This is a genomic window from Nonomuraea montanisoli (assembly GCF_013363975.1).
GTDB classification, from domain to species: Bacteria; Actinomycetota; Actinomycetes; order Streptosporangiales; family Streptosporangiaceae; genus Nonomuraea; species Nonomuraea montanisoli.
The window spans coordinates 51,636-166,978 of the sequence record NZ_JABWGN010000013.1 but is presented as its reverse complement, the minus strand read 5'-3'; the positions used below and the strand labels follow the sequence as shown (position 1 = coordinate 166,978).

The 115,343-nt window shown below is 73.3% G+C and carries 92 protein-coding genes (1 of these 92 only partly in view); 58 read left to right on the top strand and 34 right to left on the bottom strand.

What is annotated here, in order from left to right:
- The 4 genes from HTZ77_RS31875 to HTZ77_RS31860 all read left to right on the top strand — a co-directional run.
- Positions 1 to 1,173: the 3' portion of a hypothetical protein gene (locus tag HTZ77_RS31875; RefSeq protein WP_175593432.1), read on the top strand. The gene continues 129 nt to the left of window position 1, outside the view; only the last 1,173 of its 1,302 coding nucleotides appear in the window; its start codon lies beyond the left edge, outside the window; its stop codon occupies positions 1,171 to 1,173.
- Between the two features lie 175 nt (positions 1,174 to 1,348).
- Entirely contained in the window at positions 1,349 to 1,894 is a 546-nt protein-coding gene (locus HTZ77_RS31870; RefSeq protein ID WP_175593431.1) for an RNA polymerase sigma factor, read from the top strand.
- Positions 1,891 to 2,799: a hypothetical protein gene (locus HTZ77_RS31865; protein WP_175593430.1), complete on the top strand. Its 909-nt coding sequence runs from the start codon at positions 1,891 to 1,893 to the stop codon at positions 2,797 to 2,799. Before HTZ77_RS31870 ends, HTZ77_RS31865 begins: the two co-directional genes overlap by 4 nt.
- Positions 2,800 to 2,915: 116 nt before the next feature.
- Complete coding sequence (locus HTZ77_RS31860) at positions 2,916 to 3,950, top strand: hypothetical protein (protein WP_175593429.1); 1,035 nt, start codon at positions 2,916 to 2,918, stop codon at positions 3,948 to 3,950.
- Positions 3,951 to 4,148: 198 nt separating this feature from the next.
- Here HTZ77_RS31860 and HTZ77_RS31855 read toward each other — a convergent pair whose 3' ends face one another.
- From HTZ77_RS31855 to HTZ77_RS31845, 3 genes are all read right to left on the bottom strand, one after another.
- Positions 4,149 to 13,766: a non-ribosomal peptide synthetase/type I polyketide synthase gene (locus HTZ77_RS31855; RefSeq protein WP_175593428.1), complete on the bottom strand. Its 9,618-nt coding sequence runs from the start codon at positions 13,764 to 13,766 to the stop codon at positions 4,149 to 4,151.
- Complete coding sequence (locus HTZ77_RS31850; RefSeq protein WP_235995506.1) at positions 13,763 to 18,484, bottom strand: non-ribosomal peptide synthetase; 4,722 nt, start codon at positions 18,482 to 18,484, stop codon at positions 13,763 to 13,765. The genes HTZ77_RS31855 and HTZ77_RS31850 overlap by 4 nt, the downstream gene beginning before the upstream one ends.
- 532 nt (positions 18,485 to 19,016) lie before the next feature.
- Positions 19,017 to 19,739: a GntR family transcriptional regulator gene (locus tag HTZ77_RS31845; protein ID WP_175593426.1), complete on the bottom strand. Its 723-nt coding sequence runs from the start codon at positions 19,737 to 19,739 to the stop codon at positions 19,017 to 19,019.
- Between the two features lie 107 nt (positions 19,740 to 19,846).
- Between HTZ77_RS31845 and HTZ77_RS46775 the strand changes: the two genes are divergently transcribed.
- The 3 genes from HTZ77_RS46775 to HTZ77_RS31835 are packed head-to-tail and all read left to right on the top strand — an operon-like array spanning position 19,847 to position 21,629.
- The gene (locus tag HTZ77_RS46775) at positions 19,847 to 20,029 is read left to right on the top strand and encodes a hypothetical protein (RefSeq protein ID WP_235995504.1); all 183 of its coding nucleotides are present in this window, start codon (positions 19,847 to 19,849) and stop codon (positions 20,027 to 20,029) included.
- Positions 20,026 to 20,679 (top strand): N-acetylmannosamine-6-phosphate 2-epimerase, encoded by a 654-nt coding sequence (locus HTZ77_RS31840; RefSeq protein WP_328808889.1) that lies wholly within the window; start codon positions 20,026 to 20,028, stop codon positions 20,677 to 20,679. Before HTZ77_RS46775 ends, HTZ77_RS31840 begins: the two co-directional genes overlap by 4 nt.
- A 29-nt stretch (positions 20,680 to 20,708) precedes the next feature.
- A complete protein-coding gene (locus HTZ77_RS31835; RefSeq protein ID WP_175593424.1) occupies positions 20,709 to 21,629 on the top strand; it encodes an ROK family protein in 921 nt (306 codons plus the stop codon).
- Between the two features lie 125 nt (positions 21,630 to 21,754).
- Here the strand turns inward: HTZ77_RS31835 and HTZ77_RS31830 are convergent, their stop codons facing one another.
- The gene (locus HTZ77_RS31830) at positions 21,755 to 22,624 is read right to left on the bottom strand and encodes a polysaccharide deacetylase family protein (RefSeq protein WP_175593423.1); all 870 of its coding nucleotides are present in this window, start codon (positions 22,622 to 22,624) and stop codon (positions 21,755 to 21,757) included.
- Between the two features lie 181 nt (positions 22,625 to 22,805).
- On the opposite strand from HTZ77_RS31830, the gene HTZ77_RS31825 reads away from it, so the two are divergent.
- The gene (locus HTZ77_RS31825; protein WP_175593422.1) at positions 22,806 to 23,822 is read left to right on the top strand and encodes a helix-turn-helix transcriptional regulator; all 1,017 of its coding nucleotides are present in this window, start codon (positions 22,806 to 22,808) and stop codon (positions 23,820 to 23,822) included.
- A 7-nt stretch (positions 23,823 to 23,829) separates the two neighbouring features.
- Here HTZ77_RS31825 and HTZ77_RS31820 read toward each other — a convergent pair whose 3' ends face one another.
- The 3 genes from HTZ77_RS31820 to HTZ77_RS31810 all read right to left on the bottom strand — a co-directional run bounded on the left by HTZ77_RS31820 (position 23,830) and on the right by HTZ77_RS31810 (position 26,994).
- Positions 23,830 to 24,375: a hypothetical protein gene (locus HTZ77_RS31820; protein ID WP_175593421.1), complete on the bottom strand. Its 546-nt coding sequence runs from the start codon at positions 24,373 to 24,375 to the stop codon at positions 23,830 to 23,832.
- A 67-nt stretch (positions 24,376 to 24,442) separates the two neighbouring features.
- Positions 24,443 to 26,242 carry a PQQ-binding-like beta-propeller repeat protein gene (locus tag HTZ77_RS31815; RefSeq protein WP_175593420.1) on the bottom strand — a complete coding sequence of 600 codons (1,800 nt, stop codon included), beginning with the start codon at positions 26,240 to 26,242 and terminating at the stop codon, positions 24,443 to 24,445.
- Positions 26,236 to 26,994, bottom strand: a complete 759-nt coding sequence (locus tag HTZ77_RS31810; protein ID WP_175593419.1) for a hypothetical protein — start codon at positions 26,992 to 26,994, stop codon at positions 26,236 to 26,238. Before HTZ77_RS31810 ends, HTZ77_RS31815 begins: the two co-directional genes overlap by 7 nt.
- 354 nt (positions 26,995 to 27,348) lie before the next feature.
- Between HTZ77_RS31810 and HTZ77_RS31805 the strand changes: the two genes are divergently transcribed.
- Positions 27,349 to 27,519, top strand: coding sequence for a hypothetical protein (locus HTZ77_RS31805; protein WP_175593418.1), 171 nt, complete (start codon positions 27,349 to 27,351; stop codon positions 27,517 to 27,519).
- On the opposite strand, the gene HTZ77_RS31800 is transcribed toward HTZ77_RS31805, so the two are convergent.
- Complete coding sequence (locus HTZ77_RS31800; protein WP_175593417.1) at positions 27,516 to 28,427, bottom strand: diacylglycerol/lipid kinase family protein; 912 nt, start codon at positions 28,425 to 28,427, stop codon at positions 27,516 to 27,518. The two genes, HTZ77_RS31805 and HTZ77_RS31800, sit on opposite strands and share 4 nt — an antisense overlap.
- A gap of 98 nt (positions 28,428 to 28,525) precedes the next feature.
- Here HTZ77_RS31800 and HTZ77_RS31795 point away from each other — a divergent pair, with 98 nt between their 5' ends.
- Together HTZ77_RS31795 and HTZ77_RS31790 are read left to right on the top strand one after the other, a co-directional pair.
- The gene (locus tag HTZ77_RS31795; protein ID WP_175593416.1) at positions 28,526 to 29,275 is read left to right on the top strand and encodes a phosphatase PAP2 family protein; all 750 of its coding nucleotides are present in this window, start codon (positions 28,526 to 28,528) and stop codon (positions 29,273 to 29,275) included.
- Positions 29,259 to 29,966, top strand: a complete 708-nt coding sequence (locus HTZ77_RS31790; RefSeq protein ID WP_175593415.1) for a phosphatase PAP2 family protein — start codon at positions 29,259 to 29,261, stop codon at positions 29,964 to 29,966. Before HTZ77_RS31795 ends, HTZ77_RS31790 begins: the two co-directional genes overlap by 17 nt.
- Here the strand turns inward: HTZ77_RS31790 and HTZ77_RS31785 are convergent.
- The 3 genes from HTZ77_RS31785 to HTZ77_RS31775 form a co-directional block, all read right to left on the bottom strand.
- A complete protein-coding gene (locus HTZ77_RS31785) occupies positions 29,945 to 30,826 on the bottom strand; it encodes a DNA-3-methyladenine glycosylase family protein (RefSeq protein ID WP_175593414.1) in 882 nt (293 codons plus the stop codon). The two genes, HTZ77_RS31790 and HTZ77_RS31785, sit on opposite strands and share 22 nt — an antisense overlap.
- 76 nt (positions 30,827 to 30,902) lie before the next feature.
- The gene (locus HTZ77_RS31780) at positions 30,903 to 31,796 is read right to left on the bottom strand and encodes a diacylglycerol/lipid kinase family protein (RefSeq protein WP_175593413.1); all 894 of its coding nucleotides are present in this window, start codon (positions 31,794 to 31,796) and stop codon (positions 30,903 to 30,905) included.
- 120 nt (positions 31,797 to 31,916) lie between these two features.
- A complete protein-coding gene (locus HTZ77_RS31775; RefSeq protein ID WP_175593412.1) occupies positions 31,917 to 33,962 on the bottom strand; it encodes a serine/threonine-protein kinase in 2,046 nt (681 codons plus the stop codon).
- Positions 33,963 to 34,167: 205 nt separating this feature from the next.
- Here HTZ77_RS31775 and HTZ77_RS31770 point away from each other — a divergent pair, with 205 nt between their 5' ends.
- From HTZ77_RS31770 to HTZ77_RS31750, 5 genes are all read left to right on the top strand, one after another.
- Positions 34,168 to 35,022: a hypothetical protein gene (locus HTZ77_RS31770; protein WP_175593411.1), complete on the top strand. Its 855-nt coding sequence runs from the start codon at positions 34,168 to 34,170 to the stop codon at positions 35,020 to 35,022.
- Between the two features lie 76 nt (positions 35,023 to 35,098).
- Positions 35,099 to 36,607: a cobyric acid synthase gene (locus tag HTZ77_RS31765; protein ID WP_328808888.1), complete on the top strand. Its 1,509-nt coding sequence runs from the start codon at positions 35,099 to 35,101 to the stop codon at positions 36,605 to 36,607.
- A 97-nt stretch (positions 36,608 to 36,704) separates the two neighbouring features.
- The gene (locus HTZ77_RS31760) at positions 36,705 to 37,616 is read left to right on the top strand and encodes an ABC transporter ATP-binding protein (protein ID WP_175593409.1); all 912 of its coding nucleotides are present in this window, start codon (positions 36,705 to 36,707) and stop codon (positions 37,614 to 37,616) included.
- Complete coding sequence (locus HTZ77_RS31755) at positions 37,594 to 38,385, top strand: ABC transporter permease subunit (RefSeq protein ID WP_175593408.1); 792 nt, start codon at positions 37,594 to 37,596, stop codon at positions 38,383 to 38,385. The genes HTZ77_RS31760 and HTZ77_RS31755 overlap by 23 nt, the downstream gene beginning before the upstream one ends.
- Complete coding sequence (locus HTZ77_RS31750) at positions 38,385 to 39,464, top strand: PucR family transcriptional regulator (protein WP_175593407.1); 1,080 nt, start codon at positions 38,385 to 38,387, stop codon at positions 39,462 to 39,464. The genes HTZ77_RS31755 and HTZ77_RS31750 overlap by 1 nt, the downstream gene beginning before the upstream one ends.
- A gap of 21 nt (positions 39,465 to 39,485) precedes the next feature.
- Here the strand turns inward: HTZ77_RS31750 and HTZ77_RS31745 are convergent, their stop codons facing one another.
- A complete protein-coding gene (locus HTZ77_RS31745) occupies positions 39,486 to 40,112 on the bottom strand; it encodes a LysE family translocator (protein ID WP_175593406.1) in 627 nt (208 codons plus the stop codon).
- A gap of 90 nt (positions 40,113 to 40,202) precedes the next feature.
- Here HTZ77_RS31745 and HTZ77_RS31740 point away from each other — a divergent pair, with 90 nt between their 5' ends.
- Complete coding sequence (locus HTZ77_RS31740) at positions 40,203 to 41,414, top strand: low temperature requirement protein A (RefSeq protein WP_175593405.1); 1,212 nt, start codon at positions 40,203 to 40,205, stop codon at positions 41,412 to 41,414.
- 4 nt (positions 41,415 to 41,418) lie between these two features.
- Here HTZ77_RS31740 and HTZ77_RS31735 read toward each other — a convergent pair whose 3' ends face one another.
- Complete coding sequence (locus tag HTZ77_RS31735; RefSeq protein ID WP_175593404.1) at positions 41,419 to 42,366, bottom strand: quinone oxidoreductase family protein; 948 nt, start codon at positions 42,364 to 42,366, stop codon at positions 41,419 to 41,421.
- A 222-nt stretch (positions 42,367 to 42,588) separates the two neighbouring features.
- Between HTZ77_RS31735 and HTZ77_RS31730 the strand changes: the two genes are divergently transcribed.
- The 6 genes from HTZ77_RS31730 to HTZ77_RS31705 are packed head-to-tail and all read left to right on the top strand — an operon-like array spanning position 42,589 to position 48,080.
- A complete protein-coding gene (locus HTZ77_RS31730) occupies positions 42,589 to 44,256 on the top strand; it encodes an ATP-binding protein (RefSeq protein WP_175593403.1) in 1,668 nt (555 codons plus the stop codon).
- 7 nt (positions 44,257 to 44,263) lie between these two features.
- The gene (locus HTZ77_RS31725; protein ID WP_175593402.1) at positions 44,264 to 44,719 is read left to right on the top strand and encodes a roadblock/LC7 domain-containing protein; all 456 of its coding nucleotides are present in this window, start codon (positions 44,264 to 44,266) and stop codon (positions 44,717 to 44,719) included.
- Entirely contained in the window at positions 44,716 to 45,066 is a 351-nt protein-coding gene (locus HTZ77_RS31720; RefSeq protein ID WP_175593401.1) for a DUF742 domain-containing protein, read from the top strand. Before HTZ77_RS31725 ends, HTZ77_RS31720 begins: the two co-directional genes overlap by 4 nt.
- Positions 45,047 to 45,625 (top strand): GTP-binding protein, encoded by a 579-nt coding sequence (locus tag HTZ77_RS31715; protein WP_328808886.1) that lies wholly within the window; start codon positions 45,047 to 45,049, stop codon positions 45,623 to 45,625. The genes HTZ77_RS31720 and HTZ77_RS31715 overlap by 20 nt, the downstream gene beginning before the upstream one ends.
- The gene (locus HTZ77_RS31710; RefSeq protein WP_205304023.1) at positions 45,622 to 46,947 is read left to right on the top strand and encodes a cytochrome P450 family protein; all 1,326 of its coding nucleotides are present in this window, start codon (positions 45,622 to 45,624) and stop codon (positions 46,945 to 46,947) included. The genes HTZ77_RS31715 and HTZ77_RS31710 overlap by 4 nt, the downstream gene beginning before the upstream one ends.
- On the top strand, positions 46,851 to 48,080 hold the full coding sequence (locus HTZ77_RS31705) for a cytochrome P450 family protein (protein WP_175593400.1): 1,230 nt from the start codon (positions 46,851 to 46,853) through the stop codon (positions 48,078 to 48,080). Before HTZ77_RS31710 ends, HTZ77_RS31705 begins: the two co-directional genes overlap by 97 nt.
- Positions 48,081 to 48,584: 504 nt before the next feature.
- On the opposite strand, the gene HTZ77_RS31700 is transcribed toward HTZ77_RS31705, so the two are convergent.
- The 3 genes from HTZ77_RS31700 to HTZ77_RS31690 all read right to left on the bottom strand — a co-directional run bounded on the left by HTZ77_RS31700 (position 48,585) and on the right by HTZ77_RS31690 (position 52,841).
- Positions 48,585 to 49,826 carry an IS256 family transposase gene (locus HTZ77_RS31700; protein ID WP_175593399.1) on the bottom strand — a complete coding sequence of 414 codons (1,242 nt, stop codon included), beginning with the start codon at positions 49,824 to 49,826 and terminating at the stop codon, positions 48,585 to 48,587.
- Between the two features lie 259 nt (positions 49,827 to 50,085).
- On the bottom strand, positions 50,086 to 51,147 hold the full coding sequence (locus HTZ77_RS31695; RefSeq protein WP_235995498.1) for a Vgb family protein: 1,062 nt from the start codon (positions 51,145 to 51,147) through the stop codon (positions 50,086 to 50,088).
- Complete coding sequence (locus HTZ77_RS31690; RefSeq protein WP_328808885.1) at positions 51,138 to 52,841, bottom strand: ABC-F family ATP-binding cassette domain-containing protein; 1,704 nt, start codon at positions 52,839 to 52,841, stop codon at positions 51,138 to 51,140. The genes HTZ77_RS31695 and HTZ77_RS31690 overlap by 10 nt, the downstream gene beginning before the upstream one ends.
- A gap of 139 nt (positions 52,842 to 52,980) precedes the next feature.
- Between HTZ77_RS31690 and HTZ77_RS31685 the strand changes: the two genes are divergently transcribed.
- Positions 52,981 to 53,562: a TetR/AcrR family transcriptional regulator gene (locus tag HTZ77_RS31685; RefSeq protein WP_312888283.1), complete on the top strand. Its 582-nt coding sequence runs from the start codon at positions 52,981 to 52,983 to the stop codon at positions 53,560 to 53,562.
- Positions 53,563 to 53,580: 18 nt separating this feature from the next.
- Here HTZ77_RS31685 and HTZ77_RS31680 read toward each other — a convergent pair whose 3' ends face one another.
- Positions 53,581 to 55,305 (bottom strand): serine/threonine-protein kinase, encoded by a 1,725-nt coding sequence (locus HTZ77_RS31680; protein WP_328808884.1) that lies wholly within the window; start codon positions 55,303 to 55,305, stop codon positions 53,581 to 53,583.
- Positions 55,306 to 55,517: 212 nt separating this feature from the next.
- Between HTZ77_RS31680 and HTZ77_RS31675 the strand changes: the two genes are divergently transcribed.
- Entirely contained in the window at positions 55,518 to 55,784 is a 267-nt protein-coding gene (locus HTZ77_RS31675; RefSeq protein WP_175593398.1) for a DUF6504 family protein, read from the top strand.
- A complete protein-coding gene (locus tag HTZ77_RS31670) occupies positions 55,784 to 59,575 on the top strand; it encodes a DNA polymerase III subunit alpha (protein WP_175593533.1) in 3,792 nt (1,263 codons plus the stop codon). The genes HTZ77_RS31675 and HTZ77_RS31670 overlap by 1 nt, the downstream gene beginning before the upstream one ends.
- Before the next feature lie 80 nt (positions 59,576 to 59,655).
- Here the strand turns inward: HTZ77_RS31670 and HTZ77_RS31665 are convergent, their stop codons facing one another.
- Both HTZ77_RS31665 and HTZ77_RS31660 read right to left on the bottom strand, forming a co-directional pair.
- Positions 59,656 to 60,363, bottom strand: a complete 708-nt coding sequence (locus tag HTZ77_RS31665) for a DUF4328 domain-containing protein (RefSeq protein WP_175593397.1) — start codon at positions 60,361 to 60,363, stop codon at positions 59,656 to 59,658.
- A gap of 46 nt (positions 60,364 to 60,409) precedes the next feature.
- Complete coding sequence (locus tag HTZ77_RS31660; protein WP_175593396.1) at positions 60,410 to 61,057, bottom strand: response regulator; 648 nt, start codon at positions 61,055 to 61,057, stop codon at positions 60,410 to 60,412.
- Between the two features lie 91 nt (positions 61,058 to 61,148).
- Here HTZ77_RS31660 and HTZ77_RS31655 point away from each other — a divergent pair, with 91 nt between their 5' ends.
- On the top strand, positions 61,149 to 61,826 hold the full coding sequence (locus tag HTZ77_RS31655) for an ABC transporter ATP-binding protein (RefSeq protein ID WP_175593395.1): 678 nt from the start codon (positions 61,149 to 61,151) through the stop codon (positions 61,824 to 61,826).
- Entirely contained in the window at positions 61,823 to 63,820 is a 1,998-nt protein-coding gene (locus tag HTZ77_RS31650) for an FtsX-like permease family protein (protein WP_175593394.1), read from the top strand. The genes HTZ77_RS31655 and HTZ77_RS31650 overlap by 4 nt, the downstream gene beginning before the upstream one ends.
- Before the next feature lie 49 nt (positions 63,821 to 63,869).
- On the opposite strand, the gene HTZ77_RS31645 is transcribed toward HTZ77_RS31650, so the two are convergent.
- Positions 63,870 to 64,871, bottom strand: coding sequence for an LLM class F420-dependent oxidoreductase (locus tag HTZ77_RS31645; protein WP_175593393.1), 1,002 nt, complete (start codon positions 64,869 to 64,871; stop codon positions 63,870 to 63,872).
- A 79-nt stretch (positions 64,872 to 64,950) separates the two neighbouring features.
- Here HTZ77_RS31645 and HTZ77_RS31640 point away from each other — a divergent pair, with 79 nt between their 5' ends.
- The gene (locus tag HTZ77_RS31640) at positions 64,951 to 66,402 is read left to right on the top strand and encodes a sulfatase family protein (RefSeq protein ID WP_175593392.1); all 1,452 of its coding nucleotides are present in this window, start codon (positions 64,951 to 64,953) and stop codon (positions 66,400 to 66,402) included.
- 19 nt (positions 66,403 to 66,421) lie between these two features.
- Here HTZ77_RS31640 and HTZ77_RS31635 read toward each other — a convergent pair whose 3' ends face one another.
- Positions 66,422 to 67,123 carry a FadR/GntR family transcriptional regulator gene (locus HTZ77_RS31635; RefSeq protein WP_175593391.1) on the bottom strand — a complete coding sequence of 234 codons (702 nt, stop codon included), beginning with the start codon at positions 67,121 to 67,123 and terminating at the stop codon, positions 66,422 to 66,424.
- Positions 67,124 to 67,186: 63 nt separating this feature from the next.
- Between HTZ77_RS31635 and HTZ77_RS31630 the strand changes: the two genes are divergently transcribed.
- The 3 genes from HTZ77_RS31630 to HTZ77_RS31620 are packed head-to-tail and all read left to right on the top strand — an operon-like array spanning position 67,187 to position 69,893.
- On the top strand, positions 67,187 to 67,924 hold the full coding sequence (locus HTZ77_RS31630) for a (Fe-S)-binding protein (protein WP_175593390.1): 738 nt from the start codon (positions 67,187 to 67,189) through the stop codon (positions 67,922 to 67,924).
- On the top strand, positions 67,921 to 69,306 hold the full coding sequence (locus tag HTZ77_RS31625) for a lactate utilization protein B (protein WP_175593389.1): 1,386 nt from the start codon (positions 67,921 to 67,923) through the stop codon (positions 69,304 to 69,306). The genes HTZ77_RS31630 and HTZ77_RS31625 overlap by 4 nt, the downstream gene beginning before the upstream one ends.
- Positions 69,303 to 69,893 carry a LutC/YkgG family protein gene (locus HTZ77_RS31620; RefSeq protein ID WP_175593388.1) on the top strand — a complete coding sequence of 197 codons (591 nt, stop codon included), beginning with the start codon at positions 69,303 to 69,305 and terminating at the stop codon, positions 69,891 to 69,893. The genes HTZ77_RS31625 and HTZ77_RS31620 overlap by 4 nt, the downstream gene beginning before the upstream one ends.
- A gap of 18 nt (positions 69,894 to 69,911) precedes the next feature.
- Here HTZ77_RS31620 and HTZ77_RS31615 read toward each other — a convergent pair whose 3' ends face one another.
- Together HTZ77_RS31615 and HTZ77_RS31610 are read right to left on the bottom strand one after the other, a co-directional pair.
- The gene (locus HTZ77_RS31615) at positions 69,912 to 70,928 is read right to left on the bottom strand and encodes a baeRF2 domain-containing protein (protein ID WP_175593387.1); all 1,017 of its coding nucleotides are present in this window, start codon (positions 70,926 to 70,928) and stop codon (positions 69,912 to 69,914) included.
- A gap of 3 nt (positions 70,929 to 70,931) precedes the next feature.
- A complete protein-coding gene (locus HTZ77_RS31610) occupies positions 70,932 to 71,339 on the bottom strand; it encodes a DUF2795 domain-containing protein (RefSeq protein ID WP_175593386.1) in 408 nt (135 codons plus the stop codon).
- An 87-nt stretch (positions 71,340 to 71,426) separates the two neighbouring features.
- Between HTZ77_RS31610 and HTZ77_RS31605 the strand changes: the two genes are divergently transcribed.
- From HTZ77_RS31605 to HTZ77_RS46770, 9 genes are all read left to right on the top strand, one after another.
- Positions 71,427 to 72,506 (top strand): GNAT family N-acetyltransferase, encoded by a 1,080-nt coding sequence (locus HTZ77_RS31605; RefSeq protein WP_175593385.1) that lies wholly within the window; start codon positions 71,427 to 71,429, stop codon positions 72,504 to 72,506.
- Positions 72,507 to 72,581: 75 nt separating this feature from the next.
- Positions 72,582 to 73,757 (top strand): bifunctional cobalt-precorrin-7 (C(5))-methyltransferase/cobalt-precorrin-6B (C(15))-methyltransferase, encoded by a 1,176-nt coding sequence (locus HTZ77_RS31600; RefSeq protein ID WP_175593384.1) that lies wholly within the window; start codon positions 72,582 to 72,584, stop codon positions 73,755 to 73,757.
- Between the two features lie 66 nt (positions 73,758 to 73,823).
- Positions 73,824 to 74,666 (top strand): sirohydrochlorin chelatase, encoded by an 843-nt coding sequence (locus tag HTZ77_RS31595; RefSeq protein ID WP_175593383.1) that lies wholly within the window; start codon positions 73,824 to 73,826, stop codon positions 74,664 to 74,666.
- A 19-nt stretch (positions 74,667 to 74,685) separates the two neighbouring features.
- Positions 74,686 to 75,756: a nicotinate-nucleotide--dimethylbenzimidazole phosphoribosyltransferase gene (gene cobT / locus HTZ77_RS31590; RefSeq protein WP_328808881.1), complete on the top strand. Its 1,071-nt coding sequence runs from the start codon at positions 74,686 to 74,688 to the stop codon at positions 75,754 to 75,756.
- 134 nt (positions 75,757 to 75,890) lie between these two features.
- The gene (gene cobA / locus HTZ77_RS31585; protein ID WP_175593381.1) at positions 75,891 to 77,123 is read left to right on the top strand and encodes a uroporphyrinogen-III C-methyltransferase; all 1,233 of its coding nucleotides are present in this window, start codon (positions 75,891 to 75,893) and stop codon (positions 77,121 to 77,123) included.
- Positions 77,120 to 79,357, top strand: coding sequence for a GTPase (locus HTZ77_RS31580; protein ID WP_328808880.1), 2,238 nt, complete (start codon positions 77,120 to 77,122; stop codon positions 79,355 to 79,357). Before cobA ends, HTZ77_RS31580 begins: the two co-directional genes overlap by 4 nt.
- 198 nt (positions 79,358 to 79,555) lie before the next feature.
- Positions 79,556 to 81,169 carry a GTP-binding protein gene (locus HTZ77_RS31575; RefSeq protein ID WP_235995494.1) on the top strand — a complete coding sequence of 538 codons (1,614 nt, stop codon included), beginning with the start codon at positions 79,556 to 79,558 and terminating at the stop codon, positions 81,167 to 81,169.
- A gap of 183 nt (positions 81,170 to 81,352) precedes the next feature.
- On the top strand, positions 81,353 to 82,252 hold the full coding sequence (locus HTZ77_RS31570; protein ID WP_175593379.1) for a single-stranded DNA-binding protein: 900 nt from the start codon (positions 81,353 to 81,355) through the stop codon (positions 82,250 to 82,252).
- A 692-nt stretch (positions 82,253 to 82,944) separates the two neighbouring features.
- Complete coding sequence (locus HTZ77_RS46770; RefSeq protein WP_328808879.1) at positions 82,945 to 85,092, top strand: sensor domain-containing diguanylate cyclase; 2,148 nt, start codon at positions 82,945 to 82,947, stop codon at positions 85,090 to 85,092.
- A gap of 423 nt (positions 85,093 to 85,515) precedes the next feature.
- On the opposite strand, the gene HTZ77_RS31560 is transcribed toward HTZ77_RS46770, so the two are convergent.
- Positions 85,516 to 86,214: an ABC transporter ATP-binding protein gene (locus HTZ77_RS31560; protein ID WP_175593378.1), complete on the bottom strand. Its 699-nt coding sequence runs from the start codon at positions 86,212 to 86,214 to the stop codon at positions 85,516 to 85,518.
- Positions 86,211 to 87,272: an FtsX-like permease family protein gene (locus HTZ77_RS31555; RefSeq protein WP_175593531.1), complete on the bottom strand. Its 1,062-nt coding sequence runs from the start codon at positions 87,270 to 87,272 to the stop codon at positions 86,211 to 86,213. The genes HTZ77_RS31560 and HTZ77_RS31555 overlap by 4 nt, the downstream gene beginning before the upstream one ends.
- Positions 87,273 to 87,438: 166 nt before the next feature.
- Between HTZ77_RS31555 and HTZ77_RS31550 the strand changes: the two genes are divergently transcribed.
- Positions 87,439 to 88,956 carry a sensor histidine kinase gene (locus HTZ77_RS31550; RefSeq protein ID WP_205304020.1) on the top strand — a complete coding sequence of 506 codons (1,518 nt, stop codon included), beginning with the start codon at positions 87,439 to 87,441 and terminating at the stop codon, positions 88,954 to 88,956.
- Positions 88,953 to 89,576 (top strand): response regulator, encoded by a 624-nt coding sequence (locus tag HTZ77_RS31545; protein WP_175593376.1) that lies wholly within the window; start codon positions 88,953 to 88,955, stop codon positions 89,574 to 89,576. Before HTZ77_RS31550 ends, HTZ77_RS31545 begins: the two co-directional genes overlap by 4 nt.
- Positions 89,577 to 89,925: 349 nt before the next feature.
- On the opposite strand, the gene HTZ77_RS31540 is transcribed toward HTZ77_RS31545, so the two are convergent.
- Positions 89,926 to 90,825 carry an NAD(P)H-binding protein gene (locus HTZ77_RS31540; RefSeq protein WP_175593375.1) on the bottom strand — a complete coding sequence of 300 codons (900 nt, stop codon included), beginning with the start codon at positions 90,823 to 90,825 and terminating at the stop codon, positions 89,926 to 89,928.
- Between the two features lie 82 nt (positions 90,826 to 90,907).
- Here HTZ77_RS31540 and HTZ77_RS31535 point away from each other — a divergent pair, with 82 nt between their 5' ends.
- The 4 genes from HTZ77_RS31535 to HTZ77_RS31520 all read left to right on the top strand — a co-directional run bounded on the left by HTZ77_RS31535 (position 90,908) and on the right by HTZ77_RS31520 (position 94,980).
- The gene (locus tag HTZ77_RS31535; protein WP_175593374.1) at positions 90,908 to 91,315 is read left to right on the top strand and encodes a winged helix-turn-helix transcriptional regulator; all 408 of its coding nucleotides are present in this window, start codon (positions 90,908 to 90,910) and stop codon (positions 91,313 to 91,315) included.
- Positions 91,316 to 91,426: 111 nt separating this feature from the next.
- The gene (gene ettA, locus HTZ77_RS31530) at positions 91,427 to 93,091 is read left to right on the top strand and encodes an energy-dependent translational throttle protein EttA (RefSeq protein WP_175593373.1); all 1,665 of its coding nucleotides are present in this window, start codon (positions 91,427 to 91,429) and stop codon (positions 93,089 to 93,091) included.
- Between the two features lie 286 nt (positions 93,092 to 93,377).
- Entirely contained in the window at positions 93,378 to 93,761 is a 384-nt protein-coding gene (locus tag HTZ77_RS31525; RefSeq protein WP_175593530.1) for an acyl-CoA thioesterase, read from the top strand.
- Between the two features lie 52 nt (positions 93,762 to 93,813).
- Positions 93,814 to 94,980, top strand: a complete 1,167-nt coding sequence (locus tag HTZ77_RS31520; RefSeq protein ID WP_175593372.1) for an MFS transporter — start codon at positions 93,814 to 93,816, stop codon at positions 94,978 to 94,980.
- Here HTZ77_RS31520 and HTZ77_RS31515 read toward each other — a convergent pair.
- The 4 genes from HTZ77_RS31515 to HTZ77_RS31500 form a co-directional block, all read right to left on the bottom strand.
- Positions 94,973 to 96,667, bottom strand: a complete 1,695-nt coding sequence (locus HTZ77_RS31515; protein WP_175593371.1) for a glycoside hydrolase family 13 protein — start codon at positions 96,665 to 96,667, stop codon at positions 94,973 to 94,975. The genes HTZ77_RS31520 and HTZ77_RS31515 overlap by 8 nt on opposite strands.
- A 16-nt stretch (positions 96,668 to 96,683) precedes the next feature.
- A complete protein-coding gene (locus HTZ77_RS31510) occupies positions 96,684 to 97,064 on the bottom strand; it encodes a globin (RefSeq protein WP_175593370.1) in 381 nt (126 codons plus the stop codon).
- Between the two features lie 9 nt (positions 97,065 to 97,073).
- Positions 97,074 to 98,024 (bottom strand): mechanosensitive ion channel family protein, encoded by a 951-nt coding sequence (locus HTZ77_RS31505; RefSeq protein ID WP_328808877.1) that lies wholly within the window; start codon positions 98,022 to 98,024, stop codon positions 97,074 to 97,076.
- 443 nt (positions 98,025 to 98,467) lie between these two features.
- Positions 98,468 to 98,752 (bottom strand): hypothetical protein, encoded by a 285-nt coding sequence (locus tag HTZ77_RS31500; protein ID WP_175593369.1) that lies wholly within the window; start codon positions 98,750 to 98,752, stop codon positions 98,468 to 98,470.
- A gap of 302 nt (positions 98,753 to 99,054) precedes the next feature.
- On the opposite strand from HTZ77_RS31500, the gene HTZ77_RS31495 reads away from it, so the two are divergent.
- The 7 genes from HTZ77_RS31495 (at position 99,055) to HTZ77_RS31465 (ending at position 107,104) form a co-directional block, all read left to right on the top strand.
- Complete coding sequence (locus tag HTZ77_RS31495; protein WP_235995493.1) at positions 99,055 to 100,587, top strand: XRE family transcriptional regulator; 1,533 nt, start codon at positions 99,055 to 99,057, stop codon at positions 100,585 to 100,587.
- Positions 100,584 to 101,072, top strand: coding sequence for a GNAT family N-acetyltransferase (locus tag HTZ77_RS31490; RefSeq protein ID WP_175593367.1), 489 nt, complete (start codon positions 100,584 to 100,586; stop codon positions 101,070 to 101,072). Before HTZ77_RS31495 ends, HTZ77_RS31490 begins: the two co-directional genes overlap by 4 nt.
- 321 nt (positions 101,073 to 101,393) lie before the next feature.
- On the top strand, positions 101,394 to 102,698 hold the full coding sequence (locus HTZ77_RS31485; RefSeq protein ID WP_175593366.1) for a DMT family transporter: 1,305 nt from the start codon (positions 101,394 to 101,396) through the stop codon (positions 102,696 to 102,698).
- Positions 102,699 to 102,955: 257 nt separating this feature from the next.
- Positions 102,956 to 104,602 (top strand): tetratricopeptide repeat protein, encoded by a 1,647-nt coding sequence (locus HTZ77_RS31480; RefSeq protein WP_328808876.1) that lies wholly within the window; start codon positions 102,956 to 102,958, stop codon positions 104,600 to 104,602.
- A 106-nt stretch (positions 104,603 to 104,708) separates the two neighbouring features.
- Positions 104,709 to 105,206 (top strand): hypothetical protein, encoded by a 498-nt coding sequence (locus HTZ77_RS31475; RefSeq protein WP_175593365.1) that lies wholly within the window; start codon positions 104,709 to 104,711, stop codon positions 105,204 to 105,206.
- Between the two features lie 198 nt (positions 105,207 to 105,404).
- A complete protein-coding gene (locus tag HTZ77_RS31470; RefSeq protein WP_175593364.1) occupies positions 105,405 to 106,187 on the top strand; it encodes a hypothetical protein in 783 nt (260 codons plus the stop codon).
- 176 nt (positions 106,188 to 106,363) lie between these two features.
- Positions 106,364 to 107,104, top strand: coding sequence for an MBL fold metallo-hydrolase (locus HTZ77_RS31465; RefSeq protein ID WP_175593363.1), 741 nt, complete (start codon positions 106,364 to 106,366; stop codon positions 107,102 to 107,104).
- Between the two features lie 315 nt (positions 107,105 to 107,419).
- Here the strand turns inward: HTZ77_RS31465 and HTZ77_RS31460 are convergent, their stop codons facing one another.
- Positions 107,420 to 107,815: an ArsR/SmtB family transcription factor gene (locus HTZ77_RS31460; RefSeq protein WP_175593362.1), complete on the bottom strand. Its 396-nt coding sequence runs from the start codon at positions 107,813 to 107,815 to the stop codon at positions 107,420 to 107,422.
- A gap of 33 nt (positions 107,816 to 107,848) precedes the next feature.
- On the opposite strand from HTZ77_RS31460, the gene HTZ77_RS31455 reads away from it, so the two are divergent.
- Positions 107,849 to 108,802: a TIGR03620 family F420-dependent LLM class oxidoreductase gene (locus tag HTZ77_RS31455; protein WP_175593361.1), complete on the top strand. Its 954-nt coding sequence runs from the start codon at positions 107,849 to 107,851 to the stop codon at positions 108,800 to 108,802.
- 135 nt (positions 108,803 to 108,937) lie between these two features.
- On the opposite strand, the gene HTZ77_RS31450 is transcribed toward HTZ77_RS31455, so the two are convergent.
- Positions 108,938 to 109,570, bottom strand: a complete 633-nt coding sequence (locus HTZ77_RS31450) for a DUF47 domain-containing protein (protein ID WP_175593360.1) — start codon at positions 109,568 to 109,570, stop codon at positions 108,938 to 108,940.
- A 149-nt stretch (positions 109,571 to 109,719) separates the two neighbouring features.
- Positions 109,720 to 110,652, bottom strand: coding sequence for an inorganic phosphate transporter (locus tag HTZ77_RS31445; protein ID WP_175593359.1), 933 nt, complete (start codon positions 110,650 to 110,652; stop codon positions 109,720 to 109,722).
- Between the two features lie 337 nt (positions 110,653 to 110,989).
- Between HTZ77_RS31445 and purU the strand changes: the two genes are divergently transcribed.
- On the top strand, positions 110,990 to 111,841 hold the full coding sequence (purU, locus tag HTZ77_RS31440) for a formyltetrahydrofolate deformylase (RefSeq protein WP_175593358.1): 852 nt from the start codon (positions 110,990 to 110,992) through the stop codon (positions 111,839 to 111,841).
- 94 nt (positions 111,842 to 111,935) lie between these two features.
- Positions 111,936 to 112,355: a YciI family protein gene (locus HTZ77_RS31435; protein WP_205304091.1), complete on the top strand. Its 420-nt coding sequence runs from the start codon at positions 111,936 to 111,938 to the stop codon at positions 112,353 to 112,355.
- A 78-nt stretch (positions 112,356 to 112,433) separates the two neighbouring features.
- Here the strand turns inward: HTZ77_RS31435 and HTZ77_RS31430 are convergent, their stop codons facing one another.
- The gene (locus tag HTZ77_RS31430) at positions 112,434 to 114,488 is read right to left on the bottom strand and encodes a prolyl oligopeptidase family serine peptidase (RefSeq protein WP_175593356.1); all 2,055 of its coding nucleotides are present in this window, start codon (positions 114,486 to 114,488) and stop codon (positions 112,434 to 112,436) included.
- A gap of 283 nt (positions 114,489 to 114,771) precedes the next feature.
- On the opposite strand from HTZ77_RS31430, the gene HTZ77_RS31425 reads away from it, so the two are divergent.
- Positions 114,772 to 115,278: an HNH endonuclease gene (locus tag HTZ77_RS31425; protein WP_175593527.1), complete on the top strand. Its 507-nt coding sequence runs from the start codon at positions 114,772 to 114,774 to the stop codon at positions 115,276 to 115,278.
- The last annotated feature ends 65 nt before the right edge of the window (positions 115,279 to 115,343 follow it).

The window sequence follows — 115,343 nt, the reverse complement described above, 5'->3', positions numbered from 1 at the left end:
ACATCACCCCCGCAAGGCGTCGAAAGCCGCCGGCGCGTTCCGCTCGGCCGCGCGCTGGTCCGGAGCTGTTTCTCCGCCGCCGTCGCCCTCGCGTGCCTCGCCGCCGCCTCGTCCACGAACGTCGTCTCCGGCGACGAGTTACGGACGAGCGGTTCGGAGGAGGTCGTCAGTGCCGTCGACGCCCGGCCCAACGACGGCTCCGGCTACTGGCCGGACTTCTCGAACACCGGCTACGCCAACACCCCGGCCAACGCCGGAGGGCTCGGCCTGGGCGCGTATCCGGGCAAGCTCACCGACTACACCTCGGGCATGAGCGCGGACAAGCCGCTGCGGCTCGAGTTCCCGGACAACAGCGTCATCTCCTACAAGCGCTTCCTCGCCCAGAAGGTGATGATCTACGGCGACAACCTCACGTTCGTCGGCTGCCTGTTCGAGGGCACCGACCCCAACGACAACCTCGTCCAGATCTACTCGGACAACAACATCACGTTCCGCTACTCGACGTTCAAGCCGAGCTCCTACACGATGCCGCCCGGCAACGACGGCACCGTCTCGTCGTCCCGCACCAAGCCCGGCACGCCCTTCGAGAAGTCCTGGCAGCTCGCCACGACGATGAAGGAAGCCGTGGCCGTCATGGACCACAACGACATCTGGGGCAACGCGGGCCTGGAGATGGTGACCGGATTCCCGGGACGCCCGTCCACCTGGACGAACAACTACATCCACGACATGGCGGACACGTCGCACGATGAATACCATCACGACGGCATCGGCCCGCAGAGCGAGGGCAACGGCGGCCCCATGATCGTCCGCCACAACACCCTGGCCTCCCTGGGCAACACCAACGCCCTGGCCCTGCAGGGCCAGGGCGTGTACGACCACATCTCGGTCACGGACAACTACGTCTCGGGCTGGGGTTACGCCCTGCACATCGGCGACATCGACAACGCCACCAACATCACCGTCACCGACAACGTCTTCTCCGCCGAGCTCGAACAGCTCTACGGCTTCCTGTACGGCGGCATCTGGGGCGGGACGGCGCGCGGCTCCACCTGGCGCCGCAACCTCATCCAGGCCCGCACGGGTGACGACAACAAGGGCTACACGACAGCCGACCACGGGAAGTACCTGTGGCCGGAGGGCGACACCCACACCACCGACTACACGGGCTGAGCCCCTTCCCCACTGAGGATCGTCTCGCCGCTCTTCGTGAGCCACTCCGGGCCGAAGAGCGGCGAGGCCGTCCGAGATTCTCCGCTTCCGGGCGAAATGATGGGGCCGCCTCCATCCATGAACAGGGCGTTCGCATCCATCCCGGAAGTGGAGGACGTCCTGATGGGAACCGCCTGTGTCAGATGACATCCACAGGTTCGAAGCGGTCTACACAGCGACCTACGACCGGATCACCGCCTATGCCGCCCGCCGCTGCGACTCGCCGCAGGACGCGGCCGACGTGGTCGCCGAGACCTTCGTCATCGTCTGGCGCAAGATCGACGAACTGCCCCCGGGCGCGGAGGCGAGGCTCTGGGTGTACGGAGTGGCCCGCAACGTGCTGGCCGACCACCGCCGCGGCGCGCTCCGCCGCCAGGCGCGGCATCGGGACCTCGACGCGGAGATGGCCGACCTCCACGGCGATCCCGCCGACCACAGCGTCGAGAGGTCCGCGATCGCGCAGGCGTTCAGGACGCTTCCCGACGACGACCGCGAGCTGCTCGCGCTGGTCGCCTGGGAGGGCCTGGACCGCGAGGAGATCGCCACGATGCTGGGCCTCTCCCGCAACGCCGTCCGGATCCGGCTGCACCGCGCGCGCAGACGCTTCTCCCGGGCGCTCGACGAAGCCGAGGTCCGGCGCGCGCTGACCGACACCGTCGTACCCGTGGGGAGATCGCTGTGAGGGACATCGACGAGATCGACGAGCTGCTGAGGCCGCTGGCCCGGATCGCGCCGGACGAACCGGGCGGACGCGCCGGCGGGGCCCGCGCGCGGGCGCTGTTCGCCGACATCATCGCCCAGGAGCGGGACGCGGCGACGACGGTGGCGCTCCCGCGACGCCCGCACGAGGGGCGCCGCGGTCGCCGCGCGCTGCTCGGGCTCGCCGCCTCCGCCGTCCTCGCCCTCGGCGTCGTGTTCGGACCGGGCCTGGCCGGCGGCGCCGCGACCTCCTACGCCAACGCGGCGGTGGAGATCCGCGAGGAGGGCGAGACGTACGTCGCGCGGATCAAGGACCCCTACGCCGACCAGCGCGAGTTCTCCGAGGCGTTCCGTGCCCTCGGCCTCAACGTCGAGCTCCGGGTGATCCCGGTCTCGCCCTCCGCGGTCGGCGAGATCGTGAGCCTGGGCGGCGGCCTCGCCGGGACGCCGCTGAACGTGCCCTTCGGGGCCCGCAAGGAGCCTGCGGACTGCGACCTGGCCGACAGCGGGTGCTTCATGGTGGTGACCGTCCCGGCGGGGATCAAGGGCAAGCCCGGCGTCATGCACTTCGAGCTGGGCCGGCAGGCCAAGCCCGGCGAGTCCTACGAGAACGACTGGCAGTCGGTCACCCGCCCCGGAGAGCCGCTGGCCGGCGTCAAGGTGAGCGGCCGGACCGTCGAGGACGTGCTGGCTGAGGTGACGAAGCGCGGCCTGGCCGCGGAGTTCCGCCGCGTCGTGGTCCATGAGGGCGGGTACGAGGTCAAGCCGCTGGCCGCGGATGAGGTGGGCGGTGACTGGATCGTCTTCAAGGTCACGCCGGCGCGTGCGGGCGTGGTCACCCTGGAGGTCACCGCCGAGCGTCAGACCGGCCTCGCATACGTGGACTGACGCCCGCGGATCCGCCGGGCGCGCGACTATGCTGCGGGGGCCGCCCCTGATCTTGAGGGGCGGCTGGTGGACCTCAAGGACATGCGCCTGGTGCGCGGCACGAGAGGAACCGGCACATGACCGCAGAGCGACGCCGGATCCGCGGGGTGTTGACGGCGCTCGTGGCCGTCGCTCTCCTCGCCGGCTGCTCCACGACCGCCGAACCCCCGCGGATCCCCCGTACGCAGCCGTCGTGGCATGCCCCGGTCGACGATCCGGATGCCGTGGTCGCCGGGCTGTGCCCGAAGGGCGGCGGCTCCGCGGGACCCGACTGCCGGTCGAAGGTGCCGGGATACGACGCCTGCGTGCGGACCCACCACGGGAGGAACGCGTCCGCGTTGTGCGGGCGGGCGATGGTCGTGCGGGCCGGCTGCGTGTTCGGGGACATGGGGCGCTTCCACGACGAGCAGGACTGCGCCGCGTCGTCCGAGGCGTACGTGTCGTGCCGGACGGGCACCCCGCGGCGTTCCGACGAGGTGTGCGCCCTGGGCGAGACGGAGTTCTGGCGCTGCCCGGACGCCTTCGACCCGGCGAGCGGCTTCGACTGCGCGCAGGCGCGCGCCGCCTACTACGAGTGCCGTGACGACAGCCGGAGCGACCACCAGTACTGCTCGGCCTACGTCGAGGTTCTCGGGTTGTGCCGGACGCTGAGGGTCGGCTGCTCCGACCTCCTCGGCGAGTACCTGGTCTGCGCCGAGAAGGGGAACTCCGCCAACGGGTGCGCGTTCGGCCAGAGAGTGAGGGTCACGTGCCTGCGTGACCTCGCCGACGGCCTCTTCCGGCAGGCGTCGACCTGCGACTCCGTCTGGCGGCGCGCCCTCACGGACTGCCTGGGGATGAAGGGGTATCACATGGACGGCTCCACGCCTTGTGTGGGCGGCGGCGACTGGCGGGACGCGAGCTACTCGATCTGTGAGAAGCGGGGCGAGTCCCACGAGACCGTCGGTGTGGCCTACGTCGATCCACAGGACCGGGGGATCTACGTGAAGCCCCTCTGCTGGGCGACTCAGGACGGGCAGCGCACCCTCGCGGATCTGGTCGAGGACCACTTCAGCGAACGGGGCGTCCGTGTCGTGTTCCTCGACGGGGAGACCCGTCACGGGCCCATGTGATCACCCGGGGAGCCCGCGGCCCAGTCCGGGAGCGGTTCATTGGCCGGGACGAAGAACTGGGAACCGAAGGCGTCGCCGAGGGCCAGACCCAGGAGGGAGGCCGTGGCTCGCGCGGGAGGATGAGCGGACATCTCCCGGCATCCAACCGCATCTCCCGGTACGGCACCAGCCGTACCGGGAGAACGGGAGGACGCGTGGTCAGGCGACGAGCTGCTTGTCGGCCTGCTGCTGGATCTCGTCCTTGTCGGTGATGATCACCGCGTCCGGGATCGCGTCGGGCAGGTCGTCCTCCAGGTGGCGGACCGGCCGGTAGCGGAAGGCCGCCAGGCCGATCAGCACCGTCACCGCGCCCGCCACGATGGTCAGCAGGCCGATGCCCCGCCCCTGAGCGGCGCCCGCGATGGGGTCGAAGACGTGCTCGACCAGCGGCCCGGCCAGCAGGAAGCCGACCGGGACCATGGCCCAGCTGAGCATCAGGTTGGTGGCGATGACCCGGCCCTGCAGGTCGAGGCCGACCTTCTGCTGCACGATGGAGAACCAGTGCGCGTTCAGCAGCGCGGTGAGCAGCCCCACCAGGAACAGCCCGATCGCGGGGAACACCGGATGGGGCGCGATCCCGATGATCGCGAAGGCGACGCCCAGGGCCATGAAGCAGCCGAGGATGCCGTGCGTGCGGCGCGCCAGGCCGCCCGTCAGCGTCATGATGAGGCTGCCCACCACGAGCCCGACGCCGCTCATCGAGAGCGCCAGCCCCAGGCCGCGGGCGTCGGTGAGGCTGAGCAGCAGCGGCGTGGACAGGACCTCGACCATGGCGAACGGGAAGTTCAGGAACGAGGTGAACAGGATGATCGCCAGCAGGCCGTGCCGGCGGGAGATGTAGCGCCAGCCGCCCGTCACCTCATGCCAGAACGGCTCCTCCCGCTTCTTGAACAGCGTGTCCGGGAAGCGGACCGCCAGGGTCACGGTCACCGCGAAGACGAACGTGGACAGGTCGATCACGACGATGCCGCGCAGCCCGATCATGGCCATGAGGGCCCCGCCCAGCAGCGGCGCCAGGACGGTTCCCGCCGCCTGCCCGAGCTGCGCCAGGCCGTTGGCTCTGCCGTAATAGCGTTTGGGCACGAGCTGGGCCACGGCCGCCATGTACGCGGGCTGGTGGAAGGCCGTCGAGACGGCGCCGACGGCGACGATGGCGTAGACGTGCCAGAGCTGGAGCCCGCCCGTCCAGAGCAGGGCGGCCAGCGCGATGGAGGCGCACCCCGCCGCGGAGTCGGCGGTGATCATGACGAGCCTGCGGTCCAGCCGGTCGGCCACCGCTCCGGCGATGGGCGCCAGCACGACGGCGGGCAGCAGCGCCATGACCGACACGATGGAGAACATCATGATCGACTGCGTCTGCTGGTAGACCCACAGGCCCAGGCCGAACGTGGTCAGTCCCGTGCCCATCAGCGACACGAGCTGGCCGAGGGCCACCAGGAAGAACGTCTTCAGGCTGGGCTCCCGGCGACCGGCCGGCGGCGCGGCCGCCACGGGGGCGGGCGCGGGGACATCGGCGTCGGCGTCGGCGCCGGTGAGGATCTCGGCCAGTTCGGGCGCCTGGTGCTTCTGGAAGTAGTGGCCCGCCTTGGGGATCACCTCCAGTGACACCGAGTCGGAGAAGGCCTCCCACTCGCGGTAGCGCTCCTCGTACAGCTCGGTCGCGCGGTCGTTCTCGCCGACCACGCACACGAGCGGCGCCGACAGCTTCTCGATGGGGTTGTTGTAGAGCTCGGTGTAGTAGTCCTCGCCCTCCTGGGTGTCGTGGAGGAAGACGCCCATGATGAAGTCGCGCTCGGCGGGGTCCAGCGCCTCGGTGAAGAAGCCCATGGCCCGCAGGAACTCCAGCGCCTGCCGCTTGGAGGTCCACCGCTCCATCGGGAAGACCTTGCGCATCCAGGCGAACGCCTTGCCGGGCAGGCGGGGGGCGGGGAAGTGCCCGCCGATGACGACCTTGACCAGGTCGACGCCCTCCTCCTCCAGCCGGCGCGCCAGCAGGGTGGTGAGCGCGCCGCCCATGCAGTGGCCGTACAGCGCGACGGGCCCCTCGACCTGGTCCTTGATCTCCTTGACGCAGCCCTCGACGAGCTCGTGGAAGGGCACGACGGGCTCGCCGGGGTTGCCGGTGTCGTGGCCCGGCGGCTCCAGCGCGAGCATGGCGACGTGCTCGGGCATGGCCGCGGCCAGCGGCTGGTACGTGATCGCCCCGCCGCCCGCGAACGGCACGCAGACCAGGGTCAGCGAGGCCGCGGAACGCGGAGGCGTCAGCTCGTGCAGGAGCCCGCCGCCCCGCGACGACGACCCGTCGAGCGTCGCGAACGCCCGGATCGTGGGGTGCTTGAACAGGTCCAGCACGGTCGCCTGGATCCCCGAGTCCCGCACGGCCCGCACGGCCTTGAACGAGTCGCCGCCCATCGCGAAGAAGTCGTCGTCGATCCCGATGCCGGGCACGCCCAGGATCGCCGACCAGAGCTCGACCAGCCTGACCTCGGCCGGCGTCCGCGGCGCCGCGCCCTCGGCGCGCGCCTGGCCCACCGGCTCGGGCAGCGCCTTGCGGTCCACCTTGCCGTTCGGGGTGAGCGGCAGGGTGTCCAGCGGCACGAACGCCGACGGGATCATGTAGTCGGGCAGCTTGCGCCGCAGGTGGTCCCGCCAGTCGTGCTCGGCGCCAGGGTCGGTGACCAGGTAGGCGGCGATGCTCTTGTCCTCGTCCGAGCCGCGCACCACCACGGCCGCCTCGCGGACCGCGGGATGCGCCAGCAGGAGCGACTCGATCTCGCCCAGTTCGATGCGGTAGCCGCGGACCTTCACCTGCCCGTCGGCCCGGCCGAGGAACTCGATCGAGCCGTCGGCCCGGCGGCGGGCCAGGTCACCGGTGCGGTACAGCCTGGCGCCGTCCCGCCAGGTGACGAAGCGCTCCGCGGTCAGCTCGGGCTGGCCGAGGTAGTCGCGGGCCAGGCCGTCGCCGCCGATGTACAGCTCGCCGACCACGCCGGTGGGGACCAGGTTCATCGCGGTGTCGAGCAGGTGGATCCGGGTGTTGGCGATCGGGTGGCCGATCGTGATGGGCCCGTCGGTCACCCGGGTGAGCGTGGACCAGATCGTGGTCTCGGTCGGCCCGTACATGTTCCACAGCTCGGCCACCCGTCCGCGCAGGTCGGCGGCCAGGTCGGCGGGCAGCGCCTCGCCGCCGCACAGTGCCTTCAGGGTCGGCTTGCCCGACCAGCCCGCCGACAGCAGCAGCCGCCACGTCGCCGGGGTGGCCTGCATGACCGTCGCGCCGTCCAGCAGGGCGGCCAGCCGCACCGGGTCGTAGGCCGCCTCGCGGCCGGCGATCACCACGTGGCCGCCGACCGTGAGCGGCAGGAACAGCTCCAGCACCGAGATGTCGAAGGCGAACGTGGTGACGGCCAGGAGCGTGTCCTCGCCGGTCAGGCCGGGCTCGCGGCTCATCGAGGTGAGGAAGTTGACCACCGAGGAGTGCTGGACGCGCACGCCCTTGGGCCGTCCGGTGGAGCCGGAGGTGTACAGGACGTAGCAGAGGTTGTCCCGCGTGGCCGACGCGGGCAGCCGTCCGGCCTCCGCCGCGGGGAAGCCGTCGTCCGTGAGGATCAGCTCGCCCTGGAAGCCGGTGTAACGGTCGGCCAGTTCACGCTCGGTGACCAGGACGCCGATGCCGGAGTGGCCGATGATGTAGTCCTGACGATCCTGCGGGTACATCGGGTCGAGCGGCACGTACGCGCCGCCCGCCTTCAGCACGCCGAGCAGGACGACCAGCATCGTGGCCGACCGCTCCAGCGCGACGCCCACCAGCGTCTCGGGGCCCACCCCGGCCGCCCGCAGGCGCCGCGCGACCCGGTCGGCCCGCTCGTCCAGCTCCCGGTACGTCATCGAGACGCCCTCGAAGGTGACGGCCACGGCCTCCGGCGTACGGTCGGCCTGGGCCTCCACCAGCTCGTGGATGCACCGGTCGGGCACCTCGACGTCCTGGCTGTCGAGCTGCTCGGCCAGTTCCTCGCCGGTGAGCAGGGCCAGGTCGGACAGCGGGGCCATGGGGGTCGCGACGATCCCGGAGAGCAGGGTCTCGTAGTGCCGCAGCAGCCGCTCCGCGGTGCCGGCGTCGTAGAGCGCGGTGTTGTACTCCAGGCGGCACAGCAGCTCGTCGCCCTGCTCGTAGACGTAGAGCACCAGGTCCACCTGGGCGGTGCCGGTCTCCACGGCCCGCTCCGCGACGGCCAGCCCGGCCATGTCGAGGTCGCTCTTGGGCAGGTTGAGCAGGTTGAACAGCACCTGGAAGAGCGGGTTGCGCGACAGGTCCCTCGGCGGGTTGAGCTCCTCCACCAGCCGTTCGAACGTCACGTCCTGGTGGGCGTACGCGCCGAGCGCGTACGCGCGCACCTGCGCCAGGAGCTCCGTGTACGGCAGGTCGCCGTCCATGGTGGCCCGCATGACCAGGGTGTTGATGAAGCAGCCCGCGATGTCCTCGACCTCGGGGCGGGTGCGGCCGGCCACCGGGGAGCCGACGCAGATGTCCTCCTGGCCGCTGTAGCGGTACAGCAACGCGTGGAGCGCGGCCAGCAGGGTCATGTAGAGCGTGGCGCCGCGCTCCTGGCTCAGCCGCCGCAGCCCCCCGGCCAGATCGGCGGGGAGCGCGTGGACGGCGACGGCGCCCTCGAAGGTCTGCATCGGCGGGCGCGGCCGGTCCGTGGGCAGGTCCAGGCTGTGCGGGACACCGCGCAGCCGCTCCGTCCAGAAGCCGAGGTCGACGGCCTGCTCCCGCTGCCAGCGCGCGTAGTCGCGGTACCTGACGGCCGGTTCGGGCAGCGTCCGGCCGTTGTACAGCGCCGCCAGCTCGGTGCGCAGCAGGGTGATCGTCCAGCCGTCCACGACGATGTGGTGGAAGGCGAGCGACAGCACGTGGTGGTCCGGGGCGAGCCGCAGCAGCCGGGCCCGGAACAGCGGGCCGTGCGCCAGGTCGAACGGCCGGGCCGCCTCCTCGCTCAGCGCCCGCTCGGCGTCGTCGCAGTCGTCGACCGGCAGCGGCACCTCGCCCGCGGGCAGCACCACCTGCTCCGGCTCGCCGTCCGGGGCGCGGAAGACGGTCCGCAGCGACTCGTGCCGGCGCACCAGCTCGCGCAGGGCGTCGTGCAGCCGCTCCGCGTCCAGCTCGCCCCGCAGGTCCAGCGCCGTGGCCACGGCGTAGGCGGCCGATCCGTGGACCTGGTCGATGAACCACATGCGCCGCTGGACGAACGAGACGGGCGCGGGACCGGGGTCCTCGACCACCGGGATCAGCTCGCGGGCCGGCGCGGAGGCGGCGGCCGGGACGATCTCGGCGGCGGGCGCGGGGACGACGGCGGGGACGGTCTCGCGGGCGGGCGCCGCCGCGGCGACGAGCGCCCGCTGGCCGCCCAGCGTCGGATTGTCGAAGATCGCCTCGATGGGCAGGCCGAGACGGGAGGCGAGCTGGGTGGCCACGAGGGAGTCGCCGCCCAGGTCGAAGAAGTCGTCCTGGGGGCTCGCCGGCGCGATGCCGAGCACGTCGTGCCAGGCGATGGCGACCGCGTCGGCCTCCTGGGACGCCGCCTCACCGAGCGGCGTCGCCGCGGGAAGAGGCGCCGGGGTCGCCGCCGTGACCTCGAAGCGCCGGGTGCGCGGCTCCACCCAGTAGCGGCGCCGGTCGAACGGGTACGTCGGCAGCGGCACCCGCCTGCCCGGCGGGGCGAACGCCGCCCAGTCGATGTCGGCGCCGTTCACCCACAGCCGCCCGACGCCCTCCAGCAGGGCGGCCGGCCCGCCGTCCGGCTCGGTGAACGGGGCGATCGCGGCCTGGCCGCCCTGGCGGCGGACCAGGGTGGCCAGCGTGCGGCCCGGCCCGACCTCGACCATCGCGGCGTCGGCCTCCACCAGCACGCGGGCGCAGTCGGCGAAGCGCACGGTCTCCCGCAGGTGGCGCACCCAGTACGCGGGGTCCTTGGTCTCGGCGCCGGACACCCAGTCGCCCGTGACGTTGGACAGGTACGGCAGGTCGGGAGTGCCGAGCCGTACCGCGGCGACCTCGGCGGCGAAGGCGTCGAGCACCGGGTCGAGCATGGCGGAGTGGAAGGCATGGGAGGTCCGCAGCGCCCGGCAGGCGACGCCCCGCCCGGTCAGCCGCTGCTCCAGCTCGGCGACGGCCCGCTCCGGTCCGGCCACGACGCACGTCTCGGGGGTGTTGACGGCCGCCAGCGAGAGGTCCTCGCCGAGCAGCCCGGCCACCTCGGCCTCGGGCAGCGGCACGGCCAGCATCGACCCGGGCGGCAGGCCCTGCACCAGACGGCCGCGCGCCGCGACCAGGCGCAGGGCGTCCTCCAGGGTGAAGACCCCGGCCAGGCACGCGGCGACGTACTCGCCGATGCTGTGACCGGCCATCATCGCCGGGCGGACCCCGCGCTCCATGAGCGTGCGGGCCAGCGCGTACTCCGTGACGAACAGCGCGGGCTGGGTGAGCCGGGTCTGGTCGAGGTCGCCGGCCTCGCCGTACAGGGCCTGGCGCAGGTCGAGGCCGAGGTACGGCTCCAGGACGGCGGAGCAGGCGTCGACCGTGGCGCGGAAGACCTCCTCCGACCGGTACAGGCCCGCGCCCATGCCCCGCCGCTGCGCCCCCTGGCCGGGGAAGAGGAAGGCCACCTCGCGCCGGTGCGACACGCCCGTGACGAGCTCGGCCTCCAGGGCCGAGCGGTGGTCCTCGGCGACCAGGACGCCGCGGTGGCGGAGCTGGCGGCGGCCGTGCCGCAGGGTGGCGGCGACGTCGCCCAGGTCGGTGTCCGGGTGCGCGCGCAGGTGGGCGCGCAGCCGGGTGGCCGACTCGGTGAGCGCCGCCTCGCCGGCGGCCGACAGGACGAGCAGGTGGGGGCCCGCCGCCGGTGCAGCGGGTGCCGGGGCCGGCGCCTCGGGCGCCTCCTCCAGCACGACGTGGGCGTTGGTGCCGCCCATGCCGAAGGCGCTGACGCCCGCCCTGCGCGGCCCCTCGCCCCGCGGCCATGCGGCGCGGGTGGTGGGCACGTGGAACGGGCTGAAGTCGATGCGCGGGTTGGGCGTGGCGAAGTTGACCGTGGGCGGCAGCGTGCGGTGCTTGAGCGCCATCACGGTCTTGATCAGCCCGGCCATCCCGGCGGCGGCGTCGGCGTGGCCGATGTTGGACTTGACCGAGCCGAGCGCGATCGGCCGGTCCCCGGTGAAGACCTGGGAGAGCGCCGCGACCTCGATGGGGTCGCCGAGTGCGGTGCCCGTGCCGTGCGCCTCGATGTAGCCGATCGAGCCGGGCTCGACGCCGGCCGAGGCCAGCGCCGCGGTGATGACCTCGGCCTGGCCGTCCACGGCCGGCGCGGTGTAGCCGACCTTCCGGGTGCCGTCGTTGTTGACGGCGGAGCCGCGTACGACGGCGTGGATGGTGTCGCCGGCGGCGAGCGCGTCCTCCAGCCGCTTCAGCACGACGACGCCGACGCCGCCGGCGCCGATCGTGCCCTGCGCCTCGGCGTCGAAGGGCCGGCAGTGGCCGTCCGGGGAGCCGATGCCGCCGCTCTGGTAGAGGTAGCCGCGGCGGGTCCAGGCGTTGACCCGGACCGCCCCGGCCAGGGCGACGTCGCAGTCGCCCGCGATCAGGCTCTGCCTGGCCAGGTGGAGGGCGACCAGCGAGGTCGAGCAGGCGGTGTTGACGCTGATGCTCGGCCCGCGCAGGTCGAGCTTGTAGGAGGTCCGGGTGGGCAGCGAGTCCTTGTCGTTGCCGAGCATGACCTGGTACGCGCCCACCGCCCTGAGGACGTCGGGCGCGGCCAGCAGGTTCTCGATGTAGTAGGTGCTCATCGCCGAGCCGGCGAAGACGCCGATCCGTCCCGTGACGCGGTCGGGGTCGCAGGCCGCGTCCTCCAGCGCCTCCCAGGCGGTCTCCAGGAACAGGCGCTGCTGCGGGTCGAGGATCTCGGCCTCGCGCGGGGTGAACGCGAACAGCTCGGCGTCGAACAGGTCGATGCCGTCGAGCACGGTGCCCGACCGGACGTAGGCGGGGTCGGCCAGCAGGGCGGGGTCCTCGCCGTCGGCGAGCAGCTCCTCGTCGGTGAAGTCCTGGACGGCCTCGACGCCGTCGCGGATCGCCGCCCAGAACTCCTCGGGCCCCGTGGCGCCGGGGAAGCGGCAGGCCATGCCGACGATGGCGAGCGCGCCGGAGGCGGGCGCGCCGGTCGTCGTGGCCGCCTCCCGCGCCGGGCCGTCGGGGCTGAGGAACGCGGTGAGCGAGGCGACCGTCGGGTACCTGAACAGGTCGGTGACCGTGAGGCTGAACCGCTTGCGCAGCCGCTCGTGCACCTGCAGCACGAGCAGCGAGTGGCCGCCCACCTCGAAGAAGTTGTCCTCGGGGCCGAAGGAGGAGGTGCCGAGCGCCTCGCGCCACGCGCGCGTGACGAGCCGGGCGACCTCGTGGCGCGGCGTGTCCGCGGCCGTCTCCCCGCCCGTCCCGGCGGGGGACTCGTCGCCCTCCATGGCGCCGGCCAGCACCTGCCGGAGGTCGGCCACCAGGCTGCTGATCGTGCCCGGGTGGAACAGGTCCGTGTTGTACTCCACGAGCCCGTCCAGGGTCTCGCGGACGCCCACGGTGAGGTCGAACTTGGCCGTGCGCTCGGGGATCTCCACGGGGGTGACCGTCAGGCCGGTCAGCTCCAGCTCCGCCGTGGCCTCGGGCAGCATGTTGAACATCGTCTGGAACACCGGGCTGCGGTCCAGGCGGCGCTCGGGGTTGAGCTCCTCCACCAGCCGCTCGAAGGGCATGCCCTGGTGGTCGTGGGCGTCGAGCACCGCGTCCCTGACCCGCTCGACCACCTCGGCGAACGACGGCTCGCCCGACAGGTCGGCCCGGATGGCCAGGGTGTTGGTGAAGAACCCGATCAGGCCCTCGAACTCGACCTCGCCGCGGTTGGCGATGGGCGTGCCCACCACCAGGTCGCGCTGCCCGGAGCGCCGGGAGAGCACCACGAGGTAGGCGGCGAGGAGCACCATGTACGGGGTCGCGCCCAGGCTCCGGCAGTACGCCCTGAACTCCTCGCGCGGGAGGTCGAGGGAGAAGGGCAGCTCGGCGCCCGCGTACGTCTGGACCGGCGGCCGGGGCAGGTCCGCCGGCAGCTCGGTGATCGGCGGCGCGCCCGCCAGCGCCTCGCGCCAGTAGGCGAGGTCCTCGCTGTGGTCCTCGCCCCGCTGCCGGATCGCGTAGTCGGGGTACTGCCGGGTCAGCGGCGCCAGCTCGCGGCCGTCGTAGAGCGCGCTCAGCTCGCGGCGCAGCACGTCGAGCGACCAGGCGTCGGCGATGATGTGGTGCAGCGTGAGGTGCAGGACGTGCCGCTCGGGCCCCTCGCGCAGCAGGTGCGCGCGGATGAGCGGGCCGGTGGTCAGATCCATCGGCGTGCCGTCCACGGCGTCCGCCGCGTCCGCCAGCGCGACGGTGAGCGAGTCGGCCACGATCTGGTACGGGCCGTTTTCGTCCATGGCGAACGTGGTGCGCAGGCTCTCGTGCCGGGCCACCAGGGCGTTCAGCGCGCGGTGCAGCGCCTCGCGGTCGAGGGGCCCCTCGATGCGGAAGGCGAGCGGGATCAGGTAGTGCGCGGCGCCCGGCGCCATCCTGTCGAGGTACCAGGCGCGGAGCTGGGTGAACGACATCGGCAGCCGGTCGGGCCTGGACCGTGCGGTCGCGGCCTGCTGCTTCTTCTTCCGTAACGCTTCCAGGAGCTGGCGCTGCTGGTCTGACAGACTCATTGGGGACCTTCCATCGACCGCAGCAGGGCTTCGGCCTCGTCGTCCGAATACGCCACGACCATGAGATAGAGCTCCGCGGCAGCGTCCACGTCGGGCGACGTGAGCTGCGCGGCGAGCTCGGCCACGGTCGGGTGGGAGAACAGGGTGCGCAGCGGGACCCGCACCTCAAGCGCGTCGCGCAACCGGGTGGCGATCTGGGTGGCGTTGAGCGAGTGGCCGCCCAGCTCGAAGAAGTCGTCGTGCCGGCCGATCCGCCCGCCCAGCACCTCCTGCCAGACGGCCGCGACGACCTGCTCCAGCGGGGTGGCGGGGGCGGCGAAGGCGCGCGCCCCCTGGCCGGGGTCCGGCAGGGCGTGCCGGTCCACCTTCCCGGAGGGGTTGACCGGCAGGGCGTCCAGCGGGACGAACGTGCTCGGCACCATGTACTCCGGCAGCCGCCCGGACAGGTAGGGCCGCAGCTCGGGGGCCCCATCGGCGGACGCGCCGGCGGACGCGTCGGCGACCACGTACGCGACCAGCCGATCCTCGCGCGCCATGACGAACGCCTCGCGCACGGCCGGGTGCCCGGCCAGCACCGCGGCGATCTCGCCGGGCTCGACCCGGTAACCGCGGATCTTGACCTGGTCGTCCGCGCGGCCCAGGAACTGGATGTCCCCGGCCTCGTCGAGGCGGGCCAGGTCGCCGGTCCGGTAGAGCCGGCGACCGTCCCGCCAGGTGATGAACCGCTCCGCGGTCAGCTCGGGCTGGCCGTGGTAGCCCCGGGCCAGGCAGGCGCCGCCGAGATGCAGCTCGCCGGGGACGCCGTCGGGCGTCTCGTGGCCCAGGCGGTCGAGGATCAGCGCCTGGACGCCCGTGACCGGCCTGCCGATGGGCGGCAGGCGCGGCCAGTCCTCGGGCGGGCCGGTCAGCGTGTGGGCGATGTCGATGATCGCGCCCTCGGTCGGCCCGTACTGGTTGTGCAGCGTCATCCACGGCCTGATGAACCGTTCGAGCTGCGGGGTCACCTGGAGCTGCTCGCCCGCGGTGATCACCTCGCGCAGCGTGGCGGGCGGCTCGACCCCGGCTCCGGCCAGCGACTGCAGGGCCACGAACGGCAGGAAGATGCGCTCCACCCGGTTGCGGGCGATGTGGTCGAGCAGCGCGGCCGGGTCGCGCCGCACCTCGTCGCTGACCATGACGAGCGTCCCGCCGTACGCCCAGGTGCTGAAGATCTCCTGCACCGAGACGTCGAAGCCGAGCGCGGTGAACTGCAGGCTCCGGTAGGCCCCGCTGTGCCAGGCCATGAGGTTGGCGACCGGGCGGTGCGGCATCGCCACGCCCTTGGGCTGTCCGGTCGAGCCGGAGGTGAACAGGATGTAGGCCAGGTCGTCGGGGCCGGCGCCGCCGTCCGGCCGGTGGTCGGGCCGGCCGTCGAGGTCGGTGTCGACGTGGACGGGCCGCTCGTGCGGCAGGCCGCCGGCCAGCGCCCGGTGCGTCACCAGGACCGGAGTGTCGACCCGGCCGAGCACCTGGGTGAGGCGTCCCTCGGGGTAGGAGGGGTCGAGCGGCACGTACGCGCCGCCTGACTTGAGGATCCCCAGGATGGCCACGGGCAGGTCGAGCGAGCGGCGCACGTGCAGGGCGACCGGCACCTCCGGGCCCACGCCCAGCTCGCGCAGCAGGTGGGCGAGCTGGTTGGCGCGCCGGTCGAGCTCGGCGTAGGTGAGGACGGCGCCCTCGAACTCGACGGCGACCGCGTCGGGCGTCCGGTCGGCCTGCCGCTCGAAGAGCCCGTGCAGGGTCTGGTCGGGACCGCGGCCGGCGGGGCCGTGGTCCCGGGTGAGCAGCGCGGAGACCGGCGCGGCCGGGTCGGCCGCCACCTGCTCCAGCACGCGCACGTAGTGGCCCAGCAGGCGCTCGGCCGTGGCGCGCTCGAACAGGTCGGTGGCGAACTCCAGGCTCATCTCGCGCCCCTCGGCGTACAGCACCAGGTCGGCCTTGGCGCCGCCGTTCTCCACCTCCTCCAGCATCCGGAAGGTCACCCCGCCGGCCCGTCGCGCGGCCGGGGGCTCCTGCATCGCGAACATCACGTCGAAGGGCGGCCGGCCGTCCGGGCAGAGCTCCCGCACGATCTCCTCGAGCGGGACGTCCGTGGGCGTGGCGAGGACGCCGGCGCGCACGCGTGCCAGCAGGCGCTCGAAGGACGGGTCGCCCTCCAGGCCGGTCCTGATCGGCAGCGTCTCCACGAAGAACCCGATCGCGGCGTCCGCGCCCGGCGCCTCCCGGCCGGAGAACGGCACGCCCGTCACGATGTCGTCCCGGCCGCTGTAGCGGTGCAGCAGGGCCTGGAACGCCGCGAACAGCACCATGAACGGGCTGGCCTGGGCGCGCCTGCCCAGCGACTCGAGCTCGGTGAGCAGCCCGTCGGGCAGCGTGGCCCGCACCCGGCCGCCGCGCCGCGACGGGCCGGACGGTCCCGGGCCGTCGGCGGGCAGCCCCAGCCGCTCGGGCGGCGACTCCAGGGCCCTGCTCCAGTACGACAGGCCGTCCGCGCCCCGGGCCCGCCGGTGCGCGCCGGTCGGCGCGGGCAGGCTCTCGCCCGCGTAGAGCCGCGCCAGCTCGTCCAGGAAGACCCCGGCGGACCAGCCGTCGAAGGCGATGTGGTGGACGTTCACCAGCAGCCGGTGGCTGTCGTCGGCGAGCCGGAGCAGCAGCGCGCGCAGCACGGGGCCGGTGCGCAGGTCGAAGGGGTCGCGGGCGGCGTGCTGGGCGAGCGCGGTCGCGCCGCGCGGGGTGGCGTCCATGACCTTCAGCGGCACGGTCACCGCCGGCTCCACCACGGGCACCGGCTCGCCGTCGCGCTCCTCGTAGCGGGTGCGCAGGGGCGCGTGCCGGCGGACGATCTCGTTGATCGCCTCCTCCAGGCGCCCGGTGTCGAGGGGGCCGTCCAGGGCGTACAGGATGGGCACGTTGTACTGCGCGCCGGGCGCCACCTGGTCGATGAACCAGAGCCGGCGCTGCGCGGGCGTCAGCCCGCCCTCGTCCGGGGCCGCCGCGGCCGTCGGCGGCAGGCCGTCGACCGCGCGGGCCAGCTCGGCGACCGTGGGGTGCTCGAAGAGCATCCGGGGCTCGACCGGCCTGCCCAGCCGCTCGCAGGCGCGGGCGGCGATGCGCATCGCCAGCAGCGACTGGCCGCCCAGGGCCAGGAAGTCGTCGTCCGCGCCGACCGTCCCGGCGTCGAGGACGTCCTGCCAGATCTCGGCGAGCGCCACCTCGGTCGGGGTGCGGGGCGGGGTGGTGGAGCGGGACTCGCGGACCGGGTCGGGCAGCGCGGCGCGGTCCACCTTGCCGTTGCCGGTCAGCGGGAGCGCGTCCAGGAACACCCACGCGGTGGGGATCATGTAGTCGGGCAGGAGCCGGCGCAGGTGGACGCGCATCTCCTGCTCGGTCGCCGTGCCCACGACGTAGGCGACCAGGTCGCGGCCGCGGACGGCGGTGGTGACGGCCCGCACCCCCGGGTGGCGGCCGAGCACGGTCTCGATCTCGCCGAGCTCCACCCGGTTGCCGCGGATCTTGACCTGGTCGTCGAGCCGTCCCAGGAACTCGAACTCGCCCGCCTGGTTGCGGCGGGCCAGGTCGCCGGTGCGGTAGAGGAGCCGGCCGTCCTGGTCGCGGACGAAGCGCTCGGCCGTGAGGTCCGGCAGGCCGAGGTAGCCGAGGCCGACGCACACGCCGCCGAGATGGATCTCGCCCTCCTCGGCGGGCCGCATCTCCTCGTCCAGGAGGTGGACGGTGACGCCGGGCAGGGGCGTGCCCAGCGCGGGCGGGCGGCTCCGGTCGTCGCGGGGCGCGACCTCGCCGGCGATCGCGTTGACCGCGCACTCGGCCGGGCCGTACAGGTTGACCAGCTTGAAGGGCAGCCCGGGGCGCGGGTAGGTGGTGAGCCGGTCGCCGCCGGTGCTCAGCGTCGCCAGCCGGGTCCGCGCGGGCCAGGACAGGCCGAGCAGGCCCTCGGCGATGGGGGTGGGCGCGTAGCAGGTGGTCAGCTCCTGCTCGACGATCCAGTCGCGCAACGCGGGCAGGGAGAGCCTGATGCGCTCGTCCGGGATGACCATCGTGGTGCCCGCGGTCAGGTACATCCAGATCTCCCAGACCGACGGGTCGAAGTTGGGGCTGGTGAGCAGCGGGGCACGGCCGCCCAGCCCGAAGGTCTCGTGCGACCACCCGATGAGGTTGGCCAGCGCGCGGTGGGGGACGAGCACGCCCTTGGGGGTCCCGGTCGAGCCGGAGGTGTGGACGACGTAGGCGAGGTCGTCGGGCCCCGTGTCGGGAAGGGGCGACGCGTCCGCCTCGGTGAGGGCGTCGATCACGGGGACGCCGTCGGGCACCAGGGATCGCCACTCCGGCGCGGTGACCACGGCCGCGGCTCCCGCCAGCATGGCGCGGATCCGCTCCGCCGGGGTGGCCGGGTCGATCGGCGCGAAGGCGAGGCCCGCCTTCATCGCGCCGAGCTGGCCCGCGACCAGCCGGATGGAACGCTCCGAGAGCACGGCCACCCAGGGCTGCCCGCTCGTCGTGAGAGAACGCAGCTGCACGGCGATGCCGTTCGCGAGGCGGTCCAGGTCACTGTAAGTGAAGTGATCTTGACCGGCCGAAATGGCGATCCTTTCTGGGATCTCGCTCAGCCGGTCCTGGTAAAGCCGCAGAACAGATGCGAAAGGTGATGCATCTGACGTCATTGTCGCGCCTGCCGATTGTTGAGTTGTTTGCGCCGTTTTCGGCACGCCGCGGATCAGGATGATTGATCACCACACCGGTGTCAACCCTCCCGCGATCACTCCGCGGGCTCCTCCAAGCGGCCCGCAAGACAGGCGCCATCGGGCTCCAAGAGCGGCGCCTCAGGAGTGCGCTGGACCCGGTCGATGCTCACGCAGCGTGAAGTCGATCTCGAAGGAGCGGTTCCAGGGGGACGCCACGTCCTCGCTCGTCCAGCCCGGGCCGAAGCCGCGCGGCCCTCCTCGGCCACCCGGGCCCCGGCGGCGAGGATCTGCCGGCGGGCGCCCGCCCCGGCGGGCAGGTTCTCGCAGGCGGCGACGACGTCCAGCCCGGCCGGGCCGCCAGGACCGCCCCGACCTCGTCGGCCCCGGGTACATCGGCAGCGCGCCCGCCGGATCGAGCGCCCGCGCCCAGCGCCGCAGCCACCCCTGCTGGACCGAGCCCGCCGAGTGGACGGCAACACCCGCCTGCCCGCGCTGCTCGCGGTGGCACTTCCTACTGGGGGTCGCGGTAGATGGTGAGCTGGTAGGAGTAGCGATCGCCCCGGTAGAGCGAGTCGGCGCGCTCGACGGCCCGGCCGCGGGCGTCGAAGCCGATGCGCTGCACGAGGAAGGCCGGCGAGAACGGCGGCGCGTGGAGCGCCCGGGCCTCGTCCGGGTCGAGCACGGTCGCCTTGATCGTCTGCTCCGCCCGGTGCAGGGTCAGCCCGTAGCGGGCCGACAGCGCCTCGTACAGCGAGCCGTTCAGCTCCGGCTCCAGGTCGCCGGGCACGAGCTCGGCGGGCAGGTAGCTGTGCTCCAGGCACATCGGCTCGTCGTCGGCGGTGCGGACCCGGCGGATGTGCAGGACCTCCGACGACGGGCTGACCTGAAGGGCGTAGCCGATGTCGGCGCCCGCCGGGATCCGCTCGCAGCTCACCTCCAGCGACCCCGGGCGCAGGCCGCGTGAGCGCATGTCCTCGCTGAAGGAGGTCAGCTCGACGGACTTGTGGATGCGCGGCTCGCTGACGAACGTGCCCGAGCCCTGCACCCGGTAGACCCGTCCCTCCCGTTCGAGCTGGTCCAGGACGCGCCGCACGGTGAGCCTGCTGACGGAGAACTCCTCGGCCAGGCTGCGCTCGGTGGGCAGCCGCGCGTGCGGGGCCAGCTCGCCGACCAGCAGGTCGACCAGGTGCCGGCGCAGTTGATCGGACTTGGCCGGGGGGCGTTCCGTCGTCATGGCCCAGGAGTCTAACCAAAAATTGGTGTACTCCAATATCTTGACCTTGCTAGGAGGTCCGGTCTATACCCATCACAGCAGTCCCGGCATTTTCCAAGGAGCGAGCCATGAAGATCGTCAAATTGGGCATGCCCGCAGCGATCGGTCCGCACGCCTTCTTCGCCGAGCACGACGTCGCCTGGGGGCCGCTGACGGCGGCCTGCGTCATGTTCACGCTGCCCGCCCTGCTGATCTCCATCCTGGCGCGGCGCCACTTGGTCGGCGGCATCTCCACGGGGGCGCTCAAGTGAACCGGCTGCGCGGCGGCCTGATCGTCTCCTGTCAGGCCCCGGAAGGGCACCCGCTTCGCGACCCGGAGGTGATCGCCCGCCTGGCCGAGTGCGCCGCGCTGGGCGGGGCCGCAGGGCTGCGGATCAACTCGGCCGAGGACGTGGCCGCGGTGCGCGGGCGTACGGACCTGCCGGTGATCGGACTGCACAAGATCAGGCACGGCCACCGGGACGTGATCACGCCGACGCTGGAGCACGCGGCCGGGCTCGCCGAGGCCGGCGCCGACATGATCGCCGTGGACCTCACACCCGAGACCCCCGGACCGGGGCTGAAGCTGATCGAGCGGATCCACGCCCTGGGAGTGACCGTCATGGGGGACGTCTCGACCCTCGGCGAGGGCCTGGACGCCTGGGAGGCCGGCGTGGACATGGTCGGCACCACGCTGTCCGGCTACACCGCGCGCCAGCTCCCCACGCCGCACGACCCCGACCTCCACCTCGTCGGCGCGCTCGCCGCGCGCGGCGTGCGGGTGATCGCCGAGGGCCGCTACCGCACCGAGCAGCAGGTACGGCAGGCGTTCGCGGCGGGCGCGTGGGCCGTGGTGGTCGGCGGCGCGATCACCGACCCGATGTCCATCACCCGGCGGCTGGCCGCCGCCGCGCCGCGATGACCCGGCCCGCGCCGGCCACCGGGGCCGCCGTGACGACCCCGCTCGCGCCGGCCGTCGGGGGCGCCGCGAGGACCCCGCTCGCGCTGGCCGTCGACATCGGCGGTACGAAGATCGCGGCCGGTCTCGTGGCCCCGGACGGCACCCTCCTCGAACGGCGCAGGACCGCGACCCCCGCCAGGGGGCCGGAGATCCTGCGGGCCGTCGCCGAGCTCGCCCGGCCGCTGGCGGAGCGGGCCGCCGTCTGCGGCGTCGGCACCGCCGGGAACGTCGACCCGCTGGGACGCATCGCCTCGGCCACCGGCCTGCTCACCGCCTGGGCGGGCACCGACGTCAAGGCGGCGGCGGAGCGCGCGTTCGGGCTCCCGGCGCTCGTGCTCAACGACTGCCACGCCGCCGGGGCCGCAGAGGCGCGCGCCGGAGCGGCCCGCGGCGCGCGCACGGCGCTGGTCGTCGCCGTCGGGACGGGCATCGGCGGGGCGGTCTGCGTCGAGGGCCGGGTGCTGACCGGCGGCTCCGGCACCGCGGGGAGCATCGGCCACCTGCCCGCCCCGGCCGAGGCCGGCGTCCGCTGCTCGTGCGGGGCGCTCGACCACGTCGAGGCGTACGCGTCCGGCCCGGCCATCGAGCGCGCTCACCGGGAGCGGACCGGGCAGGCGCTGCCCCTGACCGAGATCGGCCGGATCGGCTCTCCGGTCATCGGCGACGCGGCGAGGCTCCTGGGCCGCGTGCTCGCCGGCGCCGCCAACCTGATCGACCCCGACGTGATCGTCATCGCGGGCGGGGTCTCGATGCTCGGCCCGGCGCTGCTCGGCCCCATGGAGGCCGCCTACCGTGCCGAGGCGCTGCCGGGCCCGTCCGCCGTCCCCCTCCTCCCGGCCCGTCTCGGCGAGGACGCGGGACTGGTGGGCGCGGGCCTGGAAGCGCTGTCCCACCTGGAGAAGGGCCCGTAGCGGGCCTGGCGAGGGGCCCGTCACCGGGCCCGGAGAAGGGATCGTCATGCGCCGTGTCCTGGCGCTGTCATCTGCCGGCCGACCAGGGCGTGGTCGAGGACATGCGGGCCGTCCCGCCGGTGCCGTCAGGAGGGGTGCCGGCGGGGCGCCGTACGGGTGTAGTGCTCGGCGATCTCGTCGCTCGTCGTCAGCCACACGCCGGGGTGGCCGGCGACGTACTCCAGCGCCTCGCCCAGATACCGCGCGCGGAACGCCTGGCCGATCACGAACGGGTGCAGCGCCAGCGCCATGACCCGCCCGCTCTCGGCCGACTCGGCGTACAGGCGGTCGACCTGGTCCTTGACCATCTGCACGAACGCCTCGCCGGTCATGCCGTGCATCGTGAAGATGCCCAGGTCGTTGAGTTCGAGCGAGTACGGCACGCTCAGCATCCCGGGCACGTTCAGCCGGTACGGCTGGTCGTCGTTCGTCCAGTCCAGCACGTAGCCGAGGCCGAGCTCGGCGAGCAGCGACGGCGTCTGGAACGTCTCGGTGAGGGCGGGCCCGAGCCAGCCGCGCGGCCGTTGCCCGGTGGCCTTCTCGATGGTCTCGACCACCTCGGTCAGGTAGGCGCGCTCGTCGGCGACGTCGGCCTGGAGCGTCGAGTTGTTCTTGCCGTGGGCCAGCCACGCCCAGCCGCGGGCGTTGCCGGCCTCGATGATCTGCGGGTACCGCTCGCACACGTCGGCGTTGAGCAGCACGCTCGCCCGGATGCCGTGGCGGTCGAGCTCCTCCATGACCCGCCAGATCGCCACCCGCGGCCCGTAGTCGCGCCAGCCGTAGTTCAGCGGGTCGGGCACGAGGGCGGCCGTGGCCTCGTTGAGGCTGGTGGACGGGCGGTCGATCGTGAAGTGCTCGACGTTCAGGCCGACGTAGAAGGCGACGCGGGCGCCGCCGGGCCACCGGATCGGCTCGCGGTCGATGATCGGGCGGTAGTCGTACAGCTTGTTCTCCATCGGGTTCCTCTCCGAGGTCGCGGGCCCGCGGATCGCGGGCTGTCGCCACGGTAGGGATCCGCGCCCCCGTGGGAGGAGGGCCGAAGACGTCACCGGGGGGGCCCAACGCGCCACGACATTGCGACATATCGGGCTTTTCCGGTAGTCATCTCAAGAGCCACATCTTGAGAGCAGGCCGTCCATGGTTCACGACAGCACCGTTTCGCCCCACCTGACCCGCCTGCTGGTCCGCGTGGGGCTCGCGACCGGCCTGGACCCGGCGCGCCTGGCGGGCGTCCCCGGGCTCGCCGTCCTGGACGACGACGGGATCCGCATCCCCACCGCCACCATCCTGCGGATCTGGGAACTGGTCTCCGGTCCTGAGTGGGAGGCGGCCTCCGGCACCAGCCGGGTCATGGAGCTGTGGCGGCCGGGCGGGCTGGGGGCGTGGGACTACCTGTTCGCGGTCTCCGGCACCCTGGAGGACGCGTTCCGCGTGGCCGGCGGCCTCTTCGCGGCCATCGCCGACCCGGCCGACCGGCTCGTCGTCACGCGCGACGACGACGGCGGGCTGACGGTCCGCTGGCAGGACCCCTACACCGACCACCCGGCGTACCCGATGATCGCGGCGTTCACGCCGTACATGCTGCTCACGCTGGCGAGCTCGGGCGCCGGGCGGCGGCTCACCCCGGTGCGGGTGCGGCTGCCGCACCGGACGCCCGCCGCCGGGAGGCCGGGCGAGCTGTACAACACCGGGCGCGTCGAGTTCGAGGCCGGCCCTCCGTCGATCACGTTCGCCGAGGAGGACGCGGAGGCCCTCCTCCCGCGCGCCGACCCCGCGCTCGCCGCGATCCTGGCCGACCACGCGCGGCTGTCCACCGCGGCGGCCCGGCCGGTGCTGGGCTGGCTCGACCGCTTCCACGCCGCCCTGGAGGCGGCGGTCGCCGACGGGCCGCCCGGCCTCGACCAGGTGGCCCGCCGGCTGGCCATGAGCCCGCGCACGCTCCAGCGCCGCCTGCGCGAGGAGGGCACCGGCTGGAGGGAGGAGCTGGAGAGGCTGCGGCAGCGGCGGGTGGACCGCCTGCTGCGGGAGACCTCGCTCAGCGTGGACTCCATCGCCGCGCGAGTCGGCTTCACCGACCCCCGCGCGCTGCGGCGGGCCATCCGCCGCTGGTACGGCCACGGGCCGGCCGCCATCCGGTCGAGCGGCCCGTCCTAGCGCGTGGTCAGTTGACGCAGTCCTGCGTGTGGAGGGCCAGCGCCATCTCGTAGACCTTGCCCTTGTGCAGCAGGAACGAGTAGTAGGCCCCCGGGTTGCCGGCCACGTCGACGTACGGGTAGCCGCTCGCGGCCGTCTTCAGCCGGGGATAGAGCTTCTTGATCTGCGTGTACGTGGAGCCGATGCCGATGCCCTCGGGCGTCCTGGCCCCCTGGGGAGCGAAGATCAACGCCACGCCGCGCTTCTTCGAGATGTAGAGCCCCACGGCGTCGTGGCCGACGGGGTGGGCCTTGAGCTGCCAGCTCGTGCAGCTCGGGGAGTCCTGCCCGCGCAGGCGCGAGATCTTGCCCGTGGCCGCGGCGGCCTTGGCGCTCATCCGCAGCTTGACACCCCCGTAGCCGGAGGGACCGAACGTCTCGCGGGCGGCGGTGTGCGCGGCCGGGGTGCCGGTGGCCTCGGTGGCGGCGTGCGCGGCGGCGGCGGGGCCGACCAGGGCCAGGCCGGCGGCCAGGAACGTTCCCAGCGCGACGCGAGCCGTCGTGTGTTGGATCATGCCTGGTAAGACGACCGGACCCGCGCACCGGTTCACGCGCCGGGCGAGGATCTTTCCGGCGCGCGGGTCACGGCGGGCCTGCGGAGGTCGCGGCGCGCAGGTTGTCGCGCAGCCGGGGGCCGAGCAGCCGCACGGCCGCCTCGGAGCGGGTCATCAGCCGTGCGACGACCGGGCCGGCGACGACCAGGGCGTGGAACTGCGTGCCCGCAGGTGTGCCGAGCCCGTGGAAGTGGACGTCGGGCTCGCCGCCCGGGAGTGCCCTGACGCCGGCGTCGGCCTTCAGCCGGGCGGTCTCGGCGGCGAACAGCTCCCGCGCCTCGCGGGCCGAGGGCGCGACCCACTCGACGGAGACGAAGACGACGGTCCCGTCGTCCGCGGACGGGATCCAGTCGCAGGCCACCTGACCGGGCGCCGCCGTGCCCGCCGTGCCCGTCGTCCCCGCCGTGCCCGCCGTGCCCGTCGTCCCCGCCGTGTCCGCCGCTCCCGGCGGCCGCGGGAGGCGCGGTCCGGGCGTCCGGGGGAAGGCGCGATGGCCGCCGCCGAGAGGGGCCAGGTCCGCGGCGGTGAGGAGGCGGCAGGCGTCCGGCCAGCGCGACGCCGCGACCGCCCCCAGGGGCGCGGCCCGGGGCCGTTCCTCCCGCACCAGCCGGTACGCGGTGACCCGGGCGGCGGGACCGTCACCGCCGAGGGTCTCGGGAACGGGGCCGAGCACGAACGCCAGACCGCCGGCCACCCCCACGAGTTCGGCCATCGCGTGCGGGACCGGCAGCGGGAGGTCGGCGGTCTCGCCGGTCACGGCGTCGACGGACGTCAGGTGCGCCGGGAGCGGCCAGGTGAGCCCCAGCGTCCGCCCCATGACGTCCATGGCGACGAACGTCCTGCCGTCAGCGAAGAGGGGCCCCGCCGCGCCCGTCCGGCGGGTCCGGAGCAGCCGCCGGCCGCCCGGGTCGAACTCCTGCGTGACCACGGACTCCGGCCGCCCGTCGGGCGCCGCGGGGGCGAAGGAGTGGGCCAGCACGCCCCCCGTGGTCACGACGCGAGCCTCCGGGGCGGGGGAGAGGACGCCCGGCAGCGGCCGGCCGTCCGGCGCGTACAGCAGCGAGGTCTGGTTGATCCGGACCAGGACGGAGCCGTCGGCGGCCCCCTGCACCTCCGTCGCCATGCCCTTCTCGGCGCGGTCGCCGGGCGGCGTCGTGTACGGGAGCGCGCGTTCCCAGCGCGGCCGGCCGGTGGCCGGGTCGATCGCCGACAGCCGCAGTGCCTCTCCCGGGCAGCCGCTGAGCAGCGCCACCGCCGCGCCCGCCGCCGCGATGCTCGTCGCGCAGCCCGGCCGGACCGGCACGCCGCCCGCGCTCGTCCCGCGCCGCAGGTCGTACAGGTCCAGGCGGGAGGGGCGCGCGATCGCGACACCGCGCGGCGTGACCTCGGCGTGCTCCTCGTCGCCCGCGACGTACGTCACCCACAGCGGGGCGGCCGTCGGCAGGTCGTACGCGGCCAGGTAGCTCTCCGCTCCGTAGTCCGACGTGGCGCCGCGCTGGACGACGAGCGTGTCGCCGGCGACCCAGATCCGGCGCGCGTTCCCGGAGCCCTTCGGCCGGATCCGGGACCGGATCAGGCCGGTCCCCGCGTCCATGACCACGACCGGACCCCGTCCCAGCCCCAGAGCCACGACGCCCTCGGACGCCCCGGCCACGTACTCCGCGACGGGGTCCCGCCAGAGGCCGCCCGGGCCCTGCGTGAGGGTCGTGGACCAGACCGCCCGCCACCCCACGGCCCGCCGCGTGCCGTCCGCCGAGTCGGAGGCCGGCGCCAGGCACACCGCCAGGGCCGCGGCGAGCGACGCCGCCACGGCCCGGGCGCTCAGCACGCGTTCCCTTCCGCGCGCCGGCAGACCGCGGGAGGCTCCCAGCCGTCGGCGGGTGAGGTGCGGTAGACGGCGCGGTACGCGCGGGACCGGGCGGTCAGGCGGAACGGCCGGCCGCCCGGCGCGGTGATCCGCAGTTCCTCGGCGTGACCGTCGCTGACGACCGTGGCCACGAACTCGAACTCGTAGAACCCCTTCGTGGTGGCGGCCGTGATGCTCAGCGTCGCCCGCTCGCCCCTGACCAGGTCGATCTGCCGGGTGGAGAAGTACGGGACGCGGGGGTCCTTCTTCGTGGTCAGGCGCGGTACGGGCCGGTCGAGGTCCGCGACCACCTCGATGGCGGGCGCCTCACCCGCGCTCGACGGCGTCAGCAGGGCGGCGTCGGACGGCGGGGCGCTGCTGAGGACGCGCGGCCGCACGTCGGCGATGCGCAGCCCCGCCCGGTTGCCCTCCAGGACGACCGTGATCTGCATCCGTCCGATCCCGGCCGCCCGGTAGCGCTCCAGGAACGCCGCGCGCTGGGCGGCGTCGGGCCGTCCCAGCAGGATCGCCCGGTCCTGGAAGGCCGTCACGGGCTCGCGCAGGGCGAGGTCCAGCCCGTCGTTCTGCAGCATGACGTACGCGACGGTGACGGGAGGGGATCCGCCGAGCCCGTCGAAGGCCGCGGGGCCGAGGGAGTTGAACCAGCCGGTGAACACGACACCCGACGCGGTGCCGATGACGGCGGCGGCGATCCCGGCCACCCAGGCGATCACCGGCCGGCTCCTGCCGGCCGCGGCGGGCTCGGCCGGCTCCTGCTGCGGCTCCTGCTCCGGCTCCTTCGATGGCGTCGGCTTCGGTGAACCCGGCCTCGGTGGAACCGCCTGCGGTGGCGCCGGCTTCGCCGACGCCGGGGGCGGGTTGACCGCGTTGCCCCGTTTCCTGCCGCGCGTTCGTGCCACGAGCGACCCTCCAGCCCAGGGACATGGCGGCGCGACCGGACCACCGGGGGAGGCGGAAGGGCTCGCCGCGTGGCTTGAGGCGAACGTACCTCGCGGACGCGGCCTCCGGACCCGCAAAAGGCGATCTGCACGAGGAACGCCGGCGGGATCACCACCAGCGCGGCGAAGGTGGCGGCGAGCACGACACCGGCCGAGGTGATCACCCCGCCGGTGGTGACCAGGAGCACCGGCGTCGTCAGCGAGCGCAGCAGGCGGTTCAGCCCGGAGGAGCTGCGCACGGCGCCCGCCTTCCTCGACGCCATGAACGACGAGCTGATCGCGCTGCGCGACACCCCCTAGGACGTACGGGCGTCCTCGGGCGTGCGGGCGTCCTCGGGCAGGCAGAGGGTGAGGGCTCCCGGCACGGCCTTGGCCTTGAGGCGGGTGGTGGGCTCGCGTTCGCCGCCGTCCAGCTCGTACGTCAGGGGCGCCCCGAACCGGGCCGACACCTTCCTGGCCCGGGTGATCCGGACGAACGGCGACTCCTCGGAACGGCCCGCGGCCATCTTGCCGAGCACCCGGGCCCACTGGATCGGCCCCTTGGCCGTGGAGACGCCCACCTCCAGCCAGCCGTCGTCGGGCCGGGCGTCGTCGAAGGCGTCGACGCCGCCGGCGATCGTGCTCACGTTGCCCAGCAGCAGGCAGCTCGCCTTGCCCTCGAACCAGGTCGTGCCGTCCACCTTGATCTTCATCGGCACCAGCGGCCCGCCGACGTGCCGGACCGCCGCCTTGACGTAGCTCAGCTTGCCGAGCCGCCTCTTGGCCTGCCCGTCGGCGTCGGCGATCATCTCGGCCTCGAACCCGGCGCCCGCCATCACCGCGAAGTGCTCGCCGTTGAGCAGGCCCAGGTCCAGCTTCTCGCGGCGGCCGTGGAAGCCGATCCGCACCGACTCCTCCAGGTCGATGGGGATGCCGAGGTTGTTCGCGAACAGGTTCGCGGTGCCGGCCGGCAGGATGGCCATCGGCACGCCGGAGCCGGCCATCGCGTCGGCGCAGCGCTGCACCATGCCGTCTCCACCCCAGACGAACACCAGCTCGGCGCCCTGCTTGAGCGCCTTGCGGACCTTCTTCGGCGCCTTCCTGCTCTTGGGCACCTCGTACCAGAGCAGGTCGCCGACGTTCTGTTCGGTGATGAGCACGCGGAGCCGGTCCAGGCCCGCGCCCAGGATCTTCTTGCGGTGCGCCACGACCGCCACGGTGGGGGACATGCCACCGGCACTACCCGCGCCGCGCCCCTTCAGGCAGGAATCATCGGCCGCCGACGGGGTAGCCGTCGGCCCACGCGCATCGGAGGAGGGCCGCGACCATGGGACGTCGACAGCGGAGGGCTCGCGTCGAGGGTGACCGTCGTCTGGGGCTGCGCCTGACGGTGGCCAGCCTCGCGGTGGCGCTCATCATGATCCCGTTCAGCCTGCTGCTCGTCGTGGCCAAGATGCCGATCAACGGGCTGGACGCGGGGGTCGCCGAGCGGCTGCACGCGTACGCGCTCGCCCATCCCGGCGTGACCCGGGTGCTCATCGTGTGGACGGACCTGTTCGGGCCGTGGCCGTGGCGGATCGCGGTGATCGCGTACGCCGCCTGGCTGCTGTACAAGGGAGCGCCGCGGCTGGCCGTCTGGGCGGTCACCACCGTGACCGTGGGCGGGCTGCTCGGCCTCGCGCTGAAGATCGTCGTCGCGCGGGCCCGGCCGCACCTGCCCGACCCCGTCGCGCTGGCGCCGGGCGACTCCTTCCCGTCGGGCCACGCGGTCAACGTGACGCTCGGCGCGGGGGTGGTCGTCCTGCTGCTCCTGCCCCACCTGCCCCGCTGGGGGAAGGCGGTGGCCTGGGCGGTCGCCTGGTTCCTCGTGCTGTCGGTCGGCTACACCAGGATCGCGCTCGGCGTGCACTGGGTGAGCGACGTGGTCGCCGGGATCGTGCTGGGCGCCGCGGTGGTCGCCGCCACCGCCGCGGGATTCGAGACGTGGCGGCGTGAGCAGGGCCGCAGACCCGCCTCGCCGCTGACCGAAGGAGTGGACCCCGAACCGGTGAAGGTGAGCCATGTCCAGAAGCACTGAGCACGTGAAGTACTACGCCCTGACGATCTTACTGCCGCTGGTCCTCATGGCCGGCGTGACGTACGGCGTGGGCGAGTTGATCCTCGCCTGGCCCACCGGCGAGGCCGGGGTCAGCCGGGCGCTGGCCGCCGACCGCACCTCGCTGTGGAACACGCTCACCGACTTCGGCAGCAGCCTGTCGGACACGCCGTACATCGTGGCGCTCACCGCGATCGCCGCGATCGCCTTCCGGCTGGCGTACGGGCGCTGGCGCGAGTCGGTCTTCCTGATCGTGGCCGTCTGGAGCCAGTCGCTGGTCTTCCTGGCCGTCACCGAGGTGGTCGGGCGGCACCGGCCGCCGGTGGAGCACCTCGACCCGGCCCCGCCGACCTCCAGTTTCCCCTCCGGGCACGTCAGCGCGGCCGTCGCGTTCTACTGCGGGTTCGCGCTCGTTCTGACCACGCACCTCCGCAACCGGGCGCTCCAGGTGGTGGTCTGGACGCTGGGGATCGCCGCCCCGCTCGCCGTCGCCTTCTCCCGGCTGTACCGCGGCATGCACTTCCTCACCGACATCACCTGGGGGCTGCTGCTCGGCGTCGTCTGCGTCGTGGTGGCCGCCCGCGCGATCCTCCGCCGGCGCGAGGGGCGGGCCGTGGCGCGCGACTCCCGGCCGAGGGTCCGGCCAGGAGCTCAGTCGTCCATGACGCCGTAGGTGGAGGCCCGGAACGCGAAGGAGGCCCAGGAACGGTAGGGCCGCCACGCCTCGGCCAGCCTCCGGTACGCGGACGGGGGCGCGTTCTCCGGCAGGCCGTACGCCTCGCGCAGGATCGCGAACAGGCGCGGCTCGTCGCCCGGGAACGCGTCGGGCGCGCCCGCCCCGCGGATCAGGATCAGGCCGGCCGAGAACGGCCCCACGCCGGGCAGGGCGCGCAACTCGGCCAGGGCCTCCTCCGGGGCGAGCGAGCGCAGGTGCTCGGTGGTCAGGACGCCGTCGAGCGCCGCCCGGGCCAGCCCGCGCACCCACTCCTCCTTCTGTGCGGGCAGGCCGAGGCCGTCGGCGTCCACCAGCGACAGGGGCGGCGGGAACGCCGTGTACGCCCGGCCGTCCACGGTGACCGCTGCGCCGTACCGCTCGGCGACGCGCTGCTTGATCCGGGACGCGATCAGCATGGACGAGCGCTGCACGATCACCGCCCAGCACGCCGCCTCCCACGGGCTCCAGAAGCAGACCGGCCGCAGGCCGGGGCGGCGGCGCTGGAGGTCGCCGAGCACCGGGTCGGCCTCGCCGACCTCGGCGAACCCGGCGCCGTCCACGTCGAGCGACAGGATGCGCGCCACCTCACGCCGGATGGCCGGGCCCGCGGCCCGCGTCGTGGTGACGGCGACCCCGCCCGGCGCGCCCGTCACGCTCACGCCGATCGGCAGCCAGTCGGCCTCCGCGCAGTAGGCGAAGCGCAGCGTCCGCCCGTCGGAGGGCAGCGCGCTGGTGGCCGGCCAGTCCTCGACGAAACGCAGCGAGGCGGCGAAGTCGAACGGGCCCTCGGCGGTGAGCCCGAAACCGTGCGTGGTCATGCGCGCATGCTACGAGGCCCGGCGGACCTCTCCGGACCGCACGGTTTCAGGCGGTACGACTTCAGGTGGTGCGGTTTCAGGTGGTGCGGCGGGGCAGGGTCAGGCGCCAGGCGTGGGGGAGGACGGTCCAGGTGCGGGCGGGGTACGGGCCGGTCAGCTCGCCGTCGGCGTTGACGTGCACCGCGGGCCCGGACAGGCGCACGCCGCGGCCCCGGACCGTCACCACGTCCGTCCGCCGGGTGTGCCGGCCGAGCTTCAGCAGCAGGCCGTAGCACAGGCGGCGCAGCGGGCCGGTGGCGAAGGACACCATCACGTCGGCGAGCCGGTCGTCGGGCCTGGCGCCGGGTGTGACGGGGGTGCCGCCGCCGATGGTGCGGCCGTTGCCGATGCCGACCATGAGCACGCGGCGGCGCCCGTCCGCGACGACCTGGCCGTCCACCTCCACCCGCAGCGGCGCGCCGCGCGTGCGCACGCCGGCGATCACGCTGCCGGCGGCGTAGGCGAAGCGGCGCAGGAACGGCTTGAGTGGCCGGGCCGTCCGGGCCGCCTCGACCCCGACCCCGGCGTGCACGGCGTTGACCACGATGCCGCCGTCGTCGTCGCGCAGCAGGTCCAGCGGGTGCGGCTCCCCGGTGGCCGCCACCCGGGCCGCCTCCACGGGATCGAGCGGCAGCCCGACTCCCCGGGCCAGGTCGTTGCCGGTCCCCAGCGGGACCAGCCCGACCGTGCGGGACCCCAGCTCGCCGCGCTCGGCCAGCGCCGCCACCAGGCAGTGCAGGGACCCGTCGCCGCCGAGCACCACCGGGTCGCGTCCCGGATGCTCACCCAGAAGGGCGGCCAGCTCGGACGGGTCCTTGATCCGGGCCTCCACGGTGTCGGCGTGCCCGGCCAGCTCGGACAGGACCCGCGACAGCACGTCGTCGTCCGTGCCCCCGGCGGAGGAGTTGACGATGGCCACCAGTCGGCGCACGAGTGCTCCTTTCGTCACCCGCGCCCGTCTACCCCGATCCGGCCGTGTGAGTCGGGGTCTCGTCCGCCGCGTCTCGGCCGGCCTCGGAGACGCGCTTCCCGCCGGCGGCCCTGACGCCGGTCAGGCGGGGCCGATGTTCCAGGTGCGGAGCGTGCGGTCCTCGGTGACGCCCGCCACGACCGGCAGGCCCGCGGTCTCCGACAGGGTGGCGGTGCGGATCGCGCCGCCGGGCCCCGGCCCGAGGGTGCCGACGACGTCGCCGTCGTCCAGGTTCCAGACCCGTACGAGGACGTTCTCGCCCGCCGCGTGGTGCACGGCGACCGCGATGGGCGCCTCGCCGGTGCGGCCCGTGGCGAGCGCGGTCACGCCCCGGTCGTCCGGGCTGCTCGCGCTGAACTTCCACTTCTCGCGGCGCTTGCCGGTCGCCAGGTCGTACACGCGCAGGGTGGCGTCCAGGTGCGTGGAGACCAGGACGGCCCTGCCGCCGATCTCGGCGCAGGCCAGCCGCTCGACGCCGCCGATGTCCCCGGTGCCGAACGTGCGCGTCACCTTGCCGTCCGGCAGCCGCCGCACCTGGATCCGGTTGTGACCGTCGCCCGTGACCAGCACGTCCTTCCCGTCGAGCGTGCCGAAGGCCAGCCCGCTGACGCCCTGGAAGTGGTCGGTGACCGCGGGGCCGATCTGCTTGCCGGTGGCGACGTCCCACAGCCGTACGACGCTGTGGAGGTCGCGGAGGCTGTCGTACTTCTGCGACACCGCGATCACCCGGCCGCCGGTGACCGCGACGCCGATGATCGGGTCGGGGGCGCGGTGCGTGGCCAGGCTCTCGCCCGTCGTGCTCCACAACCGCATCCGGCCGTCGCCGTGGCCGGAGGCCACCACGGGCGCGCCGTCGCGCTCGCCGCACGCCACGGCGGTCACCGAGGCGCCGCCGTCGCCGAGGCGGGTGGCGGCGGGCTGCCCGGTGGTCCGGGCGAGCACGGTCCCGTTGTCGGTGCCGCAGGCGACGAGCGGGCCGGAGGCGGCGAGCACGGTGGCGGCGCCCCAGTCGCGGGTGAGCGGGACCGGCTCGGTCAGCGGCGTGCCGAACGGCTGCTTCGTGGGCGTCGCGGACGGGCCGGCCGTCCCGGTGGGGGCGGGGGAGCGGTCGTCACTCACCGGGCGGACGGGCTCGTCGCGGCCGCCGAGGAGGGCGAACGCGGAGACCGCCGCGGCGGCCGTGACCGCGGCGCCGCCGATCAGGGCCCGCCGGCTGAACGTCCTGGGCCGGCTCGGCGAGGTCGGCGCCTCCCGGATGTCCGCAGGCGGGGGAACGGGGTTGCCCGCGGGAGAGGATGCGGCGGCGTGCGGCGCCGCCGGCCCCGTACGGCCGATCAGCCGTTGCAGCAGGGCGGCGGGCGTGGGCCGGGCGGCGGGGTCCTTGGCCAGGCACTCCTGGATCGGTCCCACCAGGTGCGGCGGCACGCCGGTCAGGTCGGGCGTCCCGCTCAGGACCTGGTTGAGGATGGCCGGCACCGTCTCCCCGCGGAACGGCGCACGCCCGGTGGCGGCGAACACCATCGTGCCCGCCCACGCGAAGACGTCCGACGCCGGCCCGACCCGCTCGCCCCTGAACTGCTCGGGCGACATGTACGCCGGGGTGCCGACGGGCCCGGAGGCCATGGTGGTCGCGTCGAGGGCCTTGGCGATGCCGAAGTCGATGACGATCGGGCCCTCGGGACCCATGAGCACGTTGCCCGGCTTGAAGTCGCGGTGCACGATGCCGGCCTCGTGGATGGCGGCCAGCGCGGTCAGCGTCGAGATGGCGAGCCGGTCGAGCACGCCCGCGGTCCGCGGTCCCCGCTCGCGGACGACCGCGTGCAGGGTGTCGCCGGCGACGTACTCGCTCACGATGTACGGCCGGCCGTCCACCGTCCCGACGTCGAGCACGGCCGCCGTGCAGAAGGCCGCCACCCGGCGCGCCGCCTCCACCTCGTGCAGGAATCCCTTCGTGACGTCGGCGTCCTGGCTGAGGTGGCTGTGGACGACCTTGACCGCGACGTCGCCGCCGCCGTCGCGCACGCCCTTGTAGACGATGCCCTGGCCGCCCGAGCCGAGCACGCCGACGATGCGGTACGGGCCGATCCACTCGGGATCGCCCGGCCGGAGCGGGCGTGAAGCCGGCATCCCGCTCCCTTCCCGTCCCCGGATGTGCGCGGCCCTGTGCGGGCGATCCACACCCTAGGGCCGCGCGCCCTTCCCCCGGAAGCCGGGGCCGCCGGGCCGATCACCACCCCCAGGTGGGCGCCACGTTCCCGCATGAGGCAATATGGGGAGAACGTGACCGGACGGCGCCCCTCCCCGCGCCCACCTCGACCCCGGCTCCCACCCCATGCCTCACGACTTCACGCATCACCGTCCCGCGTCGCCGGCTCTCGCCCGCGACGACCTCGCGCACCGCCATCCCGCGTCGCCGGCACTGACCCGCGACGACCCCATGGCCCTGCCCCTCACCTATCCCGGCCTGCTCCCGCAGGGGCCGGGCGTGCTGGCCGGACACCGCTTCCTGCCGCTGGCCGGACACGACGGCGACTGGCACGTGGAGGGCTCGCCCATCGACACGTGGCTGACCGCCCGCGGGGCCGCGCCGATGCGGGCCCGGCACGCCGTGGTCGCCGTGGGGTCCAACGCCGCTCCGGCCCAGCTCCACCGCAAGTTCACGCGCCACCGGGTGCCCACGGTGGCGCCGCTCACCCGGGTGAGGGTACGCGGCCTCGCTCCGGGCGTATCCGCGCACATCAGCAGGTACGGGTACATCCCAGCCGCCCCGGTGGCCGCGCCCGGCGTGTCCGAGCTGTTCGTGTCCTGGGTGGACGACAGGCAGCTCGCCGCGCTCGACCGGACCGAGCCCAACTACCGGCGGCGCGTGCTCGATCCCGGCGCTCACCCCGTGTCCTTCGACGGGCCGGCCGCCCGCCTGGAGGGGGCCGGGGCGGTCGCCTGTCACGTGTACGAGGGCCTGCACGGCTGTCTCGCGGACGAGGCGGGGCGGCCCATGCGCCTGGCGCCGCAGCGGCGGCTGATCGGCGCGCTGCTCGACGCGTCGGCCGAGCTGGCGCGGGTGTGCGGCGGCACGCCGGAGGAGTTCGTGGCCCGGGTGCGCGACCCCCGGGTCCGCGACACCGCGCAGAGGCTGCTGCGCGGTGGACGGTGCGTCACGGGCCCGGCGGCCCGCGCCGCCGCCTGACACCGCTGGGCGCGTTCTCGCGAGCCGGGCCCCCTCCCTCCTCCTGGTGAATGGGAAGATGTGGGAGGATCCGGGCGTGCGAAGCGTGCGGGCGGTCAGGGGTGCGCTGCTCGTGGCGGGGACCACCTCCGACGCGGGCAAGAGTGTGGTCACCGCCGGAATCTGCAGGTGGCTGGCCCGTCAGGGGGTCCGCGTGGCGCCGTTCAAGGCGCAGAACATGTCCCTCAACTCGTACGTCACGACCGACGGCGCCGAGATCGGGCGGGCCCAGGCGATGCAGGCGCAGGCGGCCGGCATCGAGCCTGACGCGGACATGAACCCCGTCCTGCTCAAGCCGGGCAGCGACCGGCGCAGCCAGGTCGTGCTGCTCGGCCGGCCCGTCGCCGACGTGGACGCGATGGAGTACGGACGGGTGCGCGACATGCTGCGCGCCACCGCGCTGCGCTCGCTCGACCGGCTGAGGAGCCGGTACGACGTGGTGATCTGCGAGGGCGCCGGCAGCCCGGCCGAGATCAACCTGCGCCGCGGCGACCTGGCGAACATGGGTCTCGCCCGGGCCGCCGGCCTGCCCGTGGTCGTGGTGGGCGACATCGACCGGGGCGGGGTGTTCGCCGCGTTCTACGGCACGGTCGGGCTGCTGGAAGCGGCCGACCAGGCGCTGGTGGCCGGGTTCGTGGTCAACAAGTTCCGCGGCGCGCCCGAGCTGCTGCGGCCCGGGCTCGACCAGCTCCGCGGGCTGACCGGCCGCGAGGTGTACGGGGTGCTGCCGTGGGCGGACGGCCTGTGGCTGGACGTCGAGGACTCCCTGGCCCTGGACGCGCGCCCGGCCGCGACCCGCGAGCCGTACGGGCGGCAGACGTTGCGCGTGGCCGTGGTCCGCCTGCCCCGGATGTCGAACTTCACCGACGTCGACGCGCTGGCGGCCGAGCCGGGCGTGGTGGTGCGGTTCGTCACGGCCGCGGCCGACCTCGACGACGCCGACCTGGTGGTGCTGCCCGGCTCGCGGGCCACCGTGGACGACCTCGCCTGGCTGCGCCGCACCGGCCTGGCCGCGGCGCTGCCGGCGCGCAAGGGGCCGATCCTCGGCGTCTGCGGCGGCTTCCAGATGCTCGGCCGGGAGATCGTGGACGAGGTCGAGTCGGGCGCCGGGCGGGTGGACGGGCTCGGGCTGCTGCCCGCGCGGTTCGCGTTCGCCGCGGACAAGGTGCTCGGCCGGCCCTCCGGCCACGCCTACGGCGAGTCCGTCTCCGCGTACGAGATCCATCACGGGGTGGCGACGGTGGACGGCGGCGAGCCGTTCCTGGACGGCTGCCGCGTCGCGAACGTCTGGGGCACCACCTGGCACGGCGCGCTGGAGAACGACGGCTTCCGCCGCGCCTTCCTCGCGGACGTGGCCCGCGAGGCGGGCCGCGACTTCACACCCGCCCCCGGCACGGACTTCGCCCGGCTGCGCGAGGAGCGCCTCGACGCGCTGGGCGACCTCGTCGAGCGGCATCTCGACACGGACGCGCTGCTGCGCCTCATCGAGCACGGCCCGCCCGAGCTGCCCTTCCTCCCGCCGGGCGCGCCCGACCCCGTGCCGTAACCCCTCCGGTGGTTGCCGGGGGCCGGAAAGGAGCCGCGCGGCCGCTTGCCGGGTTCGCGCCCTGACGCCGCCCCGCCCCCGCCGTCACCATGGCGGCATGACGGCAGTGGTGCGGGCCGAAGGGCTCAGCAAGTACTACGGCAGGCGCCGTGGCCTGGAGGATCTCACGCTGGACATCCAGCCGGGAGAGGTCTTCGGGTACCTCGGGCCGAACGGCGCGGGAAAGACGACCACGATCAGGCTCCTCATGGACCTGATCCGGCCCACCGGCGGCCGGGTGCGCGTGCTCGGCGCGCCTCCCGGCGAGGCCGCGATCCGGGCGCGGATCGGCTACCTGCCCGGGGACCTGGTGCTGGAGGGCCGCGAACGGGCCCGCGACTACCTGGCGTTCCTGGGCAGGATGCGGGGCGGCGTGCCGCCGGGCCGGGTCGCCGAGCTGGCCGAGCGGCTCGACGCGGACCTGTCGGTGCCGATGCGCAAGCTCTCCAAGGGCAACCGGCAGAAGATCGGGCTGATCCAGGCGTTCATGCACGAGCCGGAGTTCCTGATCCTGGACGAGCCGACGTCGGGGCTCGACCCGCTGGTGCAGCAGGAGTTCCTGGCCATGGTGCGCGAGGTGCGCGCCTCCGGCCGCACGGTGCTCATGTCCTCGCACGTTCTGGCCGAGGTGGAGCACGTCTCCGACCGGGTCGGCATCGTGCGCTCCGGGCGCCTGGTCGCCGTGGAGAACGTGGCCGCGCTGCGGGAGAAGGCCGTGCGCCGGGTGGAGCTGCACTTCGACGGGCCCGTGCCGCGCGAGGCGTTCGAGGGGCTGCCGGGCGTGCGCGACCTGCGCGTGGAGGGGGCCGGCGTGCGCTGCACGATCGACGGCCGCCCGGACGCGCTCATCAAGGCAGCCGCCCGCTTCACCGTCGTCCACCTCGTCAGCGCCGAGCCGGACCTGGAGGAGATCTTCCTCACCTACTACAGCGAGGAGGGCGCACACCATGATCACCAAGTACCTGCGTGACAATCTGCGGGCCCTGGCGGGCTGGACGATCGGCCTCGGCGCGTTCCTGACGATGTACCTCGGCATCTACGCGAGCATCAAGGACGACCCGGCGACCTACAGCGCCCAGGCCATGGCCAAGTACCCCGGCGCGCTGAAGGACCTCATGGGCGGCCTGCAGGACATCGGCACCGGCACCGGCTACCTCCAGACGGTCGTCTACCAGCTCATCGTCCCGATGCTGTTCGTCGTCTGCGCGATGATCCTGGCCAACCGGGCGATCGCCGGGCCCGAGGAGGCCGGCACGCTGGAGCTCGTCGTCACCCTGCCGGTGGAGCGCGGGCGGGTGGTGCTGGCGCGGTTCGCGGGGCTGGCGCTCGGCCTGCTCGCCGTGGCCGCCGTCACCTTCGTGATCGTGTGGACGATGACCCGGCAGGTCGGCATCGACACCCCCTTCGGCCGGCTCCTGGCCGCACACATCGGCCTCTACCTGCTCGCCCTGTTCTTCGGCACGCTGACGCTCGCGGTGGGCGCCGCCACCGGGCGCAAGGCCGCCGCCTCGGCCGTGCTCGGCGTGTGGGCCGCGCTCGGCTACATGGTCGTCACCGTCGGCCGCGGCGTGGACGCCGTCTCCTGGCTGCGGTGGGTCTCGCCGTTCCACTACTACGCCGACGGCAGGCCCCTCTACGAGGGGCTGCCGGCCGGGGACTACCTTGTGCTGGCGGGGGCGACGGCCGTGCTCGCCCTCACCGCGGTCCTCACCTTCGACAGGCGCGACGTAGGAGTGTGATGGCAGTCTCCCGGGTGCCCGCCGACCTGCTCGGCGGGCACTTACAGGTGCTCGCCCGGGCTGCGGAGACCGGGCGCCTGCCGGAGCGGGCCGACCTGGACGCCTACCACGAGGCCGGGTCCCGCGCCGCGCGGCTGGGCGTCCCGCTCCGCGACCTGGTGGACGCGGCCCTCGCGGCGGCCGAGCGCCGGCCCGCCGGGAACGCCGCGAACGCCGGGAACAGCGGGAAGGCGGTAGGCGCCGCGAACGCCGCGCGCGGCCCCGCCGTCCTCGCCGCGCTGCGCCGGGCCGTGTCGGCCCTCATGGAGGGGTACGAGCAGGCCCAGCACGCCGCGATCCGCGAGGAGGAGGCGGCGCGCCGCGCGTTCGTGGACGACCTGCTCCTCGGCAGGGCCGAGCGCCTGGCCGAGCGCGCCGAGCACTTCGGGCTGCGGCTGGCCGAGTCGTACGTCGTGGCCGTGGCCCGCGGGCTGGAGGACGGCGGGCAGGACCGCATCGAGCGTGACCTCGTCGCCCGTTTCGGCTCGCACAACGTGCTGGTGGCCGTGCGCGACGGGCTGCTCGTCTGCGTCGCCCCCGCCACGCTGACGGCGGCGGTGGGGGAGTTCGCCCACCACGTGCGCAGCCGCTTCGCCCCGGGCTGGCGGGTCGGGGTCGGCCGCCCGCAGCGCGGCCCGGGCGGCGTGGTCACCTCGTACCGCGAGGCCGCCTCCGCCCTCGACCTCGCCGACCGGCTCGGGCTCACGATCGACGTGGTCAGGGCCGCCGACCTGCTCGTCTTCCCCGTCCTGCTGCGCGACCGGGCGGCGATGGAGGACCTCGTGACGAGCGTGCTGAGCCCCCTGCTGACCGCCCGCGGCGGCCACGGGCCCCTGCTGGAGACGCTGGAGGCGGTCTTCGCCGCGCAGGGCAACCAGACGGCCGCCGCGCGCCGGCTGGGCGTCAGCACCCGTGCCGTCACCTACCGCCTCGAACGGGTGCGCCGCCTGACCGGTTTCTCCCCGGACGACCCCACCCAGCGCTTCACGCTGGAGACGGCCGTCCTGGGCGCCCGCCTGCTGGAGTGGCCATGGGACTGAACAGACTGAACAGGCTGTCCGTCATCTCTCGACGGCCAGGCGCAGGCCGAAGCCCACGATGACCACGCCCGTGACCCGGTCGAGCACCCGCCTGACCCGCTCGGTGCGCAGCACCCCGCTCATCAGCGTCGCGAACCCGATGAGCACGGTGCTCCACACCAGGCCCTCGGCCGCGTGCACGCCGGCCAGCAGCAGGCCCATGACGGCGTGCGGGGCGTCGTCGGGGATGAACTGCGGCAGCATCGCCACGTAGAAGGCGCCCACCTTGGGGTTGAGCAGGTTCGTGACCAGCCCGCGCCGGAACCCGATGCGGAAGCGCGTCTCCCGCCGTTCCTCCGCCTCGGGCGCCGCTCCCGCCGCCCCCTTCGTGAGCAGCATGCGCGCCCCCATCCACAGCAGGTACGCGGCCCCGGCCCAGCGCAGCACGTCGTACGCGAGCTGGGAGGCCGCGAGCAGCGCGGACAGCCCGGCCGCGGTGAGCAGGCCCCAGAGCAGCGTGCCGAGCTGGATGCCCAGCACGACGCCCCAGGCCGGGCGGCGTCCGGCCATGACGGAGGTACGCAGGATGAGCGCCGTGTCGAGGCCCGGCGTCACCGTGAGCAGGGCGACGACCAAGGCGAACGAGACGACGGAGGCACCGATCTCCATGGTGCCGAACCCTACCGAAACCCTCCCGAATGGAGCGGATCACCCTCCCTCTGCCGCATGTGGGGCGAAGGCGATCTATTCTCATGTGCCGTGAGTGAAGCGGGAGAGCGCCACGCGAGCTGGCTTGAACTGTTCTTCGACCTGGTCGTGGTGGTGGCGGTGGCCCAGCTCGCGCACCGGCTCCAGCACCCGACCTGGGAGAACGTCGCCCTGTTCGCGGTGCTCTATTACGCGGTGTGGAGCATCTGGACGTCGCTGACCCTGTACGCCAACGTCCGGGCGGAGCAGACGCACACACGCAGCATGCTCATCGGCATGTTCGGCATCGCCGTCATGGCGGCCGCCGCGCCCGACGTCGCGCACGAGATCACCGGGGTCGGCACCCACGACGGCTGGTTCATCGCCGCCTACATCACCTGCCGCATCAGCGCCTCCCAGTCGCTGCAGGCCGCCGGCACGGTCATGACGGCCTGGCCGGCGGCCCAGCTCGGCGCCGGGCTGGCGCCGTGGTTCGCCTCCATCTGGATGGAGCCGCCGGGCCGCTACGTCATGTGGGGGCTCGGCGTCGTGCTGGACGTGGGCTTCTCGGTGCTGCAGAGCCGCAGGCCGGAGAAGTTCATCGACGAGATGCGGCGGCAGGCCGAGCGCCTGGAACAGCGGGAGCGGCGCAGGCTGCTCAACGGCCGCTCCGCGCACGTGGTCAGGACCGCCGTCCCGGCCGTCCTCGACCCCGCCCACCTGGGCGAGCGGCTCGGCCTCTTCGTGATCATCGTGCTGGGCGAGGCGGTCATGCAGGTCGTCGTGGCCGCCTCCGGTCACGACTGGGGGCTGCCGCTCGGGCTCGCGGCCGTGGCCGGGTTCGGGCTGATCGTCTCCCTGTGGTGGCTCACGCTCCACTACGGCCTGAGCGCCGTCCCCGGGGCCAGCGAAGGCGGGCTCAAGTCGTACATCGCGCTGCCCGCGCACTTCGCCATGACGGCGGGCATCACCGCGACCGCCGCCGGCATGGGCGTGGTGGCCGCCGCGCCCGAGGAGCACCTGCACGGCGGCACCGGCTGGGTCATGGGCGGCGGGCTGGCCGTCTACTTCGCGGCCTCCGCCGTGCTCGGCGTGGCGGCGCGGGCCGGGCGCGTGTGGATCTGGGTCTGGGCGCTGCCCTCCGTCGTGCTGCCGCTGGCCGTGGCGGTGGTCTCGGGACTCCTGCCGGGGTGGGGCGTGGTGGCGCTGCTGCTCCTCGTCGCCCTGTGGCGCGTGACCTACCGCCCCCGCGGCGGCGCCGTGGAGGCGGCCTCGCCGGCCTGACCCGCTACGGGATCAGCAGCAGCTTGCCCGTGGTGCGGCGGGCCGTCAGGTCCTCGTGGGCCCGGCCCGCCTCCGCCAGCGGGTAGCGCGCGGAGACGTTGACGCGCAGCCGTCCCGTGCGGATCCACTCGAACAGGTCGGAGGCGCGCTGGAGCAGCTCCTCCCGCTCGGCGATGTAGTGGACCAGGGTCGGGCGGGTCAGGAAGAGGGAGCCGTTCCTCGACAGGACCTGCGGGTCCAGGGGCGGGACCGGGCCGCTGGCCGCGCCGTACAGGGCCATGAGGCCGCGCGGGCGCAGCGCCTTCAGCCCGCCCTCGAACGTCGTGGCGCCCACGCCGTCGTAGACCACGTGCATCCGGCCGCTCAGCGCCTCGGCGAAGTCGTCGTAGCGCAGCACCTCGTCGGCCCCCGCCTCGCGGGCCAGCTTCTCCTTCTCCGGCGTGGACACGGTGCCGTACACCTTGGCGCCCCTCAGCTTGGCGAGCTGCGTGAGGAGCTGCCCCATGCCGCCGGCCGCGGCGTGGACGAGCACCTCGTCGCCCTCGCGCACCGCGTACGTCGAGTGGGTGAGGTAGTGGGCCGTCATGCCCTGGAGCATCGCGGCGGCGGCCAGCTCGGCGCTCACGCCCTCGGGCACCGGCACCACCCGGCCGGCCGGCACCACGGCCTTCTCGGCGTAGCTGCCGAGCACGCTCGCCCACGCCACCGTGTCGCCCACGGCGACGTCGCGCACGCCCTGGCCGACGGCGGACACGACGCCCGCGCCCTCGGAGCCGATCGTCGTGGGCAGCTCCAGCGGGTACGCCCCGGAGCGGTGGTAGACGTCGATGTAGTTGACCCCGCTCGCCGCGACGTCGACCACCACCTCGCCCTCGCCCGGCTCGGGGTCGGGGCGTTCGACGTATTCGAGAACCTCTGGCCCGCCGTTGGCGGAGATGACTATGGCTCGCATGCTCCTAGTCAACCTCGGAGTCCGGCGCCCGATTCCACCGGGCGGCACCAGCGGCTCCGACCTGGTGATCTTCCTCGGGCCCTTACAGACAGTTGACTAATGTGACTAAAACGGAATACTGGGACACCTGATGCGACCGCTGCTGACGGGCGCAGCGACGGCTTCCTCCGTGCTGCCCGCCGTCCCGCAGGGTGTTCCCCTCCCCCCGACCCCAGGATTCTCATGCCGCAAGCCTCCCTCGTCCTCGCGACGGTGATCGGCGTCGCCGTGCTCGCCGTCGCGGGCATCCTCTTCGTCCATCTCCGCGTACGGCGTGACCTCGCCCAGGCCCGCGCGCAGCTCGCCCAGGCGCGGCAGGCCCAGGAGCACCTGTCCCGCGAGACCAACGCGAGGGACCAGCGGCTGAGGGAGGCCGAGCGGCAGATCCACGAGGCGGCGGAGCGGCAGGTGCTGGAGGCGGCCGAGACCGTCCGCGAGGCCCGCGGCCACTACGAGCAGATGTGCGCCGAGACCGCGTACCTGCTCGACAAGCGGATCCCCGCGCTGACGTCGCACCTGCGCTCCCCGCACGTCGTCGTGCCCGGCCTGCGCGACGCGACGCTGGCGGGCACCGACGTGGACCGGCTCCACCGCGGCATCCTCGACGCGCTCGCCCGCGCCATCCGCGAGGAGGGGGAGCGCGTCGACGAGGCGGCCCAGGCGGTCGTGCGGGGCGCGATGTCCCGCGTGCAGACCCAGGCGCTGCGCGCCCAGGACCTGCTCGCCGACGTGCAGCGCCGCTACAGCGGCGACGAGCACACCGCGCTGCTGCGCGAGGTGCTGGGCCTCGACATGTTCAACGAACTGGTCATCCGGCGCGTCCAGGCGACCGGCATCGCCTGCGGCGCCACACCCGGCCTGTCGCGCGACGACACCTACCTCGTGGACCTGGTGGTGGGCGCCATCTCGCGCGTGGAGAACTTCGAGCAGCGCGTCGAGGGCCCGGCCAACCACCTGCGCCGCCGGATCGGCGTGGCCGCCCGCGCCGCCGAGCCGATCCTGTTCGTCACCTCCGAGCTGCTGGCCAACGCGGTCCACCACTCGCACGGCACGCTCAAGGTGTCCATCGCCGTGCACGAGACCAACACCGGCGCGGCCATCGTCATCGACGACGCCGGGGTCGGGCTGAACGAGGAGCAGTTCGCCCGCGCCACCCGCCTGCTGAGCGGCACCCAGCCCGTGCGGCTGGTGGACCTGGGCAACCCGCCGCACACCGGCTGGGCCGCGATCGGCCGGCAGGTCGCGCACTACGGCATGCAGGTCACGGTCAAGAAGAGCGCGTTCGGCGGGGTCCAGGCGGTGGTGGGCATCCCCAACGGGCTGCTGGTGGAGATGCCCGAGCACAGCCGGCCCTCGGTGCTGGCGCCCGAGCCGGTCAGGGCCGTCGCCGCCACCTCGCTCCGCCGGGAGCCCGCCACGTCGCTGCGCCAGGAGCCCGCCGCGGCGCCGTCCCGGGCCGCCGCTCCGGACACCCAGCCGGTGTCCGCCCAGCTCGCGGGCGCCGCACCGGCCACGGGCGCCGGTTCGGTGGGAGGCGCCGGTTCGGTGGGAGGCGCCGGTTCGGTGGGAGGCGCCGGTTCGGTCGCGGGCTCCGATGAGCAGGCTCGGCCGGAGAGCGCGGAACCGCTCCCCGGGCTGCCTCAGCGCCGCCGTCAGGCGCCCCGCGACACCCCCGCCCGCGCCGGCCGCCCGGCCGCCGGACACCCCGGCACCGCGGACCGTGCCGCCGGACACGCGCTCACCACCCCCGAGGAGGCGCAGAGGCGGTGGGGAGACTTCCAGACCGGCGCCGAAGCGGGCCGCCGCGAGGCGATCCCGTCCCAGCCGCACGACATCACCGAAGGGAACTGACCACCCCATGGACGCCCACTCCGCAGCCACCACCGCGCAGACCAGGGGCCGCCCGCTCTCGCTCGACGTGTCCTGGGTGCTGGCGCCGCTGCTGGCGCTGCCCGGCGTCGCGAGCGGCGTGGTGCTGAGCCGTGACGGGCTCATCCTCGGCGGTTCCGCCGGCCTGTCCGTCGAGGCGGGGGAGCGCTCCGCCGCGATGACCAGCTCCGTGCTGGGAGCCGCGCGCGCCCTGTGCGCCGGCCTCGGCGGCGCCGCCGACGGCGAGGTGGTCGACATCGTCATCTCCACGGGCGCCGGCTACACCTACATCGCCCCGGCCGGCGAGCGGGCCGCCATCGTCGTGTCCGCCTCCGGAGCGGTGAACATCGGCTCCCTGGCGTACGAGGTGCAGCTCCAGGTGCAGAAACTGATCAAGGCCCTCGACGAGGCCAGCGCGGCCAGGACGCCGGGCGTCCGCGCATGAGCTCCGGACGGCAACGGCGGCGTGTCGTCCCGGACTACATGGCCGCCGCCAGGGTGAGCGTCCCCGAGCACATCAGCGTCGAGCGGACCACTCTCGTCTACGTCGCCCCGGACGTGGTCGCCGACGGGCTCGACCCGCCGGCCTCCCACCTGCTGACCCTGCTGGAAGAGGGGCCGCTGTCGGTGTACGAGTGCGCGGCGCACCTCGGCCTGCCGTACTGCGTGGTGCGGCTGCTGGTCGCCGGGCTGGCGGCCGGCGGAACCCTGCTGACCCGCGACCCGCCTCCCGCGGACCTGCCCGACCTGGAGATCTTGGAGTTGGTGATCAGTGGCCTCCGCGCGCTCTGACGGCCGCATCAGCGCCGACCACGTACCGGTCAAGCTGGTCATCGCCGGCCCGTTCGGAGTGGGCAAGACGACCATCGTCAACGCCCTGTCGGAGATCGAGCCGCTCAACACCGAGGAAGTGCTGACGCAGGCCGGCACGCTGGTCGACGACCTCACCGGCGTGAACGAGAAGACCACCACCACGACCGCGATCGACTTCGGCCGCCTCACGCTGCCCGGCGTGGTGCTCTACCTGTTCGGGGCGCCCGGCCAGACCCGGTTCCAGGTGCTGTGGGACGAGCTGGTCCGCGGCGCCCTCGGGGTGCTGGTGCTGGCCGACACGCGCCGCATCGACGACAGCTTCGCCGTCCTGGACCTCGTGGAGAACGCCGGGATCCGCTACGCCGTGGCCGTCAACCACTTCCCCGACTCGCCCCAGTACCCGCCCGACGCCCTGCGCCAGGCGCTGGACCTCGACCCGCGCACGCCGTTGCTGGTGTGCGACGCACGCGACCCCGTGTCCGCCCGCGCGTCCCTGATCGCGCTGGTGGAGCACATCAGAGAACTGGTTCTGTCATGACGACGCGCTACATCCCCGACGCCGGCCGCCTGTACGGGCCGGAGTTCGCCCGTGACCCGCAGGCGGTCTACGCGGAGCTGCGCCGGCGCTACGGCCCGGTCGCCCCCGTCGAGATCGCGCCCGGCATCGCGGCGCACCTCGTGCTCGGCTACCAGGCCGCCGTGGACGTGCTCACCGACGCGGGCGGGGCGTGGAGCAAGGACTCCCGCGACTGGATGGCCACCCTGCCCGAGACCCCCGAGGCGGCCGGCGCGGTCGGCATGCTCGGCTACCGGTCCAACGCGCTGTTCGCCGACGGGGCCGAGCACGCCCGCTACCGCAAGGCGATCATCGACTGCTTCGGCATGGTCCAGCCGCACAAGCTGCGCCAGCTCGTGATCGAGGTGTCCGACTCGCTCATCGCCCGCTTCGCCGCGAACGGCGAGGCCGACCTGGCCGGCGACTTCGCCCGGCCCATCCCGCTGAAGATCTTCAACCGGCTCTTCGGCCGTCCCGACTCCGACAGCGACGCCCTGATCAGCGCCCTGTCGGACCTGATGGAGGCCGACGGCGAGGCCGGCGCGCGCGGGCTGGACGCCTTCAGCCGCTACCTCGGCGAGCTGGTCGCGGCCAAGTACGCCGAGCGGGGCGACGACCTCACCTCCTGGCTGATCGACCACCCCGCCGGGCTGAGCCAGGAGGAGCTCATCTGGCAGCTCGTCCTGGTGGTGGCCGCCAGCTACGAGCCCACGGCCAGCCTCATCTCCAACGCCGTCTCCCGGATGGTCAGCGACGACCGCTACTACTCCTCGCTCACCAACGGGGCCCTCAGCACGTACGACGCCCTCCTGGAGGCGCTGCGCGCCGAGCCGGCCATGGCCAACTACGGCCCCTACTTCGTGCGGCAGCCCCTGCACTTCCACGGCACCTGGATCCGCCCGGCCGAGCTGGTCCTCGTCTCCTACGCCGGGGCCAACACCGAGCCGACGAACCTGCCCGACGAGCTGCGCTCCGACGGCGGCGCCTACCTCGGGTTCGGGGCGGGCCCGCACCGCTGTCCCGTGAGCGACCCGGCCATGCTCATCGCGATGACCGCGATCGAACGCCTGACCTCTCACCTGTGCGACCTGGAGCTGACCGTGCCCCGCGAGGAGCTGTCCTGGCGGCCCGGCCCGTTCCACCGGTCGCTGGCGCACCTTCCGGTGCGCTTCACCCCCATCCGTCCTGACCAGCCTGGAGAATCCCCTTGGGCAGCGCAGCCCCCGTCGTCCTCGATCCCTTCGGCCGAGACCTTCCCGGCGAGGTCCGCAGGTTACGTGACCTCGGCCCCCTGGTCCTCGTAGAGCTTCCCGGAGGGATCCCCGCCTGGGCCGTCACCCGCCACGACCTGCTCAAGGACCTGATCCTCAACCCCCTGGTCAGCAAGGACAAGCGGCACTGGCGGCTGCTGCCCCAGGCCGCCGCCGAGCCCGCCTGGACCTGGGTCATGACCTGGATCGGCGTGTCCAACATGCTGAGCGCCTACGGCGAGGAGCACCGGCGGCTGCGCAAGCTCATCGCCCCCAGCTTCACCGCGCGCCGCACCAAGGCGATGCAGCCGATCGTCGAGGAGATCGTCGCCGAGCTGCTGGACGCCATGGCCGCCCTGCCGCCGGGCCAGGCCGTGGACCTGCGCACCGCCTACGCCCACCCGCTGCCGATGCGGGTGATCTGCGAGCTGTTCGGCGTCCCCGCGCACATGCGGGAGGAGATGGCCCGCATGATGGAGGCCATCATGGACACCACCGCCACCCCGGAGCAGGCGGCGGCCACGGCGGCCCAGATCGGCACGGTCCTGCCCGCCCTGGTGGCCTACAAGCGCGAGCACCCCGGTGACGACCTCACCACGGAGCTGATCAACGTCCGTGACGGGGATGGCGGCGGCGCGTCACTGAGCGACGACGAGCTGCGCGACACCCTGCTGCTGCTCATCGCCGCCGGGCACGAGACCACGGTCAACCTGATCGGCAACGCGGTGCACGCCCTGCTCACCCACCCCGACCAGCTCCGGCGGACGCTCGCGGGGGAGATCGGCTGGGAGGCGGTGATCGAGGAGACCCTGCGCTGGGCCCCGTCCATCGCCAACCTGCCGCTGCGCTTCGCCATCGAGGCCATCGACGTGGACGGCGTGCGGATCGAGGCGGGCGACGCGATCATCACCACCTACCTCGCCGCCGGGCACGACCCGGACCAGCACGGACCGGACGCGGACCGCTTCGACGCCGCCCAGCACCGGGACGAGCATCTCGCGTTCGGGATCGGCGTGCACCGCTGCATCGGCGCCCCGCTGGCCCGCCAGGAGGCGCTGGCGGCGCTGCCCGCGCTGTTCGCCCGTTTCCCCGATCTGCGTCTCGCGGTGGAGGGGGACCGGCTCGCGCACGTGCCGTCCTTCATCGCCCACGGCTGGAACGAACTCCCCGTCCACCTGCACCGCTGACCCTCTGCCGGTCGGGCGTCGCCTGGCCTCTGCCGGTCGGGCGTCGCCGTACGTCTGGTGCTCGCCGCTTCCCGAAGCGCCGAACGGGTGAAGCGCCCGGTTGCGGGAGCCTTCCTCGTAGGCGAAGTCCTCGCTGCGGTGAAGGCTCCCCGTCCGTGAAGTGGTGCGCCTCGGGTCACCCAGCCCGCGTGCCGCTGCCCCGGACGCGAGGCCGGCGTGACCTACAGGCGCGCACGGTGCCGCACGGCGCGGCGTCGCACAGGCGCGGTGCGGCGTCGCACGGGTGCCGGATGGCGCGGGGTCCCACAGGTACCGGACGGTACGCCGTCGCAGGGGCGCAGTGAGGTGTGGCGTCGCACGGGTGTTGTACGGTCCGGGGGCGCGCGGGTGCTGGACGGTGCGCCGTCGCAGGGGCGCGGTGCGGTGCGGCGTCGCGCGGGTGCCGGGGTCACGTCCACGGACGTGGTGTATGAATCGATCTTCGCGTGATCCTGTTTCTGCAGGTTAAGCGGTAAGTGTCTGCGGGAGTGGATTCTGTGTGGGTGTGTCGCCGGGCAGCACCCGAAGGCGGGCCTTGGCGAGGGATTCCAGGCCCATATAGCGGCGGGCTTCGACCCACTCGTCGGTCTGCTCGGCCAGCACCGCCCCAACGAGGCGGATGATGGCCGGCCGGTCGGGGAAGATCCCGACCACGTCGGTGCGGCGGCGGATCTCCTTGTTCAGCCGCTCCTGCGGGTTGTTCGACCAGACCTGGGTCCAGATCTCTCGGGGGAAGGCGGCAAAGGCGATCAGCTCGTCACAGGCGGCGTCCAGATGCTCGGCCGCGGCCGGATGCTTGGCCTCCAACGTTTGGACGACCCAGGCGTGCTGAGCTTTGACGGCGGCCGCGTCGGGCTGGTCGAAGATGGTGCGCACCAAGGTGGCGACGAACGGCTGCGCCGTCTTGGGCACGACGGTGAGCAGGTTGCGCAGGTAGTGGGTGCGGCAGCGCTGCCAAGACGCGCCGGCCAAGGTGGCGCCGATGGCCGCGACCAGGCCGGTGTGGGCGTCGGAGATGACCAGCTGGACGCCGGACAGGCCGCGAGCGAGAAGGCCGCGCAGGAACGCCAGCCGGCCTGCGCCGTCCTCGGCGGAGGTGACCTCCAGGCCGAGAATCTCACGCCGGCCGTCGGCGTTGACCGCGGTGGCCACCAGCACATGGACGTTGATGATCCGCCCGCCCTCACGCACCTTCTGCGTCAGCGCGTCCAGCCAGACGAAGGTGTAGGGGCCGTTGTCGAGCGTCCGCGTGCGGAAGGCTTCGACCTGCTCATCCAGGATCTTGGCCATCTGCGAGACCTGGCTTTTGGAGATGTTCTTGATGCCGAGCTGCTCGATCAGCTTGTCTACCCGCCTGGTCGACACGCCCAGCAGGTACGAGGTGGCGACCACGCTGATCAGCGCCTGCTCGGCCCGCCGCCTGCGTTCCAGCAGCCAGTCGGGGAAGTAGGAGCCCTGACGCAGCTTGGGGATCGCCAGCTCGACCGTGCCGGCGCGGGTATCCCATTCCCGCGCCCGATAGCCGTTGCGGCTGTTGGTCCGCTCCCGGTTGCGCTCGCCGTAAGCGGCTCCGCACAAGCTGTCGGCCTCGGCCGACATCAAGGCCTCGGCCATGGTCTTGACCATGGATCGCAACACGTCGGGGTTGCTTGTCTCGATCTGCTTCGCCAGCCAGTGTCCAGCCGTCACACTGTTGTCTACGGCCATCGCCCTCTCCTTTGATCTCGGATAGCACTCAAAGGATCACGCGATGGCCGTCCCTATTTCACGGCCGCCACACTTGTGATCAGGTCAAACTCGTACACCACTTCCATGGACGCAACCGGTGCCGGATGGCGCGGGGTCCCACAGGTACCGGACGGTACGCCGTCGCAGGGCGCAGTGTGGTGCGGCGTTGCGCGGGTGCCGCAGGGTGCGGCGTCGCATGGGTGTTGGACAGGTCGGCTGTCACGCTGCGCCCGAGGCGTCAGGGGAGCTCGACCCGGGCGAGGGCGCCCGCTTCCAGGGCCACCCAGATGGCGCCGTCGGGCCCGACCGTCAGGCCGTGCGGCTCGGCACGGACGCCACCGGCATCCGGCCCGGCACCCGCCTGCCCGCCCGTATCCTCCGCCGAGGACCCGGAGGACCCGGAGGACCCGGAGGACCCGGAGGACCCGGAGGACCCGGAGGACCCGGAGGACCCGGAGGACGACGAGGCCGCTGGGGACGGCGCCGAAGAGGGCGAAGGCGAGGAGGGCGAGGAGGGCGAGGGCGAGGAGGGCGGCAGGGGCGGCAGGGCGTACTCGTCCACCTTGCCCTCCGGGATGATGCGGCCGAGGCGGTCGGCGGCCCACTCGGTGAACCACAGTGCCCCGTCGGGCCCCGAGACGATGGCGTGCGGACGGCAGGCGCGGTCGGGCAGCGGGAACTCCGTGACCTCGCCCGCCACCGTGATGCGCCCGATCTGCCCGGCGCCGATCTCCACGAACCACAGCGCCCCGTCCGGCCCCGCCGTGATGCCCACGGGCGCGGCTCCGGGCGTGGGCAGCCGGTGGATCGTCATCTCCCCGTCGAGCGCGACCCGGCCGATGGCGTCGCCCTGGTTGAGCGTGAACCACATGGCGTCGTCCGGCCCGGCGGTGACGGCCGAGGGCATGCCGCCCTTCACCGGCACGTCGAACTCGGTCATCGTGCCGTCACCGGCGATCCGCCCGACGCGGTCGGCCTGCAGCCGGGTGAACCACATCGCCCCGTCCGGCCCGGCCGCGATGCCGTACGGCGCGCCGGCCGCGAAGGACGTCACCTCGCCCGTCTCCGTGACCCGCCCGACCCGGCCGCCCTGGAACTCGGTGAACCACATCGCCCCGTCGGCGCCCGGTGTTATCACGGTCGGTCCGCCGTCGGCCGGGTCGAGCTGGTGGACGACCGGCTCCTCGCCGGGCACGAGCCTGCCCACCATCCCCTGATGGACCAGCGTGAACCACAGCGCCCCGCCCGGGCCGGTCGCGACGCCGTAGGGGGAGCCCTGCGGGATCATGGTCAGTGACATACGTGTCCTCCTGAGACTTCCAGCCGCGCGCCCCGGAATCGCCGCCGGAGGGCGCGGTCGTGCGTGACCACCACGAGGGTGCCCGCGAAGTGGTCGAGTGCCTGCTCCAGCTCCTCGGCGAGGTCCGGGGACAGGTGGTTGGTCGGCTCGTCCAGCAGCAGCACGTCGTGCTCCTCGGCGAGCAGCCGGGCCAGCGCCAGTCTGCGCCGCTGGCCCACCGACAGGGCGCCCACCCTGAGGTCGAGCGTCTCGGCCCGGAACAGGCCGGTGGCGAGCAGCGCGGCCCGCCGCTCGCCGGGACGGCCGTGGCCGTACGCCTCCAGCACCGGCAGGGACGGGTCGAAGCACGTCTCCTGGGCGAGGTGGCCCACCCGGCCACGGGCCCGCTCGGCGATGGCCCCCAGCAGGGTGGACTTGCCCGCGCCGTTGTGCCCGTGCACGAGCAGCCGGTCGCCGGACCGGATGACCAGCGACTCGACGCACAGCCGGTCGGCGACGCGGACGTCGCGCAACTCGGCCACCGCCGCACGTGCGGGTGCATGGGTGACAGGCGCAGGGGGAGGGCTCTGCGGCCCGGTGGTGCCGGAAGAAGTGGGTCCCGGCGCGGTGTCCTGCCGAGAGGTTGCGTCTTCCGAGGCGGTGGCGGGCTCGGGGGAGGGGGTGGTGAAGGCGCCGTGGAAGCGGAGCGGGTCGGGCGGCCGGGACACCGGGTCGGCCTCCAGGCGGCGCAGGCGTTCGTGGGCGTTGCGGACGCGGCCGGCGATCGAGCTCTGGACGCGGCCGGCGTTGCGGTCGTAGGCCATCTTGTTGTTGTCGCGCATGACGCGGCCGACGGCCACGCGGTGGGCGGTCGTCGCGGCGTGCTCGCGCACCTGGCGGACCTCCTCGCGCCAGGCGGTGTACGCCTGCTCCCAGCGGGCCCTGGCCCCGGCCTTGGCGGCCAGGAAGCCGGTGTAGCCCCCGCCGAAGCGGGTGACGTCGCCGCCCTCGACCTCGATCACGGCCGTGACCACCCGGTCGAGGAAGATCCGGTCGTGCGACACGATCACCACCGTGCCCGGGTAGCCGCTCAGCCGCTCCTCCAGCCAGCCGAGCGCGGACTCGTCGAGATGGTTGGTGGGCTCGTCCAGCAGCAGCGTCGCGGGGGCGGCGGCCAGCACGCACGCCAGGCCGAGCCGGGCCTGCTCGCCTCCCGACAGGCTCTCCAGGGTGCGGTCACGGTCGCTCGGCATGGGGTTCGGGCCGTCGGTCTCCTCCCGGTCCCGCCTCTCCCGGCCGGAGCCCGGGGCGAGGTGGGGGAGGCCGAGGGCGTGCAGGGACCTGTCGACCCGGGCGTCGGCCTTGTAGCCGCCCCGCGCCTCGAACTCCGTGAGCAGCTCGCCGTACTCCTCCAGCAGGGCCTCGTGGCCCGAGGCGGGGTCGGCGGCCAGGGCGGCCTCGATCTCGCGCAGGCGGCGCTCGATCGCCCGGATCCCGGCCAGCGCGGCGTCGATCGCCTGCCGCACCGTGAGATGCGGCGGCAGGCCGAGCGTCTGGCCGAGCGTCTGGCCGAGGTGCCCGATCTCGCCTGTCACGACGACCTCGCCGGAGTCGGGCCGCTCGGCGCCGGCCAGGAGCCGGAGCAGCGTGGACTTGCCCGAGCCGTTCTCGCCCACGATGCCCAGGCGCTCGCCCGGCCGGACGGACATGGACACGCCGGACAGAACCCTGCGGTGTCCGTAGGACTTGGTGATGTCTCGCAGCAGGATGGTCAGGATGGAGCTCCAATCGCAACGGGTGTAGCTTTAGTGTGGCAGCGATGGGAAATTAACGCAACTGGAGTTGTCTTTGGATGTGACCAAGCGGCCCGGCGGACGCAGTGCGCGGGTGCGTGACGCGGTGCGGCAGGCCACGCTCGCGGAGCTGGCCGAGCACGGGTTCCGCGGCCTGACCGTGGAGAACGTGGCGGAGCGGTCGGGCGTCCACAAGACGACCGTCTACCGGCGGTGGGGCAACGTCGAAGGGCTCATCGCCGACGCGCTGGAGCTGGCCGCCCACGAGCCGTGGCCGGTCCCCGACACGGGCACGGTCGAGGGGGACCTGCGCGGGGTCGTGGAGCTGGTGCGCAGCGGGTTCGAGGACCCCGAGCTGGGGCCCGTCTCGTCGGCGTTCGTGGCGGCCGCCATGCAGAGCCCGGAGGCCGCGCGGGCGCTGCACGCGTTCTTCGAGGCCCGCCACGACCAGTCGGCCCAGGTCGTACGGCGGGGCGTGGAGCGCGGGGAGCTGCCCGTCACGGTCGACGCCCGCGAGGTGGTCCGGGTCGCGGTGGCGCCCGTCTACTACCGGTTGTTCGTCGCGCACGAGCCGGTGAGCCGGGAGGACGCCGGCCGGGCCGCCGACGCCGCCCTCGCCGCCGCCCGCGCCGGAGTCCTGTGAGGCGAGCCGCGGGCGGGCTCAGGTCTGCTTCTGGCCGCGCAGTTCGAAGTCGTCGAACGACATCCTCAGCACCGAGTCGTCCCCCTTGGGGGTGCGGGCGAACAGTCCCACGTACCCGTTGCCGAGCCCGCTCGGATCGTCCACCTGCTGGACCTGCTCGCCGTTCACCCACATCGTGAGCCGGACGCCGCCGCTCCCGCGCTGCTCGCACGACGCCTCGATGCGGACCCGGCCCGGCTCGCCGCCGACCTTGACGGGCTGCGCCAGCGTGCCGCCCGAGCCGTCCAGGACGCGCCGGATGCGCGCCTGGCCCTTCGTGTCCAGCCCGAACTCGTACGACGTCGAGTCGTCGGCCGAACGGCAGTACACCCCGTACTCGCCGCCGCCCACGACCTGCCGGACCTGCGCGGTGACGCCGACGACCACGCTCGTGGGCATCATCGGCGTCGGCGTGCTGGACGGCAGGGGCGCGCCCGTGGGCGAGGCGATGAGGTACGACGTGGGCGCCTTGACGCGGCGCTCCTCGTAGGTGTCCTCCACGTCGATCCCGAACGTGCCGTCGCTCCGGTAGCCGTAGGACCCGGTGTCGTCGGAGTCGTAGGTGCCGCCCCAGCCGCCGGAGGTCTGGGTGAAGTCCTCCTGGAGCAGCACCGGACCCTCGGGCGGCTTGCCGGGCGAGAGCAGCGCCCATCCCGCGATCCCCGCGCCGGCGAGGGCGACCGCGGCGGCGGCGATCCCGGCCACCAGCCGGCCCCGGGCCGTCCTGCGCCCACCACCCGAGGACCCGCCGCCGAAGGAGGTCCCAGGACCGCCGTACGAGCCCCCTGAGCCGCCGTGCGAGGCCCCGGGGTCGCCGTAGGGCCCGCCGGGCACCCCCGGCTGGGTGAACGGCGTCGTCCCCGGCTGCTGCCAGCTCAGCTGCACCGTCCGCGCCGTCTGCTCCGGCGCCGCCGAACGTCCCACCAGGTGGTCGAGGAGCTGCTGAGCAGTCGGCCGGGCCGCCGGGTCCTTGCGCAGGGCCGCGGCGACCAGCTCGCGCAGCCCCGGATCCACCTGGCTCAGGTCGGGCTCGGTGTTGAGCACCTGGTAGACGATCGCCGGCAGCGTCTCGCCGCCGAACGGGGCCCTGCCGCTGGCCGCGTACGCCACCAGGCAGCCCCACGAGAACACGTCGCACGCGGCGGACACCGGATCGCCCCGCAGCACCTCGGGCGCCATGTAACGCGGCGTGCCGACGATCTCGCCGGTGCCGGTGACCCCGCCGAGCGTGTCGAGCGCCCGCGCGATGCCGAAGTCGATCACCCGGGGGCCGACGGGCGACAGCAGCACGTTGGACGGCTTGAGGTCGCGGTGGACCACCCCGGCCCCGTGGATGGCGGTGAGGGCGGTGGCCACGCTCACGGCCAGCGCGTCGAGGCTGGACCCGCGCAGCGGCCCCGACTGCTCGACGGCCTGCTCCAGGTTGGGGCCGGGCACGTACTCGGTGACGACGTAGAGGAGCTGGCCGTCGAGATCGGCCTCCAGCACTGCGGCGGTGCAGAACCTGCGCACCCGCCTGGCGGCGTCCGCCTCCCGGCGGAAACGCATGCGGAACTGGTCGTGCTGGCTGAACTCCGGGTTGATCACCTTGATGGCGACGCGCTGCCCCGCGGTGTCCTCGGCGAGGTGCACCGTGCCCATCCCGCCCCTGCCCAGCACGCTCAGCAACCTGTAGCGCCCGATGTGGGAGGTTTCACCGCTCACGGCGGGTTAGCTTACCGATATCGGCCTCGTCCGGGCGGGCCGACACGGGCTCCCCGCCGACACGGGCTTCCCCGGCCGGCTCACCCGCACCGGCCGGGCGGGCGTCAGTGACTTGCGCTCCGCGCCGCAAAGAACATATGTTCGATATGTAAGAACACCCGCCTTCCCCCGGGTGGCTGGACACAGTCGACGAAGCCGCGGGGAGAGGCGTCTTGAGCAGACTCTATGGCGATCCGATCGAGGTGTGGACTCGCGACGGCGAGCCCAGCCAGTTCGTCTGGCGCGACCGGCTCTACCTCGTGCGCCGCGTCCTCGACCACTGGGTGGTGGCGCGGGAGTGGTGGAAGGTCCGGGAGGGCGATCCCGGTGAGCGCCAGTTCTGGCGGGTCGAGGCCAGCCCGGGGCGCGAGGCCGGCTCGTACGAGCTGAGATTCGACACCGCCAGCGGCGGATGGCTGCTCATGAGGGCGTGGGACTGATGGCCGGGCCGTTCCCGCACCTCAACGTGGCCTCCGCCTACTCGATGCGGTACGGCACCGCGTTCCCGCGCGAGCTGGCGCGGCGGGCGGCCGACGACGGCATGGACATCCTCGCGTTGACCGACCGCGACGGCCTGTACGGCGCGGTCAAGCATGCCCAGGCGTGCGCGGACGCGGGGATCGGGCCGGTCTTCGGCGTCAGCCTGGCCCTCGCCGAGCCCGACGGCACGCTCGACGGCCTCGGGTACGGCGGCACCCTCGACGGCGCCCCCGACGGTGTGTTCGGCGGCCTCGGGCATCGGGGGTCCCCGGGCGAGAGCCGCGGACGGCACCGCCCCCGCACCGGGGCCGACGCCGAGGACCGGATCACCGTGCTGGCCCGTTCGGGCGGCTGGTCGCGCCTCGCCCGGCTGGTCACCGACGCCCACCACGCGGGCGAGCGCGGCGAGCCCCGTGTGACCCGCGAGATGGTGGCCGCGTGGGCCGGCCCCGGCGACACCCCCGACGACGCTCTCGTGGTGCTGCTCGGCCCGAGGTCCGACGTGGGCCGGGCGATGGCCGCGCGCCGCGACGACCGGGCCCGGGCGCTGCTCGCGCTGTGGCGTTCCCTGGTGCCCGGGGTGGTGGTCGAGCTGGTCGACCAGTACGGCTTCCGCGACGCCGTCACCGCCGTCCACATGCTGGCCCTGGCCGAGTCCGCCGGCGTGCCCGCCGTGCTCACCAACGCCGTCAGGTACCTCGACCCGGACGACCACCAGGTGGGCGACGTGCTCGACGCGGCCCGCCAGCTCGTCCCCCTGCACCCGCGCCATCTGGAACGCACCACCTCCCACGCCTACCTCAAGGGCTCCAAGGACATGGCCCGGGTGGCCGCCAGGATCTGCGGCTCCGACGCGCGCCGGGCCGCCGATCTGCTGCGCGCCACCCGCAGGGTCGCCGAGGAGTGCGTGATGGACCCGGGCGAGCTGCTCGCGCTGCGCGGCGACCCGCCCGCCCTGCACCTGCCCGAGATCGGCGCCGACCCGGTGCCGCTGCTGCGCCGCCGGGTGGAGGACGGGATGGCCGCGCGCGGCCTGGCCCGCTCGCGCGAGGCGCGGGACCGGCTGCGGGACGAGATGGCCATCATCGAGCGCAAGCGCCTGTCCGGTTACTTCATCGCCGTGTCCGACATCACGGGCATGATCCGGCGCATGGGCGTCCGGTGCGCCATCCGCGGCTCCGGCGCGGGCAGCCTGGTCAACCACCTCATCGGCATCGGCGAGGTGAACCCCCTGGACCACGGCCTGCTCATGGAGCGCTTCCTGTCGGAGGGCCGCGTCGGGCTGCCCGACATCGACGTCGACGTGGAGTCCGCGCGCCGGCTCGACTGCTACCAGGCCATCTTCGACAGGTACGGCGAGGCGCGCGTGGCCTGCGTGTCCATGATGGAGACCTACCGGGCCCGCAGCGCGATCCGCGACGTGGCGGGCGCGATGGGCCTGCCCCCGTACGAGATCGACGCGATCGCCAAGGCGTTCCCGCACATCCGGGCCAGGCAGATCACCGCGTCGCTGAACGACCTGCCCGAGCTGCGCGACAGCAGGCTGGGCGAGGCGGGGCTGGACCGGGTGTTCAAGCTGGCCGAGAAGCTCGACGGGCTGCCCCGGCACGTCGCGCTCCACCCGTGCGGGGTGCTCATCGGCAACGCCGGGCTGCGCGACCGCACGCCGGTGGAGCGCAGCCTGCTGGGCTTCCCGATGTCGCAGTTCGACAAGGAGGACGTGGAGGAGGCGGGGCTGCTCAAGCTGGACGTGCTGGGCGTGCGCATGCAGTCGGCGATGGCGTACGCGCTGGGCGAGATCGAGCGCGTCGACGGCGTCAGGGTCCGGCTGGACGAGCAGAACGCCCCAGAGGAGGCCCAGGAGGCCGAGGAGGCTCCCGAGGAGGCCCGGGAGGACGCGGAGGTGCGGTACGTGCCGCACGACGACCAGGACACCTACGACATGATCTGCGCCGCCCGCACCCTGGGCTGCTTCCAGATCGAGTCGCCCGGCCAGCGCGAGCTGGTCGCCAAGCTGGAACCGCGCGCGATGCACGACCTGATCGTGGACATCTCGCTGTTCCGGCCCGGGCCGGTGAACTCCGACATGGTCACCCCGTACCTGGAGGCCAGGCACGGGTGGCGGGCGGCGTACTACCCGCACGAGCGGCTGCGCGAGCCGCTGAAGGAGACGCACGGCGTCGTGGTCTTCCACGAGCAGGTGCTCAAGGTCATCGCGGCGATGACCGGCCGCGACCTGTCGTTCGCCGAGATGCTGCGGCGCTCGCTGGGCACGTCCGAGGGGCGGGAGCTGGTCCGCAAGACGTTCGTGCCGCTGGCCAGGACGAACGGGTTCGACGACGCGACCGTGGAGCGGGCCTGGCAGGTGCTCGACGCGTTCGGCGGGTTCGGGTTCTGCAAGGCGCACGCGGCGGCGTTCGCGCTGCCCACCTACCAGTCGGCCTGGCTCAAGCGGCACCACGCGGCGGCGTTCTTCGCGGGGGTGCTCACGCACGAGCCCGGCATGTACCCGCAGCGGGTCATCATCGACGAGGCCCGGCAGTGCGGGGTCGCCATCCTGCCGCTCGACGTGAACAGCTCGGGCCGCGACTGGCAGGTGGAGCGCCTCGGGCCGCGCCCGCCGCTGCGGCTCCAGGTCCGGGCCGACGCCCTGGGGAAGGACGCCCTGGGGGAGGAGGACAAGCCCCGGCGTGTCCCCTTCAAGGCCGAGGAGCTGGGCAGGGGGTACGCGCTGCGGGTGCCGTTCTCGGCGGTCAAGGGGGTGAGCGAGGCCGAGGTGGACCGCATGGTCGCGGGCCGGCCGTACACGTCGCTCGCGGACTTCTGGGACCGCGCCCGGCCGTCGCGGCCGATCATGGAGCGGATCGTGCAGGTGGGCGGGATGGACGCGCTGCACGGCCTGAGCCCGGGCGGCCCGGGCGACCGCTGGCGGCCCGGCCGCCTGACCCGCCGCGACCTCGTCGCCCAGGTGGGCGCCCTCGAACGCGCCTCCGCCGCCTCCGGCGTGGGACACGCCACCGCCGGCCGCTCCCGGCGCTACGCCCCGGCCGGACCCGTCCCGTCGGGCGGCGGGCGCGAGGGCGAGGCGGCGGCCGTGCAGCTCCCGCTGGGGTTCGGCGAGCACGTGCCGCCGGGCGAGCTGCCCGAGATGACCGAGGCCGAGATGGTGGAGGCCGAGCTGGAGATCCTCGGCATCGACGTCTCGCGGCACGTGATCAGCTTCCACGACGAGCTGCTCGACGCGCTCGGCGTGGTGCGCTCCAAGGACCTGCTCCGTCAGCGCAACGGCGCCGAGGTGCTGGTCGCCGGGGTCAAGGTGGCCACGCAGACGCCGGCGGTGCGCTCGGGGCAGCGGGTCATCTTCACCACGCTCGACGACTCGACCGGACCGGTCGACCTGACGTTCTTCGAGTCGGTGCAGGGCAGGTGCGCGGCGACGGTGTTCGGGGCGTGGCTGCTGGTGGCCAAGGGCGTGGTCCGCCGCACCGGCACGCGGGCGGTCTCGCTGCGCGCGGTGGACTGCTGGAGCCTGGCCGACCTCGACCGGGTGTGGCGTTCGGAGGGGATCGAGGCGGTCCGGGCGCTGATGGCCCGCGAGGCGGAGCAGCGGGGCGGTGTCGGCGGGCGGCCGATCGAGTACGCCAACGGCTTCCGGCTCTCGCCGTACTCCGACCTCGGCCCGGCGGTCGCGTCGCCGCCGCGCCGGCTGTGGCACGCGAGCCCCGGCAGCTCAGGCCCGACGGCCGCGTGAAAGCCGAAAGCGGCTCAGGCCCGACCGCGGTGTGAAAGCCGAAAGCGACTCAGGCCCGACCGCCGTGTGAGGACCCGGGATCAGCTCGCCTGGCCGAGCGGCGCCGACTCCGGCGGCGTCGCCGGCCGGCGCAGGCGCAGCAGCGTGGGAACGGCCACCCCGCGCGCCGCGCACTGCACGGCCGTGATCTCCCGGACGGTCGCCGCGCACAGCAGCGCCGCCACCGACAGCGCCACCAGCTCCGGCACGCCGACCCCGGTCAGCCCGCCGGACGTCTCCAGCGGCAGCCGTACGGTCACCAGCGCCAGCGTGGTCAACCAGCTCGCCCACCACGCCGCCAGCAGCACGAGCCAGCGGCGCCGGCGGCCGTCCGGCGGCAGGGAGCCCCGCCACAGGGCGTCCACCAGCAGGACGGGCGCGACGAGGTTGACGCCGGGGATGAGCCAGGCGGCGGCCACCGGCCCGGAGGGGGCGTGCCGGTGGCCGACGTGCCGGGCGCGGACCAGCCAGGTGGTGTACGCGGCGGCGCAGGCGATCGTGGCGACGCCGAGCAGCAGGATCAGGACGGCGAAGAGCGTGACGGCGCCCACGACGGCCTCGGCCTCGGCGCCGCGAGGACGCCCGTCGAACGCCGCGAGCTGGGCGGCGAGGCTGCGCCCGCGGACCAGCTCGAAGGTCACGAGCGCGCTCAGGCAGAGGATCTGCGCGGCGAGCGACGCGTACACGGCGGAAGCGGCTCTCGTGGGCGGTGCCTGGGCGTAGCGCACGTTGTTCTCCCCCCGGGCCATGCGCTGAGGTTCTCATTCACTTCTATCCCGCCGAGCTCGCTGTTAATCAGCGCACCACGCCGGATTCCCACGCCCAAGCTGCGATTTCCACCCGATTCCGGACACCGAGTTTGGCCTGGATGCTGCCGAGATGCGTCTTGACCGTGGACAGCGAGACGAACAGCTCGGCCGCCACCTCCTGGTTGGTGCGGCCCCGGGCCACCAGCCGCACCACGTCGAGCTCCCGTTCGGTCAGCGGCTCGTCGGGCGCGGGGGCGCCCCGCTCGGGCCGGGACAGGTGCCGCAGCAGCCGTACGGTCACCGACGGCGACACCAGCGCCTCCCCGCCGGCCGCCGCCCGGACCGCCTCGATGAGCAGCGTCGGGCCGCTGTCCTTGAGCAGGAAGCCGATGGCCCCGGCCCGCAGCGCGCCGTAGACGTACTCGTCCAGGTCGAAGGTGGTGACGATGACCACCCGCATCGGGTTCTCCACCCCCGGCCCGGCCAGGGCGCGGGTGACCTCCAGCCCGTCCAGCTTCGGCATCCTGATGTCGAGCAGGCACACGTCCGGCCGCAGCCGCCTGGCCTCGGAGACGGCCTCGGCGCCGTCGGCGACGGCCGCCACGACCTCCATGTCCGGCTGGGCGTCCAGGATCATCTGGAAGCCGGTACGCACCAGTTGCTGGTCGTCTGCGATGAGAACCCGAATAGTCACGGCGAACACTCTAGGATCGGCCGTTCGGCCGAGGCACAACCGGACGCACGGCCGATCCGCCGGCCGGGGTCGCGCCGGAAGACTTTCCGGCATGAACGACGTGCTCGCTGGACGAGCCCTGACCAAGAGGTTCGGGCAGACGGTCGCCCTGGCGGGCGTGGACATGGCGGTGCGGCCCGGCGAGGCCGTGGCCATCATGGGGCCGAGCGGCTCCGGGAAGTCCACGCTGCTCCACTGCCTGGCCGGCATCATGAAGCCCGACTCGGGCGAGGTGCGCCTGGAGGGCACCCGCATCGACGACATGGGCGAGCGCAGGCGCAGCGCCCTGCGCCGCAGCCGCTTCGGCTTCGTCTTCCAGTTCGGCCAGCTCCTGCCGGAGCTGCCCGCCGACGAGAACGTGGCGCTCCCGCTCATGCTGGGCGGCGTGGCGCGCGCGGAGGCGGTGCGGCGGGGCCGGGAGTGGTTCGCCCCGCTCGGCCTGGGCGGCATGGAGGCGCGGCGGCCCGGCGAGCTGTCCGGCGGCCAGGCGCAGCGGGTGGCCATCGCCCGCGCCCTGGTGACCCGGCCCGCGGTGGTCTTCGCCGACGAGCCGACCGGCGCCCTCGACCAGACGACCGGCCACGACACGATGCGGCTGCTGGTCGAGGCCACCAAGCACAACGGCGCCTCGCTCATCGTGGTCACCCACGACCCGGGCGTGGCCGGCTGGTGCGACCGCACGGTCGAGGTCCGGGACGGCGTGCTGCTCACCGCGGGGGCGCGAGCATGAACGTGGGCCTGGCCTGGAGGCTGCTCAGGGGCGGCGGGCGCAGGGGCATGCTGGGCACCTGGCTCACCCTGGGCGCCGTCGCGGTGTCCACGGCGCTGCTGCTGTTCGCGGTCGCGGTGGACTTCGCCTTCGCGGCCCGCGCCGACCGGGGCGCCTGGCGCAACCCGGTCGCGGCCGGCTCGCGCCCGGCCGTCGCGGTCGAGGCGAGCAGGCACGACTACGTGCGCGGCAGGGAGATCACGGTGGTGGACCTGGCGGCCCTGCCGGGGAAGAGCCCCGAGCCGCCGCCCGGCCTGTCACGCTTCCCGGCGCCCGGCGAGGTGTGGCTCTCGCCCGCCCTCGCCGAGCTGGCGGGCCGGCTGCCCGCGGCCGAGCTGGCCGCCCGCTATCCCAAGCCGGCCGGCGTGCTCGGCGACGAGGCGCTGGTCCACCCGGACGAGCTGATCGTGGTGGCCGGCCGCGCGCCGGACGCGCCGGAGCTCACGGCCGCGCGCAGCTCCGACTGGATCGTCGGCTCGCAGCCGGTCAAGGTCGCCTCGCTGGCGGGGGAGCCGACGGAGGACGCCGAGGGCTACCAGGTGCTCGCGCTCATCGCGAGCGTGCTCATGGTGGTGCCGCTGCTGGTGTTCGGCGGGGCCGCCGCCCGGCTCACGGTGGCCCGGCGGGACCAGCGCCTGGCCGCGCTGCGGCTGGTCGGCGCGACGCCCGGCCAGGTGGTGGCCATGACCGTGGCGGAGGCGGTGATCGTCGCGTTCGCGGGAGCGCTGGCGGGGGCCGTGGCGTACGCGCTGGCCGTGCCGCTGCTGTCGCGCGTGGAGATCGACGGCGGCCCGTGGTTCGTCGCCGACCTGTGGCCGCACCCCCTGGTGATGGTGGGGGCCGTGGTCGCCGTGCCGCTGCTGACCGGCCTGTCGGCCGTGGCGGGGCTGCGCCGGGTCGTGGTCAGCCCGCTGGGCGTGGCCAAGCGGGAGACGCCGCCCGCCATGCGGTGGGTGCGGCTGCTCGCGCTGGTCGCCGTGCTCGTCGCCGTCCCGGTGGTCTCCCGCGGCGACAGCGCCGGCCTGATCGCGGTGGTGATCGGGCTGGCGTTCCTCTCGATCAACCTGGTGGGCCCGTGGGTCGTGGGCCTGATCGGCCGGATCGCCGCCGCCTCGGCCCGCCGCCCGGCCCGGCTGCTGGCCGGGCGGCGGCTGGTCGACGACCCGCGCTCGGCCTGGCGCACGGTGAGCGGCGTGGCCCTGACCGGCTTCGTCGCAGGCTTCCTCGGGCTGCTCAGCCCCGGCACCCTGATCGGGACGCAGGACACCGGCCACCTGCGGGTGAGCGCGCCCGCCGGGCAGGCCGCGACCGTGGCGCAGGGGGCGCGCGACCGGCTGAGCAAGGCCGGGGTGGCGGCCGCGGTGACGACGCGGAAGGACGTCGTCGTGATCGCCCTGAAGGACGCGACCCCGCTCACCGACGAGGACGCGCGCCGGAGAGCGCCGGACGGACTCCCCACGCAGACGGCCCCCGCGACGCTCGACCGGGCGCGGACCGCGCTCGCGGGCCTCGTACCCGGCCGCACGCCGACGACCCAGGCCGACGACGAGTACTTCGGCGGCGAGATCCTCGGCGACATCGCCGTGGGCACGGTCGTGGTGCTGTCGGTGTCGTTCCTGGTGGCGATCGCGAGCGCGGGCATCACGGCCGCCTCGTCCGTGCTGGACCGGCGGCAGACGTACGCGCTGCTGCGCCTGGCCGGCACGCCGCTGGAGGTGCTGGACCGCGCCCGCCGCGCCGAGACGCTGATCCCGCTGGCGGTCATGGGCGGCGGGGCGATCCTGGTGGGGGCCTTCTGCGGGATCCCGTTCATGATCACTGACCCGAACCTCACGGGGCTGGTCACGCTGGTCGTGTGCGTGGCCGTCGGCTTCGCCGGGGTCGTGGGCGCGGGGGCGCTCAGCAGGCCGCTGCTGCGCTCGGTGACCGCCGACCCGGCGCCCCGGCCCGACTGACCGGCCGCGCGGGCGTGGGCAGGATCGCGGCGGGGCGCGCGGGCGTGGGTCAGCCCAGCACCAGGTCGCGGATCACGGCCAGTTGCTCCTCGTCGCGCGGCCCCATGACGAGCAGCGACGTCACGGGGGAGGCGCGCCAGAGTTCGAGGCGCTCCTTGATGCGCTCCGGCGGGCCCACGAGCGCGATGCCGTCGGCCAGCTCGTCCGGTATCGCCTGGAACGCCTCGCCCTTCCGCCCCGCGAGGTACAGCGCCTGGATCCGCTCGGCCGCCTCGGCGTAGCCCATCCGGCCCATGATGTCGGCGTGGAAGTTGCGGTGCCGCGCGCCCATGCCGCCGATGTAGAGCGTGAGCATCAGCTTCACGCCGTCGAGCGCGGCCCGCACGTCGTCGGAGATGACCACCATGACCATGGCGGCGATGTCGAAGTCCGGGCCGCGGGCCGCGAGCGCGTCGCCGTACATCTCCTCGATCTTGGAGGGGAACGTGAACAGCGGCAGCCAGCCCTGCGCGACCTCCGTCGCCAGGGCGACGTTCTTCGGGCCCTCGGCGCCGAGGTAGACGGGGATGTCGGGGCGCAGCGGATGGGTGATGAGCCTGAGCGGCTTGCCGAGCCCGCCCGGCAGGGGCAGCGGGTAGTGCGGGCCGTCCGAGGTCACCGGCTCCTCGCGCCGCCACACCCTGCGCATGATCTCCACGTACTCGCGCGTGCGCGCCAGCGGCCGGGCGAACGGCTGTCCGTACCAGCCCTCGACGACCTGCGGCCCCGAGGCGCCGACGCCGAGCAGCAGCCGGCCGCCCGTGAGGTGGTCGAGCGTCATGGCGGTCATCGCGGTGGTGACCGGGGGGCGGGCGGAGAGCTGGGCTACGGACGTGCCAAGCTTGATGCGGGACGTGCGGGCCCCGTACCACGCGAGCGGCGTGAAGGCGTCGCTGCCGTACGCCTCGGCGGTCCACACCGAGTCGTAGCCGAGCCGTTCGGCGGCCAGCACGAGGTCGGTCGCGTCATTGGGGTGGCGCTGCCAGTAGCCGAGGTTGAGGCCGAGTCTCATGACACCTCCAGAATTTAGTTCTATTACGGCAACGACGGCCTCGCGTGTCAATGCATGATCTTCCGGGGAGGTTCGAGCTGTGCTCAAGGGTTTGCGCCACATAGCCTCTGCCCTGGTCGTTCTCGTCGCCGGGGCCGTTCCCGCGGTCCTTCCCCGCACGGCCTGCGCCCAGGGCCCGGCGGCCAAGCCGAACATTGTCATGGTGCTCGCCGACGACCTGGAATCGGGCACTTTGCCGTACTTCCCCAACATCACCCGCGAGGTGGTGCGCCAGGGCGCGTCCTTCGACCGGTACTTCGTGACCAACTCCTGGTGCTGCCCGTCGCGCTCGTCGATCCTGCGCTCGCAGTACGTGCACAGCCACGGCGTGTGGACCAACACCCCGCCCGAGGGCGGTTTCGACAAGTTCCACACCAGTGGTTTGGAACGTTCCGATCTCGGCCTGTGGATGCAGCAGGCCGGATACCGCACCGGGCTCATGGGCAAGTACCTCAACCACTATCCCGGCCGCAGCGCCGAGGAGACGTTCGTGCCGCCCGGCTGGAACGAGTGGGACGTGCCCGTCCGCCGCCTCTACGAGGAGTACGGCTACCGCCTCAACGAGAACGGCACCACGGTCGACTACGGCTGGGCCGAGGACGACTACCTGTCCGACGTGCTCGCCCGCAAGGCCGGCGCCTTCTTCACCGCCTCCGACCAGCCGTTCTTCCTCTACCTCGCGCCGGTCGGGCCGCACAACCCGGACAACCCGGCCGTCCGGCACGCCGACGCGTTCATCGGCGCCCAGGCGCCGCGCACGCCCTCGTTCGACCAGCCGGACGTCAGCCGCGAGCCCGCCTGGCTGCGGGAGCGCCCGAGGCTGTCCGAGCACGTCATCGACCGGATCGACGAGCGCTACCAGGCGCGCATGCGCGCCATGCTGGGCGTGGACGACCTCGTCGGCTCGGTCGTCGAGTCGCTGCGCGCCGCGGGCAAGCTGGACAACACCTACATCATCTTCACCAGCGACAACGGCTTCCATCTCGGCACCCATCGCCTCAAGCAGGGCAAGACCACGCCGTTCGAGGAGGCGATCCGGGTGCCGCTCGTGGTGCGGGGGCCGGGCGTGCCGGCGGGTTCGGTGATCCACGAGATGGCGCAGACCGTGGACCTCGCGCCCACCTTCGCCGAGCTGGGCGGGACCACGCTGCCGTCCCTCGCCGAGGGGCGCTCGCTGATGCCGCTGCTGCGCGGGCAGCATCCCACGCCGTGGCGCAAGAACGCGCTGGTCGAGTTCTCCCGGCCCGCCGACAAGTCCTCGGCCGCCCAGACGCCCGTGCCCAACTACCAGGCGCTGCGCACCGAGGGCTACACCTACGTCAAGTACGCGACGGGGGAGACCCAGCTCTACGACCTCACCAAGGACCCCTACCAGCTCACCAACCTGGCCGCCGGCGCGGATCCGCAACTGGTGCGCAACCTGCAGGACCGGCTCCAGGCGATGGTCTCCTGCTCGGGCGCGACCTGCCGGCAGGCCGACGTGAAGGAGTAGGTCCCGCGGAGGTGATCCGTCACTCGCCGCAGAGGTCGGGGTAGGCGCGCGCCAGGTGGGCGGTCACCGCCTCGGTGGCCTCGTCGGGGTCGCCCTCCAGCACGGCCCGCAGGATGCGGCGGTGGTCGGTCTGGAGCCCCGAGGTGTCGCCCAGCCGCACGACCGCCTCCACCGCGTACCTGCGCAACGAGTCGCGCAGCGAGCGCATGAACGCGGCGATCAGCCGGTTGCCGGACGCCTCGGCCAGCGCGCAGTGGAAGGCCGTGTCGTGCTCCACGAACTCCTCCGGCGAGGCCGCCCGGTCCATCCCAGCGATCGCCTCGGCCAGCACCGAGACGTCCGGCCGGGTCAGCGCCGCCCGCGCCGCGGTCCAGCGCTCGATCATCAGGCGCGTGTCGATCACCTCGCGCGGCTCCAGCGAGGCCAGGCCGAGATGCAGCCGCAGCAGGTCGGTCAGCGCCGCGTCGGGCTTGGAGACGAGCACGGCCCCCGCGTCCGGGCCCCGGCCCACCTGCGAGGACACCACGCCGAGCGTCTCCAGCACGCGCATCGCCTCGCGCACCGAGGACCGGCTCACGCCGAGCTGCTCGGCGAGCTGCCGCTCGGCGGGCAGCCGGTCGCCCGCCGTCAGGCCGTCCTCGGCGATGCGGCGCTCGACCTGCGCGAGGACGTCCTCGAACGTGCGGGTCTTCCTGACGGGCTGCCAGCCGGTGCCGGTCAACGGTTCCCCCTGCTGCTATGGTCTGACCATACTGTGGTCTGACCATACCTCGGAAGGAGAGCGGTGCGAGTCGCCCTGTTCATCACGTGCGTGAACGACACGCTCTTCCCCGGCACCGGCAAGGCCGTCGTGTCACTCCTGCGTCGGCTGGGCTGCGAGGTCGACTTCCCCGCCGCCCAGACGTGCTGCGGCCAGATGCACGTCAACACGGGCTACCGCGAGGAGGGCGTGCGCCTGGCCCGCCACTTCACCGAGGTGTTCGCCGGGTACGACGCCGTCGTCGCGCCGTCCGGCTCCTGCGCCGCGATGGTGCGCGAGCAGTACCCCAAGCTCGTGCGGCCGGGCAGCAGGGGCGCGGCGGCCGTCGCCGCGGTCGCGCCCAAGGTGTACGAGCTGAGCGAGTTCCTGGTCGACGTGCTGAAGGTCGAGGACGTCGGCGCGTACTTCCCGCACCGGGTGACCTACCACCCGACGTGTCACTCGCTGCGCGGCCTGCGCCTCGGCGACCGCCCGGCCCGGCTGCTGCGCAACGTCCGGGGCCTCGACCTGGTCCCGTTGCCCGGGGCCGAGGAGTGCTGCGGGTTCGGCGGCACGTTCGCGGTCAAGAACCCGGCCGTCTCCTCGGCGATGGGCGCCGACAAGGTGCGCGGCGTCCTCGACACGGGCGCCGAGGTGCTCTGCGCGGCCGACAACTCCTGTCTCATGCACATCGGCGGCATGCTGGGCCGCCAGCGGACCGGTGTCCGGGTCATGCACCTGGCCGAGATCCTCGCCTCCACCGAAGAGGTCAAAGCATCATGAGCGCCACCTTCATCGGCATGCCCGGAAATTTCCCGAAGAACTCCGCGCAGGCCGTGCAGAACTCGCAGCTCCGCTACAACCTCCGCAAGGCCACGCACACCATCCGCGGCAAGCGCGCGAGCGTCGTCGGCGAGCTGCCCGACTGGCAGGAGCTGCGCGCGGCCGGCAAGGCGATCAAGGACGAGACCCTGCGCCACCTCGACCGCTACCTCCTGCAACTGGAGGAGGCCGTCACCGCGGCCGGCGGCCACGTCCACTGGGCCAGGGACGCCGCCGAGGCCAACCGCATCGTCGCCGGCCTGGTCAAGGCCACCGGCGAGCGCGAGGTCGTCAAGGTCAAGTCGATGGCCACCCAGGAGATCGGGCTCAACGAGGCGCTGGCCGCCGAGGGGATCACCGCGTACGAGACCGACCTGGCCGAGCTCATCGTCCAGCTCGGCGACGACTTCCCCAGCCACATCCTGGTGCCCGCCATCCACCGCAACCGCGCCGAGATCCGCGAGATCTTCCTCGACCGGATGGAGGACGCGCCGCCCGGCCTGACCGACGAGCCCGCCGCCCTGGCCGAGGCCGCCCGCGTGCACCTGCGCGAACGGTTCCTGCGCAGCAGGGTCGCCGTCTCGGGCGCCAACTTCATGATCGCCGAGACCGGCACCCTCGTCGTGCTGGAGTCCGAGGGCAACGGCCGCATGTGCCTGACCCTGCCCGAGACGCTGATCAGCGTGGTCGGCATCGAGAAGGTGCTGCCCACCTGGCGCGACCTGGAGGTGTTCCTCCAGCTCCTGCCGCGCAGCTCCACCGGCGAGCGCATGAACCCGTACACGAGCACGTGGACCGGCTCCGCCGAGGGACAGGACTTCCACCTCGTGCTCCTCGACAACGGCCGCACGGACGTCCTGGCCGACGAGGTCGGCCGCCAGGCCCTGCGCTGCATCCGCTGCTCGGCCTGCCTCAACGTCTGCCCCGTCTACGAGCGGGCGGGCGGCCACGCGTACGGCTCGGTCTATCCCGGCCCCATCGGCGCCATCCTCACCCCGCAGCTCCGCGGCATGGGCTCGGAGCTCGACGCGTCGCTGCCGTACGCCTCCAGCCTGTGCGGCGCCTGCTACGAGGTGTGCCCGGTCGCCATCGACATTCCCGAGGTGCTCGTGGACCTGCGCGCCAAGGCCCCCCACGGCGCCGCCGAGCGGGCCGGCATGCGCGTGGCCGGCTGGGTGCTCAACGACCAGGCCCGGCTGGCGGCGGCGCAGCGGGCGGCCACCCGGCTGCGCGGGCTGGTGCCCAGGCGGCTGCCGGGCCCCCTGTCGGCCTGGACCGACACCCGGGACCTGCCCGACATCCCGGAGGAATCCTTCAGAGACTGGTGGGAGCGAGAAGGATGAGCAGGAGCGCGCGCGAGGACATCCTCGCCCGGATCAGCCGGGCCGTGGACGGCGCCCCGGAGGTGGAGATCCCCCGGCGCTACCGCGCGACGGCCCGGGTGGACGACCTGGTGGGGCTGTTCACCGAGCGGGTCGGCGACTACCGGGCGATCGTCCACGTCGTCCCGGAGGCCGAGGTCCCGGCCCGGATCGCCGGGATCGTCGCGGGGCGGCGCATGGTCGTCCCCGACGGGCTCCCCGCCGAGTGGACGCCCCCGGACGCCTCGGACGCGGGCCCGGCCGACCCGTACACGGCGGACGGCGTCATCACCGGATGCGCCGTCGCGATCGCCGAGACCGGCACGATCGTCCTCGACACGGGGCCCGGCCAGGGCAGCAGGGCGCAGACGCTGGTCCCCGACTACCACCTGTGCGTGGTGCGGGCGGACCAGATCGTGGCCGGGGTGCCCGAAGCGGTCTCCCGGCTCGATCCGATCCGCCCGCTCACCTGGATCAGCGGGCCCTCCGCGACGAGCGACATCGAGCTCAACCGCGTGGAGGGCGTCCACGGCCCCAGGACGCTGGAGGTCCTGGTCGCCGTCTCATGACTGGTAGCCGTCTCATGACTAGTAGCGGATGACGGCCGCGACCTCGGACACCTTGTCGGTGAACCAGAGCTCCGCGTCCGTCATCGCCGCGGCCCTGGCCAGCGCCGAGTCGGCGCGCTCGCGCACCGGCTCCTCGACGCCCCAGAGGCGCAGCTCGCCCGCGTCGGTGGAGACCTGCGTGCCTCCCTCGCCGATCCACACCTCCTGGGGCAGCTCGCCGGGCGACAGCACGGCGTGCACCCGTCCCTCGCGCAGGGCATGGAACACCTGGGCCGGCCCGGCCGGCCCGGACGCCTCGCGGTGCCGGTCGAGCAGCTCGGCGCGCCTCTCCTCCAGCCACGTGTCGAGCGCCTCCTCCACGTCGCGCTCGAACGTCCCGTGATCCTTGCGGCTGCCGTGCTCGACCATGACGACCCGGTCCGACGTCTTCGTGCCGAGGTGGTCGGTGAGCATGGCCCGCGACCTCGGGTCGCCGGCCACGAGGACGAGCTCCGCGCCGATCCGGCGCACCTGCTCGTCCACCTCCTTCGCCACGGCCGCGGCGTTCTTCTCCCAGGTGTCCTCCACCGCGCTCTCGTACCGTCGCTGCGACCACCCGCCCTGCGCGGTCTTCTGCAGCGGCCAGTCCTGCGCCTCCACCACCGCCGTACGCGGCGAGCCGCCGCCGAAGACCGTGACCTCGGCGCCCGCGTGGTCCACGATGACCCGCAGGTGCGGCACGTTCTCCCCCCTGGCCATGAGCAGCGGGGTCACGCGCGGCAGCGGCGACCAGACCGCGAGCTCGCTCGGCGGCGGCTCGGCCAGCGGCTCGGCTAGGACGACGTCGCCGTGCGTGGCGAACACCGCCTCTCCCGTCCCCGGCCGTCGCGCGTGACTCTCCAGGGCCTTGACCGTGTCGGGGTCCGCCACGGTGTCGAGCCGGTCGCGTACGGCGTGCCAGCGGGACTCACGGTCCCGCTCGGTGAGCGCGCCCGTGTAGACCGACGCGTACGGCCCGCGGCGCTCGTACAGCGGCCGGATGAAGTCGAGCCGCACGGGTCACCACCTCCGCCTCTCCTTGCCGAGTCCCAGCGCGTCGGCCACCTGGGCGACGTTGTCGAACCCGCGGTCCGGCAGCGAGCGCACCATCTCGACGATGTGGTCGGGCGCGTTCGCGTCCTCGGCGTGCCGCACCAGCTCGTCCTTGGAGGAGGGGAAGCGGCTGTCGCTGAGCCATCGGGCCAGGTCGCTGCGGGCCTCCACGCCTTGCTGGCTGATGCCCTCCGGAGTGCCGGGCTCGTGTCCGGGCGGGTACCGGGTGTGGTCCTCCTCGCCGGGGGCGGGCGTGGGTTCGGGCTCCTTCCACTCCTCCGCGTGGGTCGGGCCGCCGCCGCGTACCATCCCCTCGGTCTCGTGCTTCTGCTGCTCGTCGACGCGACGGGTGTGCTTGGCGCTCCCTCGATCCATGGTTCTCACTCCTCTCCCTTGCCGCCCTACCCCCGCTTTCATGGGCAAACATCGCGAACGACATCGCGGATGTGTACGCTGCCGGTCGTGTTCGATGCCGACGTGAAGGTCGTCACACCCCGGCTCACGCTGCGCCCCTTCGGCCCGGCGGACGCCCCGCGCGTCAGGTCGATCGTGGAGTCCGGCGCCCGCTTCCTGCCGCCCGGGGCGCCCACGCACGTCGCCGGCGTCCCCCGCTGGCTGGAGGCCGGCGTGCACGAGCTGCGCGACTCCGGCCAGGGCGTCCATCTCGCGATGGCCGACGCCGAGGGGCGCATCGTGGGCGCCATCGGCCTGTTCAAGACGTCCTGGGGTGCGGGCACGACCGAGGTCGGCTACGGTGTCCACCCGCTGCACCGCAACCGCGGCTTCGCCACCGAGGCCGTACGCGGGCTGACCGAGTGGGTGTTCGCGACCACCGACCTGCGCCGCGTGGACCTCACGGCCAACCTCGACAACCTCGCCTCGCTGCGCGTCGCCCAGAAGGCCGGCTTCACCTGGGAGGGCGTGCTGCGCGAGGCCAGCCTGGAGGACGACGGCCCGCACGACCTCGTCGTCTTCGGCCTGCTCCGCCGGGACGGCCGCGCCCCCGCCGAGATCCTGCCCGCCGCCGAGCTGCGCACCGAGCGCCTGCTGCTGCGCCCGCTGTCGGAGGAGGACGTGCCCGGGCTGACCGCCACCGGCGCCGACGCCCTCACCCAGGCCATGACCGGCGTGCCCCGCGGGTACTCCGAGGCCGACGCCCGGGCCTTCGTCGCCCTGAGGGAGCAGATGCGGATCAGGGGCGACGGCGTCGCCTGGGCCGCCGTCGAGCTGGACGGCGGCCGGTTCGCCGCGAACGTGGACCTGCGGGACCTCGACTGGCGCGACGGCTCGGCCGAGGTCGGCTACATGACCGCGCCGTGGGCGCGCGGCAACGGGTACGCGGGGGAGGCGGTGCTCGGCATCGCCCGGTGGCTGTTCCAGGTGCGGCGCTTCCAGCGGCTCGTCCTGCGGGCGGCCGTCGCCAACCCCGCCTCGCAGCGCGTGGCCGAGAAGGCGGGCTTCGTCCGCGAGGGCGTCGCCCGCGGGGCGCTGCGCGGCGAGGATCTCGTCGTCTACAGCCTGGTCCCGTCCGACCTGCCGTAGCCCCCCCGGACCGGGTGACCCCTGGTGAAACGACCGGGAAGCCGTCACTCTTGGTGGTGAGGACGGTGAGGCGGCATGATCACGGTGGTCGGGTGGGACGGATCGGAACTGTCGGCCAAGGCCGCCGACCGGCTCCACGCGGCGGCGCTGGTGGTGGGCCCCCCGTCCCTCGCCGGCCGGTTCGGGCCGGCCGCGCCGGTCGTGCCCGACGACGCCCTCCTGGAGACCCTCGACCGGCACATCGGCGAGGGCGGGGGCCCGGCCGTCGTCGTCACCCAGGGCGACCCCGGCTTCTTCGGCGTCGTCCGCGCCCTGCGGCGCCACGGCCTGGAGCCCGAGGTGCTGCCCGCGACCTCGCTCGTCACCCGCGCGTTCGCCTGCGCCGGGCTCAACTGGGAGGACGCCCTCGTCGTCGCCCCGGCCGGCCCGCGCCAGCTCGACCGGGTCGTCAACGCCTGCCGCGCCCACCCCAAGGTGGCCGTCCTCGTCACCCCCGGCGTCGGGCCCGGCGAGATCGCCCGCGAGCTGGCCCCCACCACGCCACGCGCCCTGCTGGTCTGCGAGGACCTCGGCGGCCCCGACCAGCGCGTCACCTACAGCCGCATGGGCGAGGCCACCACCCGCCCGTGGAAGGACCCGGACGTGGTGCTGGTCATCGACCCGCTGCACCGGGCCGGGCCGCCCGGCTGGGTGGCGGGCGCGCAGCCCGGCCCGGCCGAGTGGGCGCTGCCGCTCGGCGGGCCGCTCCCGCCGGAGGTCAAGGCGTACATCCTGGCCAAGCTCGGGCCCCGGCTCGGCGACCTGGTGTGGGACGTCGGCGCCGGCTCCGGCGAGATCGCGGTCGAGTGCGCGCGGCTCGGCGCGGCCGTCATGGCCGTCGAGAGAGACGAGGAGTCCTGCGCCCGGCTGCGCTCCACCGTGCTGGCCCACGGCGTCAAGGTCGCACTCACCCGCGGCCAGGCGCCGCCCGCGCTGGAGCCCCTGCCCGACCCCGACGCCGTGTTCGTCGGAGGAGGCGGCATCGACGTGATCGTCGCCTGCGCCGCGCGCCGTCCCCGCTCGCTCGTGTGCGCCGTCAGGACCCTGGAACGCGTGCCCGCCGTCCTCGACCGGCTGCGCGAGCACGGCTACCGCGCCGAGGGCACGCAGATCCTGGCCTCCAGGTTCACCGTCCAGCCCGACGGCTCCCACGGCCTGGCCGCCACCGACCCGGTGTTCGTCGTCCACGGGGTGCCCGCATACCCCGCGTGACCTGTCGCTCACGGGCGCGCATCGGTTATCCTCGCGTGTCTTTGTCTACCTCCGGAGAATCCCTCGATGAAGCCGCCGCTCCTGCTGATCGGGCAGGGCTCGAACGATGACGCCGACTCAGCGGAGTTCGGCAGGTTCGTCCACCGGCTCCGCTGCCGGCTGGACCAGCGGGCCGCCGACGTCTCCGGCGGCTACCTGGAGCGGGCCACGCCGCGGTTGAGCGAGTCCGTCGCCTCCCTGGTCGCCCGCGGACACCACCGCCTGGTCGCGCTGCCGCTGAGCCTCAGCCGCGTGGGCGAGGAATGGCCCGCCGCGCTGGAGGCCGAGGCGCGCCGCCACCCCACGCTGATGTACGACTACGGCCGTCCCCTCGGCCCCGACCCCCGCGTGCTCGCCCTGCTGGCCGAGCGGCTCAAGGACGCCGCGACCGAGATGCCGCGGCTGCGGCCCCTGGAGGCCGTGGGCGGCAGGTATCGCCAGCTCCGCGCCGTCGACACGCCCCCCGACCACCAGCTCGGCCACGTCGAGCCGGGCGAGACCGCGGTCGTGCTGGTCGGCGAGGGCTCGACCGACCCGGCCGCCAACGCCGAGATCCACCGCGTGTCCCGGCTGTTCTGGGAGACCCACGCCTACGACTTCATGACCGTCGAGACCGCGTTCGTCTCCGTCACGCCCCCCGGCGTGCCGGGCGGCCTGGAGCGCTGCCGCCGCCTCGGCGCCAAGCGGGTCATCGTGGTGCCCTACCTGTTGTTCGCGGGCGGGGTGCTGGAGCGGGTCTGGGCGCAGGCGCTCGCCTACGGCGCGGGCCACCCCGACCTCGACATCCGCTGCGCCGAGGTGATCGGCGACTGCGACACCCTGGCCGATGTGGTCATCGACCGTTACGAGGAAGCACTCCAACCCGCCTGATTCCCCACGGAGGTTCGCCGTGCTCGCAGAGACGCTCGCCGCGATCCGCCCCGCCGATCCGCGGGCGGTGGCCGAGGCCCGCGCCCACCAGGATCGGCTCACCAAGCCCAAGGGCTCGCTCGGGGCGCTGGAGGAGGTCGCCGTACGCCTCGCCGGGGCGGCCGGCGTCTGCCCGCCGCCCATGCCCGAACCCGCGGTCCTCGCCATCTTCGCGGCCGACCACGGCGTCCACGCCCGCGGCGTCACGCCGTGGCCGCAGGAGGTGACCGTCCAGATGGTCGCCAACTTCCTTGCGGGCGGCGGCGTGGCCAACGCCTTCGCCGCCCAGGCGGGCGTCTCGGTGACCGTGGTGGACATCGGCGTCGCGGCCGACCTGCCCGACGCGCCCGCGCTGGTCAAGCGGAAGATCGGGTACGGCACCGCCGACCTGTCCAAGGGCCCGGCGATGACCGTCGACCAGGCGGCGCGCGCCATCGAGGCGGGCATCGAGGTGGCCCGCGACCTGGTCGCCCAGGGGGCCCGCTGCCTGATCACCGGCGACATGGGCATCGCCAACACCACGGCCTCGGCCGCGCTCGTCGCCGCCTTCACCGGGGCCGACCCCGGCGAGGTCACGGGACGCGGCACCGGCGTGGACGACGCCACGTACGAGCGGAAGGTCGGCGTCGTCCGTGAGGCCCTGCGCGTCAACGGCGTCACGCGGGCCGGCTCCGAGGCGAGCGACGCGCTGCGCGTGCTCGCCGCCGTCGGCGGGTTCGAGCACGCGGCGATCGCCGGCTACATCCTCGGCGGCGCCGCCGCGCGCGTGCCGGTGATCCTCGACGGCGTCATCGCCGGCGCCGCCGCCCTCGCCGCCGCGGCCCTCGACCCGGCCGCCGTCGACCACTGCCTCGCCGGGCACCGCTCGGCCGAGCCCGGGCACACCGTCGCGCTGACCGCCCTCGGGCTGCACCCCCTCGTCGACCTGGAGCTCCGGCTTGGCGAGGGGACCGGCGGCCTGCTCGCCCATCCCCTCGTCTGCGCGGCCGTCCGGGTCATGCACGAGGTGGCCACGTTCGACTCGGCGGGAGTGACCGAGAAACCCGTGTGACAGGTGACGTGCCGTGATGGCGGCTGATGACACGGGTTGACACGGGTTGACGCGGGCGAAACACCGGGCGGGCCCGGACCCGGTAGGTTTACCTCCTGACACAGCCCAACCTTCGCGAACGGGAGAATCCCACCATGGGGCCCTACCTCCTCGGCCTGCGGCTCTCCGGTCGCCGGGTCCTCGTCGTGGGGGGAGGCCACGTCGCCCAACGCCGGGTGCCCGCCCTGCTGGAGGCGGGCGCGGTGATCACCCTGGTGTCGCCCAGCGTCACACCCGCCCTCGACGACCTCATCGCCGGGGGCCGCGTCACCTGGCACGCCCGGCCGTACGAGGTGGGCGACTGCGACGGCGCCTGGCTCGTCCAGGCCTGCACCGACGACCGGGCCGTCAACACGGCCGTCGCCGCCGAGGCCGAGGCCAAGCACATCTGGTGCGTGCGTGCCGACGACAAGGAAGCCTCCGCCGCCTGGACCCCCGCCTCCGGGCGGGTCGACGAGATCAGCGTGGCGGTCACCGCGGGCGGCGACCCGCGCCGGGCCGCCGGCATCAGGGACGCCGTCGTCGGAGCCCTGCGCGACGGCACCGTGGACGCGCGCCGCAGCCGCACCAAGCCCGTGGGCGTCGCCCTCGTCGGCGGCGGGCCCGGCGACCCCGGGCTCATCACCGTGCGCGGCCGCCAGCTCCTCGCCCAGGCCGACGTCGTGGTCGCCGACCGTCTCGCGCCGCGCGCCCTGCTCGACGAGCTCGCGCCCGACGTCGAGCTCATCGACGCCGCCAAGGTCCCGTACGGCAGGTCGCTGGCCCAGAACAAGATCAACGAGATCCTCGTGGACCGGGCCCGGCAGGGGAAGTTCGTGGTGCGGCTCAAGGGCGGCGACCCGTTCGTGTTCGGCCGCGGCGGCGAGGAGATGATCGCCTGCGCCCGGGCCGGGATCCCGGTGCTGGTCGTGCCCGGCATCACCAGCGCCGTCGCCGTGCCCTCCGCCGCCGGGGTCCCGGTCACCCACCGGGGCGTCAGCCAGGAGTTCCACGTGGTGTCCGTGCACGTGGCGCCCGACGACCCCGCCTCCACCGTCGACTGGCCCGCCATGGCCCGCTCGCAGGGCACGTTGGTCCTGCTGATGGCCGTCGAACGGCTCGCCAAGGTCGCCGAGGCGCTCCTGCGAGACGGACGCTCACCGGAGACTCCCGTAATGGTGGTGCAGGACGGTACCCTTCCGACCCAGCGGACGGTTGTCGCTCCCCTTTCCACCGTGGCCGACCGCGTGTCCGCGGCCGGCATACGGCCGCCGGCCATCGTCGTCGTCGGTGATGTCGTCAGGGTCGGCCAGGAGGTCGAGATGGTTCGAGCGGAGCGCTTGCCGTGAGCACGGCCATGGATGACGGGCGCCAGGAGTCGCCGGGTGAGCAGACGTTGAGCTTCCGCGCCATCAGGGACGAGGACGCGGCCGGGCCCGACGACGCGGGAGCGCCGCCGGAGGAGGAGGCCGCACGACCGGCCTCGGAGTCCTCGGACGCCGTACCGGAGCCCGACGCCGACACCGCCCCCGGGCCTGTCGTCGCCGACGAAGCCGACCAGCCTGACGAGGCCGAGCCTTCCGCGCATGAGGAGGCCCCGGAGCCGGAGGACACCGTCGCGGACACAGTGCTTGAGGCCGACGCCACCCCCGAGCCCGAGCCTGACTCCTCCGAGCCCGAGCCTGACTCCTCCGAGCCCGAGCCTGACTCCTCCGAGCCCGAGCCTGAGCCCGTCGCCCTGGAGCAGGAGGACGACGCGGAGGCGACCCCGCAGCCCGAGGAGCCGGAGGAGCCGGAGACGTCCTCGGAGCCGGAGCCGGCGGCGTCCTCGGATGCAGAGCCGGAACCCGCGCCCGAGCCGGAACCCGAGCCCGAGCCCGAGCCGGAACCTGAACCCGAGCCCGAGTCGGTGTCGGAGAACGGCGCGCGCGCGGAGGTGCACGTCCTCCCTCCTGAGACCATCGCCGCCCTCGCCTCAGCCCTCGACACCCTCCGCGTCAGCGTCGCCGACCTGCGCTTCGGCCTCGACCTGCCCGGCGCCGACGAGGCCCGGCAGGCGCGCGCCGACCTCCTGGCCCAGCTCCAGGACTACGTGCTGCCCCGGGTGCGCACCAGCACCGCGCCGGCCCTCATCGTGGTGGCCGGCTCGACCGGCGCGGGCAAGTCCACGCTGGTCAACTCCCTGGCCGAGAAGAACGTCTCCCGCACCGGCGTGCGCCGTCCCACCACCGGCGTGCCCGTCCTGGCCTGCCACCCGGACGACCAGCGCTGGTTCGCCGAGGGAGAGCTGCTCGGCGGCCTGCGGCGCATCGACAAGCCGACGCCCGAGGCCGGCCCCGACAGCCTCGTCGTCGTCCCCACCGAGAAGCTGCCCCAGGGCGTGGCGCTGCTCGACACCCCCGACATCGACTCGGTCGTCGAGAAGCACCACGAGATCGCCCAGCGCATGCTCGACGCCGCCGACCTGTGGGTCTTCGTCACCACCGCCGCCCGCTACGCCGACGCGCCCGCCTGGAACCTCCTGCGCATGGCGAAGGAGCGCGGCGCCCGCCTGGCCATCGTCCTGTCGCGGATCCAGCCGAAGGCCCGCGACGTGGTGCTCAAGCACTTCGCCCGCATGCTCGCCGAGTACGGCCTGGGGGAGATCGACCGGTTCGTCATCGGCGAGTCCAAGGTCGTCGACGGCCGGCTGCCCGACAGCGAGGTGACCGATCTGCGCCTGTGGCTGGCGGAGCTGTCGGTCGACGAGGAGCGACGGGCGAAGGCCGTGCGGGAGACCCTGGACGGCGTGCTGAACAGCTTCCGCACCCGCGTGCCCGCCCTCGCCAAGCACATGGAGACCCAGGTCGCGTTCCGGACCGAGCTGCGCTCGGACGTGGACGCCGCGTACCGCAACGCGCTGGGCGACATCGACCGGGCCTTCCGCGGCGGCTCGCTCATCCACGGCGAGGTGCTCGCGCGGTGGCAGGACTTCGCGGGCTCGGGCGACCTCATGCGCACGCTCCAGCTGCGCAGGCGTGGCCGGGCGGCCCGGCAGGCTCCCGAGCGGGTGCTGGCGTTCCGGGCCGCGCTGCGCTCCGGCCTGGAGTCGGTGATCGTCGCCGCGGCCACGCGCGCCGCCGACGAGGTGGCGGCCCGCTGGCGCCACCGCTCGTCGCTCGGTGCCACGCTGGTCGCCGACCTCGACCGGCCCTCCGACGATCTCGTACGGCACGCCGCCCGCGCCATCGCCGCCTGGCAGGACCACGTCACCGAGCTGGTGCGTACCGACGGGGTGGCCAAGCGTTCGGTGTCCAAGCTGGTGTCGTTCGACGCCGACTCGCTGTCGTTGATCTTCATGGTGGCGATGTTCAGCGGCGCGACCACGGGGGTTCCGCACCGGCTGGTCAACGCGCTGCTGGGCGCCGAGTCGCTGCGCGGCATCGGCGCCAAGGCGCTCAGCGACCTGCGCGCCCGCATCGGGATGCTGTTCGACGAGGAGTCCATGCGGTACGTGCAGGCGCTCGACTCGGCGGGGATCCCGGACGAGTCCATCGCGACGCGCCTCTACCAGGCCACGTACAACCTGGAGGTGGCGCGATGACCCCCCGGACGCCCCTGGTGAGGACGCGATGGACGCCCCCTGCGGGGGCGCGATGGACGCCCCTTGCGGGGGCGCGATGACCGACGCGCCGACCCCCACGACGCCTCTCAGGTGACCCGATGAACCACACCCCGACGACCCCCGGGACGACCCGATGAGCACGATGACGACGACCCCCGGCGTGACCCGATGAGCACCATGACCACCAGGCCCGGCCTGGCGCCGCGCCTCACGGCGCTCACCAAGATCGTTGAGCTGGGCCCGGGACGCCTGGAGCCCAAGCTGCTGGCCGAGGCGAGCACGCTGCTCAAGCGCGCCGGCGAGCGGCTCAAGCTGTCCTCGGAGCACACCGTGGTCGCGCTGGCGGGCGGCACGGGCAGCGGCAAGTCGTCGTTGTTCAACGCCGTCTCCGGGCTGGAGCTGTCGCCCACGGGCGTGCGCCGCCCCACCACGGCCCGTACCCATGCCTGCGTGTGGGGCCTGGAGGGCTCAGGGCCGCTGCTCGACTGGCTGCAGATCCAGGAGCGGCACCGGTTCACCCGCGCCAGCGCGCTCGACCGGGGCGAGAGCCAGCTCCACGGGCTGATCCTGCTCGACCTGCCCGACCACGACTCGATCAGGGCGCTCACCGACAACGAGGCCGACCGCCTCATCGGCCTGGCCGACCTGGTGGTGTGGGTGCTCGACCCGCAGAAGTACGCCGACGCCTCCACCCACCGCCGCTACGTCACGGAGCTCGCCGGACACGAGGCGGTGACGGTGTTCGCGCTCAACCAGGCCGACAAGCTGAGCGCCGCCGAGCTCGCCGAGCTCGTCATCGACCTCAACGACCTGCTGCGCCGCGAGGGCGTCGAGCACCCGACGGTCGTCCCCACCTCGGCGACCACGGGACGCGGCATCGACAGCCTCAAGAGCGTCGTCGCGGCGGCGGTCTCGCGACGCCGGGCGGCCATCCAGAAGATGGAGGCGGACCTGCAGCGGCTCGAACAGCGGGTGGCCAAGTCCATGCCGGTGGGGGAGGCGCTGTCGGCCCCCTCGACGGTCGACGACGCCCGGCGGCTCGGGCTGACCGACGCGCTGTGCGACGCCGTGGGCGTCCCGGCGGTGGGCGAGGCCATGGAGAACGTCTACGCCGAGCGTTCCATGCAGTGGGTCGGCTGGCCGTACCCGCGCTGGATCTCCAAGCTGCGCCCCGACCCCGTCAAGACGCTGCGCCTGCAGGACGTCGGGGACGAGATCCGCGGCATCACCACCGGCACGGTCAGCGCGCAGAAGGCGGAGGTCGTCAACGCGGTGCAGGCGCTGGCCGACGGGCTGTCGGCCGACATGCACCCGGTGTGGCGGACGTCCCTGCAGCACGCGGCCCGCTCGCACCTCAAGCAGCTCCCGCAGACGCTCACGGAGGAGCTGTCGGAGGTGGCGCCCCGGCTCGACCACGTTCCGGGCTGGTGGTGGCTGCTGAAGATCTGGCAGTACCTGCTGGTGGCGGCGTTCGTGCTGGGGCTGGGCTGGCTCGTGTCCGGCCTGCTGTTCGCCGGCCAGGCGCCGCTGGGCTTCCAGCTCCTGGGCGACACGGCGGCGCTGCCGTGGGTGGGGCTGATGATGGCCTCGGTGCTCGGTCTGGGGGTTCTGTCGGGGATCGCCGCGCGCAACTTCGTGGAGCTGGGAGCGTCGAAGGAACGTGAACGGCTGGAGCGGGAGATGCGGCGCCGGGTCGCGGCGGTGGCCGAGTCGGCGGTGGTGGAGCCGGTGGAGCGCGAGCTCGGCCGCCACCACGCCTTCTACACGGCCATGCGCGCCCTCGCTGGCTGACCGGACGGCCGTCGCGGGCGCGCGGGCGCTTGTCGCGCGGTTGTCGCGCGATTGTCCACAACCGCCCCCGCCTCCCCGTCCTCCATCCACAGAACGCCGCTCGGATCCCCGGAGCCACCACCCCCTCCGGCACCGTGATCCCAGGTCGCGGGCACCCCGCCCGCAGGCATGGGAGGCAAACGGATGAACGACATCTACATCACGCTCACCGGCAACGTCGCAGCAGAGCCCCGCCAGTACACCTTCGAGGACGGCGCCAGGGTGACCTCGCTCCGGGTCCTGACCTCGCACCGCTACTTCGACAGGAAGACCGGCCAGTGGACCGACGGTGAGCGGGTCTGCTTCGCCGTGCGCTGCTGGCGCTCCCTCGGCGACAACGTGGCGCGGTCGATCAAGATGGGCCATCCCGTGGTGGTGTCCGGCAAGCTGCGCATCCGCGAGTTCGGCCCGGAAGGAGACCGCCGCTTCATGCCCGAGATCGAGGCCAGCGCGGTGGGTCACGACCTGCGCTGGGGCGCCGGCACGTTCGTCAAGCCGGAGCGGTCCGGCGGCCCGGCCACGGTCAGCAAGGAGATGCGCGACCTCCTCGACGCCGAGACCGAGGACTGGGCCATGGGCGCGAGCACCCGCATGCCCGCGGGCAGGAACGCCATGGGAGGCGGCGGAGCGGCCATGGCGGGCGGCGTGTCCACCGCGGAAGGCATCGGCGCCGCCACGCAGAACGGGACCGACCGCGAGGTGGAGACCACTGCGCCCATGCAGAACGACCAGGTCGAGATCGCGGAGAAGAACGATGTCCCCGCGAAGGCGCACAGCGAAGCTCAAGCGACCGCCGCCCTTGCCACCGTCGCCGCCCCTGACACTGTCGCTGCCACCGTCCCTGCCGCTGCCACCGTCCCTGCCGTTGCCGCTGCTGCCGCCGTCCAGGCTCCCGGCGGCAAGGCGCCCGCCAAGCCCGCCCGCACGAGGAGCCGCTCCGCCCACGCCGACGACGCTGCCCTCCGCGTCCTCGGCGGCGAGGACGACAACGAGCCCGAGTCGGAAGACGCGCGGTGGCCCCTGAGCGAGCGCATCGCCGCCTGACCTGACCCGTCTCAGCCGGCCCGATGCCGCCGACGAATGTTCGGCCATCGGGCCGGCGACGGCGGGCCAGAGGACGACCGGGAGTCATGGCCCGCGGGAGAGCCGAGAGGCCGGATGCGGCCGGCTCCGTGAGGTCGGCCCCGGCGAACGCGAAAGCCCGGCCTCAGGAGACTTCGAGAGGTCAGATCCGGCGGGCTCCAGTGACCAAGACCAGGAGGGGAGCTCCGGAAGCTGGATCCGGGAGAGGGGGGGAAGAGCAACGAGGCGGCGGAGGGACGCAGCGAATACCGAGCCGCCGAGCGCCGCCCTGGCCGCATACCGCGGTGGCACGCGAGCAGCGAATCAGTGGATCAGAGGGATGGACCGGTTCACGGGGGGCGAAGACCCGCACTCCGGGCTCCGGCTTGGCGTCAAGTCCAGGTCACACCTCGCGCCATGGCTGCTCCTTTCCCGTGTTTTCCCGCTCTGGGCGTGAGCGGAATCTCCCTTAGGGACCACGATGACCCAGGTGGTCCCGGTGCCCAACGTAGCGGTTCCGATCGCACAACGCACACTCCGCAACTATTGTGTTACATATCGTTAGTCAGGGAGGAGACGTGATGGCGGCCCCTCGTCACACCCCGATCACGCCTCGCGACGGAGTGTCCACCCTGGTCGGCCGCTGGCCCCTCCTCGGGCAACGGCGTCCCCTCGTGGTCTATCTCGTCGGGGTCGTGACTCTCGATCTCGTCGCGATCGTCCTGTTGGCGGCGTCCAACCCGCTCCGCTGGCCGGACATCATGGCGTTCGTCGCACTCATGGCATGCGGCGCGGCGTGCATCGAGGCGACCAGACGTCTCGGCATGCCCGCCGGCGTCTCCCGCGACCTGCTGTCGGCCTGGTGGCTGCCGGTGGCGTTGCTGCTGCCGTCCTTGTACGCCCTGCTCGCGCCGATCGTGTTGCAGATCCTCCTGCAATGGCGGGTGAGGGCGACGGTGCTGCACCGCCGGGTGTTCAGCTCGGCCGCCATCGGGCTCGCGGGCTGCGCCGCCTCGATGACGTTCCACCGGCTGGTGCCCGATCCCGCGGCGCTGACCAGGGGCGCCATCGAGCCGATCGGCTGGGCGGTGGCGGCCGCGGTGGTGTTCGCCCTGCTCAACACGTCGCTCATCGCCCTGGCCGCGCACATGGCCGACCCGGAGGTGCCGTGGCGGTCGGTCCTGTGGGACAAGGAGAGCGCCCTGCTCGACGTGGTGGAGCTGTGCCTGGGCGTCAGCGTGGCCATCTCGGCCGGCCTCAACCTCGCCCTGCTGATCCTCGCGCTGCCCCCGGTCGTGCTGCTGCAGCGCAGCCTCCTGCACGCCCAGCTCCAGGCGGCCGCCCGTACCGACCCCAAGACCGGCCTGCTGAACGCGGCGGCGTGGCAGCGCGAGGCCGACACGGAGATCGTCCGCGCCCGCCGCACCGGCGAGACGCTGGCACTGCTCATCGTCGACATCGACCACTTCAAGCGGGTCAACGACCGTCACGGCCACCTCGTCGGCGACCAGGTGCTGGCCGGAGTGGCGGCCACGCTGCGGAGCCAGCTGCGCGAGTACGACGTGGTGGGCCGCTTCGGCGGGGAGGAGTTCGTGGTCCTGCTGCCCGGGGCCGACGTCCACGAGGCGCGCCAGGTCGCCGAACGCCTGCGCAACCGCATCAGCCACATGGCGGTCGCCGCCGACGACGCCATGATCACCGTGACCATCTCGGTGGGCGTCGCCATCATGAGCCTGCACGGCGACGATCTCATAGAGCTTCTGGCCGCCGCCGACCTGGCCCTCTACCGGGCCAAAGAACTGGGCCGCGACCGCATCTGCCTCCCGGTCATCCAGCCCACCCATCTCGCCGACCCCCAGACGGCCGCCATCCCGGTCCCGTCACTCTCCGGGGACCCGCACCTTGGCGACCCGCTTTCTGGGGACCCGCACCTTGGCGACCCGCTTTCTGGGGACCCGCACCTTGGCGACCCGCTTTCTGGGGACCCGCACCTTGGCGACCCGCTTTCTGGGGACCCGCACCCTGGCGACCCACATCCCGGCGACCCACATCCCGGCGATCCACATCCCGGCGACCCACATCCCGGCGATCCACATCCCGGAGATCCACACCCTGGCGACCCAAATCCCGGAGATCCACACCCCGAAAATTCACGCGAAAATTCACGCTCGGAAGCCCCATACGCCGAGGACTCGCGCTCGGAAGACTCACACTTCAAAGACTCGCAGCCACCGCCAAACCGCCCACCGGACCCAGACCCCCTTCCTATGCCGGATCGCTCATCCGCCCCTGACCCTCTCGTGACGCCGGACTGCTCCTCGGCCCCGGCTGCGCATCCAGGGTCGGATCGTTCGCTGGTCACGAACACATATCCCGGGTCGGACCGCTCATCGGTCGCGGAGGTTCACCCGGCACCTGACCGTCCACCCATCCCGGGCCCGTCACACATCCCGAAGCCCCTATCCACCCCCGAGCCCTCCCCGATGGACGGATCCCTGACCGCAGGTTCTTTCAACTTTTCCACCCTCCAGAGTCCGCCCCCCGCCTCAGAGCCGCGAGCATCCGCTGAGCCGTCGCAGACGGACGAACCCCCGCCAACGCCTCCACAGCTTTCAGAACACCCTCCACATACGGCATCAGCCCCCATCGCCGGTCATTCGGCAATATCTGAACTCCGGGCTCTCCGCGACGGGCCATCACCCGTCGATCGGCCGCCGACGACGCAGGTCCCGCTCTCGTCTTCTGAGCCTTCACAAGCCGCCGACTCGCCAGAAATCGGCGATCACACCGGCCGGTCGCCTGAGGAGCGCCACTCTCAGTAGGTAGCGTCGAATCTCAATAGGTTGTGTCGAAAGAGGCGCGGCAGTCGCGGCAGGCAGGTCCCGCCGCGCTCCAGCCGGCCATGCCGCCCACGCCTCCCCTCGACGGCAACCTGCCGCTGTCGACAGTGACCCACCAACCAGCCACCAGGCAAGCCGCCCCGAGGTCTCACCCGCCCGGGGGGCTCACCCGCCCGGGGGGCTCACCCGGCCCGAGGTCTCACCCGCCCCGGGGTTCGCCCGCCCCGGGGGTTCGCCCGGCCTGAAGTCTCGTGCGGCCTGGGGTTTTGCCCAACCCTCGGGTTCTCGTGCGGCCCGGGTCTCGCCCGACGTGGAGTCTCGTGCGGCCTGGGGTTTGGTCCGGCCCTCGGGTCTCGTCCGGCCTGGCGTCTTGTCCCACCCGGTACGGCTTCGCGGCCACCCCCCTCAACCGGCGCTGTGCACGCCGCGGATGTCCCCGGCTGTGAGCCGGCCATCACGCATGGTCAGTACCATGTCCACGGCCGACAGGCTGCCCAGGTCGTGCGTGACCATCACCGTGGCCAGGTCGTTGCGCCTGGTCAGCTCAGCCAGAAGGGAGACGACCCGCTCGCCGCGCTCATGGTCGAGCGCGCTGGTGGGTTCGTCGACGAGCAGCACCTCGGGCTCGTTCATCAAGGCACGGGCGATGTTGACTCGCTGTCGCTCGCCGCCCGACATCTGGTGGGGGCGTTTGTGTTCCTTGCCGCACAGGTCCACGGACAGCAGCAGCTCACGGGCCCGGGCGGCCGCCGCGCGGGGCGAGCCGCCGGCCAGGTGCGCCACGACCAGCAGTTGGTCGAGGGCGGTGAGGGAGGGCAGCAGGTTCGCCTGCTGGAACACGATCCCGACGTGGTCGCGGCGGACGCGGGTCCTGGCCGCCTGGGTCATGGCCGACACCTCGCGTCCGGCCACGGACACGGTGCCGGAGGTGGGGGTGATCAGGGTGGCGGCCACGGCCAGCAGGCTGGACTTGCCCGAGCCGGACGGGCCGACGACGGCGGTGAACTCTCCCGGAGCGACGGCCAGGTCGACGTGGTCGAGCGCGGTCAGCGTCCGGTCGCCGTCGGGATAGGTCAGGACGATGTCGGTGAGCTTGAGGGTCATCGGGACGCTCCCAGGGCGGTCAGCGGGTCGACGGAGGTGATCTTGCGGATGGCCAGCGCCGCCCCGAGGGCGCCGAGCAGGATCATGACGGTCACGGGCAGCACGGTGGTGGCCACCGACAGCACGAACGGGACCGTGCCCTCCGCCAGCGCGCCGAGCGCCGCGCCGAGCGCGCCGCCGACGCCGGCCCCGAGGAGGAGGACGATGACGGCCTGGGCCAGCGCGTCGAGCAGCAGGTAGCCGGTGCTCGCGCCGAGCGCCTTGAGCACGGCGACGTCGCCGCGCCGCTGGATCGTCCAGACGGTGAAGAACGCGCCGATGACCAGCGCGGAGATCGCGAACAGGAACCCGCGCATGAGCTGGAGCGAGCCGTTCTCCGAGGAGAAGGAGCCGATGGCGGCGGGCGCGTCGGCCAGGGGGACCGTCATGGTGCCCAGCCGCTCGTCGGCCCCTGCGAGATCGGGCGTGCCGTCGGTGCGCAGGGCCAGGACGGTCGCCACGGTGTCGGCGCCGCCTTGGCGGCCCAGCCATTCCCAGTCGTCGATGCTGATCCAGGCGACCGGGGTATGGCTGTAGGAGGCGTCGCCGCCGGTACCGGCGACGGTGAGGTCCCGGCCGGCGAGCTGTACCTTGTCGCCGGCCGCGAGGCCGCTGTCGGCGGCGAGCGCGCCCGACAGCACGATCTTGCCCGTGCCGACTGACGGCGGGGACAGTTCGCCGCCGGGCTGGACGCCGAAGACGGCCGCCGCGGCGCCGGCGTCGCCGTAGCTGAGCCGTCCCATGGAAACGCCGAGCCGCTCGGCGGTGACGCCGCCCACCTTGCGCCATTCCTGCCAGGTCCGGTCGGTGATGCGGCTGTCGGAGAAGGCGGGCTTGTCGCCGCCGTCGAAGACGATGTGGTCGGCGGGCAGGCTCTCCACCGCCGAGATGTTCTCCCGGGCCAGCCCGGCGGTGAGGCCGGACAGCATGGTCACCAAGAGCGTGATGAGGAAGACGACCCCGCCCATGAGGGCGAAGCGGCCCTTGGCGAAGCGCAGGTCTCTGAGCGCCACGAACACGGCGCAGCCCCCCGTTGTGTATGGGTCGGACACGAACTGATCCAGGCTGCGGCAGCCGGTCGTACCTGTGCGTCGCTCCTTCGGCCCGGCTGGAATACACCTTTTGTACGATGTGGCGCGCGACGGGCCTCGCCTAAGCTGAGCGGGAAATGCTGAGCGAGAAATGATGGACTTCCCGTTCCCGCCCGCCCTCCGGCTCCTCAGGTGGGCCATTCACGGCACGTTCGCGATCCTCCTGGTGATCGCGGTCGCCGGAGTCGCACGAGAGGGACGCGACGCCCTGGTGGTGGGCGGCGTGCTGCTGCTCGTCCTCTACGCGGCGGGGATCGTCGTCGAGGGGCGGTTGCCGCACTTCGACCATGCGGTGGGGGATGTGGTTGAGGGGCGGTTGCCGCACATTGACCATGCGGCGGGGGATGTGGTTGAGGGGCGGTTGCCGCACTTCGACTACGCGGGAGGCCTCGTCGCGGGGTGGTTGCCACGTTTCGGTGGGCGCGCGCACCTGCTGCTGGGCCGGATCTGGCTGGTGGCGGTCACCCTCGGCTGGGCGCTGCTGGTGCTGGCGGCGCCGCAGTTCGTCTGGCTGGCCTTCCCGCTCTTCTTCGCCTACCTGCACCTGCTGCCGCTGGCCGTCGCGCTGCCCGGGGTGGCCGTGCTGACCGTGGGAGCCATCGCGGCGGCGAGCTGGCACACCGGCACGATGACCGCGGCGCAGGTGATCGGGCCCACGATCGGCGCGGTCGTGGCCACGTTGATGGCGCTGGTCTACAAGGCCCTGTACGTCGAGAGCGAGCAGCGCCGGATCCTGATCGACGACCTGGTACGCACCCGCGGCAAGCTCGTCGAGGCGGAGAGCGACGCGGCCCGGCTGACCGAGCGCGAACGCCTGGCCAGGGAGATCCATGACACGCTGGCGCAGGGCATGTCCAGCATCATCCTGCTGCTGCGCGCCGCCCGCCGCGACCTGGACGACCACCCGCGCGAGGCCGCCCTGCGCATCGCCGAGGCCGAGCAGGCGGCGCAGGACAACCTGGAGGAAGCGCGCAACTTCGTCAGGGCCCTGGCGCCGCCCGCCCTGCAGCACTCCTCGCTGACCGCCGCCCTGCGCCGGATCAGCGAATCGGCCGTCGCCGGCAGCTCCACGCGGGCGCGGTTCGAGGTGTCCGGCGTGCCGGTGCCGCTGCCCGCCGACTACGACCTGGTGCTGCTGCGGGTCGCCCAGGGCGCGCTGGGCAACGTCAGCCGTCACTCCGGAGCCGCCAACGGCCGGGTGACCCTCACCTACCTGGACGACATGGTGGTGCTGGACGTCTACGACGACGGGCGCGGCTTCGACCCGCACCGGCCCGCGGACCCGCACCGGCCCGCGGACCCGCACCGGCCCGCGGACCCGCACCGGCCCGCGGACCCGCACCGGCCCGCGGACCCGCACCGGCCCGCGGACCCGCACCGGCCGGCCGACCCGCACTGGCCCGCGGACCCGCGGGCGGGCACCGGCTACGGGCTGCGGGTCATGCGCGACCGGGTGACCGCCCTGGGCGGCACCCTCACCGTCGAGTCGGCCCCCGGCGAGGGAACCGCCGTCGCGGCCACGCTGCCGTTGCCCGCGAGGGAAGTCACGAGGGAAGTCACGAAGGAAGTCACGAAGGAAGTCGTGAGGGAAGTCGTGAGGGAAGTGCGGTGATCCGCGTCGTCCTGGTCGATGATCACCCCGTGGTGCGTTCGGGCATCCGCGCCATGCTCGCCGGGCAACCCGACGTCGAGCTGGTCGGCGAGGCGGCCACCGGCGAGGACGGCGTCGAGCTGGCCCGGCGGCTCGCGCCCGACGTGGTCCTGATGGACCTCCAGCTCGGCGCGGGCATCCACGGGAGCGAGGCGACCAGGCGGATCGTCGCCCTGGGCGGTCCGCGCGTGCTGGTGCTCACCACCTTCGACACCGACGCCGACATCCTGGCCGCGATCGACGCGGGCGCGACCGGCTACCTCCTCAAGGACGCCCCCTCCGGCGACCTCCACACCGCGATCCGCTCGGCCGCGGCCGGGAGCAGCACGCTGGCGCCCAGCGTCGCCTTCCGCCTGCTGGGCAGGGTGCGCGCCCCCGACGCGACGCTCACCCCGCGCGAGCTGGAGGTGCTCGGCCATGTCGCCGCCGGGCTGGGCAACCGGCAGATCAGCAGGGAGATGTTCCTGAGCGAGACCACCGTCAAGACCCACCTGGTGCACATCTACGCCAAGCTCGGCGTCGACTCGCGCACGGCGGCGGTCGCCGCGGCCATCAGGAAGGGCCTCATCCGGCCCTCGTGACCTTCCGCGGCCGCTCTTCCGATCTGCCGCTCGGCCCTCTCCTGGTCTTCCCCGAGCCCTCCCGACCTCCCGCCCTGGTTCTCCCGATCTCCCGCCCTGGTTCTCCCGACCTTCCGCTCCGGTTCTCCCGGCCTGCCCGCGCGGCTGTGCCGGCGGTACGCGGGTCTGTCCTATGGCGGACTCAGGTGAAGGGCGGGCGTCGAGGCGGGTTCCCGTCGGTCGCCTCCGCGGCTTGCGGGCGCGCCAGGGCCGCCGGGGCGTGCCCGCGCGGCTGGCCGGCGCTGCGAGGGACCCGGCGCGCCCAGGCGCGTGGCGGGACCCGGGAGCGTTCCGCTCCCCCCACCGCTGTTCAGATCGAACCGGCGACGGACGGGGAGCTCGCCGGGATGGCCTCGACCAGCAGGTCCCGTACGCGGCGCGGCTCGGCGCGCAGGAGCGCGGTCAGGTCGGTGTCCCCGGCCTGGAGGTATCCGGCGTTGAGGTTCGAGAACAGCGAGATCGTGTGGGCCGTCTGGTAGGGCTCCAGGCCGAGGCCGGTCAGCGCGGTGCGCGCCGTGGACAGGGACATCGGCTGGTAGTCGACCCGGCGGTCCAGCGCGTCACTCAAGGCGTCGGCGATGTCCTGGCCGCCGATCGCCTCGACGCCTTCCAGCTCGTACGTCCTGCCCGCGTGACGGCCGCGACGGCCCCCGGCGAGGTCGTGCTGGATCTCCGCCGCCACCCGGACGGCCACGTCGGCCAGGTCCTGCTTCGCCACCACGGACATCCGTCCCGCGCCGAACGCGGCGGCGAAGACGCCGGTGTCGGCCGCCGACGCCGCCCCGGCCGCCGCCAGCCCGACGGGGAGCTCGGCGTACAGGCCGTTGCGCAGGATCGTCACGTCGAACGAGGCATCGGCGAGGCGTGCCTCGGTCCAGCGGTGCGGCAACGCGATCGACATCAGGCTGCCCGAACCCGCCAGGCTGGTGTAGACGACGTGCCGGACACCCGCGGCCTCGGCCGCGTTCACCACCGCGCCGTGGCGGGCGAGCACCACGTCGTCCTCGGCGTACCCGGCCGAGACGAACACCAGGACGTCCACGCCGCGGAAGCCCTCGGCGAGCGAGGCCGGGTCGTCGAAGTCGATCCGGCGGGCGGTCACCCCGTCACCCGAGCGGGTGCCACCGGCCACGTCGAGCCCCTCCTCGCCGGAGAGACCATGGAAGATCAGGCTGCCGAGCCCGCCGGAGATGCCGGTGACCAGAATCATTTGCCGCTCCTTGACGTTGGTGCTGGAGAGAAACAGCACCGATCATCCGCGCCGGGCGGCGACGCCGTAAGGAGGCACTCTCGTGTCAGTCACGAACACGGCGGTAACCCCGCAGGTCAGCGGCCCTGTTCCCGCCGGGCCGTGTGGCGATGACGACTGCGGGATCCGCGACGTGCTCGACCGGCTCGGTGACCGGTGGACCGTGCTGGTCCTGGTCGAGCTGTCCAAGGGCACACGCCGCTTCCGGGAGCTGGAACGCGCGATCCCCGGCATCTCCCAGCGCATGCTCACGGTGACGACCAAACGCCTGTGCCGCGACGGGCTCGTCGAACGGACCGTCTACCCGACCATCCCGCCGCAGACGGAGTACCGGCTCACTCCGATGGGCGAAAGCCTGGCGACCATGGTGTCCGCGCTGGCCGACTGGTCCCGCGACCACAAGGACGCCATCACCGCCGCCCGCGGCCGCTGGGACGAACGGCAGATGTAGGACGGGCGGCGCCGGGCATTCCGCAGCCGTCGCCGTCACAACCCCGTACCCTGGCCCGGGATCGGTGCCCGACCGGCGGAAGCCCCGTCAGGAGCCCCTAAGCTAGATGTCATGCCGGAGTACATCTACACGCTGCAGCGCGTGCGCAAGGCGCACGGCGACAAGGTTGTCCTTGACGACGTCACGCTGTCGTTCCTGCCTGGAGCCAAGATCGGTGTCCTTGGTCCCAACGGCACGGGCAAGTCGACGCTGCTCCGCATGATGGCCGGCCTGGAGCAGCCGTCCAACGGTGACGCGCGGCTCATGCCGGGCTTCACGGTCGGCATGCTCCAGCAGGAGCCCCCGCTCAACGAGGAGAAGACCGTCCTCGGCAACGTCCAGGAGGGTGTCGCCGAGACGATGGCCATGCTCGAGCGCTACAACGCGATCGCCGAGCAGATGGCCACCGACTACAGCGACGAGCTGCTGGAGGAGATGGGCAAGCTCCAGGAGCAGCTCGAGCACCGCAACGCGTGGGACCTCGACAGCCAGCTCGAGCAGGCGATGGACGCGCTGCGCTGCCCGCCGCCCGACGCCGACGTGACCAAGCTGTCCGGTGGTGAGCGGCGCCGCGTCGCGCTGTGCAAGCTGCTGCTGGAGGCGCCCGACCTGCTGCTGCTCGACGAGCCCACCAACCACCTCGACGCCGAGAGCGTCCAGTGGCTGGAGCAGCACCTGGAGAAGTACGCGGGCACCGTGGTGGCCGTCACCCACGACCGCTACTTCCTCGACAACGTCGCCGGCTGGATCCTCGAGCTCGACCGCGGCCGCGCCTACGTCTACGAGGGCAACTACTCCACCTACCTGGAGTCCAAGGCACAGCGGCTCAAGGTCGAGGGCCAGAAGGACGTCAAGCGCAAGAAGCGCCTGGAGGACGAGCTGGAGTGGGTCCGCTCCAACCCGAAGGCCCGCCAGACCAAGTCCAAGGCCCGTCTCCAGCGCTACGAGGAGATGGCGGCCGAGGCCGACAAGTACCGCAAGCTCGACTTCGAGGAGATCCAGATCCCGCCGGGCCCGCGCCTCGGCACGACGGTGATCAAGGCGGACGACCTCACCAAGGGCTTCGCCGACCGGCTGCTCATGGAGAAGCTCTCCTTCGACCTGCCGCGCAACGGCATCGTCGGTGTCATCGGCCCCAACGGCGTCGGCAAGACCACGCTGTTCCGCATGATCACCGGCAGCGAGACGCCCGACGGCGGCTCCATCGTCGTGGGCGACACGGTCAAGATCTCCTACGCCGACCAGAGCCGCGGCGGCATCGACCCCAACAAGAACGTCTGGGAGGTCGTCTCCGACGGTCTCGACCACATCAAGGTCGGCAACGTCGAGATGCCGTCGCGCGCCTACATCGCCGCGTTCGGCTTCAAGGGCCCCGACCAGCAGAAGAAGGCCGGTGTCCTGTCGGGTGGCGAGCGCAACCGCCTCAACCTGGCGCTGACCCTCAAGCAGGGCGGCAACGTCCTGCTCCTCGACGAGCCCACCAACGACCTCGACACCGAGACCCTGTCGTCGCTGGAGAACGCGCTGCTCGACTTCCCGGGCTGCGCGGTCATCACCTCGCACGACCGGTGGTTCCTCGACCGCATCGCCACCCACATCCTGGCGTGGGAAGAGGGCTCCAACTGGTTCTGGTTCGAGGGCAACTTCGCCGACTACGAGAAGAACAAGATCGAGCGCCTGGGCGCCGACGCGGCCCGGCCGCACCGGGTGACCTACCGCAAGCTCCACCGCGACTGAGCGCTCCCGACGCGTTCGGGTGTTTGAGGGCTCAAGCGAGGGCTTGTGCGGTCGGCGGTTTCTTCCGCGTATGACGTGAGAGCCGCGCCCGCCGTCATTCCTCCATCACGCAGATGATGGTGGGACGACGGCGAGCGCGGCTCTCGCGCGTTCCAGGGGGGTGCCGTCCGCAAGGCGCGGCTCATGGCGGGCCCGAGGTGAGGAGGACGACGCCCCGACGGGTACCGTGGCGGGCGTGGTGCAAGAATCCCTCGAAACCCTCGCTCGGCGGCACGTCTTTCCCCGGATGGTGCGCTTCGCGGACATCGACTCGCTCGGGCACGTGAACAACGTCCGGTTCTTCGACTACCTGGAGGACGCCCGGCTCGGCATGTTGCACATCGACCCGTACCGGGCGGGTGACGCGCCGTTCAAGGGCCTCGTCATCGCCCGGCACGAGATCGACTACCGCCGGCCGCTGACGTTCCGGGCCGAGCCGGTGCGGGTGGAGACGTGGGTGACGGAGATCAAGCCGGTGCGCTTCACCCTGGCGTACGAGATCCGCGACGACGACGAGGTGTTCGTGACGGCGACCTCGGTGGTCGTGGGCTACGACGTCGAGGCCGCCGCGCCGCGCAGGCTGTCGCCGCAGGAGGTCGCGTACCTCGAACGCTTCAAGATCACCGCGTAGCGGCGTGGCAGCGCGAGAGCGGACACAGAGGCACGGCAGAAGGCGCTGGGTGATGCTCGCCCTGGGCGTCAACGCGCATGCGAGCGTCACCCTGGGCCTGTTCGGGCTTCCTCTGGTCATGCCGGACCTGCAGCGTTTCTTCGACCTGTCGCTGCCGGTCGCCGGCATCGTGGCGAACGCCCCGGCGATCGGCGTGCTGTTCGCCCTCGTCCCCTGGGGCGTGCTCGCCGACCGGCACGGCGAGCGGCTGGTGCTGGGCGTGGGCGTGGGGCTGGCGGCGGTGTTCTTCGGGGCCGTGACGCTGGTCAGCGGCGTCTGGGCGGTCGTCGCGCTGCTGGCGCTGGCGGGCGCCGCGGGCTCGGCCGCGATGGTGGGCGGCGGCCGGATCGTGCTGCGCTGGTTCCGGCCGCCGGAGCGCGGCGTCGCCATGGGCCTGCGGCAGGTGTCCTACACGCTCGGCATGGCCATGGCCGCGTTCGTGCTGCCGCCCGTGTCACGCGCCCACGGCATCCCCGGTGTGCTGGGCGTCTGCGCCGCCGTGAGCCTCGTCGCCGCCGTCCTGGCCGCCCTGTTCCTGGCCGAGCCGCCGCATGACGCCCCCGGTTCGGGGGCCGCGCCGGCCGGCTCGCCGTACCGGCAGCCGGCCCTGTGGCGGGTGCACGCGACCAGCGCGCTGCAGGCGGTGCCGCAGATCGTGGTCAGCACGTACGGCGTCGCCTGCCTCGTCCACGTGTACGGCTGGGACGGGGTCCAGGCGGGACGGCTGTTCGGGGTGGCGGCGGTCGGCGGCGCCGCGGTGCGCATCGCGGTGGGGCGCTGGTCCGACCGGACGGGTCTGCGGATGGCGCCGCTGCGGCTCCTGACGTTCGGCAGCCTAGTGGTGCTGACCCTGCTGCTCCTGGGCACCTTCACCGGGTCGTGGCCCGGCACGGTGATGCTGGCGCTGGCGGCGGTCATCACCGTGGCGGGCAACGGCCTGGCGTACCTGGCGGCCGGTGAGCTTGCCGGGCCCGGCGCGGCCGGGCGGGTGCTGGGCACCCACAACACGATCCAGAACGTCGTCGCCCTCGCCGTGACCCCGCTGGCCGGTCTGCTGATCACGCATGCGGGCTACTGGGCGGGGTTCGCGGCGGGGCTGGTGTGCGCGCTCGTCTCCGTCCCGGTCATCCCGGCACGCGGCGAGCGCGGCGCGCACACCACCCCGACCGGCGTCACCTGACGGGGCCGGGCGCGACCTGAAGCCAGACGGCCGTGTCCGGAGGCAGGACGCCGCCGGTCAGCGGCCCGCCCACCGTAGGCCCGCCCACCGTAGGCCCGCCCACCGTAGGCCCGCCCACCGTAGGCCCGCCCACCGTAGGCCCGCCCACCGTAGGCCCGCCCACCGTAGGCCCGCTCGCCGCAGGCCCGCCCGCCGCGGGTCCGCCTGCCACCGCTCCGTCCGCCAGGGGGCCGCTCGCCAGCAGGACGCGTTCGTGCGGCGGCAGTCGTACGGCGTCGGTGCCGCAGTTGAGCGCGCACACCAGCGATCCGCGCCGGAAGACCAGCGCGTCCTCGTGCGAGTCCAGCCACTCGATCGCGTGCGGGACGTCCTCCACCACCTCCCGCCGGCAGGCCAGCGCCGCCCGGTAGAACTCCAGCGTCGAGGCCGGGTCGCCCGTCTGGGCCGCGACGCTCAGCGCGCCGAACTCCTCGGGCTGCGGCAGCCACGGCCGCGCGTCGCCCGGCGAGAACCCGTGCGACGGCCCCGACGTCTCCCACGGCAGCGGCACCCGGCAGCCGTCGCGGCCCGGCAGCTTGCCCTCCGACTGGAAGAAGACCGGGTCCTGCCGCGCCTCCGGGGGAAGATTCTTCACCTCGGGGAGACCTAGTTCCTCCCCCTGGTAGAGGTATGCAGACCCGGGAAGCGCCAACATGGCAAGAAGTGCCGCTTTTGCCCGGGCGAGCCCGGTTCCCGGGTCGGCCGTCTCGTAGCGGGTGCGGTGCCGTACGACATCGTGGTTGGACAGCACCCACGTGGCGAACGGCACGGTCGTCAGCGTGTCGTCGATCACCTTGCGGAACGCCGTCGCCGACCAGGGCGCCTGGAGCCAGGCGAAGTTGAAGCTCTGGTGCAGCTCGTCCGGCCGGACGTAGCGGGCCAGGTCCTCCGGGTCGTCGGTCCACACCTCGCCCACCGCCATGCGCTCGCCCGGGTAGCCGTCGAGCAGCTTGCGCCACGACCGGTAGACCTCGTGCACCTCGGGCTGTCCCCACACCGGCGAGCGCGCCCCGAACGCCTGGTCGTCCACCGCGGGCAGGTCCGGCAGGTCCTCCGCCTTGTACAGGCCCATCGCCACGTCGATGCGGAACCCGTCGACGCCCCGGTCCAGCCAGAAGCGCAGGACGTCCAGGAACTCCTCGTGGACCTCCGGCTCCCGCCAGTTGAAGTCGGGCTGCTCCGGCGCGAACAGGTGGAGGTACCACTGCCCGTCGGCCACCTGCGTCCAGGCGGGCCCGCCGAAGGTGGACTGCCAGTTGTTCGTCCGGTCGCGGAAGAGGTAGCGCTCGCGCCGTTCCCCGCGCAGCGCCGCCTGGAACCACGGGTGCTGGGCGGAGCTGTGGTTGGGCACGATGTCGACGAGCACCCGCAGCCCCAGCTCGTGCGCGTCGGCCACCAGCGCCTCGAAGTCGGCCAGCGACCCGAACAGGGGATCCACGCCGCGGTAGTCGGCCACGTCGTAGCCGCCGTCGGCCATGGGGGAGGGGTAGAAGGGCGTCAGCCAGACGGCGTCGACGCCCAGGTCGCGGAGGTACGGCAGGCGCCGCCGGATGCCGGCGAGGTCGCCGACGCCGTCACCCGAGGCGTCGGCGAAACTGCGTACATAGATTTCGTAAACGACCGCATCACGCCACCAGGGGATAGTCATGGGGCGGTCATGCCCGTTATGTGGGCGAGTTCACCAGGCTGTGCGCCGCGTACACCAGGTAGTCCCAGAGCCGCTTCTCCTGCTCCTCCGGCAGTTCCAGCGACTCCACGCCGTCTCGCATGTGCTTGAGCCAGGCGTCGCGCTCGGCCTCGCCGATCACGAACGGCACGTGGCGCATGCGCAGACGGGGGTGCCCGCGCTCCTGGCTGTAGGTGTTGGGCCCGCCCCAGTACTGGATCAGGAAGCCGCGCAGCCGATCCTCCGCGCCGGTGAGGTCCTCCTCCGGGTAGAGGGGGCGGAGCAGCGGGTCCTGGGCCACCCCCTCGTAGAAGCGGTGCACCAGCCGGCGGAAGGTCTCCTCGCCCCCGACGGCCTCGTAGAAGGAGGTCTCAGTCACGGTGCAAGCCTACGCGCCGGGCGCCAGTGCGATGCCTGCGGTGTCGAGCGCGCTCTTGACCTTCAGCCGCATCTCCCGCGCGACCTGCGCCTGCTTGGAGGGCAGCGTCTTGGCGGAGATGCGGAAGACGATCGTGCTGTCGGACAACTGCTCGACGCCGAACACGTCGGGCCGCTCCACGATCACCGTCTCGCGGAACTCGGGGTCGTCCCACATGTCCTTGGCGATGCCCTCCAGCACGTCGCGCACCGCCGAGACGTCGGTGGCGTAGCCGACCGGGACGTCCACGTAGGCCCGCGACCAGCCCTGCGACTCGTTGCCGACGCGGGTGATGGTGCCGTTGCGCACGTACCAGACCCGGCCGTCGGCGTCGCGCAGCCGCGTGATCCGCAGCGTGACCGCCTCGACCGTGCCGACGGCGGCGCCCGCGTCGATCACGTCGCCCACGCCGTACTGGTCCTCCAGCAGCATGAACATGCCCGCGATGAAGTCCTTGACCAGCTCCTGCGCGCCGAAGCCGATCGCCACGCCCAGGATGCCGACGCTGGTCAGCAGCGGGGCGATGGGGATGGTCAGCCGGTCGAGCACGGTGAGCACGGCCGTGCCGAGGATGACGATCGAGGCGATGTGCCGCAGCACCGATCCCATGGTCTCGGCCCGCTGCTTGCGCCGCTCGTGCAGCAGCACGTCGATGCTCTCGGAGCCGGCGCCGGTCCGGCGGAAGCGGGTCATGATCGAGCCGCCGGTCGCGGCGCGGGTGACCACGCGGGTGATGACGCGGTGCGCGACCTTCCGGATGGCGATCGCGAGGATCAGGATCAGCACGATCGTGATCAGGGTCGCCACCAGCGGCGCCCACGTCGCTCCGTCGAACAGCCCGGCCAGCGTGGAGCAGAGCAGCGTGTCGCCCTCGCAGACGCTGGACATCTGCTGGTTCAGCGCGTCGAAGCTGGGGAGCACGGACGCTGGAGTGGGTGATGGCGCCGGCGTCGCCAGGAACACTGGGAGGATCCCCCTTCGGGAAAGCGGTTCGGTCGGCGGATCTGGACCGTTTCGATCCACAAGATACCGCCGACCGAACCGGCCGCCGTCACATCACGCCGGGGAAGACGGGGTCATCAGAGCCCGGGGCCGCGGAGGGCGGGGCCTGATGCTCCGGTGACGTGCGGCCCGGCAGGGGCGCGCACCCGGAAGCGCGTCCCATACCGTTTCTCCCGGGGCGTACACCCCGGGACCCTCCGGTGTGACCCGGAGGGCGCTTGCCGAACTGAATGGAACCGGCGGGACGGCCAGGGCCCCCGCGAACGGGAGGCCCTCCGCACCGGCCGCCCCGCCGGCTCCGCGAAGCCGCGGTGGGCGCGGTGAGCCGTGGTGGCTGCGCTCCACCCGGATCACCGCCTGCGTCATTCGCCCACCGCGGCGAGCACCCGGGCGACCTTCGTCGCCGCACCAGCCGGGTCCTCGGCCGTGTGCATCCGCTCTCCCCAGGACCAGCAGTACCACCAGTCCGGAAGGTCGGAGACCGCTGTCGGCCGACAGGTGACGTTCTCGGACAGGCTCGTCGCGTTCGGGTTGATCACCCGTACGAACAGCCTGCCGGTCTGGGTGCGGACCACGCGTGCGAGCAAACCGCGTGCGTCGAGCTCCGTTACCAGACGCTCCAGGTGCTCGAAGTCGTCGTCCCCCACCTTTCGTCCCTCCCTCGCTCGTTGCCGGTGCGCCAAAGATGACTCAACTGAGCGCGCTACGCAACGAGCACATCCCGATCACAGGGAGTGGCTATTCACCCGTGGGTTGTAAGAAACAGTCCGCCGGAGGACGATCCTTAACCGTAAGCTTCAAGAGGACGTTTTCTTCCCGTCCACAATGGTCCATAGTCTATGGTAGGCGCTCTGCAACCCAGAGACTACGCTCAGTGATCGGTCACGGATCGTACGGGACGTGTGTGAGAGGGGCCGGGATGTCCGGCAGGCAGCACAGGGAAACGGAGATGGCGCGGCGCATCCGGGCCAGAGGACTCGCCGCCGGCCGCATGCCCGCCCAGATCGCCGAAGAAATACATGAGGCATGCTCGCCTCAGTTCGGCACGACGCGGATCAAGGGTCATCGCCTCTCCCACGGCATCGCCCTGGCCGACGTCATCGAGCAGGTGCGCGCGCTGTTCGATCGCGACGCCAAGGCGCCGCCCGGCATCGGCGAGACCCTGCTGTCGGCGTACGAGAGCGGCCTGAAACGTCCCGGCCCCGAATACCTCCATTACCTGTGCACCGTCTACCGCGTCGAACCCGCCGCCCTCGGCTACGACGGCCCGTGCATCTGCGGCCACGGCCATCGGGGGCCCGCCGCGGCCGCCTTCGACGTCGCGGACGGCGCCCCTCTCTCGGTCGACACCCGCGAGCCGCGCATCAGGCAGTCCGGTGACGAGGAGACGCCGCACGAAGGCCAGGAGGACGAGAACATCCTGCGCCGCACCCTGCTCCACCTCCTCGACAGCAAGTCCTCCTCCGTCAAGCTCGAAGGGCCGGTGCTCGGCGCCCTGGAGGGCATCAGGCGGCGGATGGACGAGACGCTCGTCTGCGCCACGGTCTCGCCGGCCATGCTCGACCAGTGGGAGGAGGTCACGCAGGCCTTCGGCCGGCAGTACACGACCACCGCCCCGCAGCGGCTGCTGTGCGACGTGGCGCTGGAGCTGAGCGCCGTCCGCAACGCGCTGAACCGTCGCCAGCCGATCGACCTGCAGGAGCGCCTGTGCCGCATGGCCGCGCAGCTCGCCGGCCTCTGCGGCATGATCATGATCAACCTGGGCGACCACCGCCTGGCGCGCTCTTTCTTCCGCACCGGCCGCATCGCCGCCGACGAGACCGGCGACCGCGCGCTGCGCGCCTGGGTGACGGCCCGCGAGTCGCTCGTCCCGCTCTACTACGGCGACGCCCGCGAGGCGCTCAACCTGGCCAAGAAGAGCCGCGACCTGGCCGGCACCGTGCCGTGCGCCGCGCAGGCCATGGCCCCGGTCGTGGAGGCCCGCGCGCTGGCGATGCTGTCGGGCACCGACAGCAAGAAGGAGATCGTCGACCAGGCCAAGCGCGCGATGGCCCGGGCCCGCAACGCCTTCAGCCACATCAAGGGCGACGAGCGCGAGGACATGGCCTTCGGCTACACCGAGCGCCAGCTCTACTTCTACCAGGGCGACGTGCTCACCAAGCTCGGCCAGACGCTGGAGGCCGAGGTGGTGCTGGAGCAGGCCCTGGACAAGTACCAGGACCACATCCTCGACCAGACGCTGATCAGGCTCGACCGGGCGCAGTGCCGCCTCATCGAGGGCGACGTCACCGAGGCGCTGCAGATCGGCACCGAGGCGCTGAAGCTGGTCGGGCCCGAGTACCGCACCGAGTTCATCATGCGTCCCGCGCTCGCCTTCGAGCAGGCGGTCATGCAGCGCGACCGCAACCACCCGGGCCTGGCCGACTACCGCGAGCAGCTGCGCCAGGAGGCGCCCGCGAACGATGGAAAGGCCGGTGCATGAACCTGAAGATCCGCCGTTACCGCTGGTCCGACCTGGACACCATCCTGGCGCTGCACCAGATCTGCCTGGCCCAGGTCGGCCTGTTCCCCGGTGACGGGGTCTACTACGACGACGACTTCCCGCGCATCCAGGAGCTCTACCTGGTCTGCGGCGGCGACTTCCTCGTGGGCGAGGCGGACGGCCGGGTCGTCGCCATGGGGGGCCTGCGGCCCATCGACTGCGGCCTGGCCGAGATCTGCCGGCTGCGCGTCCACCCCGACCACCAGCGGCGCGGTTACGGCGCCGAGATGCTGACCGCTCTGGAGAAGCGGGCGGTCGCGCTGGGCTTCCACAGCGTCCGCGGCGACACCACGTTGCGCCAGGAGGCCGCCCTCGCGCTCTACGCGCGGCAGGGGTGGCGGGAGATCTCCCGCGCCCGCGTCGGCGACCTCATCGTGGTGTATGGCGAGAAGCGGCTCGTGCCCGCCGCCGTCCTCGACGCCTGACCCCGCTCCGTCCCTCCGTCCCTTCGTGCCACCGGCCGCCGCCGGACCATGCCCGGCGGCGGCCGGTGGCGTGCCGGAGCGGCCCGGCGGTGCCCAACGAGGGCGGGAGACGCCTGGGGCGCCCGGGCAACGGGGTGACGAGAGAAATGGGGGATTCGATCACCTCTGCGGATATGGATGTACGAGCCCCCGAGTGAGCCTCTTCACTCCCGGTGGTAGAGGAGCATCACCGGCTGCTCGGAGTACATCCGCGGCTGCGTTTCGTAATGAGATGCTTCCGCCATGGCAGTCGTGGCCGCTCCCCGACCCCTCCTGGGAGCCGTGCTTCTGTTGTTCGTCAGCGCCGCATGGGGGTCGGCGTTCCCGCTGATGAAGGATCTCATCGTCCGGTTACCGGTGGAGGATCTGCTGGCCGAGCGTTACGCCCTCGCGGCGCTGACGCTCCTTCTCCTGCGTCCCGGCACGCTGCGGGGGCTTGCGTGGCGCACGTGGGGGCACGGGGTCGTCCTGGGGGTCATGTTCGGCGTCGGCCAGCTCGGGCAGGCCGTCGCGCTGCACAGCCTGCCCTCGGCCGTGTCGGGCTTCGCGGTCGGGTGCAGCGTGATCTTCACGCCGATCCTGGCGCTCCTGCTGTTCAGGACGCACATGCCCGTCCGGGTGTGGGTGGGCGTCGCGCTGGCGGTGGCCGGCATGACGGTGTTCACGCTCCTGCGCGGCGTCGAGGAGGGCCCGATCTCGCTGCTGGCGCTCGGCGTCACGCTCACCGCCGCGGCCCTGTACGCGGGGCACACGCTGCTCCTGGCCCGGCTCACCCGCACCCGCGAGGGCTTCAACGCCTACGCCCTGACCGTCATCCAGCTCGCCACCATCGGCCTCATGACGGGCGGCTACGCGGTCCGCGACGGGCTGAGCCTCCCGGCCGGTCCCTCGGACTGGATCGCGCTGGGCCACCTGTCGGTGGTCTCGTGCGCGCTGGGCTTCCTGGCCCGCTCGTACGGCCAGACGCACGTGGCCGCCGTGCCCAGCGCGGTGCTCATGTCGTCGCAGCCGCTGTGGGTGGCGGGGATCGCGGTGATCTGGTTCCACGAGCCGGCGGACTGGAGCATGGCCCTCGGCGGCGGGCTCATGGGGGCGGCGATGCTGCTGGCCGTGCCCTCGCGCATCGCCGAGTCGCCGTCCCCGGTGTCCGTCCAGCGGGTCGAACCGTCGCGGCCCGTGGGGGAGGAGGCGTCGCGCCGCAACCACCTGCTCGCCGTGTCACGCCAGGCGTCCAGGCGGCTGGCCGACCTCAAGGTCAAACGGGACGTCCGCGACCAGGCGGAGGAGTCCGTCGAGGATTCCGTCGGGGTCGAGGAGCAGCCGGCGCCGCCCGCGTCGCCGGGCGCCGCTCAGGTGTGCCTCGACACCCAGGCGTGCCGGCTGCAGACGCACCAGATCAAGGGCAGCGGCCAGCCCAGCCTGGACCGGCTGATCCAGCGGGCGACGATCATCGTCCGGGCGAGGAACCTGCCCGGCCCCGGTTGCTGCCAGTCGGTCACGCTGACCGGTCGCTGTCTGTGCTCGCTGATCGAAGAGGCCGAGAAGAACGGGGAGGCGGCGAAGCCGTGCTGGTTTCGGCCCGGCTGAACGGCTGGAAATCGCTGAATAAACAGCGCCTTAGCTATTACCCACTTACTTATATGTCCTAAACCTTGATAATCGCTGAAGTGGCCGAATAATGGTGGATTAGTCCCAACGGAGGGGTAGGACACCATGAAGCGCATCGTCGTGCACAAGCCGGGCTCAGCGAAGCTCACGGGGACTGCGAGCGTCATCCACAAGGGGTGACCGGGAGCGGTTCGCATCATCGGGTGCAGAGCGATCCGCCAGAAGAAACGGGGGCCGTGCGGCTGCTGATGCCGATGATCGACGGACACCGCCGGCCCCATGGCCCCTACACCGTCGCCTCCGCACTGCTGCACCACCTCGTGCCGGCTGTCCTGGAACGTTCCCCGGACCTGGTCGCCGCCCACGACATCGAGATCCGGGCGGCGGCCCCCGGGCTGCGCGACCTGGTCCCCGCCCGGCGCGTGAGCGTCGAGGCGGCCCTGCCCGAGGACGAGCGCATCCTCGTGCCCGCGCCCCGCCGCACGCTGCGGCTGGCCAACGGGCTCGCCGAGTTCGTCCGCGAGGCCGTGCCGCCGGGACACACCCTGGTCGTGTGCAACGGCGCCGAGACCGACCCGACGGACGCCGAGCTGCTCGACGTCTTGACCCGGCGCGTCCCGCCCGGCGTGCTCACCGTCGTCGTGTACGAGGGCGGCCCCGAGCCGGCACCGGACACCCGCGGCCCCGCAGAGCTGTGGCAGGTGGTGGACCGGTGCGTCCACGAGGGGTTCCTGCACGCCGTGACCGAGCTCGGCACGCGCGGGCTGGAGGCGGCCGAGCCGGGAGGCGAGCTGTGGTGGCGCTTCGCGCAGCGCACCGCTACGGCGCTCGGCGGCCTCGGCCGTACCGAGGAGGCGCGCGAGGTGTGGGCGCGGGCCCGCAGGTGCAGCCAGGACCCGGCGGTCCACGCCGCCGCCGCGTACGGCCTGGCGATGCTCGACGCCCGGCACCCCGACCCGGCGCGGCGCGACCTCGGCCGGGCGCGGGAATGGGTCAACGAGGCCATCGCCATCTCGACGCTGCTGCCCGACCCGTTCGAGCGGGCGTTCAAGCTGGGCTTCGACCGCAACGGCCTGGCGCTCGTGGAGCTGCGCGAGGGACGGGCGGAGGCGGCGCTCGCCCTGGTGGAGTCGGCCCTGGAGCTGGCCGGCGAGCTGGGGGAGCGGCATCCGCTGCACCGCCTGGTGCTGCACGCCAACCGCGGGCGGCTGCTGGCCGCGCTCGGCCGAACGAAGGAGGCGCTCGCCGAGTACGCCGCGGCCATCGCCCTCGACCCCGGCTTCCCCGACCACTACCTGGACCGGGGCAACCTGCTGGCCCGGCTCGGCCTGCCGGACGAGGCGCTGGCCGACTACGAGAGCGCCATCCGGGCCGGCCCGCCGATGCCCGAGGCGTACTACAACCGCGCCGAGCTGCGGATCGCCCGCGACGACACGGAGGGCGCGCTGGCCGACCTGGGGCGCGTGCTGGAGCTCGACCCCGGCTACGTGGACGCGTACATCAACCGGGCCGGGCTGCTGGCCGCCCTCGAACGCGACGAGGACGCCTGGGCCGACGTGCGGGCCGGGCTCGCGCTGGCCCCCGGCGACCCGCACCTGCTCGTGGTCCGCGGGCAACTGGAGACGGCCGCGGGCAGGCTGGAGGAGGCGCGCGCGACGCTGGACGCCGTCATCGCGCGGGCGCCGTGGCTGGCCGCGGCGTGGGGCAACCGCGGGGTGCTGCGGTTCGCGGAGGGCGACGCCGAGGGGGCCGTGGACGACCTCGCGCAGGCGATCGGCCTCGACCCGCATCCCGACCTGTACGCCAACCGGGCGGTGGCGCTGCGCTCGCTCGGCCGTACGGCGGAGGCGGAGGCGGACGAGGAACGCGCGGCGGGCGGGTGACTCTGCGGGGCGGCCAGGCTACGGGGCGGGCAGGCTGCGGGGCGGGCAGGCTGCGGGGCGGCCAGACTGTGGGGCGGGCAGGCCGCGGGGCTGGCAGCATGACGGCATGACCGGCATGACCGAAGAAGGCGCCCCCGGACGTGACGCCCGCCGTGCTCGCGCGCGGGTGGGCCGGGCGGCGGCGGTGTTCGCGGCGCTGGGCGTGCTGTGGTGGGCGAGCGTCCGCATGGCGTGGACGGCAGTCGGCTGCGACGACTGGGGATGCCTCGCGCCCGTCTCGGGCCTGGCGGTCCTGGTCACGGTCGCGGTGCTCGCCGGCGGTGCGTGGGCCCTGGAGCGCGTGGCGGTCCGTCCCGGCCGCCGGACCGCCGCGGTGGCGGCTGGGGTGCTGGTCTCGCTCGGGCTGCTCGGGCAGGTGCTGCCGTCGTGGGCCTGGCCGCCGGCGCACGCGGTGCTGTCGGCGACGGCGTTCGCGGCGGCGGGCGCGGCGGCGGCCTTCCTCACGGCGCCCGAGCCGCCCGGACGCTGGAAGCTGGCGCTGGTCCTGGCCCTGGCGGTCCTGCCGCCGGCGACGCTCGTCCTCCTGTGGACGACCGCCTCGTGACTCGTTTCCCGGATCTGGGTGTGACCCGTTTTCGGGGATGATCGGTTCGCGGCTCGCTTCCGCGGACGACCTCGGGCAGGCGATCGGCCACTGACCCGCGACGTCCGGCGACGGGAGGACTGACGTCCGGCGACGGGAGGACTGACGTCCGGCGACGGGAGGACTGACGTCCGGCGACGGGAGGACTACGGTAGGCGCGTGGGCTTCGACGAGCTGCTGCGAGAACTCCAGCCGGGCGCCGGCGCGCAGGCCGCCGGCATCAGACGCGGTTACGGAGGGCCGCCGCCGCGCTCCCTGGCCCTCACCTCGGGCCCGGACCGGCTGCGCTGCGCCTCCCTGCTGAAACCGCTGTACGCGTGGGCGACGGCCGAGCTGGTCGGTGACCACGAGCGGTGGCGCCGCCACGCGGAGCCGGCCGTGGTCGTCTCCTCCAACGCCGACACGCTCGCCCTGTGGCTGTCCGCCGGCCCGCGTGCCGTGCTCGACGGGATCCACCGGCGCACCGGTGTCCGGTGGGCGCCGCCGAACGGCGACCCGTCGAGGTTCGGGTCCGTGGAGGTGTCCGCCGCCGAGGTCGCCGCCGCGTACGTGGAGCTGGCCCAGGCCGCCCTGGCGGGCGAGCCGGTGGCGGGGGCGATCCTGGAGTGGATGCGGCTGGTGGGCGGCGACCAGACGTTCGGCGCCAGGGAGGCGCTCGCGGCGCCGGAGGCGGCGGTCAAGTGCGGCTGGTACGGCGGGATGGAGGAGACGTTCCTGCGCACCCACGCCGTGGGCGTGCTGACCCCGGAGGCGAACCGGGTGGTGGTCGTGGTCGGCATGACCGCGCAGCCCTACACCGACGAGCTGGAACGCGACATCTACCAGGCGCGGGTGGCCGAGGGGCTGCCGGTCGAGGCGGAGCACGAGAAGGCGGGCGGCGCGCTGCTGCGCGGCCTGCTGCGCACCACCCTGACCGAGCTGGGGGAGACGCCGGGCGGCTGAGGCCGGGAGGGCGTGCGGCATGATGGCCCGGAGGCGCCCGGTGGGATCACGCCGGGTCCCTCGGGCGTGAGCGATCGCGGCGGGTCCGGGCGATGCGGGTTCCCGGCGAGTGACCTACCCGGGCGGGTGACGTGCCGGTGGGTGACGTGCCCGGCGGGTGACATGAAGGAGAGCGCGTGAAGCTGACGGTGCTGGGCGGATGCGGGGCTTGGCCCGCCGCCGGTCAGGCGTGCAGCGGCTACCTGGTGGAGCACGACGGGTTCCGGGTGCTGATCGACCCCGGCTACGCCGTACTGCCCAGGCTGCTGGCGTCGACGGCGGCCGAGGACGTCGACGCGGTGCTCGTCAGCCACGGCCACCCCGACCACTGCGCCGACCTCAACCCGCTGCTGCGCGCCCGCGCGCTGGGCGAGAGGCCGCCGGCCGCACTGCCCGTGCACGCGCCGCCCGGAGCGCTCGACGTCGTGCTCGCCCTGGACCGGCCGGGCATGCTGGCGTCCAGCTACGTGCTGTACGAGCTGGCGCCGGGCGCGCCGGTGGAGCTCGGCCCGTTCCGGGTGGACGCCTGGTCACTGCCGCACCACGTGCCGAACGCCGGGCTGCGGCTCACCGCCGGTGGCCGGACGCTCGCCTACACCGGCGACACGGGGCCCGCCGCGGAGCTGACCGAGCTGGCGCGCGACGCCGACCTGCTGCTGGCGGAGGCCACCTATCCCGAGCGGGTGCCCGAGGAGGACGCGCCGTTCCTGTCGAGCGCCCTGGACGCGGGGCGTACGGCGTCGCGGGCCGGCGCGGCCCGTCTGGTGCTCACCCACCTGTGGCCGGACACCCCGCCGGAGCCGGCACTGGAGGCGGCGGCAAAGGAGTACACGGGAGAGCTCATGGCGGCCGAAGGCGGCCTCACGGTCTCCTTCTGACGCCGGCCTCACAGGCCCCCGCGCCGCCCTGACGCCTCCCCACCGTCACCACCTCTGCCCGAGTCACCCCGGTCACCACGTCCCCTGCGCTACCGTCACCGGCCTCCAGCCGTCTTCGCGACCTCGTACCCCCTCACCCAGGGCCGCCCGCCACCCATCGCTCGCTCATCCGCGCCCGCTCGCCGTCCATCGCGTGCCATCCGGGACGGTCAGCCGTCATGCGCCGCCTGTCGCGATGTCGTCTGCCGGCCTCTGGCGATCACGTGCCTCACGGGCTCCTCAAGCCCGCCGTCACCGATCGCCTTCTCCCTGCCGTCAGCCGTCTTCCTCCTCACCTGCGGTCTCGGCCGGCTCCTCGTCCAGGACGAGGGAGAGCAGGCCGGGGAAGCGGCCCTCGAACTCGTCCCGGCGCAGCCGGTTGAGACGGCGTGCGCCCTCGTCGCGCTGCTCCAGCAGCCCGACGTTGCGCAGCACCGAGAAGTGGTGGCTGAGCGTCGACTTCGCCACCGGCAGATGCGTGAACGTGCCGCACGGACGGGACCAGTCGGGCACCTCGGCCAGCTCGCGCACGATCCGGCGGCGGACCGGGTCGCCGAGGGCGTCGAGGGCCGCCTGGAGCGACACCTCCGCGGGTGAGGTGTGGGTCAGGCTTCTCGACCTGCTGGACGCTGAGGTGTTCGACGACGGTCGAACATTGGTGTAGTGTTCCATCTCGATCGAACATCCTAGTCCCCGGGAGGGCTCATGGACACCGGACACGTAGGCGTGTGGCACCCGCTGCTCAACAGGGCGCCCGCCGGTGAGGCTCGGGCCGCCGCCACGGAGATCGAGCGGCTCGGTTACGGGTCCGTCTGGCTCAACGAGGCGCCCGGGAGCAAGGAGCCGCTGGCCAACGCCGGGGTCCTGCTGGCGGCCACCACCCGTCTGGCCGTGGGCACCGGCATCGCCAGCCTCTGGGCGCGCGACGCCACGGCCATGGCCGCGGGAGCCGCCACGCTGAGCGACGCCTTCCCCGGCCGCTTCCTGCTGGGCGTCGGGGTCAGCCACAGCACGGTCGCCGGGCGGCGGGGCCACGACTACGGCAAGCCCCTGACGACGATGCGCGCCTACCTCGACGGCATGGACGAGGCCGCCCGCGACCTGCCCCCGGCCGGCGCGCCACGCGTCCTGGCCGCGCTGCGTCCGCGCATGCTGGAACTCTCTCGCGACCGCGCCGACGGGGCGCACACCTACTTCGTGCCTCCGGAGCACACGGCCGCGGCCCGCGGGATTCTCGGCCCCGACCGGCTGCTCATCCCGGAGCAGGCCGTCGTCCTGGAGACCGATCCCGTGCGCGCCCGCGAGATCGCCCGCGCCCACATGGCCTACTACCTCAACCTGCCCAACTACACCAACAACCTGCGCGAGCTCGGCTACACCGACGACGACCTCGCGGATGGGGGCAGCGACCGGCTCGCCGACGCGATCGTGGCCTGGGGCGACGCCGCCGCCATCGCCGCACGGGTGCGCGCCCACCTCGACGCGGGCGCCGACCACGTCGCCATCCAGCCCCTCGCCCCCGGCGCCCTTGACCTGACCGACGCGCTCACCCAGCTCCGCCGACTCGCCCCGGCCCTGGGCATCGAACCGGCAGCCGGCGCCCGGCAGGCAGCCGGCGCCCAGCCAGAGGTTGGCGCCCGAACGGTCGCGGGAGTCTGAACGGTCGCCTCGGGGTCTGGGCGGTCACCAGGGTCTGGGCGGTCGTCTCGGGGGCTGGGCGGGCACCAGGCTCTGGGCGGCGATCGAGGGCAGAGCCGCCGTCCGGTGTGAGCGTTCCGCGCGGCCGTCCCGGCGTCAGCGTTTCATGGCGCCGTCCGCGATGGCGTCCGCGGCCTCGCCGATCGCCATGCCGACGATCTCCAGTCGCCGCACCAGCTCACGCTGCTTGAGGGCGTCCGCGGTGATCTCGCCGGAGAAGATGCGGGAGATCTCGTACTGGTACATCCGCCGGATCTGACCGCCCATCTTCTTGGCCTCCAAGGCGTCGTGCACCACGGCCGAGGGGCGGGAGGCGAGGTCGCGCACCGCGTTCTCCAGCGCGTCGATCCCGGCGATCACCTGGTCGAGGAGGGGGCTGAAGCGGATCTGGTCCGGCACCCGGTACAGGTGCGACTCCCGCACGAAGTCGCGCAGAGAGTCGAGCACGTCGTCGATGGAGCGGGAGAGCCGGAACAGGTCCTCCCGGTCGATGGGGGTGACCAGGGCGTTGCGCAGCTCGTCGACCAGGCGGCGGCGCTCCTCGTCGCCGAGGTGCTCGATCGTGCGCATCTGCTCGTGCGCCCCGGTACGGCCGACCTCGCCGCCGATCATGGCCATGGCCAGCCAGGCTCCCTGCTTGGTCGCTTCCAGCTGGCCGAGCAGGGCCTCCGTCAGCGCGCTGTCCATCCGGCCGGTCATGAGAGCGCGGATGCGCCGAAGTCGCTTCATCACACTCCTTCCACGGCTCGCGCCGCATCAAAGCTCGTGAGAGTCATGCCCGCGCGGGCACGGCTGGTCGGGAGGCGGTCAGAGGAATGAGCCGGGGCCGGTCGGGGTGCCGCCGCTCCTTCGAAGGCTCTGGTGTCCGGCGCATGGGGTCAGGTGGAGGAGAGGATTAAGGCGACGGTGCCCGCCAGCAGGGCGCTCGCCGGGAGGGTGAGCAGCCAGGCCACGACGATCTTGACGGCGGCGTACCAGCGCACCCGCCCCCCGCCCGTGGCCATGCCGGCCCCGATGAGGCCGCCGGCCACGGACTGCGTCATGCTCACCGGCATGCCGAGCAGCGCGCAGGCGATCACGGCCGTGCCCGACGCCAGCTCCGCCGAGACGCCGTGCAGCGGCCGGGAGGCGATGATCTCCTGGCCGAGCGTGCGGCCCGCCCTGGGCAGGCCGTACAGCGCGCCGAGCCCGAACAGGACCGCGACCAGCGACGTGTACGGCAGCGGCGCGCCCGAGAAGCCGAGCGCGATCATGAACACGGCGAGCATCTTCTGGCCGTCGTTGGCGGCGTAGGCGACGGTCTGCAGCAGGAACCCGGCCCAGTGCCAGCGTCCCAGCCCCCGCGCGCTGGACCAGCGCACCAGCAGCAGCGCGACGCCCCACGCCACCAGCCCGCCGACGAACGGCGCGGCCAGGCCGAAGGCCAGCACCAGCGCGACCGCCGAGGCCGAGACGGGCAGCCCCCAGCCGATCCCGGCCCCGGTGAGGCCGCCGACCACGGCCAGGGTGAGGCTCGTCGGACGGCCCTTCGCGCTCAGCACGGTGACGACGGTGAGGGCGGAGAGCACGGCGACCGTCATCGCGGTCCGCCCGCCGGGTTCGTCGAAGGTGGCCAATCGGTGCACGAACGTCCGCGCCACCGCCTGGGTCGCCAGCGGCACCAGCGCCACCATGACGACGAGGGCGAGGATCCCGGTGGCGGGCCGTACCGTGGGCAGCTTGAGCCCCGTGGCCAGGAGAGCGCCACCGTCGTTCATTCCGGTGACGAGCGCGAACAGGCAGGCGACGGCGACCAGCACGGCGAAGTCCAACGGTGAGCGTGCCTCCGTTCCGGCCGGCGCCCGCGACCGGCGTCGCAGGGCGCATACCCGTGATCGGCTCGATGATGGATGAACTTCCATTCTGCTGGAGAACGGGGTTCGATGGGACTTGTGTGGCGGAGGCGCCGGTAAGGGGCATCTGCCGAGGTCGGAGTGACGGGTACGCTCGTTGGACGCGCGAATCGAGCCGAGTGGTGAGTCCCAGATGCCGAACGGCCCGGTGGGGCCGGCCGCCGGGCGGTAACCTGCCCGGGTCGGCAGTCGGGCAGGAACCTGCCCGGGCCGGCATCGAGCGCGCCTACCATCCCACGTCCGCGAAAGTAATGACATGAGCCCAGCCGAGTACGTCCTGACCCTGTCGTGTCCCGACCGGCCAGGGGTGGTGGCCGCCGTCTCCGGGCTGCTGGCCGGGCACGGATGCAACATCACCGAGAGCCAGCAGTTCGGCGACCAGGCCGCGCGGCGCTTCTTCATGCGCGTCCAGTTCACCTCGCCGCTGGCCGAGGACGAGGTGCGGGCCGCGTTCGCCGCGCTCGCGCCGGAGTTCGGCATGGAGTTCGAGCTGCGCGACAGGGCCAGGAAGCCGCGCGTGCTCATCATGGTCAGCAAGTTCGACCACTGCCTCAACGACCTGCTCTACCGGGTGCGCAAGAAGACCCTGGACATCGAGGTCGTGGCCGTCGCCTCCAACCATCCCGACCTGCGCCCGCTCACCCAGTCGTACGGGATCGACTACCACCACCTGCCGATCACCCCGGAGACCAAGCCCCGGCAGGAGGCCGAGGTGCTGGCCCTGGTGGAGCACTACCAGGTCGACCTCGTGGTGCTGGCCCGCTACATGCAGGTGCTGTCGGAGGACCTGTGCGCCAAGCTGGCGGGCCGGGCGATCAACATCCACCACTCGTTCCTGCCGTCGTTCAAGGGCGCCAAGCCCTACCACCAGGCACACGACCGGGGCGTGAAGCTGATCGGCGCGACCGCGCACTACGTCACGTCCCACCTGGACGAGGGGCCGATCATCGAGCAGGAGGTCGCCCGCGTCAACCACAGCCACTCGCCGGACGACCTCGCCGCCATCGGCCGTGACGTGGAGTGCGTGGCGCTGGCCAGGGCCGTGCGCTGGCACGCCGAGCAGCGGGTCCTGCTCGACGGCCACAAGACCATCGTCTTCCCCCGCTGAGCCCCCCGTGTCCGGTCACGGGAGTGCGCTCCGACGTCTCCGGTGACGGGAGCCGCACGGGCTCCCGCGCGGAGAAGGAGCGATCGTGAAGTACATGATCCTGCTGTACGGCTCGCAGCGCGACTACGACCTGCTGGCCGGCAAGCCCGCCGAGGCGGGTGAGGTCGGGTGGACCGCCGAGGACGTGGCCGCGATGCACGCGTTCATGGGCCGGTGGAACCAGGAGCTGGTCGAGTCCGGCGAGTTCGTCGACGCCCGCGGCCTCGCGGCTCCGGTCCACACCAGGCGGATCCAGGGACTGCGTGACGGCGTGCCGGTCGTGACCGACGGGCCGTACCCGGAGACCGAGGAGGTGCTCGCCGGGTACACGATCGTCGAGTGCGACAGCTTCGACCGGGCCACGGAGATCGCGGCCCGGATCGCGACGTGCCCGCACCCGGGGGGCGACACCTCCGGCCTGTACGTGGACGTGCGGCCGATCGACGAGGGCCCCGGCGCCGCACTCGACGCCTGACGCCCGACGCCCGAGGACTGACGTCCGACGAGAGCCGCCCGGCCAGGGCACAGTCCCTGGCCGGGCGGGGCGGCGCGGTTACAGCCCGGTGTGGTGGGCCAGGAAGGTGAGGGTGTCGGCCGACAGGTCCACCGTGCGGCTGATCGAGCGGGCCCCGTGTCCCACCTCGGCCTCGTTGCGCAGCAGCACCGGCCGGTCCGACGCGGAGGCGTGCTGCAGCGCCGCGCACATCTTCCACGCGTGCAGCGGATGCACCCGCGTGTCCGACTGGAACACCGTGAACAGCACCGCCGGGTACTCCACGCCCTCGCGCACCTGGTGGTACGGCGAGTACGACCGCAGCCACCCGAACTGCTCGGGATCCTCGGCCGAGCCGTACTCGACGTTCCAGGTCGCCCCCAGCCCGAACAGCTCGTAGCGCACCATGTCGAGCAGCGGCGCCGAGCAGGCCACGGCCGCGTACAGGTCGGGCCGCTGCGTCAGGGCGGCGCCGACGAGCAGGCCGCCGTTGGAGCCGCCGGAGATGGCGAGCTGCTCGGGCGTCGTGACGCCGGTGGCGACGAGGTGCTCGGCCGCCGCGTGGAAGTCGTCGAAGACGTTCTGCTTGTGGCCGAGCATGCCGGCGCGGTGCCAGTCCTCGCCCTCCTCGCCGCCGCCGCGCAGGTTGGCGATGGCGTACACGCCGCCCGCCTCGACCCAGGCCAGGATGGAGGCGGAGTAGCCGGGCGTCATCGACAGGCCGAAGCCGCCGTAGCCGTACAGGATGGTGGGGCGCGGCCCCTCGGCGTCGACCGGGGAGATGACGAGCATCCGCACCTCGGTGCCGTCCTTGGACCGGTAGACCTCCTGGGAGGTGCGCACCGCCGGCACCTCGACCGCGCCCGGTGAGGCCGCCCACAGCGTGGTCTCGCCCGTGCGGGCGTCGTAGCGCTGGATGGTCGGCGGCGTGGTGTTGTCGGTGTAGCCGAACCACGCCTCGAACCCGCCCTCGGGCCGCTCCGACAGGCCGCCGATCGAGCCGAGGCCCGGCGTGGGCACCTCGCCGAGGCGCTCGCCCGTGGCCAGGTCGTGCACCGAGATCTCGCTGATGGCGTGGCGCGTCCAGCCCACCAGCATGATCGGGCGTTCCAGGTCGTCGAGGACGGCGTAGTCGGACAGCACCGCCTCGGGGTCCTCGGGAATGAGGTCGCGCCATCCCTCGGCCCCGGGCGTCGCCGGGTCGGTCACGCAGACGCGGCCCCGGGACGCGTCACGGTCGGTGTGGACGTACAGCCGCCCGTCGCGGCCGAACGTCAGCCCGGTCTGCGCGTCCACGCCCTCCTGGACGACCACGAGCTCGGGCCGCTCCGGCGGCGAGGCGGTCAGGTCGGCCACCCACAGGTCGTTGCGCGGGGCCGTGCCCTCGTGCGCGGAGACCTGGAGCCACCGGCCGTCGCGCGAGACCGAGACGCCGTAGTAGTTGGTCATCTTCAGGCCCTGGCCGAAGATCATGACGTCGTCCTCGGTGGACGTGCCGACCCGGTGCAGGTAGACGCGGCGGTGGAACTGCGACTCGTTCTCCGGCACTTCGGTGCTCGGCAGGCGGCGCACGTAGTAGAACGCCTCGCCGCCCGGGAGCCAGGCCACGGGGGAGTAGCGGCAGCGGTCGATCGGGCCCTCGACGCGGGAGCCGGTCGCGACGTCGATGACGTACAGGACCGACTCCTCGGTGCCGCCCACCGAGATCTGGTACGCGAGGAGACGCCCCTCCTTGTCGGGCTGGACGGCGTCGAGCGTGGTCAGCCCGGACGGGTCGAGCTCCATGGGGTCGATCAGCGCCCGCTCGGTGCCGTCGGGCTCGGCGACGTAGTAGACCGCGTGCTCCTGGTCGGGCGTGCGGCGGCTGAAGAACGCGCGCCCGCCGCGCCAGGCGGGAGTGCCCACCGAGCCCGACCTGAGCAGCTCGCCGATGCGCTCCCGGAAGCGCTGCGGCCCGCTCTCCCGCTTGAACAGGTCGGCCTGAGCCAGCAGCCACCCCTGCGTCTCGGGACTGTCGGGATCCTCCAGCCACCGGTAGGGGTCGGGGACGGGCGTCTCGTGCAGGACGTCGACGGTGTCCGCACGGCGCGCGGTGGGATACGGCTCTCGCGTCATGTCCCGAACCCTACTGCGAAGGAACGCGCGTAAAGTCCGGGTGTTACGGGCATAAAACGTACCGTGCGTCCCTCTGGTCATTCCGGGCTGGAGGTTATGGGGTGGCGGGGACCACGCGGGAAACGCCAAACTGGGTGACAGGACGGTGCCGTGGTGTTCATCCGCTGGACCGTCCGGCGGAGGTCCACGTGACGGAAGCATCCATGCCCCAGGAGGGGCCGACAGCCGGGACATGCCATGGCATGTCCCCTTTGATACGCGCGCGGCGGGATGAGGCCCGATGATGCGCCAGGTCCTGCTGCTGAATGCCACCTACGAGCCGCTCACCACTCTGTCGCTGCACCGGGCCATCGTGCTGGTGCTGCGGGAGAAGGCCGAAGTCGTGCACCGAGACGGGCGGGGCGCGGTGCTGCGCTCGGCCAGCCGGACGCTGGACGTCCCCTCGGTGATCCGGCTGAGGCGATATGTCCGCATCCCTTATCGATCGCGCATTCCCCTGACCAGGGCGGCGCTCATGCGCCGCGACGACTACCGCTGCGCCTACTGCGGCCAGCGGGCCGAGACCATCGACCATGTGATCCCCCGTTCCCGTGGCGGACCCCACACGTGGGAGAACTGCGTGGCCTCGTGCACGACGTGCAACCACCGCAAGGCCGACAAGTACCTGGAGGAGCTGGGGTGGGCGCTGCGCGTCACCCCGGCGGTGCCACGGGGCGCCCACTGGAGACTGATCGGCGCCTCGCTCGTCGGCGACCCCCAATGGGCGCCCTACCTGGAAGAGGCCGCGTAGCGGCGAGCGGCGGGCCCCGCCCGAGGGGGGGGGGGGGCGGGGCGCCGCCGGGGGGCCCCGCGGGG

Bases quoted from the DNA above. Each gene is read 5' to 3' on its own strand.
- HTZ77_RS31455 (WP_175593361.1), top strand. From the start codon at position 107,849: ATGGACACCGGACACGTAGGCGTGTGGCACCCGCTGCTCAACAGGGCG.
- HTZ77_RS31745 (WP_175593406.1), bottom strand. From the start codon at position 40,112: ATGGAGATCGGTGCCTCCGTCGTCTCGTTCGCCTTGGTCGTCGCCCTG.
- HTZ77_RS31450 (WP_175593360.1), bottom strand. From the start codon at position 109,570: ATGAAGCGACTTCGGCGCATCCGCGCTCTCATGACCGGCCGGATGGAC.
- HTZ77_RS31515 (WP_175593371.1), bottom strand. From the start codon at position 96,667: ATGACTATCCCCTGGTGGCGTGATGCGGTCGTTTACGAAATCTATGTA.
- HTZ77_RS31760 (WP_175593409.1), top strand. From the start codon at position 36,705: ATGACGGCAGTGGTGCGGGCCGAAGGGCTCAGCAAGTACTACGGCAGG.
- HTZ77_RS31575 (WP_235995494.1), top strand. From the start codon at position 79,556: ATGACCACCAGGCCCGGCCTGGCGCCGCGCCTCACGGCGCTCACCAAG.
- ettA (WP_175593373.1), top strand. From the start codon at position 91,427: ATGCCGGAGTACATCTACACGCTGCAGCGCGTGCGCAAGGCGCACGGC.
- HTZ77_RS31620 (WP_175593388.1), top strand. From the start codon at position 69,303: ATGAGCAGGAGCGCGCGCGAGGACATCCTCGCCCGGATCAGCCGGGCC.
- HTZ77_RS31695 (WP_235995498.1), bottom strand. From the start codon at position 51,147: ATGTCACTGACCATGATCCCGCAGGGCTCCCCCTACGGCGTCGCGACC.
- HTZ77_RS31560 (WP_175593378.1), bottom strand. From the start codon at position 86,214: ATGACCCTCAAGCTCACCGACATCGTCCTGACCTATCCCGACGGCGAC.
- HTZ77_RS31550 (WP_205304020.1), top strand. From the start codon at position 87,439: ATGGACTTCCCGTTCCCGCCCGCCCTCCGGCTCCTCAGGTGGGCCATT.
- HTZ77_RS31785 (WP_175593414.1), bottom strand. From the start codon at position 30,826: ATGACCACGCACGGTTTCGGGCTCACCGCCGAGGGCCCGTTCGACTTC.
- HTZ77_RS31595 (WP_175593383.1), top strand. From the start codon at position 73,824: ATGAAGCCGCCGCTCCTGCTGATCGGGCAGGGCTCGAACGATGACGCC.
- HTZ77_RS31770 (WP_175593411.1), top strand. From the start codon at position 34,168: ATGCCTCACGACTTCACGCATCACCGTCCCGCGTCGCCGGCTCTCGCC.
- purU (WP_175593358.1), top strand. From the start codon at position 110,990: ATGAGCCCAGCCGAGTACGTCCTGACCCTGTCGTGTCCCGACCGGCCA.
- HTZ77_RS31525 (WP_175593530.1), top strand. From the start codon at position 93,378: ATGGTGCGCTTCGCGGACATCGACTCGCTCGGGCACGTGAACAACGTC.
- HTZ77_RS31775 (WP_175593412.1), bottom strand. From the start codon at position 33,962: ATGCCGGCTTCACGCCCGCTCCGGCCGGGCGATCCCGAGTGGATCGGC.
- HTZ77_RS31860 (WP_175593429.1), top strand. From the start codon at position 2,916: ATGACCGCAGAGCGACGCCGGATCCGCGGGGTGTTGACGGCGCTCGTG.
- HTZ77_RS31795 (WP_175593416.1), top strand. From the start codon at position 28,526: ATGGGACGTCGACAGCGGAGGGCTCGCGTCGAGGGTGACCGTCGTCTG.
- HTZ77_RS31570 (WP_175593379.1), top strand. From the start codon at position 81,353: ATGAACGACATCTACATCACGCTCACCGGCAACGTCGCAGCAGAGCCC.
- HTZ77_RS31850 (WP_235995506.1), bottom strand. From the start codon at position 18,484: ATGACGTCAGATGCATCACCTTTCGCATCTGTTCTGCGGCTTTACCAG.
- HTZ77_RS31700 (WP_175593399.1), bottom strand. From the start codon at position 49,826: ATGGCCGTAGACAACAGTGTGACGGCTGGACACTGGCTGGCGAAGCAG.
- HTZ77_RS31790 (WP_175593415.1), top strand. From the start codon at position 29,259: ATGTCCAGAAGCACTGAGCACGTGAAGTACTACGCCCTGACGATCTTA.
- HTZ77_RS31655 (WP_175593395.1), top strand. From the start codon at position 61,149: ATGAACGACGTGCTCGCTGGACGAGCCCTGACCAAGAGGTTCGGGCAG.
- HTZ77_RS31720 (WP_175593401.1), top strand. From the start codon at position 44,716: ATGAGCTCCGGACGGCAACGGCGGCGTGTCGTCCCGGACTACATGGCC.
- HTZ77_RS31665 (WP_175593397.1), bottom strand. From the start codon at position 60,363: ATGGCCCGGGGGGAGAACAACGTGCGCTACGCCCAGGCACCGCCCACG.
- HTZ77_RS31755 (WP_175593408.1), top strand. From the start codon at position 37,594: ATGATCACCAAGTACCTGCGTGACAATCTGCGGGCCCTGGCGGGCTGG.
- HTZ77_RS31855 (WP_175593428.1), bottom strand. From the start codon at position 13,766: ATGAGTCTGTCAGACCAGCAGCGCCAGCTCCTGGAAGCGTTACGGAAG.
- HTZ77_RS31800 (WP_175593417.1), bottom strand. From the start codon at position 28,427: ATGTCCCCCACCGTGGCGGTCGTGGCGCACCGCAAGAAGATCCTGGGC.
- HTZ77_RS31625 (WP_175593389.1), top strand. From the start codon at position 67,921: ATGAGCGCCACCTTCATCGGCATGCCCGGAAATTTCCCGAAGAACTCC.
- HTZ77_RS31820 (WP_175593421.1), bottom strand. From the start codon at position 24,375: ATGATCCAACACACGACGGCTCGCGTCGCGCTGGGAACGTTCCTGGCC.
- HTZ77_RS31495 (WP_235995493.1), top strand. From the start codon at position 99,055: ATGGCGCGGCGCATCCGGGCCAGAGGACTCGCCGCCGGCCGCATGCCC.
- HTZ77_RS31845 (WP_175593426.1), bottom strand. From the start codon at position 19,739: ATGACGACGGAACGCCCCCCGGCCAAGTCCGATCAACTGCGCCGGCAC.
- HTZ77_RS31425 (WP_175593527.1), top strand. From the start codon at position 114,772: ATGCGCCAGGTCCTGCTGCTGAATGCCACCTACGAGCCGCTCACCACT.
- HTZ77_RS31830 (WP_175593423.1), bottom strand. From the start codon at position 22,624: ATGGAGAACAAGCTGTACGACTACCGCCCGATCATCGACCGCGAGCCG.
- HTZ77_RS31670 (WP_175593533.1), top strand. From the start codon at position 55,784: ATGGCCGGGCCGTTCCCGCACCTCAACGTGGCCTCCGCCTACTCGATG.
- HTZ77_RS31460 (WP_175593362.1), bottom strand. From the start codon at position 107,815: ATGGAACACTACACCAATGTTCGACCGTCGTCGAACACCTCAGCGTCC.
- HTZ77_RS31435 (WP_205304091.1), top strand. From the start codon at position 111,936: ATGATCCTGCTGTACGGCTCGCAGCGCGACTACGACCTGCTGGCCGGC.
- HTZ77_RS31600 (WP_175593384.1), top strand. From the start codon at position 72,582: ATGATCACGGTGGTCGGGTGGGACGGATCGGAACTGTCGGCCAAGGCC.
- HTZ77_RS31650 (WP_175593394.1), top strand. From the start codon at position 61,823: ATGAACGTGGGCCTGGCCTGGAGGCTGCTCAGGGGCGGCGGGCGCAGG.
- HTZ77_RS31645 (WP_175593393.1), bottom strand. From the start codon at position 64,871: ATGAGACTCGGCCTCAACCTCGGCTACTGGCAGCGCCACCCCAATGAC.
- HTZ77_RS31475 (WP_175593365.1), top strand. From the start codon at position 104,709: ATGACCGGCATGACCGAAGAAGGCGCCCCCGGACGTGACGCCCGCCGT.
- HTZ77_RS46775 (WP_235995504.1), top strand. From the start codon at position 19,847: ATGAAGATCGTCAAATTGGGCATGCCCGCAGCGATCGGTCCGCACGCC.
- HTZ77_RS31540 (WP_175593375.1), bottom strand. From the start codon at position 90,825: ATGATTCTGGTCACCGGCATCTCCGGCGGGCTCGGCAGCCTGATCTTC.
- HTZ77_RS31825 (WP_175593422.1), top strand. From the start codon at position 22,806: ATGGTTCACGACAGCACCGTTTCGCCCCACCTGACCCGCCTGCTGGTC.
- HTZ77_RS31610 (WP_175593386.1), bottom strand. From the start codon at position 71,339: ATGGATCGAGGGAGCGCCAAGCACACCCGTCGCGTCGACGAGCAGCAG.
- HTZ77_RS31730 (WP_175593403.1), top strand. From the start codon at position 42,589: ATGCCGCAAGCCTCCCTCGTCCTCGCGACGGTGATCGGCGTCGCCGTG.
- HTZ77_RS31710 (WP_205304023.1), top strand. From the start codon at position 45,622: ATGACGACGCGCTACATCCCCGACGCCGGCCGCCTGTACGGGCCGGAG.
- HTZ77_RS31750 (WP_175593407.1), top strand. From the start codon at position 38,385: ATGGCAGTCTCCCGGGTGCCCGCCGACCTGCTCGGCGGGCACTTACAG.
- cobA (WP_175593381.1), top strand. From the start codon at position 75,891: ATGGGGCCCTACCTCCTCGGCCTGCGGCTCTCCGGTCGCCGGGTCCTC.
- HTZ77_RS31490 (WP_175593367.1), top strand. From the start codon at position 100,584: ATGAACCTGAAGATCCGCCGTTACCGCTGGTCCGACCTGGACACCATC.
- HTZ77_RS31735 (WP_175593404.1), bottom strand. From the start codon at position 42,366: ATGCGAGCCATAGTCATCTCCGCCAACGGCGGGCCAGAGGTTCTCGAA.
- HTZ77_RS31520 (WP_175593372.1), top strand. From the start codon at position 93,814: ATGCTCGCCCTGGGCGTCAACGCGCATGCGAGCGTCACCCTGGGCCTG.
- HTZ77_RS31430 (WP_175593356.1), bottom strand. From the start codon at position 114,488: ATGACGCGAGAGCCGTATCCCACCGCGCGCCGTGCGGACACCGTCGAC.
- HTZ77_RS31725 (WP_175593402.1), top strand. From the start codon at position 44,264: ATGGACGCCCACTCCGCAGCCACCACCGCGCAGACCAGGGGCCGCCCG.